Source organism: Halobacterium sp. GSL-19, from assembly GCF_016917855.1.
Classification (GTDB): Archaea; Halobacteriota; Halobacteria; order Halobacteriales; family Halobacteriaceae; genus Halobacterium; species Halobacterium salinarum.
Map to the genome: position 1 here is coordinate 57672 of NZ_CP070375.1, position 114327 is coordinate 171998.

Sequence of the window (114327 nt, forward strand, 5' to 3'; positions counted from 1 at the left end):
GAAAAGTACCGAGAGAAATCCGAGCCGCCCGTATTGACCTCCTCCCGCGCCTGAAGACGCGGGAATCCCACCACGGGATTTCAGGCCGGGCGTGGCCCTATGGTTTCAAGACGCATACGTCCCAAGCGTCTCCTGCGTGGTAGCATCGGCTAGGGTGTCTTGCGGGGCGGTCAAACGCCCCCCATCCCCAGCCGAGTCATCGCCATCCGTGTGTTCTCTTGAATGGCTCTCTCCGCTGAGGTAGCGGTCTGCGATGTTTATCGCGCCGTTCACGTCCGCTTGGTACTCGCCCATCCAGCAAGCGTCGTTCGTACACTTGAACGTCGCCTGTCGCGGGCGATACCCCACTTCACCGCAAGCGTGGCACTCTTTCGACGTGTTGCACGGGTTCACCGTCTCGACGGGGATGCCCTTCTCGACGGCCTTGTAGCGTATCTGCGCGTGGAGTTTGGCGAATCCCCATCCGTGGAGACGCCGATTCATGTACTCACCGTAGTCCATCGACTCCCGTATGTACGTCAGGTCTTCTAAAACGAGAACCGGGTTCTCGACGGACTCGGCGTACTCCACGACCTCGCGGGTGACGCGGTGGAATACGTCGTCTATCTGGTCCCATATGTCGTCCCCGAAGGACTCCACGATACGCTCGCTTCCGCGCGTCTGGAGTCGTCGTGTGGCGGTGAAGTAGGTCTTGCGGAGCCGACGAACGGTCTTGCCCTCGTCGGCCCACAGTTCGGGCGCGGTCGGAGAACCGTGGCCGTCGCGGTGACACACCGTGGCGAGTGACGCTTCCCCGATGTCCACTCCGATGGGCGTCCGTTCTTCGGCGGACACATCGGAGCGTTCCTCTACGTCGCGGGTGGCGGTGACGTGGAGATACCACGTTCCGTCCCGCTCGAACAGCCGACTTTCGCCCATCGTGGCGTCTCCCGCGTTCAACGCTTCCAACCAGTCCCGCTGTTCAGGGTTCGGCTGTGCTGGCATCCAGAGGTGGTAGTCCTCGTGGTGCGGGATTTTGACGTACCACTCGATGGCGTTCTCGGGCTTGTGGTCGAGTCGTAGCCCTCCGTTCGTGAAGCGGACGGGGTGGTCGTCGTGAAGTTCGCCCGCGTTGTACGTCGTCGTGAGTTGCGGGACGTACTTCTTGAGCGCGTTCTTCGCGTACCCGCTCAGGTCGTAGTTGACCACCACGTCGTTCGCTTCGGTCTGCGTGGTACATCCGGCGTCGAAAGCGTCTTGGAGGGCTTGCTGGTACGCCTCTCGCGTCTCACGAAGTTTCCTCCGCTTGTGGGCGTTCGGCTCTACCAGTTTAAGTTCGAGCGTCTTCGTGAGTTCGGTCACGAATCGCCCTCCTTGTGTTGCTGGATGTAGTTCTCGACTGTCTCGCTCGAAACGTGCCCGGCGGTCCCTGCGTAGTATCCTCGCGCCCATCCGATTTTCTCGCCGTCGTGGTCGGCGTATCGGTGGTTGTACTTGCGTGAGGAGATGCCCTTGAACCAATTGGCGAGTAGTGCCGGTTCGTTCTTGGGTGGGCTACTGACGAACAGGTGAACGTGGTCGTGCTGTACGGTGAGGTCGAGTATTTCGACGCCTTTGTCGGCGGCTATTTCGTGGAGGATGGACCGGACACGACTGGCGACCTCGTTGACGAGTACCGACTGGCGGTACTTCGGCAACCACACGATGTGGTAGTTGAGGTTGTAGGTCGCGTGCCGTGTGGTCTTCATCCGTGCTGCACACTATGGTCCGTTGGCGTCTTAATATTACCGATAGAACGGTTGGAAATCCATTCGTGGCATCGTCGGTGGGTGTGTAGGCTATGGTCCGCTTGACCCCCGCCTAAAGACGGGGGTATGCGCTCGTATCTTTATCACCCCGCTCGACTCCAGTTTGTCGATTCGGATCGTTCCTGGTGTCACATCGACTTTCGCTGCCGTGTCCGGAGTTGAGCGCTGTCGTGCATTGAGCAGGAGATCGGTGAGCAGCTGTGCGTCAATCGCGTCAGTCTCGTACACTGAACCCCGTTCTTCTGCAACTCGAGTTCATTGGTCATGTTTCTGTCCACCCTTCTAGCGCGCCGAAGAGGCGGGCCATCATCGACTGGTTGATCAGGTCGATTGCTACGTCATCACCGTCGTCAACCGACCCGATGAAGCCGAGGGGAACCTGTCCACCGGCCATATCGTGGTGGCCACCGGCACTCCCGACCTGATCGAACGTTTCTTCCATCACGTTGCCAATATGAAGCTGGGAATTGCTCGTTCTACCACTGAGGTGGACGTTGTCATCTACGATGCCGTACACAATGGTCGTACTCACACCCTCCAACTGGAGAAGGTAATCAGCAGCCTGTGGAACAGCGTCGCGTTCACGAATCCATCCGAGAGAGGACACGAGGCAGGAGCCCCGGACCTCTCGATTGGCAATCGCATCGCCGATTCCGCTAATCGTCTCAGGTGTGAACACCGAGTTGGTCAACTCTTCGATGATATTGTGATCTGCATGCGGGTGGAGCACACACGCAGCTGCATGTTCCGTAGATGTCGTCTCACGGTTGAAATCCAGCGTTTCACGGTGGAGTGCGAACAAGAGTGCGGTAGCGAGGCGTTCTTCAAGTTCAATACTAAATATCTCCAAGTACCGGGTTAGAAGCGTGGCCGTTGCCCCAACAGCAGGTCGAAGATCTACGAACTGGCCCTGGAGGCCATCAGTTGGGTGATGGTCAATGATGATATCCGGCGTCATCTCTTCAACAGCAGAATTGTTTTGTCCCGGAATACCGTGATCAACGAACGCGACTAGACCATAGTCAGAGAGTGAAACCTGATCAATCGGTGTTAGCTCTATATCGAGAACATTGATCATCGCTCGATTCTGTTGATGCGTAACTGTCCCACCGTATACGATATCCACGGTCGGGACCTCCCACTCCTTGGCAATCGCTTCCAGTGCGAGGGCACTGGCGAGCGTGTCTGGGTCGGGATTATCGTGGCAAAGAATCGCGAGTGAATCAGTGGAGGCTACCAGTTCCTGGAATCGCTGGTAGTCGATATCCGAGTCATCCATTATCATTGCCAGCGGAGTGTTCGACTGAGATCGTTCCGCTGTCTCGGACAGTTCAGGCATGCTCAAAAGTCATCCTCAAGAACTGGCGAATCCTCACCAACAGACGTGCGTTCGATAGCCCGTTTCCACCGGTAGTAAACCGAGCTGAGCGCATGAGACGGTTGGCGAACCGTGAGTATGGACGTTGTTGGTTGCGGTTCTAACTCATCAGGGACCGACTGACCAAACAACCGTTGCAGAAGCGGCTGCTTTGTCGGCGCGCCGAGAATCGCAACGTCGTACTTCTCGATCTCCTGTAGTAGCTCAGCGACGACATCCTCAGATGCCCGTGATTCGCACTCCACGTCGGGGAAATCTGAGAGAACATATTCCGTGAGGTCGAGCGCCTTGCGCCCTTGCTGAAAGCGCTCCGCGTCCGTACTCTCGTAGAGGTGAACTCCACGAATACTTGTCCCGTAGGTGCTTCCCAGAGCTCGCGCAGTCTCCGCTCCGAGAATCGTATGAGGGCCCGGACCGACGGCGAGTAGGATATTAGAGGAGGTATCTAGAGCCGATACATCGTCTCGGTCCGTTGCGTCCTCGGGATCCGGTAGGAGGGGGTCCGCCTTTGTCCCCAGTGTTTCGAGATAGACGGCACAATCTGCCGTCTCCAAGACCATATTGAGTAGGGATTCATCCCATAGTTGCTGGCCATTCTCATTATCCTGAGCGAGAAAGACGGCATCGTAGCGCTCGCCTGTTGTACACTCTGCGAACACGTCATCGGGGGTGTGTGCCACGATAACTAGTCCTGACACCGGCACGTCTTCCCCGTAATCCGCCACGGCATCCCGGACGTTCGCCACATGGTCCCGTGCGAGATCGATAACCCGGGTCATTTCCTCCGAGAAACTCTCATTGCCCACCGTGTCTAGGCTGATCTCACTCGGAGCAGTTACGATGCTGGCGATCGTCACTGAACCGTTTCGATCGTTAGCAATCGCGAGCGGAGTCCGTAGGAGCCGATGGATATCCAGGCGGTTGTAATCGGCCGTTTTGGCGTCTGGAAGGGGAACCAGAAGGTCGTACGATTGCGATGAAACGGGTCTGTGAGTGGCTATTGAGGATTTCTTCGGCGTTCCGTCATGGCGCTGAACTGGGATTGACATTGGTTCTGTCATATTCACATCAGAGGGGTCTCCGAAGAGTTTGATGCCGACTGGCGATCCTCTTGACGGATCGTCAAATTGACCAATGTGTTGCTCTCGTGGGGAACCGACGTGCTATCAGCTTCCCATCCGGCGACGGGCGAGTACATCATAGTGGTGGTGGTGCTGAGGGAGAGCACGATAGGTGAAAACATTTTTGATATTATACGATAGGTTTACACCAAATTTGTTGTAAGGCCTTGGAGCTCGAAAACGGGGCTGCTCTAGTGTTGCTACCATTCACTCAAACTACACTTACATATAACACATCTGATTGAAATCTAAATAAGATAGCTCGAAAAGGATAGTTCGGCGGCTTGAGTGTCCATGCTCAATCAAGAACTGCGCAAGGAGACGTTGAATGCATCAAGTCGACGACGCCGGCGCCGTTGCGACCGAGATGGTTGTGCGACGACCGGGCTTTCGACGGGACAAAGAACCAGTTCTCCCCGTCGACATCGCCTACATCGACCGCGTCATCCCACTCGCCCGGCAGCGTTCGACCCCGCCGTTCATCGAGGACGTCCAGCGGGACTGTCTCGACCGGCTCGATGCCACGCGGTCACCAGACGCAGTGCTCGGACGGCTTGAACGAGCAGTCAACGAACTGCAGGCGGGCAACATAGCAGTGAGCGGCTCGTCGAGCGAAATCATGTCTCCAAGCCGCTGGAAGGCTACTCACAGAATACCCAGAACGTGGCGGCGTTGAAATGACGAGGTGATTCTAACCACAGCTGAACTCGCAGCTGAAGAACACGGTGACGCTCGACGGGCAGTCCGACTGTTCCGGAATGCGGGCGAGATCGCCGACGAAGAAGGCGACGAGATCGTGACCGCGAATCATGTTTTCGAAGCTGACGAACTCGTCGAAGTTGAACTCTTTATCGAGATGGTGAAAGGGACTCCGCTGTCAGGGAAATCACTCCTGTTTGCTCTCACGCGTCTTGACCGGAATAACCCGGAGAAAGAATGGTTCCGGACGTCAGAGATTCACGAGGTTTACCAAACAGTAGCACGGGACGTCGAAGTAGAGCCCAAGCGGTACAATCGTGCGCTTGAGCTTCTGAACAAGCACGTAACGACAGGAGTTCTCGAATCGAAAAAGAAGGAACGCGGAGATCAGGGGAAGTTCAGATCGTATTCGCTCCAAGGAGACGTTGAGAGCACACGAACTGGACTGATCAACTCGACGCCGGAACTCCAGACGTTGATGGGATGGTGACACCCTCACCCCTCGGTGTGAATGGTCCCCCATAGAATACGACGGTTGTAGTGATAGAGCGAGAGTTGAAGAACCTAGTGCGGCACGGAGAGCGGCTTACACGTTCTGCCACGGTGGCTGACCCGACCCGCTACTGCACCGCACCTGTAGTCATCTTTATTATACCTCAGTCTAAACAGTCCTTTGAGCAAGTATATTTTGAAAGGCAAGGCCTTGTGCCGAAGGTTCGCCACTGAGTCGACAACTTCCCTACGGCATGAGGACTTCTGCTGTTAAGGGCTTCTTAATCACGGTACCCTGGGTGGTGGACCATTCACACTGAGGGGTGTGGGGGTAAACGAGGCGTAATCTATCCGCGTGTTGCTCTGTCTTCTCTCGGTGTGAAGTCTCGTCAGAGAGTGGCGGTTGGTAGCTCATTCACACTCTGGGGGGTGTCATCTGCTGCGCTCCGAATCACGTTGAAACGAATATCAGGCTACAGTTCCATCTCGTCTACTCGTCGGGATTCACCGGCTCTCTGTACTTCGACGTCACCGAATCACCTTCCCGCCACTGCCAGTAGTAGTAGCGATTGTCGTTGATCTCCTTGATCGTGATCGCCGCCTTCGCCGGCACGTCGTCTGGGAGGTCATCGGGGCGTTCCTCGACGTCGGCATCGTCCGCTTCCTCCTCGAGACGAGCTTCACGCTCCTTGTATTCGGCCAACGCCTCGGCGTAGCTGGCAGCGTCCCGAAGATGCTCCGATGTGGCTTCGTTGAGCGTGTTGACGATCTCCGTTGGGAGGTTCGCCGGTGGGGACGGTGGTTCGGAGGACATCGACTCTCTCTGTGTTAACCAACACGGACTCTCTATCCATAGTTTTGTTGGTTAAGGCGGTGAGGAAAGCTCTTTTTCGTCTCGGTCTGTAACATTACTCGAAGATTCTTTATACACAGGTTTCGTTCTATGTTACACCGTGCTCCGGCGCATCGAACTCGAGGTCCTCGCCACGGTCGACCCCTAACCACCGTACAACTCGATGACGGGTCCTCCGATACGACCCACGAACTCAATCGGCGTCCAACTGGGCCACCAGCCCTCGCGGATCCGATCGCCGTTACGCCCGTACTTGGGGACTATACCGAGCCATCGACCGACGGGCTCGTCGCACTCGACACCGATAGCTGGACGACGACTTGGACACACAATACAGCTGGCAGACCCAATCCACCGACTGTCGCTGACGACCTCCTTGTCGCCACGAGCGATCAGGGCGATGTAACTGCGCTTGCGGCGTCCACTGGTGACACGCGGTGGATGCGGACGTTTGGTGACGATCATCAGCGTGCAAGTATCCCTGCCCCGCCAGCCATCGATGCCGATTCCGTGTATATCACCGCAGATGGCGCTGCCGCTCAGGGAATCTACGCGCTGGACCGTGAGACGGGTGAGACACAGTGGGAAATTCCTGGGCCAAATATTCCGTGACCGTTAGTTCGGACGGAGGATGTCGTCCTCGCGAGCTACGACCGCTATGAACTCGTGGCGTTCGATGCTGGGAGTGGAGACCGGCAGTGGTCAAAGGCGATGTATGATCGTGGTCCGTTCTCACCAGCAATCGGAGATAGCCGCGTTTTCAGTGCAGATACCAACACCGCGTCCGAGGCCATCGTTCCCTTCCTGGTGATGGTTGTCGGTGGCTATGCGGGAATCACACTTGCAGACATCCTGCGGGAACAGTTCTTCACTAACTGATCAGCGACTCTCCCTCTGGAATAGCGCTCTCATCGGACTCGACGGAAACCTTCTGCTCGTGGAGGACGTGGTCGACACGGCATTCGATCCTGTCGTCGCTCGGTAGTCGCCGGCGCGGAGCTTGTAGTACGGGTAGCCGGTGAGCTTTTCGAGGCGGTGAGAGGTCCAGTCTTTCGCCTCGTCGAGTTTCTTGACCAGTCGCTCTTGGGCTTCGGTGTCGAGTCCGTCCAGCAAATCGAGTGCTTTTGATGTCCACTCGACTTTAGTCATCGATGCCCAGGCGGTCCTTCACGTCGTCTTGGGACACCGTCTCGCCCTGGTCTCGCTGTTCGCGGCTCTTTGCCAGGTGCTTGAGTGCTTCCTCGGACAGCTGCGTGGGGGGATTGACCGCATCCCGGAGGGCATCGCGAATGAACTCGGACTTGGTCGCGTAGCCACGCTCCTCCCAGACGTCGTCGACTTGTGCCAGCAGCGACTGCGGCACCCGGACGTTGATTTTCTCCATTTCGCCGTCGCCACCGCCGTCGCTGTCAGTGCTCATACGATGTGATACGCTTGTATCACGTAGGTAGCTTCGGTTGAGTGGCTGGGCTGTGTTCCCCAGCACTTCTTCAGTCAATCCGCTTCGTGAGTTTTACGAACAACAGACCCCAGACTCCGAATATGCCGGAGATTGATCTTAATGAGGAGACAGTCAACCGACTCGACAATCTACGAGTCGACGACGAATCCTATGACGAAATCACCAATGAACTCATCAATATCTACGAGGCAGAAGAACTGACTCTTTCGTTTGCCGGAGATCGGCTGGAGTAATCAGAGAATCTGTCGACCGACAGGCGCGGTTGGCATTCTGCCGATATTGCCTCCGCCAGGGAGTTCTGACACGCAGTTCGCACAGTACCTGTATTCCCGTTCGTTGGTTGTCCCACACTCCGGGCAATCGACTTCTTTTGTCTGTACTGATTTTTTAGTGCTGTCCGCAGGTTCCACGCCACCGTCGGAGCTCTGCTTGGACCAATACGCATAGAGGACAGCCAGCACGTGGAACCCTCCGACGACTACGACGAGCGTGTACAGCCAAGGCTGGAGGGTCATGCCTATCAGGACATAGTGTCGGCGTTCACTTGGCCCTTACTCGTCGGTTCAGGAAATCAATATTCTTTTGCGGAATTATGTCCGATATCCGATTGTATGGCGCTGTCGGTGGTGTTCGTCGTCGGCGTAGCAGCGGCCATCTTCGTCGGCGTGAATATCGGGGGCTCATCGACCGGCGTGGCATTCGGCCCCGCGACTGGAAGCGACGCTCTGTCGATGCGACAGGCATCCGGGTTGATGGCCGTGTTCGTGCTGCTCGGTGGATTCACCATCGGCACGAATGTCGTCGACGCCCTGGGGGCGGATTTCATCCCAGCGGAGTATTTCACGCTGGGCGCGTCGATCGGCGTCCTCCTGTTCATCGGGATCGGCATCCTGATCGGAAACGTCCTCAACGTGTCGACCAGCACCAGCCAGACGGCGGTTGCCGCTGTCGTCGGGATGGGCGCGGCGCTCGGTGTCCTCGACTGGCGCACCGTCGGTGTCGTCGGTATGTGGTGGGTACTCTCGACGATCCTCGCCTTCTGGATCTGTGCGTTTGTTGGGCGGTACTTCTACGACGCGATCGTGAATCTGCTCAGTTTCGAATCCGACGACACCGGCCGCTTCGCGGAACTCGTCGTGATCGGGATCGGCTGTTACATGGGGTTCTCGGCAGGGGCCTCCAACGTCGCCAACGCCGTCGCGCCCCTCGTTGGTTCCAGGCAGCTCGAGATGACGTCTGGGGTGGCTATCGGCGGCGTGGCGATCAGGGTCTTCCCCGTCCCGGGAGGACCGTGGAGGAGAACGCCCTTCGTCGGTTCGATGCCGAGCGTCCCGAACAGCTCGGGGTGGCGCATCGGCAACTCGATCATCTCCCGAACCTGCTCGAGTTCGTCGTCGAGGCCGCCGATGTCCTCGTACGTGAGGGCTGGAGCGGTCGTATTTTCCGGTTCTCCCGATTCGACGGAGACCTCCTGGGCGCTCTGGTCGGCGATCTCGATCTCGGTCGTGTTCTGCACGACGACCGTCCCGCTGGGCTGCGTATCGACCACCCGTAGGGGAATGCGTCGACCAGACCGACCGGAGAACATACCAAACCCGATCGGGAACGCGACCGTCTGTCCTGCCCTCACCGCCTGGTCGACGAGATGTTCGCGGAGGTGCGAGCCGAGATCTCCTCTGATCTGAAGATTCTGTGGTAGGGAGACGGTAACTCGGTCCGCCGGCTCGACCTCCGTTTTCTCGACCTCGACGCGGTCGTCGATGCTGACGTTCGCTGCCTGTCGGAGCTGGCCGTCGATTCGGATGATACCGCGACCCGCGTCGCTCGTGTTACTAGGCCAGACGCGGGCGACCGTTCGTCCGCCGTTGCGGCCCTCGATCGCGACGAAGTCGCCACTGCTGACGCCGATTTCCTGAAGCGCATCGCGGTCGATGACGGCCATACCGCTCCCTGGATCGCGGTTCTTGAGTTGTTTGACCGTAAGTCGCATGGCTCTCACCTCGATTACTCACGGAAGAAAGCGGCTGTCGGTCAGTACGCCTGTCCGAGGCGATGTCAGGCCTGGACCTCGATCTGCTTGCCGCGGGTGGTGGCACCCGTCAGTACCGGCAGCCGGACTTCGAGGATCCCGTTATTGTACTGGGCCTCGATATCGTCGTCCTCGACGTTCTTTGGGAAGCGGAAGCGACGGTGGTAGGTCTTGCGCTGGCTCCGCGTTTCATCCTCGTGTTCGGCGGCGATGTTGAGGACACCCTCGTCCCAGGAAACGGTGATCTCCTCGGGATCGAAGCCCGGCATCTCGACGCTCAGGACGAACTCGTCGTCCTCCTCGTACAGTTCGTAGTCGTTGCGACCGGTTTCGAACAGTCGGCTCGGGAATCCGGAGTTCTGTAGCCACGAACTGGTTGAACCTGTCGGAAGGGGCATGGCTAATCACCTTGATTCCAGGCGGAGCTATGTCCGCGCTTCGTAAAAAATTTTCTATCAAAAAGATACCATATCTACATTACTGCATTGAAATTCCGTGGCATAAACGGGGTGATTTGTTGTCGGAATCGAAAGGAAGCGATGGATCGAGCAGCGTAGAATATATTTGAAACAACCTGTAGTTTACTCGTATAGTGCTCGAGCGCGATGTTCTTCGTCGACGAATCGGCCAGTAGTGCAATTGCGAGCTGATCGATACGGGCCTCATCGGTCTCCGATCCCCAGTCGAACCCACCAGGGACGCGGCGCAGGACGTGGAGATGCCTGTCTAGGAGGTCGCCGTCGGGCGTGTAGACCAGCTGTCCACCCATGCAGCGTTCACCACGGTACTCGCTGTTCATCGGTACTCTCCCTCCCGATGGCCCCAGCCCCGTGATCGCGCCAGGAGCTGGCAGGGCCGGGAATCCGACGGTCGGCAGGCTGTGTCTGGACTGCGCCCAGTCCCGCACTCGCTCGTGCTCGCGGCCTGCTGGTCGAGGACCGACGTACATCGACTTTCGTGCTTGACTCCGCTCCATGACGCTCTCTACGAGGGTGAACGCCGAACCCGCTCGGTGTCGCTTACGAGGGCCGCCGGTTGGTTCTCGCCGCTGGCACCGACCCGAAGATAGTGAGCTCGCCGGGAACTGCCTGGCCGTCAGGCCCCCCACAACGCGGAGTGGCTGGGCGCTGGTCACACAACAGCGCGTTTTATGTGGAGTGCTCGGCGAGGGTGCGTATGGCAGTTCTTGTCCCCTACGACGGATCGAGTCCCGCACACGACGCCGTCGAACACGCCGTTGAGACACACGACACCGACGAACTCGTGCTCCTGCACGTCACCGAGCTCGCGGACGGGATGCTCGACGCCGGCGTGGACATCGTCCAAGAGCAGCTGAAAGGCCTTCAGAATCCGGCCAGCAGCGAGGGACTCACCGAGGAGACCCAGGCCCTCCTGGAGGACGCGGCGCTCTCGTTCCGGATGGAGACGACAGTGGGGAACCCGGCGCGTGAGATCGTCTCGTTCGCGGAGGACAACGACATCACCGAGATCGTCATGGGGAGCCACGGGCGGCGTGGTGTCTCCCGTGTACTGCTTGGGAGCGTCGCCGAAACGGTGGTGCGGCGCGCCCCGACGACCGTGACAGTCGTTCGGTGAGGGCGGCTCACAGGTGAGAGGGGATCCGTGCTGTGGGGTCGAATGTAGCCGGACGCCCCACCATCGATGTGTAACGGCGGGTCCATCGGTCAAGCACTGGCAGCCGTTGTGGCGAGAGGTTTTTATGCAGCGATCTCCGATTCCACAGTGTCGTGTGAGACAATGCCACGCAATAAAATCGCGCTGACGGGCCCCTACGACGGGCTAGAGGAGGCACGACGGGCGTGCACAGCAGACCTCAAAGAAACGTCCCCGGAGCTATACGACGCCTGCAACGGGTACACTGAATCACTTATCGCGGAGGTTTCAGCGTCAGGGAACGCGATTCCCGGAAGCGCACTCACAGACGACAAAGACCTCGCCGTGTTCCGCCAGTTCATCAAGCAACAACACACCGAGTACTGGTTCGCGGACCTCAACGGCCGCGGCAGCACCGCCGACCTCGGGTGGGATGCATTCCGGTCGCTGGTCGTGCGATACGCCGAACACGCGTACCTGAATGCGTTCGGCGCGTACCGGGCTGCGACCGAGCAGCTGTCACAGATAGAGCGCAGCCGCCAGGAGGTGAGCGAGTTACTCGCGGAGATCGAGGGACGACTCGATGGAGACAGCGCGGCGGTCGTCGCCGACGGGGAGGCCACGCCACAGGAGCTGCTGACAAGCGCGAAACGAACGGTGGCAACGGCGACCCGACAGCTCGACACGGCACAGACGGAGATCAGCAACGCGCACGCCTACCACGCAGTCGGGGACTGTTATCAGACCGAGTACGACATCGAGTCGGAGTCGTTTAGCGACGTTTCGCTAGCGGACGACGCCGACTGGTTCCTGCAGGACCTGCGGCACCGGCGGGACCGGTTGCGGACGCGGGCCCGGTGGATGCGAAACGATGTCTCGGCTCTGAAGTCGAGACCCGCGGTCCGCGACAGTGCGTGAGTGGGCCATGGGTAGCCGGCAGGGCGTTGTCGACGGGAGTCCGTGCGGAGCGAAGACGCGCCGCCGGGGATTACACGTCACACGGACCAGTATTTTTAATACCGTGGTGTGGCACAGTGGGGTACAGCATACAGAGGTCGCGCTCCGAGGCGCGCCGGCTGGTCGTGCGAGACGTCGCCGTGAGCGTGCCTCGCGGGTCGGACTGCGGTCTGCGTGCTAAACACAACGGTTATGAAATCGTTACAACTCAAAGTCGGCGCAGTGGTCGGTGCATTCGTTTTGGTGACCGTGCTCGTTGGCGGTGGACTGGCGTGGAATCCAGTTCAGGAGGGGAACATCGAGGTGGTGAAAGAGTGGGGTGCAAGCACCGGTGAAACCCTGGAACCGGGTGCAAACGTGATCGTGCCGATCAAACAGTCGACGGCGGTCGTGCCGGTCCGGCCCCAGGAGTACACGATGGCGAACGAAAAACAGGAGGGCGCCGAAGCGCGCGACGATTCCGTTGAGGTGCTCACGAACGACGGGGTGAGCGTCAACGTTGACGTGACGATCCGGTATCGTGTGAACAAGACGGAGGCCGCGACGTTCTACGACGAGTACAAGGACGTGAGCCAGGCCGAGGCGCGGTTGATTCGGCCGACCACCCAGGACGTGTTGCGGACGGAGGGTGGGGACATCGACACGACCGAGATCTACACCGGCGCGGGCCAAAAGCAGATGGCGGCCGCGGTAAAGAAGGCGCTCGAGACGGAGGCCGTGGGCAGCGGGCTGATCATCGAGGCCGTCCAGATCCGGAACATCAAACTCCCGAGCCAGTACGCTGACGCCGTCGAGAAGAAGGAAGTCGAGAAGCAGAACATCGAGAAAAAGCAGAACTCCATCCAGGTCGCGAAGGCTGAGGCGGAGCGCAAGCGCGTGCAGGCCAAGGGTGAGGCAGAGGCCAACGAGATCGTTGCGGAGTCACTCAAGGACAACCCGGAGCTCATCAAGATCCGGTATATCGAGGCGCTGAACCAGGACAACAACACGATCTACGTCGGCGCTGGCTCGCAGGCCGGGATCACGTTGACCAAGGACGTCGACGAGGAGAACAAGAGCTGATGGCTGGGCGCCTGATCGTGTTCGGGGTGTTGTGGTTGGGGGCGATCGCGTTGGTGACGGTCGGCGCGTTCAGGTATTTCAGCGAGCGCCAGCGGCTCAGCCACGAGGAGAGAATGTACGACAAGCGCCACGACGACGAGTAGGCTGTCAGCTGGAGGCGTCGTGGAGCGAGCGGTGGGTCGTCGGGTGTGAGTGGTCGATGAAGGCATGGGTCGAGAACTGAAACCGCCGGATGTTTTATTTCGTGTGGCAGTGTACGAAAGCGACGAGGAGGGAGTGTGTATCCACACACTGCGGCCGACGAGCCGTTGCAACTTCACCCCCAGTTTTAGGCCAGCCTAATAGCGGTAGTTTTATTTATTTTTAGGCTAGCCTAAAAATTGCGTATGTCAGAAGAAACCCAAGACGGAGACACCCGGAGAGGCCGGTCATCGTGACTGACCACGACGACACGTCGAACGCTGCCCTCCTCGAAAGCCAACGCCGACGCGAATCGAACGCACGCACCTACCCGCGCTCGCTGCCGATGGCGGTGACACACGCCGAGGGCATCGAGGTGACCGACGCCGGCGGCACCACCTACCTCGACTGCCTGGCCGGCGCGGGCACGCTCGCGCTCGGCCACAACCATCCCGCAGTGACCGCGGAGCTGGAGCGATTGCTCGCCGAGGACCGCCCGCTGCACACGCTCGACATCACCACACCCGAGAAGGAGGCGTTCGTCGACGCGTTGTTCGACAGTCTGCCGGCCTCGTTCGCGAACACGGCGAAGGTGCAGTTCTGCTCGCCGGCCGGCACCGACGCCATCGAAGCCGCGCTGAAGCTCACGAAGACCGCCACCGGGAACCGGAGCGTGCTCGCGTTCCACGGCGGCTACCACGGCATGACCGCGGGCGCGCTCAGCCTCATGGGCGACATCGACGCCAAAGAGCCGGTTTCGGGGCTGATGCCGAACGTCCACCACCTCCCGTATCCCGACCAGTACCGCCACCCGTTCGGCCTGCCGGCGGGCGAACACGAATCCATCCACACGTACATCGAGCACGCCATTAGCAGCCCCGAGCGCGGGTTCACGGAGCCCGCTGCGGTCGTGCTCGAACTCGTACAGGGAGAAGGAGGGGTCAATCCCGCACCGGACGCCTGGGTGCAGGAGCTCAGGCGCATCACTCGGGAACACGACATCCCGCTGGTCGTCGACGAGATCCAGACCGGCCTCGGACGCACCGGTGAGACGTGGTCGTTCGAGCACGCCGGCATCGAGCCCGATGTCGTCACGTGCTCGAAGGCTGTCGGCGGCGGTCTCCCGCTGGCGGTCGTCCTCTACAACGAGGGCCTCGACGTCTGGGAGCCGGGCGCACACGCCGGCACCTTCCGCGGGAACCAGCTCGCGATGGCGGCTGGCCGCGTCACCATCGAGCACGTTATCGAACAAGACCTCCCCGCCCACGCCGACAAAACGGGGGCGCGGCTCCGCAGCGCGCTCACCGACCTCGAAGCCGACTTCGACGTCGTCGGCGACGTTCGCGGCCGCGGGCTCATGCTCGGCGTGGAGTTCGTCGCTCCGGACGCAGCGGGCGACGAACGCCCGCCGCCGGACGGCGACCTCGCGGCGGCGGTGAAACAGGCGTGCTTCGAGCGCGGACTCATCATCGAGACCGGCGGCCGGGATTCCGCGGTCGCGCGGTTCCTGCCGCCGTTGATCGTCTCCAGCCACCAGATCGACGAGATCGCGGCCCGGTTCAGCGACGCGGTCACGGCCGTGCTCTCGTCGTCAGCCGAGGTGTCGGCGTGAGCCCGCCGCGCAGCGCCGGCGCGAACGCGTCCACGGACACTGACCCTGTGGCGCTCGCCGACCGGCTGTTCCTCGGGAGCGACGCCGGCAACGATGCATACGCCGACGCCATGGAAGCCGCCTGCGACGCCGTCCTGGACGTGATCGGGGGCGCTCACGGGCCGTACTCGGGAGCGAGTTACGACCGCCTCCGCGACCGGCTTGCGGACACCACGGCGCTGCCCGCGGAGGGACACCCGCTTGAGGACGTGCTCGCGGCCGTTCGGGAGGACGTGCTTGCCAACGCGGTGCATCCGAGCGACGAGACCTGTGTCGCGCACCTCCAGTGTCCGCCCATGGTGCCGGCGCTCGCTGCCGAGGCGCTGCTCACCGCGAGCAACCAGTCGCTTGACTCCTTCGACCAAGCCCCCGCGGCGACTGTCGTCGAGGAGCGGTTGATCGCCGACCTCACGGCGCTCTACGAGCTTGGCCCGGCCGCCGACGGCGTGGTCACCGGCGGCGGGACGGAGTCCAACCACCAAGCGCTCCTGCTCGCGCGCGACGACTACGTGGAGACCGTGTTCGGGCAGTCGGTTCGTGAACACGGCCTCCCGCCGGCGGCCCAAGACCTGCGAATCCTGTGTTCGGCCGACGCGCACTTCACGGCCGCGCAGTCGGCTGCTCTGCTTGGGTTGGGCGAGGACGCCGTCGTCACGATCCCGACGGACGGCCGCCACCGCATGGACGCCACCGCGCTCAGGGAGACCGTCGAGCGCCTCAACGACGCCGGCAAACACCCGTTCGCGGTCGTCGGAACCGCGGGCACGACCGACTTCGGGAGTATCGATCCCCTGTCGGCGGTGGCCGACGTGGCGGCGACCCATGACCTCTGGGTCCACGTGGACGCCGCGTTCGGCGGTGCCCTCGCAGTCAGCGACCAGCACAGCGAGCGCCTGTCGGGCATCGACCGCGCGGACTCGGTGGCCGTGGACTTCCACAAACTGTTCTTCCAGCCGATCGCCTGCGGGGCGCTCCTGGTCGCTGACGGGGAATCTTTCGAGCTCATGAGCCGCAACGCGGCGTACCTCAATCCGGCGGGCGACGCCGTCCCCAATCTCGTGGCGAAGTCCACGCGCACGACCCGGCGGTTCGACGCGCTGAAGCCGTACGTCGCGTTCCGGACGCTCGGTCGGGACGGACTCGGGGCGCTCGTGGATCGAACGCTCGCGCTCGCCGACGACGTGGCGGGCCTGCTGCGTGCTGACCCGGCGTTCGAGCTGGCGTGCGAGCCGACACTGAACGCGGTGACGTTTCGCTACCGGCCGGTCCGCGAGCACGCCCACTGTGATCCCGGCCCGTGGGCCGATCACGTCACCGAGGCCGCCCGCGAACAGCTGTTCGACGCCGGCACCGCCGTGGTCGCGCGAACGACCGTCGACGACCGCGCGCACGTGAAATTCACGCTCATGAACCCGCGCACAACCGTCGCCGACATCCAGTCGGTACTCGTTGCGTTCAAAGGACACGCCGCGACGATCGAGGCGGCCGACCGGACCGCTCCGATCACGACCGCCGCCGGGGGCGACCAATGACCGGTGTCGGTGCGGTGGCGGACACGCCGGCCGCGCACGCCGAGTCCGCCACCCTGCACGCGTTCCTCAACTGCTACCTCAGGGAGACCGACGCCGGCGAGGTCGTCTCCCCGAGGGCTGTCCCCGACGGCGTGCCGGCCGGCGCACAGCGGGCCGACCGCCGGGTCGTCCGCGTGCCGTTCCCAGCCCAGTCGACGACCGTGTTCGCCCCGTTGCGGTACGCGTCGGCCACTGGCCGCCACCTGTTCGCGGTGCCGGCGTACGCCCGCCCCGGCGTGCCTGACGCGCCGGCCGGGACGCCGTCCCCGATCGACGCGGCGGGCGTCGCGTCGCTGGCGCGCCGCGAGCTCGCGCTCGATGGCGACGACCCGACCGCGGGCCGGGACCTCTTGGAGCGCGTGTTGGCCTCACAGACCGCGACCGAGCGCTTCGTTGCCGCCCGGGATACGCCACGCGACCACGAGCGGCTGTACGACACGACGGTGTCGTTCCGGGACGCCGAGCAGTCGCTGGTGTACGGCCACCACATGCATCCGACGCCGAACAGCCGTACCGGGATCCCGCCACACGAGCAGTCGCGGTACGCGCCGGAGCTGCGAGCCGGCTTCCAGTTGCGGGTTTTCGCCGCTGATCCGGCGCTCGTGGAGACGTGGGCCGCCGGGGACGCGTCCGCGACGGAGTGGCTCCGGTCGGTGGTGGCCGACGCCACCACCGTGCCCCCCGAGTCGGAGGCCACGCTGGTGCCTGTCCATCCGTGGCAGGCCGACTACCTGCACGCACAGCCACACGTCGCGGCGGCGATAGCGCGCGACGAACTCCGTGACCTGGGCGCGTTCGGCCCGACGTTCTACCCCACGTCGTCGGTGCGGACGCTGTGGAGCCCGGACGCCCCGTTCATGTACAAGGGGTCACTGGCGGTGGAGATCACCAACGCCGAGCGAACCAACAAGCGCCCGGAGCTGGCGCGCGGGGTCGCCGTCTCGGAGCTGCTCGCGACCGGGTTCGGGGACGCCTTCGCCGACCGGTTCCCCGCGTTCTCGATCATCGAGGACCCCGCCGCGATCACGCTCACACTGGGCGACGGCGCTGAGTCCGGGTTCGAGGCCGTGCTGCGCGAGAACCCCTTCGCCGGCGATGACACGGACAACGTCACCCCGGTCGCGGCGCTCTGCCAGGACGGCCTGGACGGCCCCGCACGGGCGGCCCGCATCGTGTCGCGGATCGCCACGCGTGAGGGGCGCACCGAGAGCGCGGTCGCCCGCGAGTGGTTCGAGCAGTACCTCGCGCACACGGTCCGGCCGGTCGTCTGGCTGTACTTCCAGCAGGGCGTCGGCTTGGAAGCCCACCAGCAGAACACGCTCGTTCGGCTCGACGACGACGGCCGCCCGACGGCCGGGTTCTACCGGGACAACCAGGGGTACTACTTCCCGGCGTCCCAGGCGGCCGACGTCGACGACTGGCTGCCCGGCGTCTGCGAGCGCGCCGACACCGTCTGCCCGGACGCCATCGCGGACGAACGCCTCCGGTACTACATCGTGTTCAACAACGCCTTCGGCGTCGTGAACGCGCTCGGCGCGGGCGGCGTCGTGGACGAGCGCGCGTTGCTCGCGGTGCTGCGCACGGAACTGGAGTCGTTGGCGGAGCACGAACCCGCCGACTCGACGCTGGTGTCGGCGCTGCTGACCGAGCGCCGCGTGCCCTGCAAGGCGAACCTGCTCACGCGGTTCGAGGAGCGCGACGAACTCGAAGCCGACCTCGAAACGCAGTCCGTCTACACGGCCATCGAGAACCCGCTGGTCACGCGGGTGGACACACAATGACAGCGCCACTGCCCCGAATCACGAGCGACTACGCGTATCGCCGCCCTGACCCCCAGATCGACCGCACCGTCGCGTTCCGGCGGGTGGCACTCGACCGCGACCTGGGCCGCCTGCACGCGTGGCTCACCAGCGACCACGTCACCCCCTACTGGAGCCTGGGTGCGCCGCTGCCGGCGTTCCATCAGGCGATCGGTGACCACCTTGAGGACGACCACGTCACCGCGTACGTCGGCTGCATCGACGGCGTGCCGATGAGTTACGTGGAGCGCTACTGGGTGGCCGCCGACCCGCTGGCCGACCACTACGACGCCGACGACAACGACCAGGGCATCCACATCCTCATCGGGCCGCCGGAGTACCTCGGCCAGGGCTGTGGCACCGCGCTGTTGCGCGCGATGACCGCGCTTGCGTTCCGGCACGCCGCCACCGACCGGGTGGTCGCGGAACCCGACGCCACCAACGACGCCGCCATCGCCGCCTTCGAACGCGCCGGGTTCGAGCCACGGGAGACGTTTCGTTTCCCGCACGAGGACAAGGACGCAACCCGCGTCGTCTGTGACCGCGAGCGCTTCGTGGGGGCGTTCTCACCGGGTGCGATCGCCGCCAACGGGCCGCCCGCAGACGGCCCAGCGGTCAACCACGACGACGCAACGCACCGGTGTCCGTCCGGGGAACACGGCAACAGCACTCTGGAGGCGGACCGATGACGGAGTCGGTTCACGACCTCGTCGGCGTCGGCCTCGGGCCGTTCAACCTCGGGCTGGCCGCCCTGATCGAGGGCAGCGACGACGTGCCACTGGACGCTGCGTTCCTCGAACAGAAACCCGAGTTCGTCTGGCACGACGGCATGCTCATCGAGGGCACAACCCTGGAGGTGCCGTTCCTCGCGGACCTGGTGACGCTGGCGGACCCGACGAACCCCTACAGCTATCTCAACTACCTGCGCGAGCACGACCGGCTCTACGAGTTCTACTTCTACGAGACGTTCCAGATCCCGCGCCGGGAGTACAACGACTACTGCCAGTGGGTCGCCGAGTCGCTGGCTGCGCCCCGGTTCTCGCGGCGCGTCGTCGACATCACGGCGATCGACGACGACGCGACGCCCGCGAACTTCCGCGTCACCGCTGTCGAGCCGGCCGACGAAGCGCGGTCGGCGACCGATGACGACGCACCCACACACCAGTACCGCGCCCGCGACCTGGTTGTCGGGGTCGGGTCACGGCCCTACGTGCCGCCGGCGTTCCGCGATCTACCCGCTCCGGACGTGTTCCACACCGCGGCCTACCGCGAGCACCGGGCGGCCGTGTGTGACGCCGACAGCGTCGCCGTGATCGGCTCCGGACAGAGCGCGGCGGAAGTCGTCCACGACCTGCTCACGCGGCGCTCGACATCCGACCGCAGCCCGCGGGTCGACTGGGTCACGCGATCTGCGGGGTTCTTCCCCATGGAGTACTCGAAACTCGGGCTCCAGCATTTCACGCCGGAGTACACCGACTACGTGTACGACCTGCCACAGCCAGTGAAAGACGAGCTGATCCCCAACCAGGACATCCTCTACAAGGGGATCGACCCCGAGACCAGCACCCGCATCTACGACACGCTGTACGAGCAGTCGATCGGCGGCCGGGACCCCAACGTGGGGATGATCGCCGCCACCGAAGTCGGGGCGGTCGAACCGACCGGAGGTGGGCGCTACCGCGTCGACTGCCGACACCGCCAGACGGACACCGGGTTCGCCTTCGAGACGGACGCCGTGATCCTGGGCACGGGCTACCACCGGCCCACGCCGGGGTTCCTCAGCAGCCTGGAGCCCCGGCTCGCCCGGGACGATCAGGACCGTCTCGCCGTCGACCGGGAGTACGGCGTCGGGGGCGACCTGCCCGGAGGACTGTTCGTGCAGAACGCCGAACTCCACACCCACGGCGTTGGCGCGCCCGACCTCGGACTGGGCGCGTACCGGAACGCCGTGATCCTCGACCGCCTGCTCGCGGACGCCCCGTACCCGGTCGACCGGGACACCGTCTTCCAGGATTTCGCCCCGGAAGCGTACGCCAGCCACGCGCCCGGCGGCCGCGTCCGCGACGACGACCCGACCACACCGCCAGCCGCCGGCCAGCCGAACGATCACCACCAATGACAGACCGCACCAATCCACCCAACCCATGAACACGTACGAAGACACACTCCAGGACGCTGTGACGGCCGACACGTGGGCGACAGTCGAGCGCAGCCTGCTCGCGAAGCTGTTGCGTGAGTTCACCTACGAGGAACTGCTCGCCCCCGAACGCACCACGGACACCGACCGCGGCGGCCGATACCGGCTCGTGTTGCCCGCGGCAGACGACGCGGACACCGTCCGGTATCGCTTCGAGGCTGAGGAGCGCCTCATGGACACGCTGCGCGTGTTCCCGGACACCATCGAACGCGCGCCGGCCGACGCCGACTCGTGGGCGACCGCCACCGACCCCATTCGGTTCCTCCTAGACGCCCGTGAAACGCTCGACGCCACGGAACTCACCACGGGCCACTTGATCCGCGAGTACCGCAACACCCTGCTGGCGGACGCCCACATCGAAGCACGAAGCGCGCCGGAGTCGTTTGCGGACTGCTCGTACGCCGAGTACGAAAGCGAAATGACCGGTCATCCATGGATCACGTTCAACAAGGGACGTCTCGGATGGGATTACGAGGACTACCGGGATTACGCGCCCGAGCGCCGCCAGACCACAACCATCGGCTGGCTGGCAGTGCGCACCGACCGCGTGACCTTCGAAACTGTCAGCGGGCTCACCCCCACGGGGTTGCTCCGCGGAGAGCTCGGCGACCAGTACGACGATTTCATGGCGACGCTGGCGGACCGGGGTCTCGATCCCCAGGAGTACACACTCCTCCCCGTCCACAACTACCAATGGGAGACCACGATCACGTCGCTGTACGCGAGCGAGCTCGCCGCGGACGCGATCGTGCCGCTTGGTAACGGGACCGACAGCTATCTGCCGGGGCAGTCGGTTCGAACGCTGTTCAACGTCGACGCCCCCGAGAAGCACAACGTGAAACTCCCGATGAAGATCCGGAACACGCTGGTGTGGCGCGGGCTGCCGGGCGACCGCACCGAGGCCGCGCCCCGGGTCACCGAGTACATCACGGACATCCGCGACGGCGACCCGTTCCTGCGGGACGACTGCGAGCTCGTGTTGCCAGGGGAGGTCGCGGGCGTCAACTACGACCACCCCGCGTTCAGCGAGCTTGAGGACAACGCCTACCAGTACGACGAGCTGTTAGGGGCCGTCTGGCGGGAGTCCATCACCGACGCCATCCCGGACTCACAGCAGGCGGTCACGCTGGCGGCGCTCCTCCACGAGGCCGACGGCACGGCCGTGATCTCCGAGTTCGTCGAGCGCTCGCCGCTGGAGCTGTCGGCGTGGCTGACGGAGCTGTTCGACACGCTGTTGCCGCCGCTGTTGCATTACCTCTACCGGTACGGCACCGTGTTCTCCCCGCACGGCGAGAACACCATCGTCATCCTCGACGAGGAGTTCGTGCCGACGCGGCTCGGCGTGAAGGACTTCGTCGACGACGTGAACATCTCCGACCAACCCCTCCCGGAGCTGGCGGATCTGGACGCCGACCTGCGGCGTGTGCTGCGCTCGGAGCCCCCGGACGGGCTGTGCCAGTTCTACGTCTGTGGGCTGTTCGTGGGGGTGTTCCGATACCTCTCGGACGTGCTGACGGCCCACCACGGCTACGACGAAACCGAGTTCTGGACGCAAGTGCGGGACGCGATCACGGCGTACCAGGCGGAGTTCCCGGGGCTGTCCGACCGCTTCGAGACGTTCGACCTCCTCCAGCCCACGTTCACGAAGCTCTGCCTCAACCGGAACCGGCTCACCGAAGAGGGGTACAGCGACACCGCGAGCAGGCCACACGCCGCCGAACACGGGACGGTCACGAACGCCCTGCATGAGGTCGCGGGCGACGCCGGCGAGTAGTCAGCCCTGGATCAGGTCCATGGCCTCCCCGGCGACGTCGGGCTCAACGGCGATGATGTATCGGCTGCCCGGCGTGAGCGTCGTGTCCGGGCGTGCGATCCGTTGGCCGTCCGCGCCGGAGATGATCACTGTCCCAGCCGGGAACCGAACGTCGCGCAGCTGCTTGCCGGCGGCGGGCGCGCCGTCGGCGACCCGGACGAGCATGAGCTCCAGGTCGCCGGTGATGTCGGCCAGCGTCTGGACGTCATCGCCGATGATCTCGTTGGCCGCGACGCGTGCGCCGGCGCGTTCGGGGAACACCACGGCGTCGACGAACCGGGTGTACGAATCACGCACCCCGTGGTCGATGCGCGCGATGGTGCGGATCGACGGCGTGAGCTCGGCGGCAGCCAGGCAGACCGCGAGGTTCAACCCGGTTTCGCCGGTGAGCGCCGCGATCCCGTCCGCCCGGTCGACGCCCGCCTGTTCGATGATCGCGGGGTTGGTGGCGTCGCCTTCGATGACGGTCGCCATCCACTGATCGGCGATGTCGTCGACGACGCGGGTGTCGCGCTCGATGATCGTCACGTCGTGGCCGCGGTCGGCGAGGAGTTCAGCCGTCTGGAAGCCGACGCGCCCGCCGCCCGCGATGATGAGGTCTCGGTTAGTGGTCATGTGGCGTGTGTTCGGCGTCCGCCGAAATAGTCGTGGTGTCCTCGTCGTCGCCGGCGGTCGACTGCCGGCTGTGTGCGTAGTAGGCAGCCGTCCCTAGAACGATCCAGGCCGCGCTGAGCGCCAACGCAAGCGGATCCGTGCGCACGAGGTAGCCGACCAGCACGACGGTCAACACGAGGTTGAGCGCGATGCCGATGAGTGGCGGCGCAGGATAGAACGGCATCTCGTAGGGCCGGTTCATGTCGGGGCGCTCGCGGCGCAGTCTGATGACGGCGACGTTGACGATGATGAACGACAGCAGGAAGAACAGACTGGACATGTTGCCGGCGCTCTGCGTGGGCAACGCGACCGACGCCAACATCACCACCGCGCTGGCGATGATCGCGACGAACGGCGTCCCGTAGCGGTGGTGGATCTGGCCGAACGACGGGAGCAGTTGCCCCTCACGGCCCATCGAGAACGCGACCCGCGAGGACGCGATCACGACCGCGTTCAGCGCCGTGAGCGTCGAGAACACCGCGCCGAAGACGATGAGTGCGCCGCCGTTCTGGATGATCGGCAGTCCGGTGGGCATGAACGACGTGGCTGCCTCCGCGATGCCCGCTTCGCCGGCCGCCGCCAGGCCGTCAGCGCCGAGCGTGCCGACGGCGACGGTGACGACCGCCAGGTAGACGATCACGGTCGCGATCAGGCTCACGAAGATCGCCTTCGGGATGTTCTCGCGGGGGTTTTTGACTTCCTCCGTGACGGTGGTGATGAGGTCGTAGCCCTCGAAGGCGATGAACGTCAGTCCCATGGCGGGCAGGATCGCCGCCGGGCCGCCGCCCACTCCGAACAGCGGCTGGAATTCGGCCCCGGAGAACAGCGGGGACGTCGCGCCGAACGCCACGAACACCACCAGGATGCTCACCTTGATGATCGTGAAGATGGTTTCAGCGCTCCCGCTGGCTGCCGTGGACACGGCGTTGAGTGCCACCAGTCCGAGCACTGCGATGAACGCCAGCACGAACGCGGCGGGCACCGAGGCGTCGAGCAGCGGGACGGCGATCGCGCCGACCTGGTCCGGTGGAGCCACCAGGCCGTAGACGTGCAGCAGTTCGAGGAAGTTGGGCGCGAACCCGAGTGCGTACAGCGCGCCCGCGATCATGTACGCGAACCACAGCATCCACCCCATGATGAACGAGGAGAAATCGCCGAAGATCTCGCGCACGAACGCGTAGCCGCCGCCGCTTTTCGGGATCGAGGCCGCGAGTTCGGCGTACGAGAGTCCGGTGAACGCGGTGACAACGCCGTTCAGCGCGAACACGAGGATAGCGGCCGGCCCAGCGATTTCGGCCGCGAGGCCGGTCAAAACGAAGATCCCGGCACCGATCATCGCCCCCATGCCGATCATCGTGGCGTCGAGCAATCCGAGTTCGGCGTCGGGGGATCGCGTTTGGCTGCTGCTCATCAGATACTACTGTGGAGGTGTAGTGTATCCATCGTGTGAACGGGACAACTCAGCCGATACACTTGATTTCTTGCATACGAGCGGTGATAGGTATGGCGGCGTGGCTCCGGGACCAGATGGGGCGGTGACACCAACGCCCACGACATAGTTTGAAGACCGTTGGCTGTGAATGAGAATATATGCCACAACTGAAGCGCTTCGTGATCGCCGGCGGCGGTCAGGTCGGCCTCCAAGCAGCCGGCAACCTCTCGTCGCTTGGCCACGACGTGGTGCTCATCGAACCCGATGAGCAGCGCGTCGCGGAGCTCTCCGACGCCTACGTCGGCCCCGTCATTCACGGCGACGCGACCCGGCCGTCGATTCTCACCCAGGCCGACCTCGACGACGCCGACGCCATCGCCGCGCTCACCGACGACACCAGCGCGAACCTCGCGATCTGCATGGAAGCCCAACACCTCAACCCCGCGATTCAGACGCTCGCCCGCGCGGACACGCAGCGCAACGAGGAGTACGAGGAGGTCGTCGACGCCACCCTCCTTCCGAAATACCTCGGTGGCGACTACGCGGCGGATATGCTCACCGGCGAGGACGTTCGCACGCTCGTCTACCCCACGAGTGATCTGGACATCATCGAGATCTCGGTCGCCGAGTCGGCACCTGTTGCCGGCCGCCGCCTCGATGAGATCGCGCTCCCGGAGGGGAGCCTCCTGATCTCGACCGCCGACCGCGAGCACCTGGCTGGCCCGGAGATGGTCTTGGAACCCGAGCGCCGATACGTGCTCGCCGTCGAAGCGGACGTGGCGGACGAGGTCAGGGATCTCATGCGGGGGTGACGCCGTTGTGGGTGTCGCACGACTGACGGCCAGTCGCGTCCAATCAGCCGAGACGGCAGTAGTCAGGTGAGAACTGGGTCTGTAGCGGGTAGTCGAGGTGGGAAAGCCGCCACACCCGTGTCGCTGTGACAGTGCGCCGGAACAGTAGGCTGTTACAGACAGTAGGTACAGAGATCTGTTACAGAACGCTGTAACAACTACCTGTGACAGATAGGCAGGTCGTCCGAGCGGGCAGTGTCCACGCGTCGGTGATACGGGATTGCTGCGAAAACGCGGCTGCAGCCGCGACAGTGCGGTTCCGGGCGCTCCCTGTGACCGATGGCCTCCACAGATTTCTGTTACAGATAGTCGTTACAGATGTCTGTTCCAGAAAACTGTCAAGACAGTCTGACACAGATATATGTAACCGCGTGCTCGTAGGGTCACACATGATCACGGCGGTTGTCTACGCCGAGTCCGGGGGAACGTTCAAAACCACGATGACCGCGAACCTCGCGGTCGCGCTCAGCCGAATGGACCTCGATGTGCTGGTGCTTGACCTCGACCCACAGACTGGCAACCTCACGTCACTGTTCGACGTGGGTGAGGACCGCAGCGATCCGAACGCGGACAACCTTGTCAAGCACATCCTCGAGATGCCGGACGGCGACTTCGCATCGCTCATCGAGACGTCCCCAGAGGGCGTCGACATCGTGCCGAGCCACGACATGCTGAGTGACTTCACGTCCAACCTCGAACAGAAGATCACGTACGAGACCGGCGTGAAAGACGTGTCCCGCGAGGAGTACCCGCGCTACGAGCTGCTGTACCGGCTGCTGTGGGAGCGCGAACAGGTGAACGAGCAGTACGACGTGGTGCTCATCGACCCCAACGCACGCGCCGAAGACCTCCTGTACAACGCGATGTACGCGCTTCGCACGCTCGTCGCGCCGGTCAAACCGGCTGGCAAGGGCAGCCTCAGCCTGGACGGCCTCGAAGAGATGGTCGGGAACATGGAGACCGAACTCGACATCGGCGTCGGCTTGTCGTGTGTGGTCCCCTGTGGGGTGGGGCAGACGAACGCCCACAAGCAGTACCGCGACCGGTTCGAGACCACGGACGCGTTCGCGACACCGGTCTCGATCGGCTCCCGAGAGAGCCTGATGGACGCCATGTGGGAGGCCCACGGCTCTGCGTTCAAAGTCATCGAGGAGCGTTGGAAGACCTACGAGGGCGACGACGGGATGGTGAGCGAGCGCGGAAAACGACGGGTGCCTGACCGCGAACTCGAAACCCTGGAGACGATTTGGCGACTCGCCGGGTTCATCGCCACCGACACCTTCGACGCCACGGTCCCCGAAGAGTTGGTCCTAGACATCGTCGACGACGGGACCGAGACCCTGCAGATGGCGGGCAACGGACACCCGGAGGTGGCCGACTGATGGGGAACTCGTTCAAGCAGGGCGCTGGCGACCTGGACTTCGGCGGCGACAGCACCGCCGACGAGGACGAAGCCGACGACGCGACGGAATCCGGTCCGGACGCAGCCGACCCAACCCCAACCGAACAGGGCGCGACGTCGGAGACGGACGGACACACGTACCCCTACTTCGTGCGCCGAAACACGGTTGGTGACGAGCGCGACAACCGCTTGGAGGTGTTCGCCCGCGACAGGGTGGTCGCCCAGGAGGCCGAGTTCCGGCGGCAGCTGGCCGCCCGCCTCGACACTGACGCGGTGTCGAAGACCGACGCCCGCGAGTACGCGCTGTTGGCGGCGTTCGACAACGTGGATGCCGTCGCCGACCGGATGGCCAACGACGGCTACGGCGAGACGGAGTAGTTGAACTCAGGGCTGGGCGTTCCGGCGGCGGTGGTCGGCGTCCCAGCCGTCGAATATGCCGTATTCGGTCATGGTGGTCATGCCCGCGATCGCGGCGCGAAGGCTGATCCCGAGCAGGGGGACGCCGGCAACCGTGACGATCGCGTCCGCCTGGATCACGGCCCCGTCGCGCAACAGTACGTCGACGAATTCAACGATGGCGTGGGAGTTACGCTTGGTTGGGTTCATCGGTACAGATGTCGGGCGCGAACGTGTACGGCGGCCAGGGGCCGGTGAATCGGATCGTCACGCCGTCGCGTGCGGCGATGTCGTCCAGTTGCGATCCCAGCGCGGATTCGTCGGTTTCGGGCGCAAGCACGGCGAGTCGCGCGATCGGCGTATGACGCTCGGACACCGACTCGTCGCGCAGAGACGTTGTGGTGTCTTGGGACGCCACCTGGGTGGCGACCGGTTCGACGGCTGCGGACAGATCACTGGCGAGCGCCGACCGACGTGCCCGGCGGCGCTCCGCCAGCCGGGCGTCGTACTGCTTTTCGAGCAGGAACGTCGTGCCTGCGTCAGCGTCGGCCTGGCGCGCTTCGAGAGCCTGGAGCGTGTCGTCGGTGGCCGTTACGTGTGCCTCGAAGGGCTGTGGGTCCCACAACAGGGTGACGCGGTACTCCCAGCAGCCGGCAAACCCGTCCAGTTCGGTGCGGAGACGGGGATGCGTGTCAGCAAGCCAGTCGGTGAGCGCACTGTCGCCGCCGGCGAAGACGGTGTCGAACCGCATCGGGAGCGGCGTGCCGAACACGTCACTGACATCGTCGACGACCTGCTGGTGGGTGACCAGCCACCGCTTCACCTGGTCGATGTCGTCGGCGTCGTACACCGACGTGCAGTCGTGGACGACAGCGCCGACGCCGTCGACGGAGACCACGCGAACGGTCTCGTCGTCGATGCCCGTCGTCTCCCCGACGGGAGCTGATGGCACGGACGTGGTGTCGACGACGCAGTAGACGTACCGCCCGTCGGGAAGCTGTGCGCGAGCCTGCGACTGTGCGGGCGTCACGCTGACCCACCACCGGAGTCGCCGTCAGCGCTGTGCTGGGGTTCGAACCCCGGTGTGGAGTCGGCCTCCGACATCTGTGTGATGGCGTCCCGGAGCACGTGGTCCAAGTCGTCTTTGAACTCGTCGACGGCCGCCTCGATGTCCTGGTCGGCCTGCAGGCGGTCTAGTTCCGCCTCGAGCGCCTGGAGTTGGCTCCCGAGTCGCTCGATCTCCGCGTCCGACAGGGAGCCCGACTCCATGCGCCGTACGGCCTCCCCTTCGAGTGCCTCGACCAGGAGTTCGACGACTGTCACGACGAGCGCCGTGAGCCCGCTCTGGAGGTCCTCGTCGTCGTGGTCGTCAAGCGCGATCTCCATGTTACTCCGACCCCTCCGTTGTGGGCGCGGCAGGGCGCTCAAGCACCGACTTGCTGTCGTCGGCGTCCACGCCCGCGGCGGCAGTCACGCGCTCCATGTCGGTTCCCGTCGGGAAGTCAAGCCCGTACTCCGCGGCCGTCTCGAAGGACGCAATGGCTGCACGAAGCTCGACCCCGAGGAGCTCCGTGTCGCCGACGCTGACCGCGATGTCGGCGTTGACCACCACTCCCTTGTCGAGCAGCAGCTCCAGGGTTTCGGCGAGATCACCCTGTGAGCGCGTTGGTTTGGGGTCGCTCATTTGTCGGTGGTCGCCGCGTTGTGGAGGCGCAGCCCATACAGCCGCGCTCGGGCCGCGGTCGTGGCGTGCGTGGGCTGTTCCGGGACGGTCGAGTGGGCGTTTCGGGCTGCGTTTTGGGCGTTCGTTCGTTGTGCCGGCAGCGTCGAATGTGCGGCCGGGTTGGTGGTGTCGCTGGTGGGCTGCTCGGTGTCGCTGCGGCGGCGGTTGCGCGCCCGCTGCTCGGCGAGCGCCGCGTGTTGGGCGATGAGTTTGCGCCGCGCGGCGTCCCGGCTCTGTTGGGCGTTCCGGCGGGCGTGCTGTGCGTTCTGGCCGTGGGTGTGTCGGTTCGTGGGTGTCATGTGTCGGTGGCTGATGGCTCGCTGGGGGTGACCCGCAGCTCGAGGATCTGGTTGGTGACCGTCAGCGACGTGATCGTCATCCCTGGGTCGTCGAGGGTGAGCCGCTCGACAACGTCGTCGCCGACGCTGATCGTGAGTGCGCCTGTGTCGTCAACGGCTGCGTCGACGGCTGTTTCGTCGGTGACGCCCGGCAGGTCGGCGACCACTACGAGGTCGTCGCTGTCGTCGGACGCGCGGGTTTCGATGTGCGCCGTCTCCGCATCGCCTGCGTCGTCGGCGTTCCCGGCGGGCATCGACGGCGAACGGGCGTCGGAACCCAGACCGATCGAAACGGCGTAATCGTAGTCGATTCGTGTGCGACCGCGGTCGATCGTGGAGTGGCCGTGCTGTTCGCCGTTGTCGTCGTCGAGTTCTGCGAGCGTCTCGATGAGGCGACTGAGCTGGTCGAGGAGCCCGCTCGGCCGGTCGGACGGATCGTCGGTGGGCATCAGTTCTTGATCTCCATGCGGTCGCGCATCTGGTCGCGGATCTGTTCGGCCGTCCGCAGTTGGGCTTCCAGCTCCTGTTTGCGGCGCTCGTACTCGTCCGCGGGCCGGTCGCCGATCTCGTACAGCAGCTGGTTTTCCTTGATCTGGTCGCGGATCTCGCTGGTGTCGTACAGTTCGTCGAGGGCCATCGTCTGGAGGATATCCACCAGCGAGAGGAACGGGTTCACGAACAGGTCATCGAGGACGAACACGGCTATCTACCCCCCTGTTGGGCCTGCTCAGCGCCGATATGGATGTCCACGAAGTTGTACGGGGGCCACGGACCCGTGTACCGAACCGTGAGGTCGTCGTGGGCGGCGTCGATCTCGTCGATGGCGGCGTCGAAGGCCTCCCTGGTGTCGTGCTCGACCAGATACGACTTGTTGATGATCAGTCGGTCCGTGAAGCAGTCGTTTTCCGTTTCCCCGACGCTCAACGCACTCAGCCGGGCGGTGACGTCTGACCGAACCGCGGCCGTGTCGACGGCGGTGTCGTCACCGGGCGCAAGCACCTTCACGCCGAGCTCGACTGTGCCGGCGATCTCGGTGAGCGTGCTCCGGAGTGCCCGGCGTGCCCCCCGGAGCACGCCTTTCAGTGTGCGCGCGTTCTTGAACGCCATTCCGAAGCTCATTGGGACGACAGCGCGCGTGGCGTCGTGTTCGAGCACCGCCTGCAGGACGGTGTTGTGCGCTTCAACGGCCGCGTCGGTTCGCTCGGGGTCGGTCGTCTCGATGTCGGAGACGACCGCCGACAGCGATCTGTACGAGACGGTGTACGCGCGGGTCGCGCCGGCGACGCCGTCGACGTTCAGGGCGAGCGATTCGTTGTCGTCGATGATGCCGTACGTGTAGAGGTGTGACTCACTCATCCTGGGGCTGTGGGTCCGCTGATTGGTTCACGATGCAGTCTGCCATGATGGTCTGTAATCCGACAGCGAACGTGAGCAACTGCAGGACGACGCTGTCGACGTGCTTGATGGCGGCTTGAGCGTCCGCGACGCGGTACACCTTCCGCTTGGTGAGTTCGCTCATTTCGAGGAGGCCGGCATCGGCGAGCTGCTTGAGGTGTGGGTACATCGTTCCCGGGCTGACATCCGCGCCGAACAACCGCCGCACGTCCTGTAGCAACTCCTTGCCACAGGCACCGCCACGCACGGTGATCAACACCAGCAACACTTCGTCGATGTATTCGGCGATGATGTCGTCGCCGACGCCGTGGAGCTGGGCGTCGTCCAGCCAGGCCTCGAGCAGCGGGAGGTCGTCGCCGGTCAGCGGCGTGTCCGTGTAATGGTGTGACGGATCATCGGTGTGGAGCTGGGACGTGTCGTCGATGGTGGCGTCGAGCGCCGCCGTGAGCTCCAGGGTCGGCAGCGAGAACTCCACGTCGGCGTCGACGCCGGCCGCATCCATCTCGGATTTGAGCTCCGCTAAGAGGTCGTCCATACGGTCACACCATCTCCGTGAGCGTGATTTCCGGGATCGTGCCGGACTGGTCGACGCCGATTCCGAGCAGCGGCGTGAGCGGGGTTTCGCCGTACAGCACGATGGCGTCGCCGGCACACTCCAGTCGGAAGTGCATGTCCGCGACGCGGTCTGCTCGCGTGCGGAGGGCGGTCCCTGGCTTGGTGATGAGAACGCTTGCGTCGTTGTGCAGGGCGACGTAGTTCGCGAAGTCGCCCAGGCGGGTTTCGAAGGCGTGGTGGGCTGTATCCATGCTGATGACGTGTAGCAGCGGTCCGTCACTGTGCTCTCGGATCCGTTCGGCGTGGGCGATATACGGGTCGTAGGACAGCGTCCCGTGTTCGGTCGGCGTGGTGTCGTGGCCGGGCAGTCGGTCGGGATCCACCGCGTCGTCGTGGTCTCGCGTGGGGCCGGCGTACGTCTCGAAGACGTGGCAGTGCGTGTCGAACACCGCCTTGGAGAGGACCGCGCTGAGGTCGTTGTGCAGCAACCCCGGGCTGCCCTCCTTGGGGGGGACGACGGCGACCCCCATCTCGTTTGCGAGGAAGTTCCGGATCGCCGGCAACACCAGCACGCTCCAGGCATCGCGGGACAGGTCGGCCCCCAGATCGAGGTGGACGACCCCGCCGCGATTGAACCCCCCCGAGAGGATGGTATCGAGGTCCCGGATCCCCGTGGAGAATCGCGCCGTCGGGTTCGCCAACGGCTCCCAGGTCGCCTCGTCGGGGACCGACTGTGTGGTCGACAGCTCGACCGGTGTGATGGCTTTGAACTGTCCGTCGGCCAGCGTGAACGGCTGTAGGCGGTTCTCGATGCGGACGCCACGGAGCTTCTCTAACCGCAGCTGGCGTCTGGTGCGGCCGCGCTCGTTGTCCGTCACGTGGAGTGTCACGACGCCGTCGACGATGTACTCCAGTGGCGACTGGGTGGCCGTCTCGGACACCAACACGAGGCGCACGCCGGCGTCACGGGCGAGCGCCACGAGTTGGTTGGTGACGGTTTCGATGCTGGGTGGGGAGTCGTGGCGGGCGGCTAGATACTCGTAGACCAGCCGCCAGCTGTCGAAGGCGAGTGTGAGCTTGGTGGCCGGGGCGCTGATGGCGTCGACCCACGAGAGCAACGACTCCAGGTTCAGCGTCTCGAAGGGAACGTCGACATCCATGGGCAACCCGAACGGGTCCTGTGAGAGGTCGAGCAGTGCTGTTCTGTCCAGTGCGGCGTGCCCCTCGACGTACATCTCGTAGACGGTCTCCTGATCAACGCGCGTGGACACGTAGAGCACGTCTCCCTCTCGGCTCAGCACGTCGAGGCCGCGGATCGTGAACAGCGTTTTGCCCGTGCCTGGGGCACCGTTGACCAGCAGCGTCTGGCCCGGCTCGCCGGTGAAAAATCGCCGGATCTCGCGGGGGAAGTGTGCGATCCCCTCGTGGGATGGGGGTGCGTGGAGTGGCGTGCGTGCGCTCATTGGTCGGTCTGTGTGGTCGTCGGTCGTGTGGTGCCGGTGGTCTCCTCGCGGCGTGACTGTCTCAACGCTCTGTTACCTGGAGTCGCGACCCGTAATATTCAGTTCGACTACCATTACAAGCGTTGAAACAATCCGAACGTATTTTTATCTTGTTCAAGATTTTGTACAAATCAGCGAACTATTACGAGCGCCGAAACGGGGGTTGAACTCACAACGGCGGTTTTCCGGACACTCCCTGTAGTTGCGGGTGGGTACCACCCAGATCACTATGGCGCAACCAGACTCCTCAAGCTTGGCGGAGGTTCTCGACCGTGTACTGGACAAAGGCGTTGTCGTCGACGTGTGGGCTCGCATCTCGCTTGTCGGGATCGAGATCCTGACCGTCGAGGCCCGCGTTGTGGCCGCATCGGTCGACACGTTCCTCCACTACGCCGAGGAAATCGCGAAGATCGAACAGGCAGAACTCACTGCGGGTGCCGAGGCCCCCGAACCGGCACCCGAGGCGTAGCGAGAGCACTCCGGTGAGCAACCAGGGAGATGCATCGAACACAACCACACCACGCCGCTTTCTTAGCCCCATTCCACCCAGACAATGACGGTTACAGACCACCGAGAGGCGATGATCGAAGCCCGGGCGGCAGTCACCGACGTCCGCAAGGCGATGGACGCGTACGCCGAGGAGTTCGCCGCGGACGTCAACAGCATCCGTACGGACAGCCGGCACCGGGAGAACATCCGTGACATGCGGGCGGCCGTGGACGCGTACTGTGAGTCGTTCGCCACTGCTGTCAGCACTCACCACGACGAGACCGCCGCGCTCCGGGCGGACCTCGAAGCCACGGCAGCGGCGTTCGACGCCTACACCACCGCGTTCGCTGCCGACGCCGCCGCTATGCACGACGTTTCGGCGCTGCACCGCGACATCGAAGCGCTGCGCGAGGAGTTCCGTGCCGTCACGACCGACTTCGAGGACTACACCACCGACGAGTTCGCCCCCGCCGCCGGGGCGTTGCACGCGGACGCCGCTGAGACGGCGGCGTCGTTCACCGCCAAGCAGGAGGGGTTCGAGGCGTACCGGCACGACGTGCACGAGAGTGCCGTCCACGCGCTGACCGCTGACATCGCGGCAACGCGGGCTGACTTCGACGACACTGCGGCGTCGTTTGCTGCGTACGCACGTGCGTTCTACGGACACACCGACGACGCCACTGCCCAGACGGACGCCGACGACACCACTGCCCAGACGGACGTGCTGTCGGGCCAGGCCACAGTCACCAGGGCACAGCCCGAAGAGGACGACACGCCCGAGGACATGGTGCAGTGTCGGGTGTGCGAGGAGTACTACCAGGCGATCACTGAGCCCCACCTCCAGACCCATGAGATGACCATCGACGGCTACCGCGGCGAGTACGGCGAGGACGTTCCGCTCCGGCCGGATGATCACGCATGACCGACACCTCACGGAACCGCAAGGTCAGGGGGTCGAAAATCCGGTCCTCGCGCAGCGATAAGCGTCAACGGGGCAGCGAGGACAAAGAACTCAAGCGGCTCGCGGACGCGCGGGACACCGATTCCGAGCAGGCAGGCGACCGCGTCGGCGACGCGTTCATTCCCGACGAGCAGTCGTTCATCGAGACCGACGCGGTGGCGCGGGTCACCGACCGCATGCGGCGGTGGCTCAGCGTCGACCGACCGGTGCACTTGATCGGACCGACCGGCTGCGGGAAGACCGCAGTGGCGATGCACGTCGCTCGGACGCGTGACCGGCCGGTGGTCTGGGTCAACGGGGACGCCGACCTCACGACGAGTGATCTGGTCGGGGAGTACGCCGAGACCGAGCGCATCTCGGAGCACGATCAGTTCATCCACAACGTCGTCAAGCGCAAGGACATCGTCCGTGACCGCTGGGTTGACAACCCGCTGACGCTGGCCGTCCAGGAGGGCGCGACGCTCGTGTACAACGAGTTCTCGCGCACCAAACCAGTGGCCAACAACGTGTTGCTGTCGGTGTTCGAGGAGGGCGTCCTCGAGCTCCCCGGCAAACGCGGGGCGTCGCGGTACGTCGACGTGCACCCGGCGTTCCGAACGATCCTGACCTCGAACTCCGTCGAGTACGCCGGCGTTCACGAGCCACAGGACGCGTTGCTCGACCGGCTGGTCGGGCTGCACATGGACTTCTACGATGCCGAGACCGAGACCGCCATCGTTCGTGCGCACGTCGAGGCGGCCGACGTGCCGGTCGCGGCCATCGTGGGGATGATGCGCGAACTCCGGGAGCGCCTGGAGATCACCGTCGGCACCCGCGCCGCGATCATGGCGGCCGAAGGGCTGACTGCGGCCGACGACCCGGACGCCGACACCGTCGTGGACGTGTGTACGGACGTGCTGGCGTCGAAGGTGAGCCAGCGAAGCGACGTCGAGGCGCTCCGGGACGTGATCGAGGAGACGCTGGCTGACCGCGGAGTAACGCTTTCGTGATGGCACCCGACTACGCACACGCATGGACGATCCAGTAGCCGACCAACCGGACGGCACGGATGAGACCCCCGACGGCGACACAGCGGGATCGTCGCCGATCGGGCTCGCTGACGCCCAGGCGCGTGCTCGGGAGGCCGTTGCCGAGCTGCTCGAACACCCCTTCGACGGCATCATCACCGCCGAGTCGGGGGCCGACGGCGGGTGGCGAATCCTCGCCGAAGTGGTCGAGCGGAGCGCCGTCCCCGACACCCAGGACATCATCGGCCGATACGAGATCACGCTCGACGACGGCGGCCGCGTCACCGGGTACGAGCTGCGTGAGCGCTACCGGCGCGGCGAGATGAAAGAGGAGCTGTGAGGCGGGGCGGGAGCCGGCACCCCCACGCCGTGGCGGTCAGTGGGTGAGCAACCGAAGCGAGGATTTATCGGCGTTGTGAACGCGACAGTGATGCAGGTCATCATCGTCGGAGCGGGGACGGTCGGAGCGCCGCTGGTGGACGTTGCGACTGGATCCGGGAACGAGGTCGTCGTCGTCGAGCAGGACGGGGGGCGCGCGAACGAGATCGCCGACGCCTACGACTGTGCGGTGTTGCACGCCGACGCCACGGACGAGTCGACGATCCAGGACGCGGGGGCCGACCGCGCCGACGCCCTGATCACCACCACTGGGCGGGATCCGACGAATCTCTTCGTGTGTCTGCTCGGGGCCGAACACGACATCCCCACGGTTGTGTCGCTGCTACAGCGCCCGGCGCACCGCCACCTGTTTGCGGAGTTGGGCGTCTACACGGTTGCCGGGCTGCACGATCTCGCCGCCGAATCACTGTACCGGGTTGCCAGACAGCCCGCCGTATCGGAGTCCATGCCGGTTGCTGGTGACGCGGCCGTGTTCCGGATCACGGTGGGCGCTGACGCGCCGATCGCGGACACGATGCTCGTGGATGCGCGGTCGACGGGGGTGTTGCCCGACGACGTCCTGGTTGTCGCGGTCCGGACGGGCGACGGGGAGGCGGAGATCGCGCGCTCGGAGACGACGATCACCCCCGGTGACGAAGTAACGGTGTATTCGAGCCGTGGCACCACGGCGGACGTGACAGCTGTGTTCAGCACTGACGTTCGCGAGGACGGCTCCCGCGGGCGGTTCTGAGTGGATGGCGGGCGTGGTTGCGTCCGCGATCGACGCATCCATACGGACGGACCCGTGAGAACAGCCCAGCACGGGGAGACGGATTTCATTCATGGCTTCGCTTCTCGCACTCGTGGCGCTCGTTGCATCGATGTTCATGGCGTTCACCGTCGGCGCGAACAGCAACTCCGCACCGATCGCGCCGGCGGTGGGCGCGAACGCGCTGTCGACGCTGCGTGGGGCGTTGCTGGTCGGGATCGTGGCCGGGCTGGGCGCGATCTCCCAGGGCGGCAACATCTCCGAAACCATCGGGCATGGACTCATCACCGGTGTCACGATCACACCCCTGGCCGCCGCGGCGACGCTGCTGACCGCCGCCACCCTCATCACGATCGGGAACTCACGGGGATACCCGATCCCGTCGGCGTTCACCGTCACCGGCGCTGCGGTCGGGGCGGGCGTCGCACTCGGGGGCGGGTTCGCGGTCGGCACGTATCTCAACATTCTGGGGTTCTGGTTCGCGATCCCGATCGTCGAGGGCGTGCTCGCGTACGCGCTCGCTCGGGTGCTGATCGGTGACCGCGTTCCGGACCACGTGACAGTGCCCGTGCTCGCGGGCGGTGTCGGGTACGCGTTGGCGATGATTCGGTTGTCGGTGCTGCCCGCGCCACAGGGCGCGCGGGCCACGGTCGCCGGCGTCGTCGCGCGCCACCTCCCTGCGGGGGTGGTGCCCACCACCGCACTGGGCGTCGCCAGCGCTATTGCGGTGGTGCTCGCGGGCACGATGTACTGGCAGTTGCGGCGGGACGTGACGACCGGCATCCACCGGCTGCTGGTGGGGCTTGCGCTGGCCGTCGTGTTCACCAGCGGCGGATCGCAGGTGGGGCTTGCCACGGGGCCCCTGGAGCCAGTGTTCGAGTCCGCGCTGGATCTGCCGGCGATATACCTGCTGGTTCTCGGCGGCGTTGGCATCCTGGTTGGCGGCTGGGTGCGGTCGCCGCGACTGATCCAGGCGGTCGCCAGGGAGTACGCGTCGCTTGGCCCGAAGCGGTCGATCGCGGCGTTCATCCCGGCGTTTCTGACCGCACAGGCGGCGATCATGTTCGGCTACCCGATCTCGTTCAATAAGGTGATGATCTCAAGCATCATCGGGGCCGGGCTCGTCGGTGGAGCGGCCGACACTGGCGGCGTGTCGGTCACGAAGACGGGCTACACGGTGGCGGCGTGGGTCGGGTCGATGGTGGGCGGGGCGGTGCTCAGTTTCGGACTCTACCGGCTGCTGGCGGCGATACCGGGATTGCAGTAGGCACCGGGAGTCGGCGTATGAACGCGCGTTCGCTGTGTTCCCGGAGTGCGAGAACGGCCCCCTTGGTTAACTGTGGGGCTGGCGTACACGCACACGAGGAGGTGCCCAACGAATGATTCGACACACCTGGCTCGCACAAATGGGGCCCCACCGCGGTGCGCACGGGCCGATGGGGGGCGGCATGGCCGGGGGGCTGCTCTCGACTGTCCTGTGGCTGGTCGTCCTGGCTGCGGTCGTGGTAGCGATGGGGTATCTCGTGGTCCGTGTCCGCCGTGCCATGGACGATGATGGGGCGACCGGCGGCGACACCGCCATGGCAGTGCTGCGGGAGCGCTACGCGGCCGGCGACATCGACGACGAGGAGTTCACGGCTCGACGGCGCACTCTCGAACGGGAGCGCGATGAGACGCCCCCGAAACACCAGTGAGACGGGGCCAGCCGGCAGGAGCGCGGCGGCCGGGTTACAGGGGTGGCTCGGTGACGGAATCGACATCGAACCGGCGGATCTCCGGCTCGCCCGCGAGCAACTCCGGAAGCTGCTGTTCGAACGCCTGGAAGTGGTCGGTCTGCGAGTGGGCGTCGAACGCGGCGGCGTCCTCGTACTGCTCGAAGAACCGAACCACGTTGGGGTCCGAAACGTCGACCGCGGCGCGGTAGTCGATCAGTCCGTCCTCGGTCTGTGACTGCTCGACGAGGTCCGCGATCAGTTCGAGGGCGTCGTCGCGCGCGTCGGGGTCGAATCGGAACGTTGCGTGTACGACGATCATGGGGTGACCGAGGAGGGCCGCGGGGAAACGTGTGATGGATGGGTGGTGTCGTGCCGGTTCCGGGTCCGTGAGTACCCACGGAACTTACGGCCGGTCGCGCACACGGACTGATATGGCGCAGCACGGAACAGTCAAGGTCCCGGACGGCAAGCTCGTTAGCGTGTCGCTGACAGCCAACGATCGCATCACGTCGGTGCGCGTGACTGGTGATTTCTTCCTCGAACCGCCGGAGGCGCGCCCGCACTTGGAGCGCGCGATCGAAGGGCACCCGGTGGGCGTCGACGCCGCCACGCTCCGGGACGCGATCGCGGACGTGGACGCCCGTCTGATCGGGTTCGAGGCGCGCGATCTGGCCGCCGCCACCATGGAGGCGATCGCGTGACGCTTCGCGTCATCACCGACGGCACGTACAGCGAGCCGGTCCAGCAGGCCCTCGAACGTGTGCTTGCGGACAAGGTTGCGGCTGGCGACATCGGGCCGACACTCCGGGTGTGGTACCGGGACGCCCCCGCGGTCCCGATCGGGCGGTTCCAGTCCTACGAGGACGAGGTCGCCACCGACTACGTGGAGCGCCACGACATCGACGTGGTGCGGCGCGCGACCGGTGGCGGGGCGATGTACGTCGAACCCGGTGCGGTGCTGACGTACTCGCTGTACCTCCCGCCGGAAGACGTTCCCGACGACGTTGCCGACAGCTACGTGTACCTCGACCAGTGGGCCATCGACGCCCTGCAGGCTGTCGGCATCGACGCCAGCTACGAGCCGCTGAACGACATCGTGCACGCCGACGGCAAGCTCGGCGGGGCGGCGCAGCTGCGGACTGACGGGGCGGTGTTGCACCACACGACGATGAGCTACGATCTGGACATCGAGCGGATGCTTCGCGTGCTCCGGATCGGGGAAGAGAAACTCTCCGATAAGGCCGTGGCGTCCGCGGAAAAGCGGGTTGCAGTGATGACTGAGTACACTGACGCGTCGCGTGCCACGATCGTCGATGCACTCGTTGCGGCGATCGGGGACACGTTCGAAACGCGGCGGGGATCGCTGTCGGCGGCGACTCTGGAGGCGGCGCGCACGCTCGCAGCCGAACAGTTCGACACGGCGGCGTGGACGCGGAAGCTGTAGGGCGCCCGGAATCGCTACGTGAGCACGCGCTTGACGTCGAGGCCGGTCGCACGCCGCACGACCGCTTGCACGGGATCGACGGCGTTGCGGAGGTTGTGTGAGTCGCCGTCCAGCACCACGAGGGCGGCGCGCCGCCCGGGTTCGATGACGCCGCAGTCGAGGCCGGCGATCTCGGCACCGGCGGTGGTCGCCATTCGCAGGACGTCGGTGGCGGAGACGTCGAAGCGCTTGGCGGTGGTGGCCATCTCCCGGAACATCGACGGCGGGTTCAACATCACGTTGTCAGTGCCGAGCGCAACGGTGGTGTGATCGAGGAGGGCGGGGATCGGTGCGTCGCCGACATCGAGCACCGTGTTTGCTCGTGGACAGACCGCGATCGGGACCGACTGGTCAGCGACGCGCGTGAGGTGGGTGTCCTCGGCATGCACCATGTGCACGAGGAGGTCGGGCTCCAGGTCCAGGGCCGGATGGATGTCGGTGGCGTCGGGTTCGCCGGCGTGGATCGCGAACGGGGCGTCTCGGCGCGTACAGGCGGCGCGTTCGTCGGCGAAGTCGTTGTCGTTGGCACCGGACGCGCCGTAGCCGTCGGCGATGTCGAGCACGTCCGGGTCCCCGCTGCCGAAGATGAACGGCGTCACGTCGACGGTGTCGGCGGCGGCGCGCAGTGCCTCCGTGCCGGGGCGGCCGGACTCCCGGAAGTCCAGGCAGGCAACGGTGCCGGTCTGGTGCATGAACGTGAGCGTGTGGCGCATCGCTGCCACCAGGTCGTCGTCGTTGGCGGCCGCCAGACGCCGATGTTTCAGGCTGTTCGGCGGCGCTACGGCGTCGTCCAGGGAGAGCCCCACGGCCGCTTCTTTCGCGATGGAGTCGCCGAGATGGGTGTGAGCGTTTACGAACGCGGGGAGAATGATGTCTTCGGAATCGACGTGGGTGTCTTCCTCGACGGCGTCGATTCGGCCGTCGTCGATCACGACACGTCCCCGGGTCGGCTCGAAGGCGTCGCCGGCGAGAACGGTCCCTGCGAGTTCAGTCATACCCGCACTCGGCACTGGGGACCGATATGCGTTTTCGAATGCGCGAGTCCCGACTGATTGTGGGGGAGTGGCGCACGCACGTTCCTGAGTACTTTTACGTGTCGTGGCTGAATACGGTGGTATGCGCGTTGTCGCCATTGGAGTCGGCGGTGCCGGCGGACGCATCGTCGATGCGCTCCACGAAGATGACAGCACACGAGAGGCGTCGTACCTGGCCGGCGGGTCGGTGCTTGAGACCGACCGCGGTGCGCTGGCTGCGCTCGACGCCGTCTCCGAGGAGGATCGCCACCACTTCGGGCACAGCGGGTTCGGGGGTGATGCCGACAGTCCCCGGGAGCGCATCGAGGCGCTCGCCGAGGACGATCACGTCGAGATGCGGCGGGCGGTCGACTCGGCGATCACCTCGGATGCGGCCGCGATCATCGTGATCGCAGGGGTTGGCGGGGCGACCGGGTCAGTGATCGCGCCGAAGCTCACCGACGCGTTGCAGCGCATCTACGACCGGCCGGTGTACGCGGTGTCGGTGCTGCCGGCGACCCACGAGGAGGTTCCGCCGGAGAACCCGGCACGCGCGATTGCGGCCTTCGAGAGCGCGGCGAACGCACAGCTCGTGTTCGACAACGACGCCTGGGTTGACGACAGAAACGACGTGGAAGACGTGACCGACGGGCTGAACGCGGAGTTAGCGATGCGACTCGGGGCGCTGTTCAGCGCCGGGGAGGCCGTGACTGCGGAGTCCGTGGGGCAACGCGTGGTCGACGCCAGTGAGGTCATTTCGACGCTCGACGAGGGCGGGCTGGCGACGATCGGGTTCGCCCGCCAGCCGCTCGGGACCGACGGGGACGACGGCTCGCTGCTGGATCGCGCCCGAGAGCTGGTTGGGATGGATGAGACGACCGTCGACGAGGTGGAGTCGATCAAGGCGGTGGAGACGACCCTGCGGCAGGCGACCAACGGCCGGTTGACGTTCGACTGCCCGCGGGACGCGGCCAGGAGCGGGTTGCTCGTGGTGTCCGGGCCGCCGGAGTGGCTCCACCAGACGGCGGTGTCCGACGGCCAGAGTTGGCTGGCCGACGAGATCGGGTCCGTACAGCTTCGCACCGGTGACAACCCGATGCCCGGTGGGGACGAGCTCACGATCCTCGTGCTGCTCGGTGGGATTCGGGGTGCACCCCGCATCAAAGAGATCCAGGCGGCCACCGATTGAACCGCCGTCGAACCCGCCGTGACGGTCCGAAACGACACAAACTTCACCCTACAGTGTCCAGTGTTGTGCACTGATGGTTGATCGTGATTCGTGGGTGTCGAACGTCGGGTTCGTGCTTGCAGCCGTCGGCAGTGCGGCAGGCCTCGGGAACATCTGGCGGTTCCCCTGGCTGACCGCCGACAACGGCGGGAGCGCGTTCCTCGCGATGTACCTGTTGCTCGTGGTTGGCATCGGGGTCCCGGGACTGCTCGCGGAGTTCGTGCTCGGGCGGCGTGGCCGCCAAACACCCATCGGCGCGCTCCGCTCGCTGATCGGTTCCCGATGGGGGACCGCAGTGGGGACGTTCAACGTCATCACCACCGTGGTGATGCTGTCGTTCTACTCGGTTGTCGGCGGCTGGATCCTCCGGTACACACTGCTCTCACCGACGGGCGCGTACTTCGCACAGCCACAGCAGTACTTCAGCCACGCGAGCCACGGCCTTCCTGCGGTCGGATTCCATCTGCTGTTCCTCGGGATCATCGCTTTGATCGTCTTCTTCGGCGTGAGCCAGGGGATCGAACGCGTCTCGAAAGTCATGCTCCCCGCGGTCGTCGTGTTGCTCGGCGGGCTGGCCGTCTGGACAGCCACCCAACCCAACACCGCCACCGGCTACGCGTTCTACCTCGGCTTCGACCCCGACTACCTCGCTGCGAATTTCTTTTCGGTGCTTGGTCCCGCCGCGGGGCAGGCACTGTTCACGCTCTCGCTGGGCGCTGGCGCGATGCTCACGTACGCCTCCTACCTCGACGACGACGCCTCGCTGCCACGAGATACGGTCGTGATCGCGATCTCCAACACGGCGATCGGCGTGCTCGCCGGGCTGGTCGTCCTCCCGTTGTTGATCTCCCAGGGCATCACCCCGGGACAGGGCGGCCCCGGCGCACTGTTCGTTGCCCTCGCAACCGCGTTCGGTGCACTCCCGGGTGGCAACGTTGTCGCCACGGTCTTCTTTTTCACCGTGCTGTTGGCGGCCGTGACCAGCGGCATCAACCTCCTCGAAACCCCCGTGGCGACGCTTGTCGACAACTACAACGCCTCCCGGCGGGTCGCGACGGCGGCAGTGACACTGCTGCTCGCGGCCACCGGCAGCGGGCTGGCGCTCGCCGGGCCGGCGTTCCGGTTCGTCTCCGGCCCCGTCGTGGATGTCATGCTGACCCTGGGCTTGCTTGCGTTCCTCGGGATCGTCGGTTGGGTGCTGCGCGAGGAGGCAGCAGCTGAGTTCCGGGCCGGTGCCGGCCGCCTCAGCGGGCTGGCGACCCCGTGGGTGGTGGCGGTTGGCTGGGTGCTTCCGGTGGTCGTCGTGTTTTCGTTGACGACGACAGTGGCGTCCATTACCGGCGTCTCGCTGACGAACACCACGCGTGCGGCGATCGCCGTTGGCGTGGCGGTCGCGTGCCGCACTGCCGTCACGCGAACAGCGTGACGGAGACTGTCTCGTCGCCGGCGAGTAGCAGTGGCTCAGTCGTCGGTCGTCGTCGGGTCCGAGTTCGGGGAGATCGCCCCCATCTCCGGCGTTTCAGTGCCGGTGAGGGCGGTCTGTAGCTTCCCCGCCAGGACTGCGAGCACGTAGACTCCAACGGCGAGCAACACGATCACTCCCCCGGCAGTCGCTTCCCCGTAGTAGGAGACGGCGATGCCCAACACCACGGCGATTTCCGCGAGCACGACTGACACGAGCAGTGATTCGTTGAAACTGCGAGCGACCTGTGACGCTCCCGCCACGGGGACAACAAGCATCGCCGCCACGAGGATGACGCCCATGATCTGCATGGCACCGACGACGACCATGGCGGTCAGCATCACCATGATGCGGTTGTACCAGTTCACGGACAGCCCGGAAACCGCAGCGGCGGTCTCGTCGAAGGTCACGTACAGCAGTTGGTTGCGGGTCACTCCGACAACGCCGACGATGATCGTGAACAACACCAGGAGGATGGCGGCGCTGTCGGTGGAGACCGTCGAGAGGTTCCCGAACAGGAACTGATTGACGCCGACGGCCAGCCCACCAGCGTTGATGCTGATGAGCGTGGTGCCGAGCGCGAACCCCGTGGACAACACGATCGCCATCGAGACGTCGTTGTACGCGTCGGTCGTCTCCGAGATCACCTCGATCAGTAGCGCCGCGACCATCGCCACGATCACCGCCGTCAGGTACGGCGAGATCCCGAACTCAAAGACGGCGTTCAAGAACAGGCCGATGGCAACGCCGGCGAACCCAGTGTGGGCGAGGGCGTCCCCGATGAGTGCGAGTTGCCGGTGGACCAGGAACGTCCCGATGAGCGGGGCCATCACGCCGATGCAGAGCCCAACCAGGATCGCGCGGTGCATGAACCCGTATTGAAGGACCTCCAGGCCGGTTGCACGCGCAACCCCGGTCATGAGCTGCGACCAGACGCCAAGCAGCCAGTACAGCGGGCCGAGCAGCGGTTCGATGACTGCCGGCTGGACGATCACGTCCGTCATCAGTCGTCACCGAGCACGGCGGTCGTGGTGCCGAACGCGCGTGCGAGCGCGTCGCTGTCGACGAACTCCGCCGTGGGGCCGTCGAAATGTAGTTCTCGGTTGAGACAGATGACGCGCTCGGCGTGCTCGGTGACCGCACCCAGGTCGTGTTCGATGAGCACGACCGTGATACCGTCGTCGTGAAGCACGTCCAACAGGTCGTAGAACGCAGCCACGGACTCGACGTCGACGCCGACCGTGGGTTCGTCGAACACGAGCAGTTCGGCCTCACCGGCGAGCGCACGAGCGATGAACGCGCGCTGTCGTTGTCCGCCGGATAGCTCGGTGACGCGGCGGTCGGCGAACGCCGACATGCCGACCGTGTCCAGCGCGTCGTCGACAACAGCCCAGTCGTCGGCCGACAGCTGGCCGAAGCCGACGTGCGGGAACCGCCCCATTTTGACCACCTCCCGGACGGTGATCGGCATCTCCTTGGAAGCGCTCGCGTGTTGGGCGACGTAGCCGATGCGCGAACCGGTGTCGAACTGGTGTGCTGGAACCCCGAACAGGCGGGCACGACCACGGTCGGGCCGCAACAGCCCGAGCATGAGCTTCATGAGCGTGGACTTCCCGGAGCCGTTGGGCCCGACGACGCCGATGTACTCACCGGGTGAGACCGCAAGCGAGATGTCTTCGACGACCGGGGTGGCTGTGTACCCGAACGCGACGTCGGCGAGCTCGATGGCGGGCGTGTCGGCAGTGTTGTCGTGGTGTGGTGTCATTCGAAGTTCCTCCATGTGGCGTTCCACTCGGCGCCCCCGACGTCGTCCGGAGCCGCGTTCCCGAGCAGGAGCTTGAACGTGGGCATGTTGATGTTGCGCGCGATCTCCTCGTAGCCCCAGCCCTGCTTGACCCAGTCCTCGCGAACGCCCGCGTAGGGTGTGACTGGGTAGTAGGCTTCCACGTCGGTTTCACTGAGCAGCTGTTCGGCGGGGCGGCGGGTTTCGAACACGGCCGCACCGATGTACGTGATGTCGTTGTCGTCGATCGTTTGCTTGGCGTCCATGATGTCGGATGCCTTGACCGTCCCGCTGGCGGCCAAGTTCACCACCAGCGGCCGCATTTCGATGTCGTAAGCCGTCCCGAGGTATTGGAACGCGTTGTGCGCGGCCAACTGAACGACGTCACGGTCGGCGCGGTCGAAGATGGCGGCGTATGCGTCGTCGAGCTCGTCCAGGACCCCGGATTTGTACGCGGCGGCGTTCGTTCGGAGTGTGTTTTCGTGGGAGGGTGCGAGCTGAACGAACCCCTCGGTGAGGTTGTCGATGGACTGCTTGGCTCGGTTCGGATCGAGCCAGAAGTGAGGGTCTTTGCCGCGGTTCTGGCCGATGCCCTCCTCGTCGCGGTCGAGGCTCGCAGCGAGGTCGACGAGTTCGACGCCATCCCGAACGTTGATGCGGCGAGTATCGGCGTCGTCGTCGTCCAATGATTCGATTGCGCGGTCGACCCACGGCTGAAAGTCCGGGCCGACGTGAATGAGCGCGTCGGCGTCGAGGATCTCCTTGGTGATGCTTGCGTTCGGCTCCCAGCCGTGGCCGTGGAGCCCCGTGGGAATGAGATTGCGGACGGTGATCGGCGTGTCGGCGACGATCTTCCGCGCGAAGTCATAGAAGCTGAAAAACGACGCGACTGCGACGGTCGGTCCCGATTCCGGGTCTCCGTCGGTGTCGCCGCTCGTTATGCAACCGGCGAGGCTAGCGCTGAGAACGCCAGCGCCCGCAGTGAGTGTGCGTCTGCGTGAGAGGTGCGTGTGTGTCTGCTCGTCCATCGGTACTGGGAACGTGACGGATAGAATTATAAAATAGTTTCTATCTAAATCTAAATTTAGATGTATCAAATCCTTGGGCGGGCGTGTCCACCAATGACTGCACGATTCCCACGATCGTGCAACTGACGCCCGGCTAAAGGCTCGAAAGAAGCTCTATATCGGCATCCCGATCGAAGGGGGTAGTACAGACACAGGCAACGCGATGGCCACACAGGGCAGGTTCTCGTTTTGAGGACGCGATGAGCGGGGCTACGGGAGTTCACTTGTGTCACACAGGAGACCGGTGCTCGGGAGCCGATTACCAGTGGCGAGTTCGTTCTCGGCCGTGGTGTAACATTGGTAGACGTGAATAAGAACGCAGAGCTCGGATCGTTTGAGGTCCGCACAACGACTCCAGACCGGATCGTCTGCTGTTGGCGAGCAGAAGTGGGATAGTTGTGCGGGGCGGTCGTCTACTGAAGCGTTTCGCTGCCCGAAGGTTTGTCTAGAGTGACAGTGATTTCAGGATCCGCGGACCACCAGTCATCACCTGGGGGTCGTGTTCCGCTGTCCGTATCAAACTCAATTTCGTCTTTTCGAGATGAGTCAGCTTCTACGTGTCCCTGAACAATTGTTTTTGAGTCATAAGTCTTAACTGAATCATTACCCACTATACCGGTTTCAAGCTTCCCAACGTTCGCATCCTCATCGGGAACTTCTACGCGGTAGTTTCCGCTGTCACCGTCAGATGGATATAATTGGAACGAAATCGAGAACGACTTCGTGTCCATGGGATGAACCGACCCCGACTGAGCTGTATTTTTACTAGCTACAGCGCTTCCAGAGACAACTGCCAATCCTGCTGCGGTCGTACCAGCGGTGCGGATGATGTCGCGCCGAGTTCGTTGTCGTGACATGATGCATTCTTGTTTTTAGTTTAGTGGTTAATATAATTTTATATTTTGTTTGTGCTGAAGCGGCAAGTAGAGTCAACCTAAATCGAGGGCAGAACTACACTACCCAGGGGTGGCCCTGGAGTGTGGATCTCGGACAGAAACGATCAGCAATATCCAATAACGAATTGTGGGAGCCAAACAGAACTGGGCTGGAATTGACGGATCGTTTGCAGCAGTCAAACCATAGCGTATGACCCGTCCGTAGTATGTACAGAATCAGAGTTGTTGGGAGAGAGACACAGTCATGAGATGTGTTATCTATGGATTTGTTGAGTGAAGACACGACAGAGGGACTGAACGATTGTCTAAGAACGTTCGGTATTTATGCGTGGAACTGACTACCGTCACCGAAAACGCGGAATCACTCTCCAAGACCGTCAGTGCGCTCATCGGACACACCAGCGACGATTTAGCATACATACGAAATCCGGTAGTTCGGTTGGTGTGATCGGTGGGCTGCGCGACGACGGCGCAGGTGTGGAGACGACCGCCCGATTCGATTATGCCACAAGACCCATCGGAGTCACCATCCACGGCGGACACGAATCGCACGACAAATGACCACACACGGCCTGGGCCTGCCCCAACCGTTCCCGCCGGAAAGAACGTCGCCGAGCTCACCGTCAAGGCGGTGTTGATCGGGCTCGCGCTCAACGTGTTGCTGCTCACTGCGAACATGTACCTCGGGATGCGGTCGGGGCTCACGATCAGCGCCTCGATCCCGGCGGCAGTCATCAGCATGGGACTGTTCTACGCGCTGCGGTACGCGGGCATCGGCGGCACGATCCTGGAGAACAACATCGTACAGACGATGACTTCGGCGGGCGAGGCACTGGCCGCCGGTGTGATCTTCACGATCGCGGGTGTCACGTTCCTCGATCAGTCCATCAACATCGTCGAAACCGCGGCCGTCGCTGCGTTGGGTGGGCTGCTCGGCGTGCTGTTCATGATCCCGATGCGGCGGTATCTCATCGTCGACAAGCACGAACAGCTGCCGTATCCCGAGGGCACGGCGTGTGCGGACGTGCTCGAAACCGGCTCGGAAGGCGACGGCGGGGTGAAACTCATCTCACTGGGGTTCTTCGTGAGCTTCATCTACATGTGGCTGGCCAACGGCATGGCCGTGATGAAGACGACCCTCGAAACGGCGTTCTCGGCGGGGCAGACCCGCGGGTTTGCGATCGGCGGTGACTTCACGCCCGCCCTGATCGGCGTCGGCTACATCATCGGTCCGCGGATCGCAGCGTACGTGTTCGGTGGCGGGCTGGTGGCGTGGATGATGTTGATCCCGCTGCTCATCACAGGCGGGTTTGTGCCCGATCAGGCGGCGAATCTCACCCTGATGGGACAAGCACACGCGGTCTGGGATCAGTACGTGCGATACATCGGTGCGGGCGCGATGATCGTGGGCGGGTTCTACGCGATCATCTCGATGGCTGGAACGATCCGCGACGCGCTTGCGTCCGCGGCCGCCGAGCTCAGCGGCTCCAAATCGGAAACCGCGACACAGATCCCCCGAACCCAACGCGACCTCTCGATGAAAGTGGTCGTGCTCGGGGCGCTCGCGATCACGATCGCGCTGGTTGCGATCCCACAGGTCGAACTCGGCGTTCTGGGCGGTGTCATTGCCGTGATCGCCGCGTTCCTGTTCGTTGCGGTGTCCGCATACCTGGTCGGGGTCGTCGGCAGCTCGTCGAACCCAGTCTCCGGGATGGCGGTCGCGACCGTCCTGATCGCCGCACTCGCGATGAAATCCACCGGCGTCTCGGATCCGGTCGTGGTGCTCTTGACCGCCTCCGTTGTTGCGATCGCCGCGGCGGTCGCCGGCGACACCTCACAGGACCTGAAAACCGGCTACCTGCTCGGCGCAACCCCACGCAAACAGCAGATCGCACAGATGGTCGGGATCGCGATCTCGTCGGTGTTCGCGGGCTGGGTGCTGTCGTTTTTCAACCAAGCGTACGGCATCGGGAGCGAGACGATCCCCGCTCCGCAGGCCGGCATGATGGCGCTGATCTCGGAGGGAGTGCTCACTGGAAGCGCGCAGTGGGGGATGATCCTCATCGGTGCCGTCTTCGCGATCGTGTTGATCATGATGGACGTCCCCGTGTTGCCGTTCTCGGTCGGCATCTACCTCCCGATCACGCTCGCCACGCCGATCTTCCTCGGCGGGCTGCTGCGGGCGGGCGTCGACCGATACGTTGACTGGCGCAGCGACGACGGCGACGAGGCGGCAAAGGAACGTGCGACCTACCGCGGCCGAATCATTGCCGCCGGGCTGATCACTGGCGAGGCGATCATGGGGATCGTCGTCGGCGGGATCTACGTGCTCGGGATCGGCGCCGACGAGGGCGCGCCGTACGCGGTGGGACTCGCATCCGGCACACAGACGCTGCTCGGTGGCGTGGCGCTCGTCGCTCTCGTTGCCGTCTTCGTCGGCGGCGTCATCCGCGACCCACAGGACACATGACAACACACGCGCCAACTGCGATTCCGGAGCGCACCACGGAGGAGTGGACAGTCACGCGGACCGACGACGTGGTGCAGGTCACGATCACGCGAACGGTCGCCCCGCGGAACCGCGTTGATGGGTTCCTGTTTGACCTCTTCGATGCGGACCGCGACCGCGAGCTCGTGCTCGATGCGGTTGGCGCAACCGTCTGGCGCGCCTGCGATGGCACCAACACCGTCGCGGACATCGCGTCTCGCGTCGCCGATGAACACGACGCGGAGCGCGTTGCGCCGGTCGAAGAGACGCTCGGCCACTTCCTCATGCAACTCGGCGAAAAGGACCTGCTTCGGTTCGAGGAGTGACCACGGTCGGCGGAGCGCTCGGGTGGTATTAGCGACCGGAAGACGGTGCCGAACCGGTTGTGGGGCTGCTCGACGCAACGACCTGTGTGTGCGTGAAAGATTGCACAGTATAATGGATGTATGACGTGGTTTCTCCGGAGATAATGCGTGTTCTCGTAAAGTATATGCGGCTCCCCGGTGAATTTTTAGTACGGCCTAACTCATGACGAGCGTATTCAAATCGCCATCGACGTACGTACAGGGTCGCAACGTGACGACCGACATCGGCACGCACGCGGAGTCACTCGGTGACACAGCATTGCTGGTCGCCGACGAGATCGTGATGGACATGATCGAGAGCGACGTGCACGAAAGCCTCGCGGAAGCCGGACTCGACGGCTCATCGGTCGTGTTCAACGGGGAATCCTCGGAGGACGAGATCGAGCGGATCGCGTCCGTTGCTGTCGACGAGGGTGCCGACATCGTTATCGGGGCCGGAGGCGGCAAGGCCCTGGACACCGCGAAAGCAGTCCGCGAGGAGGTCGGCGGCGCAATGGTGTCGATGCCGACGATCGCATCGATGGACGCGCCGACGAGTTCGCTGTCAGTGATCTACAGCGAGCACGGCGAGTTCGAGGATTACTGGTACTACGAGCAGCACCCGGACTTGGTGATCGTTGACACCGAAGTGGTCGCTGCAGCGCCGGCTCGGTTCCTGCGCTCGGGGATCGCCGACGGGCTTGCAACGTGGTTCGAGGCGGACGCAGTCGCACAGTCCGGCGGCGACAACGAGGTCGGTGGGAAACCAACCCGCGCGGGACACAAACTCGCCGAGCTGTGCTATGAGACGCTCCGTGAGCACGGTGCCGGCGCGCTGGACGCCGTCGAGCACGATGCCGTGACCGAGAGCGTCGACGCCGTGATCGAGGCGAACACGCTGCTCAGCGGGCTGGGGTTCGAAAGCGGCGGGCTGGCGGCTGCCCACTCCGTGCACAACGGCCTCACGCAGCTCGCGGAAACGCACGACGCGACCCACGGTGAAAAGGTGAACATCGGCACGATCACGCAACTCGTGCTGGAGGGGCATTCCGACGCGAGGATCGAGGAGTTCATCGAGTTCTCGGTCGAGCTCGGGTTGCCTGTCACCCTCGGTGAGATCGGGATCACGAACCCTGAACAGGTAGACCTGGACGTGGTCGCGGAGGCGGCCTGTGACGAAGCCGAGACGATCCACGACGAGCCGTTTGACGTTACACCAGCAATGGTGCGTGATGCGTTGCTGACCGCCGACGAGATGGGGCGGCGGGTTCGGGATCGATAGCGGGGTCCCGTACCACCGTTCCTGCTGGGCGGCCCGCCGAGATTCATCCGGGAGCTGGACGTGTCGGCGGCGAAAAGGGAGGGGGGACTCCCTCCCCCCGTCATCGATGTGTAAACGGGATTGCCGCAGGGTGGGGGGATCGGTCGAACCAACCAGTAGGTGGGCTACGACCGCGATACACGCCGAGGACAGCTCCCTTCTGCCGGTTTTGTCCCTCTCAGCGAACTGTATTACTATTAAGGAAAGATTTATAATAGACCAGGGAAAACAGTAACCGCACTGCAGTAGCTGTATGTTAATTTGGTAGTTGTAGGAGAACACGTAACTAGTGCTTGACAGCATTCGAACTCCGTCTAATACGTCGCCTTCCTGTCACAGCGGCGTTGAACCCTGCTTCTGTCTTGGTCTCACTTCGTTGCCAGTGTGCCATCGATCTCTCGGTGGTATCGTTTACACATCGATGACGGGGAGGGGGTGTGGCCTTGCCACGATCGCCAGCAGTAGCCGACGATCTGATCAGAGACACGACAGGAGATTACACATCGAAGACGGGGGGTGGGGAGGGAAGCGAAAGGCAGCAGGGAATCGCCTGGCAACTACTCCTCGAACTCTCGAAGTTGGGCGTTCACCACCGCGTGGAGCCGCTCGGATTCGGTGCCGACTCTCTCCAGCCGCGTGTCGTCGACAACCCGATGCATCATCGACTCCGGATCACCCCTGAAGGTGAAGTCCATATACATTCCGCCACCGCGTCCACGGCTCTTTCGGGCCGTCGAAACCAATCCATACGTCGACAACTCCTTGACGTATTTCACGTACGTCTCCCGGGTCATCTGGTCGGCATCGATCTCCTCGGTGACCCACTGGTACACCTGGAACCCAACCGGACTGGGCACCGAGTTCCGCGTTGCACTCGAACAGTGCGCGACAGCCGCCGTCGCGTACAGGGAAATCTTCTTCTGGGTCGTCAGCCCCGCGATCAACTTCAGCGACCGGTCCTTGTCGATCTCGTCTTGGGACTCCCGGACGTGGTCTTCGCGGACCGTTTGATCCCCCTGTTCGTCGGCCAGATCGCCGGCTCCACGGAACAGATCGATCGCTTTCCGAGCATCACCATGGCTTTGTGCCGCAAACGCCGACACGAGCGGGAGTACGTCGTCGGTCAACGCGTCTTGCCGGAACGCGTCACGCCTGTTTTCGAGGATCTGCCGGAGCTGTGTGGCGTCGTAATCCGGGAAGTAAATATCGCGGGGATTGAACGAGCTCTCTGCCCGCCCGTCGATGTTCTCCATGAACTTGGGGTCGTTTGTCAGTGCGGCCACCGACACTTGGCCTGCGATGTCGTTCGTGTTGCTAGCGCGCGAGAGTTGATACAGCAGTTTGGAGTACGCCGGCTCGTCGTTTGCGCGCCGACCAACCAGCAGATCGATCTCGTCCAGAATGAAGATGACCGAGTCGTAATGCTCGTTGATGAGGTCGTAGAGCCGTCTGTACTTCCGTTTCGTAGATACTCCGGTTTCCGGAACTCCGGGTTCGATGCCGACATCGCTGGCGACCGTCTGGACGAGTTCGTACACGGCTTGGTCGAGCGTATTGATCGGCTGGCAGTTGACCTGCACAACGCCGAACCGCTCACCCTTGGAGTGGCACAGTTCGATGATCTGTTGCGTGACCGCACCGATAATGAGCGACTTCCCGGTTCCCGCGGGCCCGTACAGGAGCATGTTCGGTGGCCGATTCCCTTGCAGCGTTGGCTTCAGAAACGACACCACCGACTCCAGTTGTTCGTCGCGGCCGACGATTCGCTCCTCGTCGATGATCGTGTCCGGCTCCACGAGGTCACGGTTGACGAACACCGACGCGTCCCCGTCGTCGTGAAGCATGTCACGGATCGACCGCTGTGCGTCCTCGTCTGTGGCCGCGTCCGAGCCAGCGAGTTGGCTACCAGCGCCATGCCCGGAGCCATCGGCGGCCGCGTCATCGCCGCCCACCCCGGCGTCGTCGCCGACTCCGTGCGTCCCACCTTGGTCGCGACCAGCCATACGTATGCTGTACACCCCCTGGTTGAAAAGCGTAACCCCAATCGATGTTTATCCTGGTGTGATACGGGATCTGTGCCCCAAATTCGGCCATGTCACTCTCTCTCTACCGGCACCGCCAGCGATGTATCGCGCTCGCTCACCCCCCGTCATCGATGTGTAACTCGCTCTATCGCGCCTTCAGCCCTACTGCACTCTGCCGTGGTGTTGTCTACAGGCGGTTCAAGCCGAGTGCCACGGGGTCAGGGCCGTGGTGGGCTCACCGCTTCCAGTGGCCTCCACGTCGGATCGCTCTCCTTGAGCTGGTTTAGGCTCACCAAATACCATGGATTTATGACACTATGGTGCGTCTGTACATCCGCAATGAGCGCAGGCAACCTCGAACGACAGACGCGCAACTATCTCAGTGACAACGTCCCCCAGATCCAGCAACACGGCGGCAACTTCGAGATCCGGGAGATCGACGAAGCAGCCGGCACCGCGACCGTCGCGATCGGTGGCGCGTGCTCGGGTTGCGGCATCGCACCGATGACGATGAATGCCATCGAAAGTCGCCTCCCCGAAAGCCTCGACGACCTCGATGACGTGACCGTCGTGCGCTCGGGCGGCCCCCGTGCCGCGGTCATGCCGTCGAAAACTGACCGCATGGAGGACATGGACGAGTACCAGGACTACAGTCCTCCGTTCTGAGGGCTGCCCGCAGCCACGTGCGTCGTGTCGCACGCGTCTCCACCCCCTCATTTTGAACCTGCGCCATCCTCACAACTGACTGCGGTGTGGTCGTCGACGATCTCCCGATCCACACTCGAGTCACGCCCGCTACCACGCACGGCCCTCGGCAACTCCCGCTGTCACCGCCCCACCCGCTTGGCGAGCACTGTCGGCAGCCAGACGCCAACGCCGATGAGTGTCACCAACTGCACCCAGGCCGCATCGGTGATCCGTCTCACGACGAGCCAGAGCGCGACCGCCGAAACGATGCACACGACTGTCACTCGCGTTGCGTTCGAGAGCATGAATCCAACAGCCACCCACACAACGACTGGCTCGGTATTAAACCCGGGGTCGGTTCTGGAACGTCGACGGCATTGCTGCGCGCCGCCCCATGCACGGCTCAATAGGTCTCCAGAACGGTCTAGACGGATATTTTCAACTCATATAAGCACTCATCCGGGGACCCCGAGTTGCGTTATCCGATGGCGCCCACCACAGAGACACGGAGAGCCACAGCGACACGACGCGCAGTCCTCGCCGGTGCCGGCACAGCCGGACTCACAGCATTCACCGGCTGTGGCGCACTCAACACAGCCACAACCCAATCGGATACCGGTTCCAGCACCGTCACGCTGGACTTCTGGCACGTTTTCGGCGACGAACTGGCGACCACAATCGAGCAGATGGCAGCGGATTTCTCAGCACAGACCGACGGCGTCTCGATCAACCCCGTGAGCAAGACCGGCTACCGTGAGACACTCAACCAGTCCCTCCAGGCGTCGCGGGCCGGCGATCCCCCGGGGATCGTCCAACTCTTCGAGATCGGGACCCGAATCGCCCTCGACAGCAACGCGTTCACTCCCATCGACTCCCTGCTTCCCGAAGACAAAATCGACCGCGAGGACTTCCTCCCGTCGGTCCTCAACTACTACCGCACCGATGGCACGCTCAACTCGATGCCGTTCAACTCCTCGAACACCATCATGCTCTACAACAAGCGTGCCTTCGAGGCGGCTGGGCTCGATCCGAACGCCCCGCCGACGACGCTTGCCGAACTCCGGACAGCGGCCAGCACCATTGTTTCGAACACGCAACTAGAGTACGGCCTCACCTGGCCGAATCACTCGTGGATGCAGATCGAACAGCAGTTCGCGAAGCAAAACCAACTCCTGGTCAACAACGACAACGGCCGTGCCGGCCGACCCACGGAGACAAACTTCGACAGCGACGCCGGACGCGCGGTCTACCAGTGGTGGACGGACATGGCCAACGCCGACCTCTACTTGAACCCCGGGATCGAGGCGTGGGACGAGGCCCGACAGGCGTTTCTCACCGAGCAAGCGGCGATGCTGTGGGATTCCACGTCGAATCTGGTCTCGCTGGTGGCCGGTGCAAAGCAGCGCGGCTTCGAACTCGGATCCGCATACCTCCCAACCCCGACCGGAGACAACTCAGGCGTCGTCATCGGTGGCGGCTCACTGTGGGTTCCGGACGCACTGACGACTGCGGAGAAACAGGCCGCCGGTACGTTCATCGCGTATCTCACCCAGCCCGACCAACAGCTGCGGTGGCACCGCAACAGCGGCTACTTCCCCGTGCGACAGAGCGTCATCGACCGGCTCACGGACGACGGCTGGTTCGACGAACACCCGAACTTCCGCACGGCCTTCGACCAACTCCAGGAGACCACCGACACACCGGCAACGCGCGGCGCAGTCATGGGCGCGTTCCCGGAAGTCAGAACGATCAACGAGGAGCTCTCGGTCAGCATCATCACCGGTGACATGTCCGTTTCGGCGGGCCTCGCGGAGATGGACACCCAAGCGACCAGCGCCATCCAGGACTACACCGACTCCATCGACGACAGCGCGTAACCCGACCACCCATGTCCACACAGCCAACCCCATTCGATTCGACACTGCAGGCCCTGGGACTGCTGCTCCCCTCCGTGGTCGTGCTCGGTGCGTTCCTCTACTATCCGGGCCTCGAGACGTTCCGACTCAGTCTGTACAGAACCCTGTTCCTCGGGCAGCAGACCGCCTGGGTCGGCGCGGAGAACTTCGTTCAGCTGCTGACCTCAACCGCCTACCACCACAGCTTCGCGATCTCTGTCCTGTTCGCAGCCATCGTCGTCACCGGAACCCTCCTGCTGTCGATCGCGGTCGGATATCTCCTCTTCACCGTGTCCGTCGGTTCGTCGGCGTACCTCATCGCCGCCATCTGGCCGTACGCGCTGCCGCCGGCCGTCGCCGCGATCCTGTTGAACTTCATCCTACACCCGAACCTCGGTGTGTTCACTCACTACCTCGAAGCGGTCACCCCGTTCACCTTAGACTGGTTCAACAGCGGCCCGCAGGCGTTCACCGTCGTCGCCGTCGTCGCGATCTGGAAGCAGCTCGGATACAACATCATCTTCGTCGTTGCCGCGTTCAACACGATCCCCGAAACGCTCACCGAACGCGCCACGCTCGACGGGGTTGGCCACCTCAGACGCCTCCGGAGCGTCTACCTCCCGCTGATGGCACCAACGCTGGTCTTCCTCACGGTGATGAACACGATCTACGCGTTCTTCTCCACGTTCCCGATCGTGGACCTCCTCACCAGCGGCGGTCCGGGCGACGCAACCAATCTCCTGATATTCAAGCTCTACCGCGACGCCTTCGAGTTCAACAGCCTGGGCTTGGCGTCGGCCGAGTCGGTCATCCTGTTCGCCCTGGTCGCGGTACTGATGTACGTCCAAATCCGCGTTTCAGAGGGATACGCACAGTATGGGGCGTGATACAATGGCCACTGACACCGCCCAGTCTTCGACCCGGACGACCCACCGCGACATCCTCCCCGAGAACGCTCTGATGCACCTGGGGCTGTTCGGCGCGATCGCACTGATGGCCGCCCCACTCGTGTTGGCCGTGCTGATGAGCACGCAAACGACCGCCGAAGTCTACCAGCCCACCACCATCGGACCCGGCAGTAACGCCCTCCAGAACTACCAGGCCGCGCTCACAACGTACAACTTCGGGACCTACCTCCTCAACTCGCTGGTGATGAGCATCGCCGTCGTCATCGGGAAAGTCACCCTCTCGTTGCTGGCCGCGCTCGCGCTCGTCTACTACGAACTCCCGTACGAGCGCGCGATCTTCATGTTCGTTTTGCTCACGCTGTTGTTACCCGTTCCGGTCCGGATCGTGCCCCTCTTCCAGCTGATGGCGGATCTCGGCTGGACGAACACCCTCCTGGCGATCACGGGGCCGTACATCGCCAGCGCAACCGCGGTGTTCCTGTTCCGCCAGCATTTCCGCTCGATTCCCGACTCGCTGGTTGAGACAGCCCACGTGGATGGGGTCGGCCCGCTTCGCTTCCTGGTGTCCGTGCTGATCCCGATGTCCCGCAGCATGATCGCCGGCGTCTGCGTCATCACGTTCATCTACTCCTGGAACCAGTTCCTCTGGCCGCTCATCGCGGTCACGGACAAACCAAGTCAGGTCGCCCAGGTCGGGATTCGATACATCCAGGGGGCGGCCCAGGCCGGCTTGACACAGTGGGGCGTCATCATGGCCGCGGCGGTGCTCGCGTTGTTGCCGCCGCTTGCCGTACTGCTGGTCTTCCACCGTTCGCTTCGCGAAACCATCGCGATTCAGCAATCCTGATTCCAATGAGTACGATCACACTCACCGACCTCACCAAGCACTACGACAGCATCGCCGCGGTTGACGGGATCGATCTCGATGTCCTCGACGAGGAGTTCCTCGTCGTCGTTGGCCCCTCGGGCTGTGGCAAATCGACGACGCTTCGGCTCATCGCCGGCCTCGAAGACGCCACGGCCGGCACCATCCGGATCGGCGGCACTGATGTCACCGACTCACCACCCGAGGACCGTGACATCGCCATGGTGTTCCAGAACTACGCCCTGTATCCACACATGACTGCCGCCGAGAACATGACCTTCGGGATGCAGTCGGTCACCGATTACTCCAGCGCCGAGATCGAGGACCGCGTCGCCGACGCAGCCGCAACACTCGGCATCACGGAGCTACTCGCCCGGACCCCAGACGCCCTCTCCGGCGGTGAGCGCCAGCGCGTGGCCATCGGGCGCGCGCTCGTTCGCGAGCCGTCCGTGTTCCTGCTCGACGAACCACTGTCGAACCTCGACGCGAAGCTCCGCGTCCACATGCGGGCGGAGCTGTCGAAACTCCACCGAGAACTCGACACCACAACCGTCTACGTGACCCACGACCAGACCGAAGCGATGACGCTTGGCGACCGCGTCGCCGTCCTCAACGACGGCACCGTCCAACAGGTCGCGCCGCCACAGCAACTCTACGATTTCCCCGCAAACCAGTTCGTCGCCGGATTCATCGGGGAACCGGCAATGAACCTGGTTCCCGTGCGGGTTCGCGACCGCCCCCGTGGTCTCGTTGCCGACCACGAGGGGTTCGCTCACCCGCTTCCCGACGGCGGCTCCAACTCGGCACTCGTTGACCGCCGCCTGACATTCGGGGTTCGACCCGAGGACATTCTAGTGGCTGGGCGCTCTGCTACTGGACACGAGGAGTCCTTTGAGGCGAGGGTAACCGTCCGAGAACCGCTCGGTGAACAGCTCCTGCTACACTGCACCATCGGTGACGACGAGCTACAGGTGAAAGTCCAACCGCGCCGGGACGTTTCGACCGGGGACACGATCCGTCTGTGCTTCGATCAGCAACGCCTCCACCTGTTTGACCCCGAGACCGGCGACGCGATCTACCACGCGGCGTCCGAAAACCAACCCGCCAAACCAACCCCGTCACAGTAGCCCGTGCACCCACCGAACGATGCGGTTCCATTACCGACACCGAGCCGCGAAAAACGTGCGGTGGGTAGCCGACGATCGTCGATAGCGACAGCATACTACACAGCCGCCACCGCATCACGCAGGTCCGGATGCCCCGAGAGTTCGTGCAGTTCGACGCATATTTGCCCCTTGACAGCGAACCCCTCACGAATGAGTCGTTACCGGACGACCGGTCGTTTCTTGCTCCTGTGCGCTGTCTGGGGAACGGCGTTCATGGCAACCGACGTTGGATTGGCCGATCTGCCCGCAGTCCCATTCGCGGCCGTACGATTCGACATCGCTGCCGCACTGCTGTTTGCTGCCGTCTTCGTCTCGGACGCTGACGTCTACCCCCGAACTATGGATGACTTCGTTTACGTGCTCGTCGGTGGCACCCTCACGATCGGCGCCCATCATGCGTTCCTCTTTACGGGTCAGCAGTACGTTACCGGCGGTGTCGCAGCTGTTCTGTTGGGTCTCGTTCCCGTCGTGACGCCTGCGCTCACGCGCCTCGTCGCCACCGATGAGCAGCTCACCGCCGCCACTGCGGTCGGCGTCATGCTTGGGTTCGCTGGGGTCGTCATCATCGCTAACCCCGACCCTACGAACATCGCGGACAGCGTCCTTGGCGTGTCTCTTGTGCTTGCGTCCGCGTTCGCGTTCGCCGCCGCCGCGGTCGTCACGCACAGCCGATCGCCATCGCTGCCGTTCCTATCCACCCAGGCGTGGCTGATGGCCACCGGCGCCGTCGTCCTCCACGTCGCTGTACTCGTGCTCCCCGGCCAGTCGTTTGCGGCCGCCACCTGGACGCCGTCCGCGCTCGGCGCACTCACATACCTCTCTGTGGTCGCCGGCGTCGGTGGGTTCCTGCTCTACTTCAGATTACTGGACGACCTCGGTCCCATCGAGATGAGCTTCATTGAGTACGTAATTCCCGTCTTCGCGGCGCTGGCCGGATGGCTCGTGCTTGGACAAGAGATCACGCCAGCAACCGTCGTGGGGTTTGCGTTCATCCTGTCCGGGTTCCTCGCCTCGAAGTGGCGAGCACTACGTCTGCGGTCCGTTGTCGTGACTACGATCTCGTCATTCACGGGTCCACGTGATGATTAGCCGCCCGGCCAACCGTTAGCTGCCGGCCCTTCCACACCGTTGTTTCGCCGTTTTTTGGCTCAGAATCGCTAGGAGCATCTTCGTGGACACCCGGTCCGCTGCCGACCTTCCATCCTGCGCGATTCAATTCGTATCGTATCGGGTCGGACCCAGGGGTTGCCAAGCAGATCACATACTGCCCGTCGCACCAGCGCTTGAACGTCGCACACTGGCCCGGATACCATTCGTCCTGATCGCAGTTGCTCACAGCCGTAGTCAGAAACAGCAACAGCTCCACCGCGTTAGCGACACGCCGACCGCCACGGGTGGACGGCGCGTGGATCGGGCGCGCTATTCGAGGTCGAAGCGGTCCAGCTTCATGACCTCGCTCCACGTGTCCACGAAGTCCTGAACGAACAGCTCCTCGTCGGCATCACTGCCGTAGACCTCCGCGATGGCGCGCAGCCGCGTGTTCGAGCCGAACAGCAGGTCGACTCGCGAGCCGGTCCACTCGACGTCCCCGGTCTCGCGGTCGCGCAACTCGAAGACCTCGCGGTCCTCGGAGGCGGCTTCCCACTCGTAGTCCATGTCCAGCAGCGTCGTGAAGAAGTCGTTCGTCAGCGTCCCCGGCTGGTCGGTGAAGATGCCCAGCTCGGAGTCGCCGTGGGTCACTCCCAGCGCTCGGAGCCCGCCGACGAGCACCGTCATGTCGTCGGCGGTGAGGTTCAGCAGCTCGGCCTTATCGACCAGCAGCTCCTCGGGTTCGCGCTCGGCGTCGTCGCCGAGGTAGTTCCGGAACCCGTCGGCCTTCGGCTTGAGCGCCTCGAAGGACTCGACGTCGGTCTGCTCGGGCGTGGCGTCGGTGCGGCCCGGTTCGAACGGCACGTCGACGTCGTATCCGGCGTCGGCCGCGGCCTGCTCGATGGCGGCGTTCCCGCCGAGCACGATCAGGTCAGCCAGCGACACACGCATGTCGTCGCTGCGGGCGTCGTTGAACTCCGCCTGGATGTCCTCGTAGGTCGACAACGCGGCTTCGAGCTGCTCGGGCTCGTTGACCTCCCAGCTGCGCTGGGGTTCCAGCCGGATGCGCGCGCCGTTGGCGCCGCCGCGCTTGTCGCTGTCGCGGTACGTCGATGCCGACGCCCACGCGGTCTTCACGAGCTGCGGGATCGACAGCTCCGACTCCAGGAGCTCGGATTTGAGCGCCGCGACGGCCTCGTCGTCGACGAGGTCGTAGTCGGCGTCCGGGAGCGGATCCTGCCAGATCATCGTCTCCTCGGGCACCTCCGGACCCAGGAACCGCTCGGACGGCCCCATGTCGCGGTGGATGAGCTTGTACCAGGCCTTCGAGAAGGACTGCTGGAACTCCCGCGGGTTCTCCTGGAAGGTCTCCAGGACCTCCCGGTAGTCGGGGTCGTCTTTGAGCGCGACGTCCGTCGTCAGCATCATGACGTCCTCGGTGTCGGTCGGATCCTGCACGCCAGGTGCGGACTCGTTGAGCTCGCCGCTCTTGGTGGTCCACTGCCAGGCGCCACCGGGCCCCTTCTCGGGCTCCCACTCGTATTCGAGCAGGTTGTCGACGTAGCTCATGTCCCACTGGGTCGGCGTGGTGTTCCACGGCCCTTCGATCCCGCTGGTGATCGTGTCCGGACCTTTGCCCTCACCGAACTCGTTCTCCCAGCCCAGCCCCTGCTTCTCGATGGGGGCGGCGGCGGGTTCGGCGCCGACGTTCTCCTCGGGGTCGTCGGCACCGTGGACCTTCCCGAAGGTGTGGCCGCCCGCAATGAGCGCGACCGTCTCCTTGTCGTTCATCGCCATCTTCCCGAAGGACTCGCGGATGTTCTTCGCGGAGCCTTCGAGGTCGGGTTCGCCGTTTGGCCCCTCGGGGTTGACGTAGATGAGGCCCATGACGGTGTTGCCAAGCGGCCACTTGAGGCTTCCATCCGCGTCGAAGCGGTCGCCGGACGTGGTCTCCCACTCGTCTTCGGGCCCCCAGTCGACGGCCTCGTCCGGGGTGTAATCGTCCTTACGTCCGCCCGCGAACCCGTAGGTTTCGAAGCCCATGGATTCGAGCGCGACGTTTCCGGCCAGGATGATGAGGTCGCCCCACGAGAGCTTGCGGCCGTACTTCTGCTTGATCGGCCAGAGGAGGCGACGGGCCTTGTCGAGGTTGACGTTGTCCGGCCAGCTGTCGACCGGCGGGAGGCGCTGGCGACCGCCGGCTGCGCCGCCGCGACCGTCGAACGTCCGGTAGGTGCCGGCGCTGTGCCACGCCATCCGGATGAACAGTGGCCCGTAGTGGCCGTAGTCAGCCGGCCACCAGTCCTTCGAGTCGGTCATCATCTCTTCGAGGTCGTCTTTGACCGCCGCGAGGTCGAGGTCCTCGAACGCCTCGGCGTACTCGAAGTCCTCGCCGTACGGGTCGACCTGTTGGCTGTTCTGATCCAGAATCTCCAAGTCTAACTGGTTTGGCCACCAGTCGCTTGTTCCGAAGTTGTGGTCTTCGTTCTCCATTGATTGAGCGTACGCTAACAATGTTTTGGGGATACTAAAGCGTAGTTATCGAAGGTCGAACGAAAGCGTCAAATCAGTGGCTGTGATCTCGTGTTATGCGACCTTTGAGTCCGGATCGACGTTGTAACGCCTTGTAGTACCATCCCACACTACTCTCTCTGTGGCATGGCAATGGTACGGATCTCCCGATCGTGTTCGATTAAATACAACTCAGAACAATGGGGCAACGTCTTCTGACGCGACTCCTACCGCTCTGCCCCGTACGATCTCACGACGAAACGGCGACTACTCGTGGCCGCCGCTTTTTGTCCGGTTCCCTTGTTTCCGCGCTAGTCGCTGTTTCGTCACGCTCCATCGGTGGCGTGTTTGACATCCTCGCCGCCACTGCTCTGCTTGCTGCCCTCAACTACAGCGCTTGGTTCCACGGCGTCCCGGAGGAACGCCTCAGGGCGCTCGACGTGGGGCTGCACGTCGGACTCTTCGAGCACCACCAGCCGCGCGCCCGCGGCATCGGCGATGTCGCGGCCATCAGCGACGGGCGAGATGGTCGCTTCCTGGCCCCAAACAACTGTCACCGGCAGATCGAGAGCCGCCAGCTCGGCACCCAAGTCCATATCCACATCCAGGGCGCCCGCGAAAAACGACGCGGCGGCGAACCGAGCGCCCGGCTGATGGGCGGTCCGCCAGTGGTACTCGACCACGTCCTCGGTGACAACCGACTCGTCGTGGTAGCCGTGATCGGCGTTGAAATACCGGATGGCGCGCTTGCTCGTGGCCACGTTGAACAGCGCCGTGCCGACCACTGGCGTCCTGACGAGCGCGCCGACGAGCGGGCGCGTCCCCGAGAACCCCGCGGTCGTCGGACACACCAACACCAGCTCGCTGACCGAATCGGTGTCGGCGGCCGCAGCGGTCGCGTACGCACCCGAATGCGATGATGCCACGACCATCGGATCCTCGGCGGCGTCGGCGAGGAAGTCGGCCACGAACGTCGTGTAGTGGGACGCCGCGTACTCGATCGGCGGCCGGTCTGAGCGACCGAACCCCGGCAGGTCGGGCGCGATCACGTGGTGATCCGCGGCCAGCGCGTCGAACACGTTGCGGAACTCGAAACTCGATCCCGCAGCGTTCAGTCCATGCAGCAGTACCACGTCTTGATCGTCCGGATCGCCGGCCTCGGTGTACGCGATGTCGAACCCACGCCACTGGTACGTGTTGTTCGTCCCGTCCAGTGGCGACGCAAGCTCGTCCGCCCGCCACGCGAGGGCGGCGTTCGTGGCAGCAACGACACCGGTAGCCGCGGCCAGCGACCCGGCAATCTGGCGGAGCTTCATACTCCACCTACGCATGCCGGGGGCTTATCAGTTGTTGCCGCGAGCGCAGTCGCCACGCAGGTGCGAGCGCACTCAATTGTTGTCTGGTGCGTTTTGGTCGCTGTGACTGCCCCTCGCTCCGTGTTATCGACATCGCGTTTTCGCACCGTTAACTCCTTCACAACACAAGATATTTACTTTGTTCTTATATGTTTTAACTATGGTAGATTCGATCTGTACACGTCGCCGTCTGTTAGCAGCAGTTGGGGCGACATCGGTGAGTGCGGTAGCCGGCTGCAGTAGCACTCTATTCGGCGGAGACGTTGAATACATACAGGATGCCCCGGTTGGGGAGGTGACTGGTCCGTGGCCGACGTATCAACACGATTTCGCGAGAACCGGTGCAACAACCGATCCTGGCCCTTCGAGTGATGCAACCGAATCGACTGTACTTGAGCTATTCAATCTGCACCCCGACTCACAGGTGATGTTTACCGGTGACCGTGGCGCCCTTGCACTCAGTCCGGATGAATTCGGGGGCTCGTACACCTCATTCAATATCAACGAAAACACACGATCCTGGAATGTAGAGACAACCGGCAGCGCTGGATCGGTGACAATCGCTGGGAACGCGGCTTTCGCCTCAACAAGCAGAGGCATCCGCGTCTACGATATTCGAAGTGGTGACCTTTGCTGGCGGGCGAACACAGGTTCCCCATTCCTGGGCAATGCACCTGTTTTCGTCAGTGGCAAGATTCTCAGCTGGGACTCCTCCTCGGTCGTCGCGTACGACGCCACGACGGGGGAGAAACGCTGGACGTTCAGTTTCGAAGACACCGGACCCAATAGTGTAGGGCTTCGGGACGGGATCGTGTATATCCAACTTGAAACAGGCGTTGCAGCGGTTGATGCCGAATCTGGTGATCAGGTCTGGCGGCGGTCCCTCTTCCCTGGGATAGACCAACGGATTGTTATTGGCGATGAAAGCGTGTATTATTCCGCAGAAGGTGGGAAGCTGTATGCGTTATCGACGGAACGAGAGGGTGAAACACAGTGGAAAACATCCATTCCAAACGAGTATGGTCATTCGCTCGCCGTTAGCAATAATCGAATCCACGTGTCTGCCTCCGATTCGTCTGATCGTGGCGTTCTCACGACCTTGGACGCTGCGGATGGAAGCACAATCAACATCGAGAAGCATCCCGATGGCCGTACATCACCGCCAATCGTTGCTGATGGGACCCAGTTCTGGCTCGGGGACACGACACTGTATGCGTCCGACGCTGACACCGGTTCTCCCAAGTGGTCCTTGGATGTAAATGCCACGGTAGAGAATTATTCTTTGCCGTCAGTTCATGGTTCTAACCTGCTTTTTGCTAGTAAAAATGGCGTGGTAAAAATCTCTGACGGCGCGTAAGCGGCACAGATCAGCTGTTTTGTGTGATCTGACTTCCCGACCGCTCACATGTCTCCGAGGACATCGTCGGCAACGGTGTTGAGGTAGTTGCTGTGGTCGTCCTCGATCCGTGACTCGACGTCACGGTCGGTGTTGTTAGCTGGCGGCGTACCGTCGCTTTCGACGCCGGTCTCACCGAGTGCGTCGTCGAACTCGATGGTGCCGTAGGCCCACTGCAGAACGTCGTCGACAGCGTTGTGAACCTACGGGACACACGCGAAGGGAGCATGTATCGTCAGAGAGCGGGCGAAAGAAATTGATCACCCCGATCAGGTAGCGGGCCGTGGGCCTGGTTTCGTTCCGTTCGGTCGCTCCAGTGTAGTGTCCTGGTAACTCGTCTCTATTGCTGACCGTTTTGCCATCCTCGCGAGTAGATTCTGATGAGATGGGAACACCGATTCCACAAGGAATTTACATATTACTGATGTCCGTTTCCGTATGTCAAATTCGGTCTGTACACGGCGTCGTCTGTTAGCAGCAGTTGGTGCGACATCGGTGAGTGCGGTAGCCGGCTGCAGTAGCGCCCTATTCGGCGGAGACGTTGAATACATACAAGATGCCCCGGTTGGTGAGGTGACTGGTCCGTGGCCGACGTATCAACACGACTTCGCGAGAACCGGCGCGACAACCGATCCTGGCCCTTCGAGTGAGGCGACCGAATCGACTGTACTTGAGACACCCAGTCTGAACCCCGACTCACAGGTGATGTTTACCGGTGACCGTGGCGTCCTTGAACTCGATGGTTCGAATGGAGCCGGCGGTTCGTACACCTCATTCGACATCAACGAAAGCACACGATCCTGGAACACAGAGACGACCAGCAACGGAGGATCGATGACAATCGCTGGGAACGCGGTTTTCGTCTCAACAGTCGGAGGCACCCGCGTCTACGATGCGCGAAATGGTGACCTTTGCTGGCGGTCGAACACAGGTTTCGCATACGATAGTACTGCACCTGTTTTCGTTAGTGGCAAGGTTCTCAACTGGGACTCCTCCTCGGTCGTCGCGTACGACGCCGCGACAGGGGAGAAACGCTGGACGTTTAGTTTCGAAGACACCGAACCCGATACTGTAGGGCTTCGGGATGGGGTCGTGTACATCCAATTTAACACAGGCGTTGCAGCGGTTAATCCTGAATCTGGTGATCAGATCTGGCGGCGCTCCTCTCTCCCTGAGACACATCGACCGACTGTTATTGGTGATGGAAGCGTGTATTATTCTGCAGTAGGCGGGGAGCTGTATGCGTTATCGACGGAGCGCGAGGGTGAAACACAGTGGAAAACATCCATTCCAAACAAGTATGGTCATTCGCTCGCCGTTACCAATAATCGAATCCACGTGAAAACGACCAACCCAGATGGGCAGCCTACCCTTACAGTGTTGGCGGCTGCTGATGGAAGCACGATCAACACTGGATCACAGGTTGATGGCCCTATACGTCCTCCAGTTATCGCTGACGGAACCCAGTTCTGGCTCGGGGAGGAGACACTGTCTGCGTTCGACGCCGACACCGGTTCCCGTAAGTGGTCCTTGGAACTCAGTGCCACGCCAACGAATGGTGCTTCGCTGTCAGTTCATGGGTCCGATCTGTTCTTCGCTAGTGATGATGGCGTGGTAAAGGTCTCTGACGGCGCGTAAGCGGCACAGATCAGCTGTTTTGTGTGATCTGACTTCCCGACCGCTCACATGTCTCCGAGGACATCGTCGGCAACGGTGTTGAGGTAGTTGCTGTGGTCGTCCCCGACCTGGGACTCGACGTCACGGTCAGTGTAGTTAGCTGGCGGCGTATCGTCGCTTTCGACGCCGGTCTCGCCGAGCGCGTCGTCGAACTCGATGGTGCCGTAGGCCCACTGCAGAACGTCGTCGGCAGCGTTGTGGTAGTTGTACACGCTCCCGGTCTGCGCCTTGATCGCGTCGTAGGTCGCCCGGCCGGTTTCTTTTGTCGGCACGTCGTTGTCGGTGGCGGCACCGAGCGGGTGCACCGTCTGGATGGTGGTGTCAAGCGAGCCCCACGCGCTACGGTCGTTCAGCGTTCGGAGCGCGCTGAAGGCGACCTGTGCTCCGAGCGAGTGGCTGACGAACCGAAGTGTCGTCTCCGGACACGACCGTTTGACGTCGAGGGCGAACTGCGCGAGCTTCCGGCCGTTCCGTTGGGCGATGCCCTGTGCAACGTCCCATCCGAAGTCCAAGCCGTCGCCCTTGTCGCTGTCCCAGGTGTAGCCGACGGCCGCCCCATCGTACCCGTTCTCAGTGAGTTCGGTGTCGGCCGTCGTGATCTTGTCGAGGGCGCGCTGCTCGGGGTCGGATCCGCTTTTGTCCCAGCCGTGGACGAACACGGTCAGATCCGAGACACAGTCGGTATCGACGACCGGTACGTCGCTAGTGGTGTCGTAGCTACGAGCGGTGTTTTCGGGCGTGAGGGTGCCGTTTTCGTCGAAGTGATCACGCGTCGAAACGCATGGCACTGACGCTGCGGTCGCCGGAGCAACACCGAACACCGAGGCTCCGGAGAGTGCTGTTGCCGCCGTTGTGAGAAATTGCCGTCGGTGTGGCATGGCGTGTCTACTCGTGCTCACCGAGCGATAATAAGCCGATCTACGATTGTGTATAGAATACACTATACTCAGCTATATCAGACATATCTCACACGTGGTCTATTGGGTAGAACCGTCGAATTCCGAACCTACGGGACACACGCGAAGGGAGAACGTATCGTCAGAGACCGGGCGAAAGGCACCGAGTACTCCGATCAGGTAGCGGGCCGTGGGCCTGGTTTCGTTCCGTTCGGTCGCTCCAGTGTAGTGTCCTGGCAACTCGTCTCTATTGCTGACTGTTTGCCATCCTCGCGAGTAGATTCTGATGAGATGGGACAACCGATACCACAAAGAATTTACATATTACTGGTGTCCGCTTCCGTATGTCAAATTCGGTCTGTACACGGCGTCGTCTGTTAGCAACAACTGGTGCAGTCTCGGTGAGTGCGGTAGCCGGCTGTAGCAGCACCCTACTCGACGGAGACGTTGAGCACAAGCAGGACGCCCCGGTTGGTGAGGTGACTGGTCCGTGGCCGACGTATCAACACGACTTCGCGAGAACCGGCGCAACAACCGATCCTGGCCCTTCGAGTGAGGCGACCGAATCGACTGTGCTTGAGACGCCCAACGCTGGGATCATATCACAGGTGTCGTTTGCGGACGGACGTGGCGTGTTTGGGACTGCAGACGGAGAGGGGAACGGAGGCCCATACATGTCGTTTCAGACCGATGGAAAACCACGGGTATGGAAAACCGAGGTGGGTCTTGGCTCTTCACCAGTGACGATCGCCGGGGACGCAGTCTTTGGGTCAACAGCCGAAGGCATCCGCGTGTACGATGCACGAAATGGAGGCCTTTGTTGGCAGGCGAAGTCAGGTTCTGCAGGAAATACGAATGCACCGATCTTGACTGGCGAAACAGTACTTAGCTGTGATTCCTCATCAGTTGTCGCTCACGACGCCGTTACGGGCCAGAAAGAGTGGACGTTCACTGCCGAGGAGATCAAAGACATCGGACTGCGAGACGACGTTGTCTATGTACAGTTTGAGACAAGTATCGCAGCAGTCGACCCCACCTCAGGCGACCAGCTCTGGCGGCGGTTTGATCTCCCAGAAACAGCTGCCCCCATTGTTATCGGTGATATGACTGTTTACTATTCTGAACGGGGCGGAAAGCTGTACGCACTCTCGATAGCAGATCAGGGTGAGACAAAGTGGAAAAGATCCATCCCAAACGATTATACTCATTCGCTCGCCGTTAGCAATAATCGGATCCACGTGGCTACCACCGATTCGTCCGACCGTGGCGTTCTCACGACCTTGGACGCTGCGGATGGAAGCACAATCAACACCGAGAAGCATCCCGATGGCCGTACATCACCGCCAGTCGTTGCTGATGGGACTCAGTTCTGGCTCGGTAAAGAAAAGCTGTATGCATCCGACGCCGGCACCGGTTCTCCCAAGTGGTCGTTGGAGCTCAATGCCACGCCAACGTATGAGTCTTCACTGTCAGTTCATGGCCCTGACCTGTGCTTTGTTAGTAAAAACGGTGTCGTGAACGTATCTGACGCGGCGTAATTAGCCCGAACCGATCGCACCCCCAGTTTTTACTGTCACAGCGATCCTGCTCTCTCGGTGGCTCTATTCACGGAGCCAACACCAAGACAAAACTATCTGGCCTTGCACGGGGCTGTATGGTAACACAACAGTCACGTCGAGAGGCGGTCGCGTGCGTCGAGTCCGGTGACACGGTTGGGATCGGTGGGTTCGTGGCGACTGGCATCCCGGAGGCAGTCCTTGCTGCGCTGGGCGACCGCTATGAGCGAACGCGGGCTCCGCAGGATCTCACACTCTACCAGCCCGCGGCAGAGGGCGACCGGCAAGGACACGGCGTCTCACATCTCGTGCAGGAGGGCATGCTCGAACGGACGATCGCCAGTCACTGGGGGTTCACGCCGGATCTGATGGCGGCAGTCGTTAACAACGAAATCGAGGCGTACAACCTCCCGTTTGGCGTCTTAGATCACTTGCTCCGGGACACCGCGGCTGGCAAGCCCGGAACGATCACGCATGTCGGACTGGACACGTTCGTTGACCCACGACGTGATGGTGGCAAAGCCAACGCCGTCACGAGCGAGGACCTCGTCGAGCGGGTCACACTCGACGGCACTGAGTACCTGTTCTATCACGCGGTTCCGATCGACGTCGCGGTCATTCGCGGCACCACGGCCGACGAGCACGGGAACGTCACCATGGAGCGGGAGGCACTCGCCTCGAACATGCTGGCGCTGGCCCAAGCCGCACACAACACCGGCGGCAGGGTGATCGCGCAGGTCGAGCGCGTCACGAGCGCGGGGACACTCGCGCCCCACGATGTCGCTGTACCCGGTGTGGTCGTTGATTCCGTCGTCGAGGCACCGCCGGAAGACCACCCACAAACGTACGGCTCGGCGTACGACCCCGCACACAGCGGCACAGTCAGGCCACCGGCGCCCAGTACGGATCCGCTCCCAATCGACGAACGAACGATCATCGCACGCCGCGCCGCAATGGAACTCGACGCGGGCGCGGTCATCAACCTGGGCGTGGGGATCCCGGAACTCGTCTCAACGGCCGCCGCTGAGGGAGGTGTCGGCGACGCGATCACGGAAACCGTGGAGTCCGGACCGGTTGGTGGGGCTGCGTCCGGCGGAATCGAGTTCGGAACGGCAGTCAACCACGCTGCCCTCGTGTCCTCACCCCAGCAGTTCGACTTCTACGACGGCGGCGGACTCGATGTCGGGTTCTTGGGGATGGCGCAGGTCGACGCGCAGGGAAACGTCAACGTCAGCCGGTTCGGCTCCCAGTTCCCGGGCTGTGGCGGGTTCATCAACATCACGCAGAACGCCGCTGCAGTCGTGTTCTGTGGCACGCTCACGACGGGCGGTCTCTCGGTCGCGGTTGCCGACGGGACAATCACCGTGACATCCGAGGGGGCGCACTCGAAGTTCGTCGAGGACGTCGAACACGTCACATTCAGCGCTGACCACGCGCTGGAAACCGACCAGTCGGTTGTGTACGTCACCGAGCGCGCCGTCTTCGAGTTGACGCCTGACGGCCTCACACTCACGGAGGTCGCACCCGGCATCGACCCCGGAGCCGTGATCGCACAGCTCGGGTTCGACCCCGCTGTTGCGGACCCACTGGGTGTGATGCCGGCGCGGCTGTTCGCCGACGCGCCGCCGGATCTCACCGATGTCGTGTGATCGCACGGCGGCCGCAGCTCACGGCGAACGAGCGGCGGCGTCCCGCTGAAGCGCACTGAACACTGTCCAGGCGGGATCGCTCCCCGGGTGCACGACCTGCGTCCCATCAACGGTCACGCCACTGCCCTCACTCACTGTCCCGATCGCGGCCACGGGAGTGTTCCGTGCGTCCAGCGCAGCCATCGCCGCGTCGGCGTGCGCCTCGGGGACTGTGACGAGAAGCGTGCCACGCGAGGAAACCTGCCACGGGTCGAGCCCGAGATCCGCACAGACGGCGCTCACGTCCTCGGGAACGGGGACGGCGTCGCTGGAGACGCTGATCGAAACGCCGGCGGCCGTCGCCAACTCCACCAGCGCCCCTTGAATGCCGCATTCGGTTGCGTCGTGCATCGCGGTCACGGGTGCGGACGCCGCGGCGCACGCGTCGCCAACCACTGTGGTGTCCTCGAGCCGCGCGTCGGCGCGCTCGACGGTGTCGTCAGCGACATCGAGGTGGTCGCCGAACAGCGCGGCGAACAGCCCCGCGACCTCTGCCCCGGGGCTGTGCGTCATGAGCACCGTGTCACCTGCTGTGGCCCCATCGGGGCGGACGATCTCGTCGGGGTCACCGACACCCATGGCCGTCGCGCCGCCGATCCAGGGGAACGACACGTCCTGGCGCGCGGTGTGTCCTGTGACCACGCTCACGCCGAGCCGCTCACACTCCGTGGCCATCGCGTCCCACAGCGCCGCGATGGTGTCGTCTCGTGCTGACGCCGGGAGCACCAGGGTGATGGAGAGAAACGACGGCGGAACCCCGCTCACGGCGACATCCGAAAGCACGCTGTGGAGGGCCAGCCGGCCGGCGCGCTCGATCCCGACGCCGGGGTTCACTGACACCGGGTCCGCGCTCACGACGAGGCGCTGGCCGCCGATCGAGAGCACACCGAAGTCAACCCCGTACTGGGGGCCGACGGTCACCGCGTCGTCGTCTGCACCGAGGTTCGGGGACAGGTGCTGTGCGAAGAACTCGGCGTCGATCTTCCCGATCTGGCTGGTCACGGGAGACCACCGAACAACTCGTCGTTCGCTGTCAAGGGCTCACAGGACGGGCATGACATACTGCTCCGTCCGCACACCCACCAGTAAAAAACACCGGATGCGGCCGCGGCTTACAGGGACACACCGAGCGCCGCAGCGAGCGCGTCGGCGACCGCAGTGTTGTCGCGTGCGGCGTCGAACCGCGCCGCGTTCGGGCCGTGTGCGAACACCGGCACGTCGGTGCCCGTGTGTCCGTCGGTGGTGAACGCGATCCCGGCTCGCTCCGCGAGGATCGTGCTGATCGAACCCGGAGCGTCGCGGAGCTTTGCCACCTCTCGGTCGGTCAGTGCGGTGATGCCCGTGTGAGCGGCGACGATCGACTCCAGTTCGTCAGCGCTCCGGACCCCGGCGAGGAGATCCCGAAGCCGGCTGGTGGTCGCTTTCTGCGCGGCGAGCACGTCGTATTCGACCTCGTAGGGCGAGTCGCGACCCAGCGTGAGACCGCCACACTCGTGGTCGCCGGTCGAAACGAGGAACGTCGGCTCGGCGGTCGTCTCGGCGTACTCCACCAACTGGCCCGCCACCTGCGTGGCTTCGTACTGTTCGGCGACCTGGGCGGGGTAGTTCGCGTGCCCGGCGTGATCGACGCGCCCGGACTCCACCAGCAGGAAAAACCCCTTGTCGGGGTCGCCGGCCGACGAGAGCAGGTCAACCCCCGCGTCGACCATCGCATCGAGGCTGGGTTGTGTGTTCTCGGGGTCGTTTTTGCGGTCCAGGTAGTAGTCGAGGTGGCTCTCCTGGCTGAACAGCCCGAGTACGGGCGGGTCGTCGACTGCGTCCAGTTCAGCCGCCGTTTCGGCGATCGTGTAGCCGTTGTCCCTGGCCGCATCCACCAGCGTGCCGCCGTTGGACGCGTCCGCCTCGAAGTCGCGGCGCTGCCCCCCGAGAATCACGTCCGGCTGGGTGTCTTCGATGTACTGGCGCGCGATCTCGGTCTGGTTGCCGCGATCCTCGACGTGTGCCGCGAACGCTGCGGGTGTGGCGTGTGTCGCCTCGGTCGTCGTGATGAGGCCGGTCGCGTACCCCTGGGCGCTGGCCCGTTCGAGGACCGTCCCGACGCGCTGAAACCCGCCGCCTGAGGTTCTGACGCCGCCGATCGCTCCGTTGTAGGTTTTGACGCCGCTGGCGAACGCGGTTGCGGCGGCCGCCGAGTCGGTGGTCGTCTCGTAGGGGTCATCGGGGAACGTGGTCATCGAACCGCGGGACGAGAACGCGTCGAACCCGGTCGGCGTCTCGGCCGGACTCACGTTCAGCGGGAAGCGCTCGGGCGCTGTCTTGTAGGCGTTGAGGTAGCGCGCGGCGGAGATCTGTGTCTGCCCCATCCCATCGACGATGTACGCGATGGCGTTCGCAGCCGGGGACGCCGTGGCCTGTGCGCGCGCCGTTGTCTGGAACTGTGACGCGACTGCGCCCCCGGCGACGGCCCCGCTGAGGCCCGCCAGGAACGTGCGCCGATCGACACTGGGTGACTCTGTGGTGTGCGGTGTTGGCATCTGATCGCTCTACACGGCCGTACCACCACTGCGCTCAAAGCCACTTATAATAGTCGTCCGGACGCCTATATATGCGGCGGCGTCACCCCAGCGCCCTTCGGAAGGCAGATGAGCGGGGCCGGCGAACGCCGTGCGTAGTGTCAGCTACGTCACTTGCGGTTGGTCGGATCGCGCTCGCCCTCCTCCTCGTCGTCCTGAACGGCTTTTTCGTCGCCGCAGAGTTCGCGTTCGTGCGGCTGCGGTCGGCGTCCGTCGAGACGCTCGTTCAGGACGGACGGCGTGGCGCAACGGCGGTCAAGGAAGCCACGGACAACCTCGATGATTACCTCGCGGTCTCCCAACTCGGGATCACGATCGCGTCGCTCGGGCTCGGGTGGGTCGGTGAACCCGCGGTCGCGGTTCTGGTCGACCCACTACTGGAGCCGGTGCTCCCGGCTCCCGTTCGCCACACCGTGACTGTGGCCCTCGGGTTCGGGATCGTGACCCTGTTGCACGTCGTGTACGGCGAACTCGCGCCGAAAACGATCGCGATCCAGCGCGCCGAGCGCGTCGCGCTCGTGGTTGCGCCCGTGATGAAACTGTTCTACTACGTGTTCCTGCCGGGCACGATCCTGTTCAACGGCATCGCGACACGGTCGGTCCAACTCATCGGCGTCTCCCCGGAGACAGAGGGCCACGACACCCACACCGAGCCGGAGATCCTGAGCGTGCTCTCGGAAGCCAGCGCCGCCGGCCGGATCAGCCCGGCAGAGGTGTCGATGATCGAGCACGTCTTCAGCCTCGACGACACGACTGTTCGTGAGATCATGCGGCCACGCCCCGACGTGACCAGCGTGTCCGCAGACACCCCTCTCCCCGAACTCCGAACGATGGCCGCCAGCGGCGAATACACCCGCTACCCGGTCACCGAAGGCCCCGACGACGACGTGATCGGGTTCGTCGACGTGAAAGACATCTTGCGCGCCAGCGACGCCATCGACGAGTCGGGCGATGTCACGGCCCGGGAGCTGAGCCGGCCGGTCGTCGTGGTTCCCGAGACGCTGCGCGTCGACGAGCTGCTCGCGGAGTTCCAGGCCGAGCACCGCCAGATGGCGGTCGTCATCGACGAATGGGGTGCCTTCGAGGGGTTGGCAACCATCGAAGACGCCCTCGAAGTGATCGTCGGCGACATCCGCGACCAGTTCGATCTGGCGACCCACGCGCAGTCCATCGAGCCCCGCGACGATGGCGGCTACGAGGTTCCTGGCGCGGTGTCGATCACCGAACTGAACGACCACCTCGGCACGGATTTCGAGAACGAGGCGGTCGAAACCGTCGCTGGGCTCGTGGTCAGCCGACTCGGGCACGCCCCCACGGTCGGTGATCGTGCCGTGATCGACACGCACACGTTCCGCGTGACTGGCGTCGACGGCGCACGGATCACGTCGCTGACGGTGACCCCCGACTCCTGACCGGAGCGGTCACCGGCGCTCGCCGTTTCCACCGGGGCGCGCGAACGGCCGCCATTACGTGTACGACGGGCGCTCGGCGTATTCGATCGGGTCGCGTTCGCCCAGGTTCTGGAACGCCTGGAGGCGGAACGCACACGCGTCGCACGTCCCACACGCGGGGGCCTCGGCGCGATAGCAACTCCACGTGTGCTCGTAGGGGACACCGAGTTCCAGGCCGCGCTCGGCGATGTCGGTCTTCGACCAGTCGACGAACGGTGCGTTGATGCTGATTTCGGTGTCGGGTTTGGTGCCGGCAGCGACGGTCTGCTGGAACGCCTCGAAGAACGCGGGCTGGCAGTCCGGATACCCCGAGAAGTCCTCGCTGTGCGCGCCGATGAACACCGCCTCACAGTCGTTGGCCTCGGCGTACGATGTCGCCATCGCCAGCAGGTTGGCGTTCCGGAACGGCACGTAGGAGGTGGGGATTTCGTCGCTCTCCATGTCGGCGTCCGCGACCGCCATCTCGTCGTCAGTGAGGCTCGACGCGCCGATCTTCGAGAGGTGATCCGTGGTCAAATGGAGGAAGTCAGCGGCACCGAGGGCTGCTGCTTGGGCCGTTGCGCACTCGTGTTCTTTGCGCTCGGTCTGCTGGCCGTACGAGGTGTGGAGCATGTACACCTCGTAGCCGGCGTTGTGCGCAACCGCAGCGGCGGTGGCGCTGTCCATCCCGCCGGATGCAAGCACGACAGCGCGCTTCGCGCTCATCGTCCACCACTCGGGTGCGTGGCACCCGCGGCCGTTCTGCGGTTGGTCGTCGCTGTGCGGTCGCGCCGAGCGCGTGCGTTCGTGTCGATCGTACCGTCAGTGAGGTCTGTCATTGTTTCAGGTCTCGGGGGCGTCGTTCCACAGTGCAACGTGGAGCCGCGGCGTATACCGGTAGCCGTGCTCCATCGCGAGTGTCGCAACCTCGTTTCGTCGCGCGTCGAGCTCCGCGTGGGTTGTGCCCTCCGGCATCAACACCACGTCCTCGTCGCCGATTCGGGTGTCAGTGGCTGTCCTGATCTCCGCAAGCAGTGATTCGATCTCGGGCATATCCGACGGATCGGTGACGACGAACTTGAGTTGGGTGTCGTAGTCGTCGGCGAGCGCGCCGAGCGTCGCCACGTCGATGCGGCGGGCGTCGTGGCGGGCCGCCCACTCACCGTCGCCTTTGGGGTCGGTCTCGGCCGTGGGTGTGCTGGAGGCGAGTTTCGGGCTGACGCTCGCCAAGTCGATGGGGGCGTCACGGTGGATGGTGCCGTTCGTCTCGACGGTGGTGTGGTAGCCAAGCGCTGCGAGGCGGTCAAGCAGCACCACGGCGTCGTCGTGGAGCAGTGGCTCGCCACCCGTGAGCACAACGTGGTCGGCGTGCTCGTACGACTGCACCTCCGCGATGATGTCGTCGACGGACATCGTGGCGTGGGTGGGCTCCCAGGACGTGTGGTATGAATCACAGAACCAACACCGGAGGTTGCAGCCGCTCGTGCGGACGAACACCGACGGCGTGCCGGCGAGCTTGCCCTCGCCCTGCAGGGAGTAAAACAGCTCGTTGATCGGAAGCGCCGGCCCGTCACCACCGTTGCTCGCCTGCCGGTCCGTGGTTTCGCTGACCGGCATCAGTTCGGGCCAGCGGTAAGCGCCGGCGTTTCCGCGACCGTGACGGAGACCGCTGACACCGTCTCAGGGAGCGCGTCGTGGAGCTTCCGCTCCAGCACGACGCCCATCACCTCGGCGGTCGGCGGCTGTTCGAGCACGACAACCGCGTCGCCGTCGCCCGCCTCCCGGAACGCGTCAACGAGCGGGTCGCCGTCCTCAAGCAGGAACCGGTGGTCCCAGTCGGACACCACCGCCGTGACTGTGCCCTTGTCTACAACCCACCCCTCGTCCGTGAGCTGCCCCGTGATTTCGACGCTGATCTCGTAGTTGTGGCCGTGTGGGCGGCTACACTTGCCGTCGTGGTGTTGCAGTCGGTGGCCGGCGCTGATCCTGATCGGGCGATCTCGCCCGATGTGCAGCGTCCGCTCCCCGGTGGCTGTGGACTGTGATCGTTTGGACTGTGCTGAACGCATGTCTCCCTATTCTTTGAGTATGCGGTAAAGAATATCGAAGTCACATCCACGATGCTCTGCGGTCGCCGACCCACGATCCGGGACACGTCACGGGCGGCCGCGTCCGTCCGGGCATCGTTGCCCGCCACACCGGCTCAGTCGTCGGTGCGTTCCCAGACCGTGTTCCCGCGGTCGATCCGGTCGTTCCAGTCCGCGACGAGCGTCGTGACCGCCAGATCACCGGTCACGTTGTTCATGGTCCGAAGCCGGTCGAGGATCGGGTCGACACCGGCGACCATGCCGACGACCTCAAGCGGCAACCCGAGCTGCGTGAGCACCAGCGTGAGCATGATCAGCCCGCTGCCCGGGACACCCGCAGTGCCGACGCTCGCGAGCAGCGCGGTCACGATGACTGTCGCCTGTTCGGCGAGCGTGAGCGTTTGCCCCACCAGATTGGCCGCAAAGATGGCCGCCACGCCCTGATACATCGCCGTTCCGTCCATGTTGATCGTCGCACCGAGCGGCAGCGAGAAGCTGTACACCTCCTCGTCGATCCCGAAGTTCTCGTCGGCGTTGTTCATCGTGACGGGCAGCGTCCCGCTGCTGGAACGGATGCTCAGCGCCGTCACCATCGCTTCTTTGGCGCCGGCGAGGAACGCCCGCGGCGATTCACGCAGCAGCCCCCACTGAATGACGAACAGATACGTGACCCCGATGTGGAGGACCACGGCGAGCGCCAGCGCACCGATGAGTTTTGCGAACGGCAGGATGGCGTCGACGCCTGCCTCCCCGAACGTCGTCGCCATCAACGCGAACACGCCGATCACGCCGTACTCCATGACGCCCCAGACGACGTTGAACATCGCCTCCGACCCCGCCTCTGCGATCTTGAACACGGCCTGTGCACCGTCGTGCACCGGTGTGCCGGGCTCGAACTCGTCCTGCAGGATCGCGAACGAAATGCCGAGCGCGATCGTGAAGAAGATCGTCGGCAACACGTCCCCGTTGGCCATCGCACCGATCGGGTTCGTCGGAACGACGTTCATCAGCACCGTCCCCAGATCCGGGGCTTGCGTCGTCTCCACGGCGGCATCAGCCACCTCAAGCCCGACTCCCGGGTTGATGAGGTTGCCCGCCAACAGCCCGATGGCGATCGCGACCGCCGTCGTCCCCAGGTAGAGCGCGATCACCTCGCCGCCGATCTTGCCGATGCGGGTCGGCGAAAGCTGCCGCGCCCCCATAAGCAGCGTGAACACGACGACAGGAATGATGATCATTTTGAGCAACCGAACGAACAGCGTTCCGAGCGGCTCAAGCTGTGCGGCTGGCGCGCCGACCGCAAGCCCACAGACCGAGCCGAGAACGAACGCGACCGCGATCCGGTAGATGATCGCAACGGATCGATACGCAGCCCATGCGTCTCGAAGGCGGTTCAACATAGCACAGCATTCCGAAATGCTGGCTGTAAAGCTAACGATACCATATGCTGGCGTCGTTTCAAAAACACATGACGACTGCTTCGTATCCGTGGCGTTCTCGTCACATTCGCTATGGGATCGTCGGGAACTCAACACGCGTTTGGACTCCCACGAACGAAGCCCCTGTTTGGATATTCCGGAAAAACGCGCCATAGCTAGCGAGACCACGGCGGGATCGGCGGATGCTGTCGACGGATGCCGTTGAAACGTTCGATCAGTTAGTTGTTCATGATAGAAAGGAAGATTCAAGTCGCCTGGACCGGAGACACAGAGTGATGGATCTCGACCACATCATCACGAGCAAACAACTCTCCCGGGCGGACATCGAGACCGTGCTCGACCGCGCGGCGGAGATCGACGCCGACCCGTCGGCGTTCGCCGACCGGTACGAAAACACCGTGCTCGGACTCCTCTTTTTCGAGCCGAGCACCCGCACCAAGATGAGCTTCGACACCGCGATGAAACGCCTGGGCGGCGACATCGTCGATATGGGGTCCGTAGACTCCTCAAGCGTCAAGAAGGGGGAGACACTCGCAGACACGGTTCGCGTCATCGAAGGGTACGCGGACGCGTTGGTGCTGCGCCACCCCAACCAGGGAGCAGCCCAGATGGCGAGCGAGTTCGTCGACGTTCCGCTTTTGAACGCCGGCGACGGCGCCGGCCACCACCCGACACAGACCCTCCTGGACCTCTACACCATCCGCGAGAACGCCGGCCTCGAAGACCTCACGATCGGCATCATGGGGGATCTCAAGTACGGGCGGACGGTCCACTCGCTGTCCCGCGCGCTCACGAACTTCGACGTCGACCAACACTTCATCAGTCCCGAGAGCCTCCAGCTCCCCCGAGACGTCGTCTACGACCTCGAACAGGAGTCCGGCACTCGTGTCCGCGAACACGACTCCTTCGAGGACGTGCTCCCGGAGCTGGACATCCTTTACGTGACTCGGATCCAGCGCGAGCGGTTCCCCGACGAAAACGAGTACCAGAAGGTTGCCGGAGAGTACCAACTCACCGCCACCCACCTCGAAGCCGCCAAAGACGACTTGACCATCATGCATCCGCTCCCGCGAGTCGACGAGATCGCACCCGAAATCGACGACACCGACCACGCGGCCTACTTCGAGCAGGCACACAACGGGGTGCCGGTTCGCATGGCACTGCTGGATCTGGTGCTGTCCGCCGATGGGGGTGTCGACGATGAGTAGCGACCAACACCTCCAGGTCAGCAAAATCCAGGCCGGAACCGTCATCGACCACATCCCGGCCGGGCAGGCGCTGCAAGTGCTTCAGATCCTCGGGGCCAACGGAGCAAGCGACGACCAGATCACCGTCGGGATGAACGTCACCTCGGAACGCCACCACCGCAAGGACATCGTCAAGATCGAGGGCCGAGAGCTGAGCCAGGACGAAGTCGACGTCCTGTCGCTGATCGCGCCCGACGCAACGATCAACATCGTCCGTGACTACGAGGTCGACGAGAAACGTCGCGTCGACCGTCCCGACGTCGTTGCGGGTGTGCTCTCCTGTCCGAACCCCAACTGCATCACCGCCAACGACGAGCCCGTGCGCTCCGGGTTCGACGTGCTCGACGACGGGATGCGATGTCAGTACTGCGAACAGATCGTCAGTGAGGACATCCCGTCACTGATAGATCCGGAGTAGGCGGCCGTACTCGCGGCTTCTCGTGGCTTTCTCTCGTTATTCTTTTGACCACTGTTCGACTGCTGCCGGGCGAACCACTGGCCCGGATGTAGCAGAATTTATCGTTCTGGAGGGTGAAGGCTCGCATATAATGCTTTATAACCTTCGGCAGGAACTGCTCGCTGGAATCCGGGCTGCCACCTCTGACGCGGGGTACGACTATGAAGTCGACCAGTCCGCGATCGAACTCGAAGACATCACCGATGAGGAGAAAGGCGAGTTCTCCTCACCGATCTCGTTCTCGATCGCCGCCGCGGCCGGAGCGCCCCCGGTCGATGTCGCGGCGGCGATCGCCGACGCCCACCGCTCCAACGGGCTGCCGGCTGAAGTCGAGGCGGTGACCGTCGAAGGCGGCCACATCAACTACCACGCCGACACGACCGATCTGGCAGACGCGACGCTGTCGACGATCCTCCGCGACGGTTCGGAGTACGGCACGCGGACGGACGCCGACCCGGACACCATCCTCGCCGACGTGTCCTCGCCCAACATCGCCAAGCCGCTGCACGTCGGCCACTTGCGGAACACGATCCTCAGCGATGCAGTGATGAACATCCTGGAGGCGCGCGGCCACGACGTCACGCGGGACAACCATCTCGGGGATTGGGGCGTGCAGTTCGGGAACCTGATGCACGAGTACACCGAGTTCGGCGACGAAGCGACGCTGGAAGACGACGCCATCGAACACCTCCTGGATCTCTACCAGCAGTTCGAGCAGCGGGACTCGATGCTCGCGGATCTCGAAGACGATGAGACCGTGACCGACCAGTTCGCCGACGCCGTCACCGAGGAACGTGACTACCACGCCGACAGCGGCAAGGAGTGGTTCACCCGGCTCGAGCAGGGCGACGAGGACGCGACTGCCCTCTGGGAGCGGTTCCGTACCGTGAGCATCGATCGCTTCAAGCAGACCTACGACGACCTCGATGTCGCATTCGACGTTTGGAACGGGGAGAGCTTCTACGCTCAGGAGGGCTGGAACGACGTCATCATCGAGAAGGCGATCGAGAACGACGTCGCGATGCGCGGCGAGGGCGAGTCGGTGTACATCCCGGTGTACCCTGACGACTACGAGAACGTCGGCGACCCGCAAGCAGCAGACGTGGACGCCTCGCTCGATCGCGCACGCCAGATGCGGGAGGCCAACGACGACCTCGAAGACGCCGACTTCGATCCGTTCTACATCGTCAAGTCCGATGGATCGACGCTGTACGGAACCCGCGACCTGGCGACGATCGAGTACCGGATCGAGGAATACGACGCCGATCAGTCGGTCTACGTGGTGGCAAACGAACAGAACCAGTACTTCCAACAGCTGTTCGTCGCTGCCCGAAAAATGGGATACGACGACATCAAACTTAAGCACATCGATTACGGGCTGATCAGCCTCCCCGAAGGGAGCATGTCGACACGGAAAGGACAGATCATCACCGCCCGGGAAGTCCTTGATCGTGCCCAGGACCGCGCCGAGGAGATCATCGCGGAGAAAGGCCGAATCGACGACGCCGAAGCCCAATCGGTCGCAACCAAGATCGCGCTCGCAACGATCAAATACGAGATGGTGGCGGCCAAACGCGAGCGCGACACGACGTTCGACATCGACGAGTCGGTTGCACTGGAGGGCGACACCGGACCGTACGTTCAGTACGCGGCAACCCGTGGCTACAGCATTCTGGACGGAGCGGACGCCGCTCCCGAGATCGACGACCTCGATCCATCGGTGTTCAACGACACCGACGTGGAACTGCTGTTCGAGCTGGCCCGGTACCCACTCGTCCTGGAACGCTGTGAGGAACGGTACGACGCGGCACCGCTTGCCCACTACCTCCTCCAGCTCGCACACGTGTTCAACTCCTTCTACCACAAGAACGCGGTCTTGGACGCCGAAAACGCACGCACAGAGCGCCTCCTGTTGACGAAGGCAACGACACAGATCTTCGACAACGGCCTCGGCCTGCTCGGCATCGACGTGCTCGAAGAGATGTAACCGCGCTGGACATCGTTGAATCGGTTTTGAGGTCCGTGAAACTCGGTTGGCAGCTACTACGATCGCTGTAAGAACGGCACAGGAGCGCCGGTGTCTTCGGTACGGCCTAGTAAAAAAGACGGCTCGAAGACCGGATCCGAGACGCCGACGTTATGCGGCCGTATCGGCCGACTCTTCGGGTGACTCCTCGGGGTCTTTCATATACATCTTCCAGCCGGTGAAACCCATGATAACGACCAGGATGGGCGAGAGAATCCCCACGAAGTAGTACGGCAGATAACTCAACACGGGGACTCCCAGCGTTGCAGACATGAACACACCGCCGGAGTTCCACGGAATCATCGGCTCCGAGACAGTCCCGGTTTCTTCGAGGGTTCGGGACAGACTCGTTCCGTCGAGATCGTACTCGTCGTTGAGGTCACGGAACGTCATGCCAGGCACGACGATTGACATGTATTGGTCGGCAGTGAGGACGTTCATCATGAGCGGACCAACCGCAGTAGCGAGCGTGGCACCGCCGATACTACCGACAGCTTTTGCGGTGTTACGAGCCAGAACAGCCAGCACGCCAGTGGCTTCAAGCAAGCCACCGATTGACAACGCACCAAAGACGATCGTAACGACACCGATCGATCCTTCCAGTCCGCCGGTCTGGAGCAGTGCCGTGACGAGATCCACACTGGTGGAGGGGTCAGTTCCACTGTAGATGATCTGCCAGGCTTCGGCGAACCCGCGCCCCTGAACGAGAATCGAGACGGCAGCCCCAGAGAACACGCCCGCGCCAAGCGATGGCAGTGCGGGGTAGCCGGCAATCGCCAGCCCAAACGTGATGACTAGCGGGAGCAACACGAGAACGGACAGCTCGTACGAGCCAGCGAGGGCACCTTGGATTTCAGCGACCCGTCCGACCGCTCCTGCAGCGCCACCTGTCTCCGTCGTAAGGCCGAGAACAGTGTACAGCGCCAGCGAGATGACCCCAACAATAATAGTGTTGGGGAACATGCCGCGAACGTGGTCCCACAGATCGACGTTACTAACGCCGGAGGCGAGTAGCGTGGTGTCGGACAGCGGTGACTGCTTGTCGCCCATGTAGGCGCCCGACAGGATCGCACCGGCAGTCAAGGGCTCGGGAATTCCAAGCCCGGATCCGATGCCAACCAGTGCGAGGCCAAGCGACCCAGCAGTCGTCCATGAGGAGCCAATCGCCGTCGCAACCACGAACGAAAGTACTGCTGTTATCGGCACGAACACTGACGGTGACAGGAGATCGAGTCCCCAATACATGATGAAGGGGATGGTACCAGCGTCAACTAAAGACGAGATCAGCATATAAATTATAAAGAGAATAAATATCGCCCCTAGTCCCATCACAATGCTATTCGAGATCCCGTCAAAGAGCTCATCCCACGAGTATCCCCAGCTATATCGTGCGATCAGCCCGATGAACGCGATCCCCCAGAGCAGTGGCATCTGTGCCCCGAGGTCTAAATAAACGATCCCGATCGCTAGGAAGGTGATCATCCCCGCTATTGGGAGGAGTGCTTCGCCGAGCGATGGCCGCTGCTCGGGGTCGAAATCCTCGTAACTCTTCGGCTCAAAGTCTGCCATTGGTAATTATATCTTGTTATCGTTGTTCCAGTTGTCGATTCATCAGCCGCCTGGCGCACTCTGTGAGCGAAATCTTATGATCCTGCATCTTGGCGTTATTCCCAGGATAGGATAAAGCTACCGCCAATTCCTACAGCCGTAGTTAATATCATTATCCGACAGATATTTGGCCGTATGTTTTTCTTGTCGCTCAATTATTATACGTAGTGTACTCTGACTGACTGCTCGAAACGACTCACAGTCCGCATGAATACCCGTTGCAGCGCCACGGTCGGATGCGACTGATAGACATGCCTGTACTCTACAGTACCCATCGACAGGAGAAACCGACACTACTGTCCGGCAATAAAAAAGCGGATCGATGCAGTTATTGGTTGACGAGCGTGTGGACGATGGCCTTCTGCACGTGCATGCGGTTTTCGGCCTGGTCAAAGATCACCGACTGCGGACCGTCGGCGACCTCCGCCGTGACCTCTTCGCCACGGTGGGCCGGGAGACAATGCATGAAGATCGCGTCGTCGCGGGCGGCGTCCATGAGATCCTGATCGATCTGGAACCCGTCGAACTCGGCGAGCTTCTCCTCGCGCTGCTCCTCTTCGCCCATGCTGACGAACACGTCGCCGTAGACTGCGGTCGCGCCATCAACCGCCTCGTAGGGATCGTTGGTGACGGTCACGTTGGCGTCGCTGACACGGTCCTGGATCTCCTCGTCGGGTTCCATGCCCTCGGGTGTCGCGATCCGACAGTCGACGCCCATCTTCGCGGACGCCTGCATCAGGGAGTGGGCGACGTTGTTTCCGTCCCCGACGAACGCAAGCGTATCGAGGCGGTCTTTCTCCTGCATGGTGAACATGTCGGTGAGCGCCTGACACGGGTGCAGGAAGTCGGTCAGCCCGTTGACGACTGGTACGTCCGCGTTCTCAGCAAGCTCCATCATCTCGTCGTGCTCGAACAACCGAGCCATGATGGCGTCCTCGTACCGGGACATCACCTGGCTCACGTCGGAGATCGGCTCCCCGCGGCTGAGCTGCGAGGACCCCATCTCGAAGAAGATGCCGTGCCCACCGAGTTGGGTCATTCCCGTCTCGAAGGACAGCCGTGTTCGCGTCGACGGCTTCGCGAACAACATCACGAGAGACTTGTTGTCCATCACGCCGGAGAACTCGCCCGGGTTCTCCTTCATGCTCGCCGCCAGGTCAAGCAGCTGTTCGATCTCTTCGCTCTCGACGTCGTTGATGTCTACTAGATGCTCCATCGTGTTGTGTATCTCCGGGTCGACTATTTAATCCTTCGACTGTTCCCAACCCGCGGTCACTCGTCGGCTGGCACGACTGTCGTGCCGGCCGCCCCATCGAGCGCCTCGGTTGCGGTCTCCGGCTTCGTGATGATCGCACGGTCACCGCCGCTTTCGACGAACTCGATGCACGCTTCGACTTTCGGCGCCATGCTCCCCTCACCGAACTCTCCGGCGGCAAGCATGTCCCCCGCTTCCTCGGTTGTGAGTTCGCTGAGTTCCTCCTCGTCCTCGGTGCCGAAGTTCCGGTAGACCGCATCGACGTCGGTCAACACGAGGAACTCATCGGCACCGATGTCGGTCGCAAGCGACTGGGCAGCACGATCCTTGTCGATGACGGCCGCAACACCAGTCAGGCTGTCACCGTCTTCGACGACCGGAACGCCACCGCCGCCACTGCTGATGACCGGCTTTCCGGTTTCGACGAGCGTCTTGATGTGTTCTGCCTCAACGATGTCGACTGGCTTCGGGGACGGAACGACCCGCCGGTATCCCACGTTGCCGTCGCCGTCGGTGCCCTCCTTGACAGGGAAGTCCTTCTCGGAGGCTTCGTCCTCGCCGTAGAACGGACCGATGCGCTTGGTCGGATCGTCGAACGCCGGGTCGTCCTCGTCGACGATCGTCTGTGTGATGACCGTCGCCGGTGTCTCACCGAGCTCTTCGCGGAGCTGCTGCTGGAGGAGGTATCCGATCTGGGCCTGTGACTCGGCACCGAGCACGTCCAGCGGTTTCTCGGCGGCGGACTCCGCCTCCTCGTTCTGCAACAGGAGCTGTCCGACCTGTGGGCCGTTGCCGTGAGTGAAAACGAGCTCGTGTCCGCGTTCGTAGAGATCCACGAAGTGGGGGACAGTCTGCTCGATCGTGTCTCGCTGGTCCTGGATTGATCCTTCGCCACCTCTGAGTAGGGCGTTCCCACCCAGAGCTACAACGGTGTAACTCATGGGTGCCTCGTAGTTACACGGGTGACGCAAAAACTCTTGCGCCGGTTCCCACCCGTCGACCCCGTGCAGAAGCCGCGATACAGCGCAGCACTGACACGAAACGGATCAGCCACGGACTGCAGCACACAGTGAACGTCCCACCACCGGAACGAACGTGCCAGGTACACCGCAGACACACGCAGTCAAAGAAGAGCCCAACCGCGGTGGACGTGCCTACTCCCGATGCCCGCGTCGACCGCTATTCGGGAGTGCGTCGGAGCGGCGTCGTCATACAGTGGATCGCCCCGTAGCCCGCACGGAGGTTGATGATCTTGCGCCCCTCTCCGTCCGGGATGACCGTGACATCGTAGTCCTCCTGGAGCCCATCGATGAACTGCTTCATCACGCCGTCGTCGTCGTCGGAGAAGCGGACTGGCAGGATCTTCCGTGGCCCAACCGTCAGGAAGTTCGTGATGGCTTTCAACGCCATGTCGGTGTCCGGATGGGACGGGTCAACGTAGTCGTACACGTCGACGATTTCGAAGCCCTTCTCGCGCAGGTACTCGCCGAAGTTCACGTCGGGTCGTTCCAGCGTGTACGGCTTCTCGCCGCCGTGGGTTCGTGCGTACACGTCAAGCGTCGTGTTCTCCACGAGTTCCTTGTGGGCGACAACGAGATCGTCGTCGACGAAGTTGAACCACGTGTCGAGGTGCATGATGTCCATCTCGACTTCCCCGTTGTCGTCGTCCTTGTGTGCCTGTGCGGCTTCGAACGGCGCACGAACGAGGCCGACTTCCTCGGATCCGAAGGCGTCGTCCATCAGGAGTCGGTGGCCTGCGGCGTACGTGCTCCGATGGACGTACTCGGTGTCATCCGCGGCGATGTCGTGTTTCGGGTACGCCTCTCCCTCGGGAATCTTCGCCGAGACACCGAGCAGCGAGAACTCGCCAGCCGGATAGAAGTCACCGCCCTCAACGAGCACTTCCGTCTCTTGGATGTCGTCGCGCTCGGGGACGTGCTCGGTTACGTCGTGTTCCCGAACCTGGCTCATGTCGGCGACGATGTCGACGTCGAACTCGTCCCCGTCGAGGGCCTCCCAGGACGCGCGAGCGATGTCGACCTCCGGTTTGCGCGTGTCCTCTTTCATCGAGCAGAGCACGACGCCGTTTTGCGTGACGAACTGCTGGTCACGCTGGAAGTACATGTTCGTGAGCGGCTGCTCCAACTGCACACTCGTCGTGTCCCAGCGGTCCGGGTTCGAGCCAGGAACCTCCTCGTCGGAGTGGGAGTGGTGCCGGATGACCTCGGCGTTCCCGAGCACGGCCTGGATCTGCGTATGGGGGCTGAGCTCGTGCAGCCGTGCCCACATCTTGTCGCGCCGGTTGACCTGCTCGTCCGCTCCGAGTTCACTGAGATCGAAGTTGACCCGCGAGGAGAGCAGTGCGTTCATGCCGTTGCCGTTGGCGAGATCGTCGTGGAGATAATGGATCGGGTTCGATGCCGGAAGCGCCGCCTCCAGGTCCTGGCTGAGACTCAGATGCTCCTGTTGGGCGTCGACAAGCGAGAAGTCGTTCAGAAACAGGTTCGGCTCGGGGTCCATGATGCCAACGAACGTTTCGGCCCCCGGGAGGTGCATCCGGACCGCTTGGAGCGGGTCCCATTCGGCGGTCGCCTGCACCTTCGTGCTGTCATCTACGGACTCCGGTGATTCACTACTCATGGGAATTCAGTTGAGTATTCTGGATATAGCCTGATAAAGCCGTCGCCAAAATATACCGATGTTTATGACACGCGGCGGTTACGCTGTCTCTAACCTCACCTCGATTATGTTTGCGGCTTCCATCACGAGTGCGGGGACTTCCCCCGCGAACTCCGCGTTCTGCAGCCGGGTCTTCGGTGCGGTAACGCTCACTGCGCCCGCGACGTCCTCCGTTCGGCCACGAATCGGTGCGCCGATCGATCTGATGCCATGGATCTCCTCCTCGTCGTTGATCGCGTATCCCTGATCGCGGACGGTCGCCAGTTGCTCGCGGAGGGCATCAGGGCTGCCGATCGGGGTGGACGACTCCGTGCCGAACTCGATCTCCGAGATCAACGTCTCCCGACGGCCTTCGGGCAGGAACGCGAGTATCGATTTGCCCGCCGCACTGGTGTGGAGTTTCCGTGGCGTCTCCCGCATCCGGAGGTGATACTCGGTGGTCACTGACTCCTCGCCCATCGATTCGTAGAGGACGATCTGGCGGCCGTCTGACTCCGTGACGAGGTGAGCCGTGTGCCGAGTCTGGGTCGCCAACTTGTCGATCTCTTCGCGTCCGAGCCGGTAGAGATCAGTACTGTTTCGGGCATAGTTCGAGACCGGAACGAACCAATCCCCAAGCTGGTACGTTCCGTCCTCGTCCTGTTCGGCGATTCCGACTTGCCGCAGGGTTGCCATGTACGTGTGAATCGTCGCTTTCGTTAGGTCGAGTTCGGTGGTCAACTCTTGGAGCGTTATCCCGCGGTGTTCTTTGATCGCGTCGATGATTTCGACCGCGTTAAGAACGGATGTTATCCGTCGCGGCTCACCGTTGTTGGCGGCTTCTGGGTCCATACTACTCGTATGGATAGCAACTGTTTATACTCCCCTGAATACACGGCCAGGGATTGAAACTATCAAAAACACTGTCCCTGATCGTGAGATGGCACTGTTGTGGAGTGTTTCGCCTTGCACAAGCGATTCAGACTACGGTGGGCCCGTGATCGAGTACCGCTGGTTGGCTCTCTAAAACGGTCGATTATACACATTGTAGACGGGTATCGTACAGTAACTGGTGAAACGAGGCTTTAACGATGTCCTAGCAGTGCAAGATTTTGATACTTGAGGGTGGGAATCTGACCCTCGTGGGAGTTTGAAGTACTCAAAAAGAGCATGTAATCACGTCTGATCCGCCTAAATTATGTGTACAGATAGCTGCAGGCACTGCTCTGAATGTCTTTTGCACGACACTCTCGGATTTATTCGTTGTCTACTCGGTGAATTTGAGTACATCAAACAACGCGCCAAGGTCGAAACGCACACCGGGATCATGGATGGTCTACTGGTCGCTCGGGTGGAGCGTCATTCGGGCTGTGATGGCCCGACTAACGCGTGGGTGTCTCGGCACAATTCTCGATCAGCAGGTTTGAATACAGAGAACGAAGCATGCCGAGACGACCATGACGGACCACTGCTGTAAGATCGGGCGCACGATCGCCACCTACGACTTGGGGGAGCGCGCCATCGAAGACGGATTCGACGAGGAACTCGCGGCACGCTGGGTTGGTGACCACGGCTTCCCTGAGACTGCTACACGACCGCTTACGGATTGGTTCAACACGGAGCTGCTGAAATCGGTTTACGACAGCCACAACCGAAAGGCGATCGACGTCCACATCCAATCAGAGTACGATGCCCTCCAATCAGACGACGCGGTGACGCGCGGCGAAATCATCGACGACCTCGCGGACGACGGGATCGACGGAACGGAGCTCACCACCGACTTCGCCACGCGATCAACGATGTACCGCCATCTCACCCAGTGTCTCGGCGCGAACAAAAGCAAACAGCGCTCGAACAGCGACTGGGAATCGGATAAGATCGAATACGCGCGGGACACGATGCGGACGAACGTCGAAGACGTGCTTCAATCCCTTGACCGAAAGGGAGAGCTTCCGAACGGCGCGGACGCCACTGTACGAACACAGATTATTCTCCAGTGCCACGTTGACGGGTGTTCCACGCAGACCCGGCTCAGCCGTGCACGAACACGTGGGTTCATCTGTCGAGCCCATTCAGACGTGGCCTAGAACGTCCCGGTTATTGTTAGTACGCTATTGTTTCCGCGGCTCGGATCATCTAGTGAGTGTATAACATCGCTCCTTTTATTATCGATCTAACTAGAACTCAGAGTATGTGGAACGTAGATGTAACTTGCATCGGTGGCATTCGTTCCGGCGAGGCAACACTGCGTCCCGGCCCAAACATCGTTCAAGCTTCGAACTTCCAGGGCAAATCGAGTTTCCTCGCTGCGATCCAGACCGCAATCGGAACCACCGGGCTGCTCACAGAGGATCACCCGTTGATGGAGAACGAAGACGACGGCAAGGTCACGCTTGAAACCGACGAAGAGACGTACACCGTCTCTCTCACGCGAGCGACCGACAGCGACGAACCCGCGATCTCGCGCAGCGGAACGCCATATCTCACACGGGACCAAGACCAGATCGCTGCTCGCTTGTTCGCTGTTCTGGGCGAGGACAATCCCATCCGTGCCGCCGTACGGGAGGAAAACCAAGAACGCCTGACCGAGCTCTTGAAGAAGCCGCTTGAGACTGAGAACATCGACCTGCGTATCGAGGCGCTCCAGCGCGAGATCAAGGAGCTCGAAGACGAAGTCGCCGCAGCCGAAGCCGCCTCCGCGGATTTGCCCGCGGCACAGCAGAAAGTGACGCGGCTCCAAGGGGAGCTTCGCGACCTCAACGAGACGCGTGACGAACTCGAACGTAAGGTCGACGAAGAGACCGATCAGCGCGCCCTCCGGGACGAACTGACGGCCAAACAGTCGGATCTCGAACGCGAGGAAACCCGCCTCGAACGCCTCGAAAACCAGGTCGACCGCCGGAAAGCGCAACTCGACGACAAGGAGGCGGCGCTCGAATCACTCGACATCCCAGACTCCCCCACAGCAGAGGCGGACATCGCCGAGAAGCAGACCCAAATCGACGAATTAGCAGTGAAAATCGACCTGCTTGACGATCTCCACCGCAGCACCAAGGCGATCATCGACGAGGGAGAAATAGACCTCATAACGGACGTCGAACGCACCCTCTCCGGGGACACGTTCTCGTGTTTCGTCTGCGGCGCGGAGACCACGGCGGAAGCGGTCACCGAGCAGCTGAACGAGATCAGTGACCGACAGGAATCGTTGCGGGAACAGCGGGCCACGCTCACCGAGGAGGTGACTCAGATGCAGCAACGAACGCGTGAGATCGAGTCGAAGCGACAGCAAAAGGCAGAGCTCGAAGACGAGATCAAACGACTCCGCGTCGATATTCAGGAGGACCAACACGAAGTCCGGTCGATCGAAGCGACCATCGAGGAGCTTCAGGCGGAGATCGAACAACGCGAAGCCGAGTACGAAGCGGCTGAGAAGGCGGGCGAATCGCACAGCGCCGAACTGAAAACGACCCAGCAGAAGATCGGCAGCACGGAAACCAAGTTGGATCGAGCCCAAGTCGAACTCGAGCGTATCGAAGCGGAACTGCAGAAGCGAAACGACCGCCAAGAACAGCTAGAGACGAAGCGAGACGAGCTTGAAACCCTCAGACAGCGCCGGAAACAGAAGTACAACGAGCTCGTCAACCAGTTCGACGCAGCGATGGCGGACATCATCGGTCGGTTCGCACCCGGCTTTGATGGGGCGTACCTCGACCAGAAGACCGATGCAAACGACACTGTCGGATTCGAAATCAATCTGGCGCGCGACGGCCACACAACCGATTTAGACACTCTCAGCGAGGGGGAGCGCGAGCTGGTTGGGATCGTGACGGCGCTGGCGGGCTACCGAACGTTCAGTGTCGGCGATCGGGTTCCGTGCATTCTTTTGGATGGTATCGGACAGCTCGCAGCGGAACACATTCGGCACATGATCGAGTATCTAGAGAACACGGCCGAGATCCTGGTGACAACCGCGTATCCCGAAGCTGGATCGTTCGACGGTGAAACGGTGTCACCGGAACACTGGGATGTCATCTCACACGAGACGGCCCAGTCGAGAGACCACCCTCAAATCACGAATTAACAGCGACCGTTGCATTCGGTCGTGCACCATAGAGGCGGGTCGGACGTGTCCGAACGACTCGCTGTACATCGTCTGTTGGGCACGATCGACACTCTCGTGCTTCGTTGAACGCTGTCGCTTTTTATCGGGAAACGCTACTGAGAGTACATTCACTGGCTTCCTACGTCCCGTGGATGGATCGAACCGCAATCTAGGACAGACTTACTATGTCTCAAATTCATGCGGGAGTCTGGTCCATGACCCGTATACAGATACGAGCGACCTTCCATGCTGAACGCTGTGCGCTTTGCAGGAGCTTCTGGTTGTATGGTCTGAGATTTTCAGTGAGAGTCAACAGGCAACGACCCCGTCACCGCACAAAAAGACAGCTACTGCCGATACCAAGTCCATAACCGAGAGATAGCCTGGGAAAGCCCAGCCCCCGCACCATTCCCCAACTCATGTACCGGTACAGGAGACTGCAAACTAGGAGGATACCACAACCTTACAGCACTAGCAACCAAATACTACGTACCCAAAGAAGCAATCCCCGTAGGAAACCAAGACTTCGAAGACAAAAAGAAAAGCTTCGCAACAACCAACGGATTCAACAACATAAGATTCGACCACATCCACCGCGCAGAACTAGACTACCTAAACGGAAAACCAGGAGAAACATACGAAAACCCATACACCCACCAACCCTCAAAATACGACCAACTCAACATCTCAAGAAACAACGCCTACACACAAGCAGTAAACAACACCAACCAAAAAGCAATCAGACAAATATGGAACCCAAGCAACGCAACAGGCCAATACTCGGACGATGTAAGATCAACACTAGACCTCTCCAAAGTAAAGAACAGAGTAAACAGCACTGAAGTATTCAACGGGGGATTCTACCCAAGCTGCAAAACAGGCCTCGAATGGGGTTACACAGGACAGAACTGGAAATGTACTGGTGCTATCGACTGGGACCTAGATCTATACTCGTTTGAACCAGCAGGCACACAGGAGAAAGACCCAGCAGGATACTTCGCAATGCCATGGGAATTTAAGCAAGATCCAGACTTTCTTACCTCATATTATGAGGCTAAACAAGATGAAGACACAGAACCTGAGGCCGCTATTGAGGAAATCAGGACTGTATGTTGGGCCGGTGGCCTTGATCATCAACCGGAGTTTAACTCTGGAAATAAGGGGGAGGAGTGGTTTGCACGTCAGGTAAGTGGAATCGGAGATAATCCTCAGGTACCGGTTCCTGTTATCGGAGAACTTAAATTAGGTAGCAGTGATAATGTTTACTCTTGTAGGCTGGAGTTCGATAACTCTGCTGGTGAGACAGTGACGGGTGAAGGCCAACTTAATGTTGTATCATCGGAAGATGTTGCAGAGCAACAGACTGATGCACAGAGCATACTTACTGGAAGCTATAAGTCTAATCTAAGAAGTAGCTGGTTCAACAAGAATAATGTTTGTGGAGGAGGAAGTACCTGTGCTGTTTCCGGTCAAGTACCATCAAAAGATGATTTATCAGGATCAGTAAACAAAAATCCAGTGATAAATCTCAGAAGAATCTGGCAACAAAAACTTGGTTACAGCTTTAACCAAATGAACTCTGGAGATCTATCTAACTACCTGAAGAACGGAAAGTAAAAAAAGAGAAAGAGAGAGTGAGAAGATGAGTGCGACGATAAGCCGAGGCAGATGTTCGAGATGGCTTTGAATGGATTGGAGCTGGTTTCTACAGAATGGGATGTCCGATACTCCACTGAGGAGGGTGATCACCTTCGTATGTATGTTCCGACGCCAACCGAATTTAAGCAGGGGAGAGAACCTAGAAATGCGATAGACTGGATGAACGGAGCCTATGGATCCAGAAATCGATAGACCGACTAACCGATGTGTCCTTCTTCGGTTTCTAGGCCTGCTGCTTCGAGTATTTGTTGTATATCGTTGACTTGGTTGTGTGCATCTTCCATAGTGTATGGAGGCATTGTTTCTGAAGTTCCGATGGTGAAGTAGTCGTCCGGGTCTTGTGGTGTGTAGTGGATGATAGTTCCGAATGCGGGGGCTTCTCCTGTCCACTCTTCTTTTGTGACGGTTGGTTCGTCGATTGAGATCCCGCCGTTTACTGTTTGGTAGAGTGCTTGGCTGAGGTCGCCTTGACCTCTTGCCATTTCTGCGAGGTCTGCTCCGTCTATGTTTACGAGTATGTCTTCTTCGGAGATCTCATCTAGGGTAGCATCTAGTGCTTTTCCGGGGTTGTCGGCGTGGTTGGCGTAACGGATTCCTGAGTTTTGTTCTCGGATGAATGCGTGGTAGTCGACTACATCATAGCCGTTTTCCTCCAAGGCCTCTCCAGCCTGCCTCATATTTTCCGCGAACCTTTCTTCAAAACTAGATAACATATATAGTTACTAATAGGTAACAAATTTTAAATATATTTTTCCTGGTTGATATAGTGATCGGAGTTCCACATTCTGACCTCTCTAAGGAAATTCTAAAAGAGAGGCAGTAGAGAAGAAAGAAGAACCGTTGAGTATGTGAGGTCGATAAGGAGTTTTTATGCGCCGGCCAGTGTCTGCTGGCCGAGGTCTCCTGTTTTTTCTCCTTCGAGTGTTGCGTCGACTTCTTCGGTACTCATTGAGTAGGATGGGTTGTCGCGGAGGAACTGGTTGAAGTCATCATAATGCCCCTCCTCATCCTTCCAAACATCATCAATAACTTCACTATCCTCAACTACAGCGTACTGCGGATTCTCTGTATCTCCATAGACGACATGATTGTTTTCTTGATCGCGCATGAATTTGTCGAGGATCTTGGACTGGTTGTATAGTTCCTCGAAGTCTGCATCATTCTGGTTGTATGTTCGGAGTTTTTCTGTAAAGTCTTGTAGGTATTCTGTGGTCATACCTAGGGAGTTCTGGTCGTGTGCTGCTACCCCTGCTGCGCTTTCTGGGTGGATTGAGGAGGCCATACCTCTAACGACTCCTGACGCTCTTCTCTTTTCCTCTTCGAAGTTCCATCTTGTGCTGTCGCTGTGTTCGTCCCAGCCGAATCGTAGTGGGTGCCAGTATCGGTTGAACTCATCGTGATCGGGATTAAGGTAGTTTGAATCCTCGACCAGTGGGTGGAGTTGGCTTCCTCTTGTTTGTGGTGTTGATGTTACTGGTTTGCTGACTGTTTCCATGATACGGAGTTCGTCAGTGCCGTCCGCGTTTTTTCCGTAGATGAGGCCGTTTCCGTGTTCGTCAAGGTCAAAGTCCCAAGCGTGGGCTTCTAGTTCGGTATTGTTTTTCTCTCCGATTGTTTGTTCAATTGTCTGTTCAAGTACAGGCGCATAGATGAAGTCTTCGCTGCTGATTGGTCCTGAACCTGTTTTGTATCTTTGCCAGTTGAATAGGTACGGGTGCAGCCAGTCAAGTGCATCTCCGAGTGTTTCTGAGTCGGCAAATTCCTGGTATTCAAAGCTACCTACGTCGCCCCGGAATCCTCCTCCATTCGGGTATCTGTTTATAGCTAGGTCTCCTGATTTTATTGCTTGTATTTCTGGGTTGCCGGTGTCTGTGCCGATGCTGTCGACTAAATTCTTGGCCTCACTGTCTTGGTAGTCTGATTCTAGTGTTTCGTAGTCGTTGTCGTGTCGCCATTCTAGTGCGGTTAGGTCGACGCCTAGTTTGTCGAATTCTAGGTTTTGGTGGCTGTTGTAGGAGTTGAAGACTGGATCTTCCTCTACGAATCCTCCGCGGTCTTTGAGGTAGTTGTCTTCGTCAGCGTTTTCTTGGATGGTTTTCCGTAGTTCTTCGTTTTTCTCCGGTATTATGTCTAGTTTGTAGTTGCCGGGTGTTTTTTTGGTTGTTTGTGTGGTGTCTTCGGCTTTGGCGTTGTTTTTCTGTGCTGTTGCTTTGAATTCTTGGTTGCCGGTCAGCATTTGACCTGGTTGTACGGTAACGCTTGTTCCGTTCCATTGTTCTGAGTCCTGGCTGATCTCTACGTCTCCGTTGCTGACTGCGGCTTGTGTTGGCTGTCCGCTGGTCTCGACGGAGAATTGGGCTTGGAACTCTTCGATGCTCTTTGAATCGGTCCAGATCGAGGGTAGTTGAGCTGGTTCTGCTTCTACAGAAATGCTGATCGAGATCTCCGGCGGGTCGCTGGCTGTGTTTTCGCTCTGATCGGGCCCATCGGCCGCGGGTGCTGTACCGGAAAGGCGACTACAGCCTGCGAGACCGACGGCCACCCCACTCCCGAGAAAAGAGAGGACAGCCCGGCGACTTGGCGACCTCTTATCCATACCAGATGGTTCTACTGGAACCACATAAACGTCGGGTGAGTGATGAGAACGCGATGGCTCCAACCCCCCAGTTGATTCCTGAACGGCGAGCGCGGCGATTAACCGATACATCTCTGTTGGAATTGAATCGTGAGAGACACTGTGATCTGGCGAATCGGTTCTCGCGGCAGTTCGAACAGTGCGACTCCAGACAAAGGCAGTCTCTGATGCGTATCCTGATTGGCATTCAGCGCCGTATTCATTCGTTCCGATTGTACGATTGGCTTTCCTATCACAAGACGATTAGCGAGAGCTACCAGTCACTTGCAGCGTATCCTGGACTCGCTACTACTGGATTTGGAGAAACTACCCGACCGATTAGCACTCTCACGGACTTGGCGCAATAGATTCGACGACGAGGCACAGGAGGTCATCGAGACGGCGGCACACTTTCTCGTCAAGGAAATCTACACCAAGATAACCTGACTGCGGCAGCCCGGCCCAAGAGCGACGCTACACTGGTTGAGGCCGAAACAGAGGGTCAGGAGGGTCCAAGTGAGAGTTTAGCGATGCGGAAATCCGTCTGAAAACGCGGTTAGCACGGGAGCACACGTTCAGTGGGTTTGTTCCGAAAGAGTAGCTAACACGAGTCACGACAACTCTCGGCTTTTCGAATTGCAGACGTTTTTGATCAAGCGGTGTCCCAGTCACATCGGCGGCTACGTTGGAAGCTTCGTTTCACGGCCTGTAACGGCCACTATTGACATCACAACTGTCCCGTATTACGGAGATGTCGAGGAGATGGATGGTGAGTGGGGCTGAAAACGACGACAAGTGAGCGTTCAAGTCCGCTACGTTGTCTGCGGTCGGATATAACGTGCTGTTGATATTGGCTGTTGAACATCGATGTGAACTATTTGATCCCGACACACTGGCAAACTGAAGAGGACGTTCCTGAGAAAATGACGGCACAGGGTGAGGAAAGAGCAGTAGAGCGAAACGGGTTGAAGTGGAATCCGTGTCACACGAGTGTCGATATCTCTACCTATTGTCGTCGAGCGGTGAGGGGACGGCGGTGTCCGTGACGAACGTGGATGTTGGGCCAGATACGGCGGTGTCGTTCCGTCAGCGGTACAGCCGGCCCTGACAGATTGGAACAGAGTACAAGTAGTTAAAGAGTGGTTTTCTGGGAAAACGTCGTCGAAGGATTACCGGGTGCGGCTGTTCTATTTGCTGTTTGCGGCTCTCTCGTATAACGTGTGGCGAGTTATAACTTTCCTCCCACAGCGGCTGTGAGTTCGGTTGAGGGGTTCGAGTACAGTACCGACAGCTGGTGAGTGTGCAGCGGTTATCGCCGCTGGATTAGATCCGCCCGATAGCGTACGAAGACGGGCCGAGTTCGCAGGGTGGCGAGTGACAATGCTGTGTGTTTTCTCGATGAGTCGTGAGGGAGGTGGCGAGTAACCGTATGATGAGTGTGAGGAGTTGGTTTGGATGGTGTGGGTACGGTTTTGTAGCGCACAATTCGATACGGAGGAGCTAGTTTCGACTCATTCTCCGAAACTGCGGGTCAACAACACCCAGGAAAAAGATATCGCGGTATGTAATTTATATCGAGGGGTTGTCCTCGTCTCCATCCCACGAACGCGGCGCCGGGTCCACGTCTTCGATCCCCGCTGTAGCCTTATCACCGAGCTTCCCGGCTTCGATGTGTGAATACCGCTGTCGAACCATCTCCTCGGAGTTATCCAGGTACCGAGCTGCAACGGTATACCCGAACGACCGCACGAGGATTTCTCCCATCCCGCGACGCCCACCATGGGGCGCGAGATAGTCGTGGTTCGGATCCGAAACATCGATGTCAGCCGCGTCTGTGAGGCGGTCAAGCACGTTTCGCGCCCCTTCCGTGGTCATCGACTGTGGCCGAACGCTCTCATCAAGCGCCAACAACAAGTCACGTGCATGGGTTGCCCGGCGACGCTCGATTTCCTCGTCGGTGACCCCTCGATCGGCCAGCGTCTCTCGAAGCAGGTTCCCCAGACTCCGCGGGCTAAACGTCGGGAAGACGGGCCAACGGTCGGAGGGCGGATCGAGTAGAGACCGGTATGCTTCGAGTGGCTGGACAACTGGATCCGGCAGACTTGCCGTATCCCACTGCTGTTTTTTCCGGTAGACGGTGATGCTTCCGTCGTCGACGTTGACTTCTTCCCACCGAAGCCCCCGTCGACGAGGATCGGATGGATCTCGGAGTAGTTCCCCGATTCGAACCGCGGTGTAGGCAACCACGTACACGAGCGCTCTATCCCGTGCCGCCTTGATCGCGTAATATCTGCTGCTGGCGCGCTCCCGTGACTCCGCACCTGTCTGACGGTGTCGTTGGAGTGCGGTTTTGAACTGTTCTGTCACGAATTCAGTGAGCTGATGACGGTGATCCGGACTCCATGCTTGCTGATCTCCAGGGCGGCGCCCATCGTCGTCCGGCAGTGGTCCCCGAGCTGTCGAGCGCTTCGCGTAGTGCACATCGAGATACCCCTCCGTCACACACCACCCAGTCCACGAGGACAGGTAAGCGTAGTACGTCTGTGTAGTGTTTTGCTTCAACCCGCGCTCGTTGGCGAGATACCGTGCATAGTCGCGGAACACTGTCTCAGAAAGGTCGCTAAACCGTGGCTCGCGGCTGTCAGCCGCCGGGACAACTCCGACCCATGAGTCCGGTCCTCCGCCACCGCTCGCCCAGTCACGGAATTGATTGAGCTCTCGCTCAACGTTCCGCCGGTAATGGCCGCCCTCTCCGTCGCGACCCTTGCCGATGTCTCGGAGATATGGCTGGAAGCTCGCTTCGATCCGAACCCCGGATTTGTTACGCGACACCGTGATTCCCCCGACCAGACAGATCCCGTGTGTTGGCGTTGATTCGCCACCAAAGCAGCCGTAGCGGCTCGTATTGGCTCGATTTCATCGGTAATCAGCTATTGCCAGCGCTAGCTCTGTAAAGATTGGGTGTGATTAGCGCAGTAATCACACCCATTTGGGTGAGAGCTGTTCTCTACATACTAATGAGATAGCACGCTTTACACAGCAGCTATCGAACGACCAGTAAATCTTATACTGATATATAGAATGCAGTCACCTGATGTTCACAGATTCGGCGTTTGGATTTCTACAAACCACCAACCAGACGATATATGGCACGTCTTGCAAATCAAAATTGTACTACCGCTCACAACGGATGGGCGCGAAATGAGGCTACCTCGAGTTCTTGGACAGCGTTGACAACTTCAGTGTCGTCCGGCATTGTCTTCAGGTATCACCGCATTCGAACGTAGTATTCGGCGGCGGCTATCACCCCGATAACAGCGGGGAAGAACGGCCAGACGCCGAAGTAGAATACTGTGAAATCTTCCATCGAGCCGCCGGGAAGCCGGTCTGCAAAACAATATGCGGTAAGCAATACTGTGAGGATGAATGGAAGGACCAGCTTGTGTTCTAGGTACAGGTAGATTGGGACAGCACCGAGGAGGAATGGACCGATAATCCAGTACGCCCAAGCTCCAACTGAGTCAGAAGGGTGGTTCGTGGTCCAGGACCGCTTCCGCCAAGATAACTGAACTCCCACCAGTTGAGGAGAATAGAATGGAGGACTCCACCAACGGTGGCAAGGAGGACGCGATTGTTTACGGGGGACATCAAGTTATTCTTGTTGTTTCTGCTCATATACGCTTTCGCTGTCCATCCCATCCTGACCGGGAATACTGAAGTCCCTCTGTACTGACCGAAGCTGCTCAACCAATCGAGGCAGAATATCACCAACCGGCTGGAAGTGAACCAGCTGCTCAGTAAGTGAGGATACCGTACAACTGGGTCGTTTCCGATTACTTGAACACGAAATACCCTGCCCGGCCTATCAGCGGGAATCCTGCCCGTTTTCCGAGTCGGAGCGGCGAAGACGGTATCGCCAAATCACGCCGTAGAGTCCATAGCCAATTAGCACGATTGTCGGCACGATTACGGAGTTGCTGAGGAATGGCTTGGTTCCATACACGAACCAAACAACAAGGAGAGTGCCAAGAAGTGCAATCGGCGTGACGACGATTCGCGCCAAAATGGGGTCAATCGGAACGAATTGAGGTGTGACCTTCTGAATGGAGACTTCAAGACCCATCTCTTCGAGTTGTAATTTGACGTCATCGATCTGTGCTGCAGTAATCGTTGCATCCGGCGGCTTAGAGAATATCGGCCCAGTATAGTGTAGATTCACGAGGGCAACGTCGGCAAGCTGGATGATTGAGACGTGACCGACATCATCAGCATCAACCGGTGAATACTGCCCCCCGCCGTATGGTTTCGATTTTACTAGCGTTCGCTCAGCAGTATCGACGCGTAATTGCGAGTTTGCGAACTCGTGGCTAAACCACAGGAGCAATAATGAGATGGCGAACGGTAACCCAGCGGCAGCCGTGATAAACACGTCGTGAACTGGAGATAGCAGGAGGCACGCAAGCGGTAACCCGATGACAAGCCCTGCCCACAATCGGGTACTTAGTGTCAGTGTTGCGAACGCAAACCGCGTTGGAGCGTCCCGAGCCCGAGCAAGTTGCACACCATAGACTTCGTCTGTATCTGTATTTTGCTCCATCTTACCCTAGCACATCGATTGTAGCGGAGCAGTCATCCTCATCATAGATATTCGATAGTGCCGTTCATGTAATAAAGCTGCTCCCTATACTCAGCTCTCAGGAGATCGTTTTCACTCACTACTCCCTTCGACTTGATCGTCCGCAATAGCTCAAGAGATTTTTCATGCGTTCGAATTTGGCTTCACGGCGTGCTTCCTCTGACGGAGCTTTCGGGACGAGCGATGCGCCCTCTGGTAGGTCAACATCCTCGCCCTCCAGGAGGTCTGAATCCGCGACCATCTTGCGGATCTCCATATCTCGGTTGAGCTTCCCGATCAGCTGCTCGAAATTACAAATCTCCCGCGAGAAGAGTTCTCACCGGCGGACCTAGCGACGATCTATCATTGCAGGTGGGAAGTTGAGTCGTTGTTCCGCGAACTCAAGACGCAATATTCGTTGGCCGAGTTTACCACGAGCAAGGAATACAGTCACGTAGATTTTCCGTCGTACCAGAGAGTAGAATGGGGATGGGTTAGAGTCCGAGTTTGCGAAGGACGTACCACGTGAACGTCGGTACAGCACCCGCTATGAGGAGGACACCTGCGACGACGACGGACTCTGGGGCTGCTGCTGCCGAAAGCAACTCTCCGGTCGCTAACACGCTGGTTCCGGTTGTCAAGCCGAGAAGCGTGTATCCGAGAAGTGGACGACGGAGATCCTCTTCAAGCTCGTTTCGAACGTCTGTTAGTGTGTTTTTTACCATCGTTTCAAATATTCTCTAATAACTGTTCCAGACAGTAGATACTTGTAACCACATAGTTATGACGAAACCTGATCGACTACATGGGGGGCTGACGAACTGCTCGCAGAGGCCCAAGCTAACATCAACGAAATTCAACTTCCGGCACCTCCACGAGTCCCAGCGAGGAGAATTGCGACGATTGGTTTCCCCACGAGTACGGGCCTGTCTCACAGGTTCCCGAACACGGGTGAGTTAGATGCCTTGATCGAAAATTGGTGGTGAGGGAATACCTGGCAGTAAGCTATTTAGATATATGGCTACTTGTTAGAAAAAATGTCATCGGGTAAGTCACGACGGCGAGTCCTCGCGGGTGCCGGTAGTGTCATACTCGGCGGGAGTGTCGCAGCCTTCGGCACTGACGCCATCACCGTCAACGGAAACGCAACTGGCTCCACCCAACTCGGCGCTGATGACCTTACCGCCGGAACGATTCCGGCGAGTGCAGACACACTCGCCGTGGCTCAGATCAACCGAGGAGAGCCTCCGGAGCCTGTCCGTGCCGTCGCCGGATCCGTCGCCGAAGCTCTTCCGTTTGCTTCAGTTCCCGCTCGACTCCGTAGGCTGATGTCCACGGGTTCGTCCCAGGCTGTCGATGCGTCGCGCATCGGAAAACTCGCATTCATCGGTTCTGCCGGTGGTCGTGGTGCGGTCGTCGTCTGGGCAAACTGGACGGAAGAACACTTCGCTGACTTCGTCGGTGTCGATAGTTCCACCGATCGCCAGGCTGAGATGCGCCACGGTCGGCCAATGTACACCACCGGGGAAACGGCCGGGAGCGTGCTCGCAGAGACCGCGTTCGTCGTCGGCGATCCGTCCATCGTCGTGGACACTATCGGAGTCTGGCATGGTGATATGGACCCAGTCGGCGGATCGACTCTTCGGACGTACTCCCTGACCCAGCGACAGTCCCCGTTTCGGTTCAGCCTCGGTGACATTCAATTACCGTGTAGCTCCGTTAGGCCTGTTCGGAAACCACCAGTGTACGACCACGTTACACGTCGGTATGGGGCTATCTCGGACGACGGAGAGCTTCGTGTGTCAATGACGCTGGACTCACAGGCACCCACCACAGCACTTGCAGCCGCGCTCCGTCAAGACCTTGGGCTTGCCGGAGCGGCGGCTGCTCGGGTAGACCTCCCAAGTGATGCCGTTTCGGCACTCTCTGTCCATGAGGAAGCCAACGCCGTGGCAGTCCAGTTCTCTCCCACGGATAGACCACGCCAGGGTACGCTTACCGATCTCTTCTGTTCCCTTTCCCAGCTCGTCACAGAGGAGTGACGAAGGGTTCCATCCGGAGACGCACAGGAAGCCGACGACGGCCGTACCGTTCTCGGTTGTGTCGATTTCCCAGTTCTGATTGTTGACAGCGAATGGCTGACTCCCTGGGTAGCGAATTTTCCCAATCCTTACGGATAATCAAGGAGAAAGCCCCCGTCCTCCAAGGCGGGGACGAATCCGACAATAGACTACACAGTCAACCGTCGATAGAAAGGCCGGATATTCCACGCTCAAATACACATCTTCAAGCAGGTTTGTCTACATAGGTTACGTACGGCGAAACGGGTCGTCACTCGCACCTACACTGCTTCCATCAGGAATCAGCCACAGGTGTCCGACGACCTCGATCCGCTCGGGTTCGTCGCCTCGAAACTCTGGAACGTCGGACGGTGGGGCTGTGAACGAGTGTGGTCTGAGATAGGCTACATTCCCGGTCACAACGAGCTCACCGCGTACCTCAAGTCGCACGAACGCTATGATGACCTGCATTCGCAGTCAAGTCAGCGAGTCCTCCAAGAACTCGCTGAAGCGTTCACCGGCTGGTACGGCAAACGACGCAATGAGGACACGAGAGCAAGCCCGCCGAGATACCGCAAACACAGCGATGACAACCCACGAAGTACAGTCACGTTCAAAGCCGCTGGCTTCAAACTCGACACCCAGTACAACAGAGTCCGACTCTCGAAAGGCTCGCCCCTCAAAGAGTATTGGTCGGACTTCATCCTCTGCGAGTACCAGACCCAGCCTGATGTTGACCTCTCTACCGTGGAGAGCGTCCAACAGGTTCGGGCTGTTTGGACGGGTAGCGAGTGGGAACTGCACTTCGTCTGCAAGGTCGAAACCGAAGTGAGTACCCCGGTGAGAAGACCGTGGGTGTTGACCTCGGCATCAACAGCTTCGCCGCACTCGCCTACGAAGATGGTCACAGCGAGCTGTACCCGTTGAACCGCTTGAAGCAGGACGACTACTACTTCAGCAAGCGCCTCGCCTGCTGTGACGACTCTGACTCCGAACAAGCCACGCGATTGAACCAGAAGAAGTCGGATCGTCGCACCCACTATTTCCACACCCTCTCGAAACACATCGTTGAACGGTGCGTTGATGAAGGAGTGGGAACGATTGTTGTGGGCGACCTCTCTGGCATTCGTGAGGATGAGGAGAACAACGAGTCAAAGGACTGGGGCAAGCACGGGAACCTCGACCTGCATTCGTGGGTGTTCGACCGTTTCACCTCGATGTTGGAATACAAGGCCGAGATAGAGGGCATCACGGTCGAACAAGTATCTGAGCGGGACACGTCGAAGTCGTGTTCGTGCTGTGGTCGCAAGCGCAAGGCGAATCGTGTTGAACGCGGGTTGTACGTCTGCGATGACTGCGAGACGGTGGCGAACGCGGACGTGAACGGCGCGGAGAATATTCGGCAGAAAGTTCTCCGAGTTCACCGAGCCTTTCGGTGGATAGAAGTAACGGCTGGTTGGCACAGCCATCAACGTACTTGTTCGATTCAGAGAGCGGCTGCTTCGCACCGCGAGAACAAGTCACGTCGTAAACCACAATATCCCAACGGCAGTCGGGAATCCTCGCCCTTCAGCGCGGGGAGGATGTCACTCCGGTATCGCTTGGCGATTCATCCGCTTCGTAGGCCTCGTCGGTCGTGACTTCGAGGAAGACATCTTCGAGGGTGCTCTCGCCGCCCGCTTCCATGCGGTCTTTGAGTTCCTCGGGCGCTCCCTCCGCGACTAATTCGCCGTCGTAGAGAATCCCGACCTCAGTCGCCAACTCCGCCACGACTGGGAGGATGTGTGTTGAGAGGAAGACCGTCCGATCACCAGCGGCTAATTCGGTGATCGTGTCTCGGACAGTGCGCGCCGCCCGCGGGTCGAGTCCGCTGGTTGGTTCGTCGAGGATAACGACATCAGGCTCGTGCATGAGTGCCTGAACCAGCCCAGTCTTCTGTTTCATTCCCTTGGAGTACGTCGAAATCCGGTCGTCTGCGTCACCCGTCAAATCAAACCGATCCAGCAACTCCTCGATGCGATCTTCGATCTCGACTGGGTCCATATCGCGGAGGCCGCCGTGGTACTCCAGTTGTTCACGGGCGGTGAGTTCGTCGTAGATCGGTGGCAACTCAGGTAAGTACCCGATGTGGGGAATGATTGCCTGTCGGTTCGTGATGGGGTGGCCGGCGACGTGGCCGGCGCCGCTGGTTGGCTCGGTGAGCGCCGTCAGCATGCGGATTGTCGTCGTTTTCCCCGCGCCGTTCGGCCCGAGAAACCCATATACGTGGCCCGCTTCGATGGCCAGAGTAAAGCCTGAAACGGCTGTCGTATCGCCGTATTCTTTCGTGAGATCGTCTGTGGTGATCGCCAGGTGGTCGGTCATTACTTGATGTGTTGAATTTCGCCCGTATTGAGAGTGCCCTTGTTATCAGCGAACGTAGACGATACGTACGTTTCGCTGATCAGCCTCCCGGAATTATTATCTTCCGTTTATGATGAACAGTTGGCTATGAGCGAGACCACGTTCACGGATGCGCCGCGAAGTCAACAGGTTAGATTCATCCCCGGTGCGGTAGTGATCGCTGTCGCAATAGCGGGGGCCCTCTCTTTCCGCCGCCAGATGACATGCGAACTGTCTTCGCCATCGTCGTAGGCCGCCTCACCGCGGCACTCCGCAATTGGGCGGTTTTAGCTCGTCGCCAAACACCAACCGTTCTGAGAGCGCAGTTGTTTAGTAATTCTTGACCTCGCGGCTCTGTGAATACCGATTGGATAGATACTGCTTGTGTCGAAACAGCTGTCACTGGAACCATATCCAAGTATTATTTCATGTTGGACTTCTTTAATTAGGATATTGGGGGCGTGACAGGCACGCGCTCTGTACGTACCGATTCAGTCGCTTCAGCTTCAGGATCGTCTGAATGACGAAACCGCGCTAGCAACCACTGTTACTGTTCTCATTCGCACCGTTTAGAATCCCGCCATGGCTGGATCTCGTGGTCATGGGAGGGTGTACTCGTTGAATCGGGCGACTGCCCGTCGATAAGCCAGAGCCGCTACGGCGATAGCGAAAAGGCTGGTCACGATGAGTGCCCCGATTCGAACTACTGGCATAGAGGCGCCGAGTGCCGTCGCTACTGGCCCGCCGACGAATCTGGCTCCATACACCATGTATGCCGGAACACAGACGAGTCCAACGACTGCGAACACCTTTCCCCACTTGAAAACGCCACCACTCTCGGTGTACGCTGTGATGTCGGTGAATGGGATTGCCTCTACTCGGATCGCATAGTACGGCGCATCCAGGCCCAGCATAGCCGAAACCACCACGCTACACGCGATGAGCACGATACCTACAACACCCAGCACCAGCAGTTCAACGCCAACAAGTGGACTCCCAAGGCCCAGCAAGAGAACCACCAGCAGTGTGAACGGGCCGCTAATCGTGACGCCAGCGAATACGGTCCCCCGAATGAAGTGTCGTCCCGACACCGAGGTGAGCGTCATCGGTAACGATGCGTATTCGGTTCCAACCAGCTCGGCTCCGAAGGCGAGTGCCGTTCCGACCGCAGACAGAAATACGAGTCCGACAAGTGCCACGCCAGGCACCTCGCCAGCGGCGAAGATCGGGAGAAACACGAGTGGGGCGAGCATGAGCAGATAGCCCTGGAAGAGGAGTCCAATGGGGACACGGCGCTCTTGGAGCCAGCGCTTCCGTGCGACCGTCAACACCGGCCGCGACACCCAGCCGGCGAACAGCCACTCGGCGAGGCCTGCGCCGACCAGAGACCGGGAGCGGTGAAGTACTGACCCGCTGACGCGGTCAGCCGTCCAGACACGCTCAGTCAACGCGATCGTGGTTCCCATTAGGACGGGAAATCCCACAACAGTCACGCCGAGCGCACTGAGACCGCGAGCTGGCTCAGTGGGGACGTCTGTCAGCCCGAACAGGGCAAGATCGACGAACCACCCCGGCGGGACTACTTGAAGCCAGTCACAGGCACCTTGATTCGAGACGGGGCCCTGGAGTATGGTGATCCAGATGAGGAACCCGAGAATGAAAGTGAGGACGTAGGTGTAATTCTTGTATCGCCGGAGGCGCGGCGACCGGCTCGTAGCGAGTTTCGTGGCCAGACTGAGGACAATACCGAGCAGGGCGGCGAGCGTGACAAATCCCACAACCGCGACACCGACGGTAACGGCCGTAGCGGGTGTTTGTGAGCCGAGTGCGAGCCCAACGGCGACAGCGAGAGCTGGGAGGAACACCGGGACAGCCACTTGGCGGTACACGGTGAACACCAGTCCAAGCGCCGCCTCGTGCGCGCCGACCGTCGTCAACAGGTAGCCCGTATCGAGACGCTCATTCACGCTTGACGTCCGCTGTATTCCCAGCGAAAGAAATGTGATGAACCCCGCAACTGCTGCGGTCTGAATGGCGCTGACCGGCAGTGTGAAGTCGCCACGAGCTATCAACTTCCCAATTAAGTATGCGCCGGTGCCGCCCCCGATAGAGAGCACAATGAGGGTGATCATACGGAGCGCCCGCCACGTAGCGGAGTGGCCGGGTTGGCGCTTGTTCCGCGTGCGTTCGATGCGCGCGATTTGGAGGGCGTGGCGGAGCCAGGAACGAACGTTCACTATTGTGTTGGGATACTTACACAGCACTCACAAAAAAGTATCTTACAACCTGCGAGGGCGAGTTCCCCGACCCACCGGGGTCGGGGGTGAAGCCCGACACTCGACCTAATGTTCTGTCTGCTCGATATACCGTTCAACCACTTCTTCTGACACCGCACCCGTCGTCCCCACGTAGTACCCAACCTTCCAGAACCCACCACCCCAGAAATATGACTCCCGAATCTCAGGATACCTTTCCAGCAAGTGCTTACCCGAATACGACTTGAACTGTCGAGCGATGTCGGCAGGACTGTGCTTCGGGTCGCACTGGACGAACAGGTGAACGTGGTCGTCTGCTATCTCCAACGCCAGAATCTCGTGCCCGAAGTGGTCGGCAGTCTCCGAAAACAACTCCCGCACATCGTCTTCAACCACGTTGAGAACCGGGTGGCGGTACTTGGAACACCACACAAAGTGATACTTGCAGGAACTAACCGAATGCGCATGACTGCGGTACTCCTCCATCCCTAATCCCTACATTTATGACAGTATGGAACGATTGTCAAAGTATGGGTGAAGAAGCCACGAAAACCATTCAGACGCGCCTTCAAATAGCGTCTGGTGAACGGTCGTGGCTTCACGACGCCCGCCTCGCCTCACGCGAGATATTCAACCAAACCATCCGCCTCAAACAGCAAGGGTACAATCGCACCGAGATACAGCGGGAAGTTGACCGCGACGACTTCTTGCGGAACAACAAGTGCGCGGTCGTCGGGAAAGCCCTCCAAACGTGGAACTCCTACCAGTCACTCAAAGACTGGTGGGAGAACCAAGACGACCCTGACGGCGGGAAGCCGACCCCGCCGAGTACCGACAAATCTGGTGTGTACCCGCTCGTGATGGCGCACGCGGAAGGCTACCGCCTCACCGTAGATGACGACACGAACCGCGTCCGGTTCCGCATCAGCCCGAAACCCTACAAGAAGGTGAAGGGCCACCTTCGCGGAGAGCCGGACGCGATGGATGAACTTCGAGACGCCATCACGTCGGATAAGATCGATGTGGGGCAGGCAGAACTCCTGTACCGCGATGGCGTGTACTACCTACACGTCACGGTCACACGCGAGTTCGACGTGCCCGAACCAGACACCAGCGACACGCTCGTCGGCGTGGACATCAACGAGCGTAACGTCGCACTCACCGCCCTCGACCGCGAGACGATGCGGACAAAGGGCACGCTCGTCCTCGACTATGGACGGGTGAAGGAGGAACGTCAACGCTACCATACAATCACCACTCGCTGTCAGGAACACGGCAAGACGAGCATCCACCGGAAACTCGGTGACGACGAAGAGCGATTCACCGAGTGGGTGTTGCACCGTCTCTCCCGTGCGGTCGTGGAGTTCTCGGAGCAGTTCTCGAATCCGGTTATCGTGTTCGAGGATATGACCGGCATCCGCGACGAAATCAAGCACGGGACGTATATGAACCGGCGGTTGCACAAATTGCCGTTCCACAAGTTCGAGACGTTCGTCTCGTATAAGGCGACGTGGCGAGAGATTCCTATGGATACGGTGGATGCGTACTACAATTCGAAGACGTGTTCGTGCTGTGGTGAGCGTGGGAGTCGTCAAGGACGGCGTTTCCGGTGTACGAACGACGAGTGTGTTGTGGTGCAAGATCACGCCGACCGGAATGCGTCGGTGAACATCGCGTGGCGCGAGACGGTGAAACTCGACGGTAACGAATCGAATTACCGGACTCACAAAACCCAATCACAAGTTCGGTTGGTGCGTCTGTCCGGGTCGGGGCGCGTAAGCCGCCCAACCTCATCCCGTTCCCTCGCGGAACAGGGAGTGTTAGCGCACGGTTGAGGGAACTACAAAAGCCTCAGGCCATCGTGCCCGAGGCTGTTTACGCGAATCCCAGTAACAGAAGATCGATGGCAGGAACTCACCGAACTGAAGGGCGCAGGCCAGACGTACGACGAACTCCTCAAGGAACTGATTCAGGAGCGGAACCGGCGTCAGCTCGCCGAACGAGTTCGTTCGGTACGGAAAGCGGACGAGGAGGAGCTGGCGTCGCTCGATGAGCTATAGTATTCTGCTTTCCGAGGACGCCAGAGCGTACTACAATCAGCTGGACGAAAAGAGCTAACGCATTATCAAGGAGACCTTCGAGAAAGTGGAAGAGGGGCCGCATCCGAAACCAGGGGCGGGAAGCGGTAACCGTGAGAAAATACCATGACGGTGAGGAGATTCACCGGCTCCACATCGGGCGAACCTACACAGTGCTCTACGATATTCTTGAAGACGGAATGGGGGTTTTGCGTCGTCGGATTACTGTCTATCGACGAAGTATACGACCGATATGGCTTCTGAACCGCCTGCCGGCACCGTAAGTGTTCTTGATAAGTGTAGTTAGGTCGTGTGATTTCAGCTATCCATCAGATCGTGCGGAGACTCCTGCATAGTAGGTGATCCCGCTGATGATTCCGCCGATCGTTACCTCAAAGAGGCTTACGGCCGGATCTTGACCAAGGGCGACGAAGACTGCTAGCAGGAGAAGAGATGATACTACGGAAATAATTAGGGCTGCTACTTTTGCAGAGACGCTTGTTCCAAGTCCAGTTTTGACAGTTGCCATTGTTTAGAGCTTGCTCGACTAGTATTAGATATAGGGGATGTCTACGTCAATAATATCTCCGCTCTCGTTCGGCCCACACACATCAAGCCCAGAGGACTTACAGATTGTCGCGGCGAGGTCGTCACCACACCCCGACGCTTTCTCAGCGACCTTGCAGACGATCTTGACGAACGTCACACAGCCAATTCCTCCAACGACACTAATTCCGAGGAGTCCACACAGGAACCCACCGAACGCGCCACAGACATTTCGACAGATGAGTTTCGAGGCGTAGTAACAGCCACTACACGAACTAATGTTTAATACGTCCGGGAGGTCTGGGTAGTCGATCTGAGTACTGACGTCTTGTGTCGAGACGCCTTGTGTACTCTGTCCCTCACTAAGATCGTTGATGAGCGTCCGAACTGCCTTCTCGTTTGGTTCCGCTGTTGTCTTCGTAAATTCCCCATCAGCCTCTTTGGGACCGTTTGAAGCGACGGACGGGGCCGCCCCAGAGGAGTTGGTGCCCATGAGGTCATACCGCTCAAGCTTCTTGAACACACCATCTTTGTGGTAATGTTCGATGTCGAGCTCTGCGACTACTGTCTCGTGAGACTCAGAGTGCCATCCGAGAATAATGCCCGCACGGGTGTTTTCGTCTGCATCCTGCAGTTCGTACGAGGCAACCTCGCGCTTGAAGTTCTCCGCGTCGACACCACCGACATTGAGTTCGGTCTTTTCCCAACTGAATGAGTATCCGAGTTCTTCGGCTTTTTGGCGTAGTTGCTTGAACTCATCCGTTTTTGCGATTGCGTGTGCGACCTGCTTTTTCTTCTCGCCGTGGTAGATTGAGACGGGATCGGGGTTATCTCCGTTTGCGGCTGCAACCGAGACATTGAGTGTTGATCCGATACCGATCGAACTGAGTGCTGCCATGCTTTTCAGTACTTTACGACGATTAGGTTTTTCATCTGTCATCTGCGTGTATTTCGTAATTATCCACTTACATAAAACTTTGTGATATTATCAGGTAGATATATCTGGGAGAAGATAAACTATAGCTCTATGACGACTTCTCTACGGCAGACAGTACGCGTCTATGGCTCACTGCTCGTTCTCGTAATTGGCTTTCTCTGTGGTGGTTTGACCATCGCCTTATTCATCTCCGCCTCTTGGGTGGTTGAAACACTCGGCTTAGTTGGGTTTGTACTCTATGTACTCACAACGTTTCTCTGCGCACTCCTCTCGTTCATGTTTGACCTCATTGGGAACGCCAAAGAAGCGTTCGCCTAGTCTGGCCGAGGAGTCTGCTGTTGCCTACGACACAACTTGCTGAGTAGAACTATCGTCACCAAGCTGCACGTTCAGTGCTTAATTTCACTGCCTTCACGATCTTCACAGGATATTCGTATATCCGATAATACAGACATTTAAAATATATTACTATTCTAAAGTCGAAAAATAGATAATAGATTAACCCTTTTTGAGCGTACATGAAAATTACTGTAATCAAGACACTCCGCCAACCAGAGTATACCGGCGAAAACAGATGTAAGCCGTGCACGCTGTTGAATCTCACCATCGCAGTGATACTCAGCTCAGTTATCGCACGCAAATCAAAACTTGGAGGCGCACTCGCAATAGGGGTTTCAATAGCGCTCATCTACCTCAGAGGATACCTTGTTCCTGGTACACCAACAGTGACAAAGCGCTACCTTCCGCCAGCAGTACTTCGATGGTTCGGCAAAAAACCCGGAGCCAGAGGTAGCAACTGGCATCGGAGGCGACAACACGGCACCGCAGCCGCTATCAGGAGATCAGCCGCAGTCTACGCAACTCACGACGACGTACAACGCGGGCGAACTTCACGACGACCACCCCGTCCGCTTCACGAACGGAGGGCTACGACTCGACCACAAGCCCGAGAACGCCATCGAGTGGTACGTCAAAATCCCGCACCACGAGGACTACCACCTCTGGATGCCAGCACAGCCGAACCCTGAACAGCGGGACTGGTTGGAAGCGTTGAACGCGGGAGACGCCACGATGGGCGAAAGTCGGCTGTTCGAGCGGGACGGAACGTGGTATCTCCACGTCACCGCCACCCGCGACGTAGAGGAACGCTCCGATGTGTCCGCCGAAGAACGGACGCCCATCGGAGTGGACATCGGGGAAGCGTCACTCGCCACGGTGTGTCACCGCGACGGCCACGGTTCTCCGACCGCGCCCGAACTGTGGGCCGACGAGGGCAAGACCGTTCGTCGGCTCCGCAAGACCTACTTCACCGCCACACGACGACTCCAGACGCGCGGAAGCGAACGTATCGTGGAGTCCTTCGGGGACGACATATGGGACCAGATAGACGACGTATTCCACCGCGTCACCCGCGAGATCGTGGAGTACGCCGAGTCCGTCGAGAACCCGGTTCTCGTTTTAGAAGACCTGACGTACATACGGGAGTCGATGGACTACGGTAAGTACATGAATCGGCGTCTCCACGGATGGGGATTCGCCAAACTCCACGCGCAGATACGCTACAAGGCCGTCGAGAAGGGCATCCCCGTCGAGACGGTGAACCCGCGCAACACGTCGAAAGAGTGCCACGCTTGCGGTGAAGTGGGGTATCGCCCGCGACAGGCGACGTTCAAGTGTACGAACGACGCTTGCTGGATGGGCGAGTACCAAGCGGACGTGAACGGCGCGATAAACATCGCAGACCGCTACCTCAGCGGAGAGAGCCATTCAAGAGAACACACGGATGGCGATGACTCGGCTGGGGATGGGGGGCGTTTGACCGCCCCGCAAGACACCCTAGCCGATGCTACCACGCAGGAGACGCTTGGGACGTATGCGTCTTGAAACCATAGGGCCACGCCCGGCCTGAAATCCCGTGGTGGGATTCCCGCGTCTTCAGGCGCGGGAGGAGGTCAAGCACGGGACACTCCACTGGCCGACGAGACGGCCGCTCTGGATATTGGTGCGAACAATCTCGTTGCCTGTACCACGACGACCGGCGAGCAATACCTGTATGAAGGCCGTGAGTTGTTCCAGCGATTCCGTGAGACGACGGGAGAAATCGCCCGGTTACAGTCCAAGCTACGGGAAGGCCGCTACAGTAGCGAGCGTATCCGGCGGCTGTACCGGAAACGCACTCGTCGCCGGGACCACGCACAAGAGGCATTGTGTCGTGACCTGCTCGAACGACTGTACACCGAGGGCGTGGACGCGGTGTATATCGGTGGCCTGACCGACGTACTCGAAACGCACTGGTCGGTCGAGACGAACGCCAAGACCCACAACTTCTGGGCGTTCAAGCACTTCACCGAACGACTGGCCTGTACCGCCGAAGAATACGGCCTCTCGGTGGAAGTCCGGTCGGAAGCGTGGACCAGTCAGGAGTGCCCACAGTGTGGCGGCACAGACCCAACGAGACGGCATCAGGACACGCTCACCTGTCCCTGTGGGTTCGAGGGTCACGCCGACCTTACGGCGTCAGAAACGTTCCTGAAGCGGTATACAGAGAACGCAGTCAGGCCGATGGCACGGCCCGTGCGGTTCGAGTGGGACGACGATGAATGGTCAGAGTCACCACGCTTTCACCGTCCCAAAGAACAGCGCACAGACCCGAGTACCGTCCACCGTGACGGGAATGTTGCGTCCAGGGAATCGGCATAGCCGAGACTCCTACGGAGGAAACCGCGCCGTTTACCGCGCGGAGGATGTCATTGTGTCACGAATCGTTGTTCGGTAGCGGTCAGCGATTGTGGCGGCGAGTCGCCGCTCAACTCGACTGAGTCCGAGCAGACGAATCACTACTGCGTAGGCGAACAATCCAGAGAGGACGCCCACAGCGAAACCCAGCGTGCCGCCGAGTGCCGTTCGAGCGAGCACGCCAAGCCCCGCAAACGGGATCGCTGCGAGGAGGGGTGAAAGATGACGGCGTGTGAAGGGTTGCATCCCCTCCAGATAATACAGTCCAACCACCTCAGCGGCGTTGTTCAGGACGTTCATCAAGAGGTAAGCCGTAACCACGCCAGGGAGACCGTACCAGCTAGCCAGCGGGACGGCCACTACGACCAGGAGCGCCGTGACACTGCCGTTGATCGCGAGGCTCGCCTTCTGGTGATCGGTCATTGTGAGGATGAACCCAACACTCCCGGCCGCGGAAGCGGCGTACTGTGCAAGGATAAACGCCGGAAGTAGAGCCGCAAAGGCTGTGTACTCCGTCCCGAAAACGGACAGCA

The 114327-nt window shown here is 61.5% G+C and carries 104 protein-coding genes and 10 pseudogenes (1 of these 114 cut by a window edge); 58 read left to right on the forward strand and 56 right to left on the reverse strand.

Features of this window, described 5'->3' with window-relative positions:
- Positions 1-105: 105 nt before the first annotated feature.
- The 4 genes from JT689_RS00235 to JT689_RS00250 all read right to left on the reverse strand — a co-directional run bounded on the left by JT689_RS00235 (position 106) and on the right by JT689_RS00250 (position 4022).
- On the reverse strand, positions 106-1341 hold the full coding sequence (locus tag JT689_RS00235) for an RNA-guided endonuclease TnpB family protein (RefSeq protein ID WP_205250684.1): 1236 nt from the start codon (positions 1339-1341) through the stop codon (positions 106-108).
- Positions 1338-1727 (reverse strand): IS200/IS605-like element ISH35 family transposase, encoded by a 390-nt coding sequence (gene tnpA / locus JT689_RS00240; protein WP_010904062.1) that lies wholly within the window; start codon positions 1725-1727, stop codon positions 1338-1340. The genes JT689_RS00235 and tnpA (JT689_RS00240) overlap by 4 nt, the downstream gene beginning before the upstream one ends.
- A 322-nt stretch (positions 1728-2049) precedes the next feature.
- On the reverse strand, positions 2050-3066 hold the full coding sequence (locus tag JT689_RS00245; RefSeq protein WP_227970949.1) for a bifunctional oligoribonuclease/PAP phosphatase NrnA: 1017 nt from the start codon (positions 3064-3066) through the stop codon (positions 2050-2052).
- 62 nt (positions 3067-3128) lie between these two features.
- The gene (locus JT689_RS00250) at positions 3129-4022 is read right to left on the reverse strand and encodes a universal stress protein (RefSeq protein WP_227970950.1); all 894 of its coding nucleotides are present in this window, start codon (positions 4020-4022) and stop codon (positions 3129-3131) included.
- A 718-nt stretch (positions 4023-4740) separates the two neighbouring features.
- Between JT689_RS00250 and JT689_RS00255 the strand changes: the two are divergent.
- Both JT689_RS00255 and JT689_RS00260 read left to right on the forward strand, forming a co-directional pair.
- Positions 4741-4964, forward strand: a pseudogene (locus tag JT689_RS00255) (DNA polymerase I); the annotation flags it as partial.
- 7 nt (positions 4965-4971) lie between these two features.
- The gene (locus JT689_RS00260) at positions 4972-5475 is read left to right on the forward strand and encodes a cell division control protein 6-like protein (RefSeq protein WP_205250685.1); all 504 of its coding nucleotides are present in this window, start codon (positions 4972-4974) and stop codon (positions 5473-5475) included.
- 492 nt (positions 5476-5967) lie between these two features.
- Here the strand turns inward: JT689_RS00260 and JT689_RS00265 are convergent, their stop codons facing one another.
- Entirely contained in the window at positions 5968-6291 is a 324-nt protein-coding gene (locus JT689_RS00265; RefSeq protein WP_010904068.1) for a hypothetical protein, read from the reverse strand.
- Positions 6292-6420: 129 nt separating this feature from the next.
- Between JT689_RS00265 and JT689_RS00270 the strand changes: the two genes are divergently transcribed.
- Positions 6421-6942, forward strand: a complete 522-nt coding sequence (locus tag JT689_RS00270) for a PQQ-binding-like beta-propeller repeat protein (protein ID WP_229373328.1) — start codon at positions 6421-6423, stop codon at positions 6940-6942.
- Between the two features lie 267 nt (positions 6943-7209).
- On the opposite strand, the gene JT689_RS00275 is transcribed toward JT689_RS00270, so the two are convergent.
- On the reverse strand, positions 7210-7479 hold the full coding sequence (locus JT689_RS00275) for a hypothetical protein (protein WP_205250686.1): 270 nt from the start codon (positions 7477-7479) through the stop codon (positions 7210-7212).
- The gene (locus JT689_RS00280; protein WP_205250687.1) at positions 7472-7750 is read right to left on the reverse strand and encodes a ribbon-helix-helix domain-containing protein; all 279 of its coding nucleotides are present in this window, start codon (positions 7748-7750) and stop codon (positions 7472-7474) included. The genes JT689_RS00275 and JT689_RS00280 overlap by 8 nt, the downstream gene beginning before the upstream one ends.
- Positions 7751-7872: 122 nt before the next feature.
- Here JT689_RS00280 and JT689_RS00285 point away from each other — a divergent pair, with 122 nt between their 5' ends.
- Together JT689_RS00285 and JT689_RS12385 are read left to right on the forward strand one after the other, a co-directional pair.
- On the forward strand, positions 7873-8025 hold the full coding sequence (locus JT689_RS00285) for a hypothetical protein (RefSeq protein WP_010904072.1): 153 nt from the start codon (positions 7873-7875) through the stop codon (positions 8023-8025).
- 378 nt (positions 8026-8403) lie between these two features.
- A pseudogene (locus JT689_RS12385) lies at positions 8404-8994 on the forward strand (inorganic phosphate transporter); the annotation flags it as partial.
- A gap of 56 nt (positions 8995-9050) precedes the next feature.
- Here JT689_RS12385 and JT689_RS12465 read toward each other — a convergent pair.
- The 3 genes and pseudogenes from JT689_RS12465 to JT689_RS00305 all read right to left on the reverse strand — a co-directional run.
- Positions 9051-9782: pseudogene (locus tag JT689_RS12465) on the reverse strand (AAA family ATPase); the annotation flags it as partial.
- A 65-nt stretch (positions 9783-9847) separates the two neighbouring features.
- Positions 9848-10219 carry an Hsp20/alpha crystallin family protein gene (locus tag JT689_RS00300; RefSeq protein WP_010904078.1) on the reverse strand — a complete coding sequence of 124 codons (372 nt, stop codon included), beginning with the start codon at positions 10217-10219 and terminating at the stop codon, positions 9848-9850.
- Positions 10220-10293: 74 nt separating this feature from the next.
- Complete coding sequence (locus JT689_RS00305; RefSeq protein ID WP_229373330.1) at positions 10294-10620, reverse strand: DUF6166 domain-containing protein; 327 nt, start codon at positions 10618-10620, stop codon at positions 10294-10296.
- Between the two features lie 377 nt (positions 10621-10997).
- Between JT689_RS00305 and JT689_RS00310 the strand changes: the two genes are divergently transcribed.
- From JT689_RS00310 to JT689_RS00355, 10 genes are all read left to right on the forward strand, one after another.
- Positions 10998-11417, forward strand: a complete 420-nt coding sequence (locus JT689_RS00310; RefSeq protein WP_010904081.1) for a universal stress protein — start codon at positions 10998-11000, stop codon at positions 11415-11417.
- Positions 11418-11579: 162 nt separating this feature from the next.
- Complete coding sequence (locus JT689_RS00315) at positions 11580-12353, forward strand: hypothetical protein (RefSeq protein ID WP_229373331.1); 774 nt, start codon at positions 11580-11582, stop codon at positions 12351-12353.
- Positions 12354-12614: 261 nt separating this feature from the next.
- Positions 12615-13454 carry a prohibitin family protein gene (locus tag JT689_RS00320; protein ID WP_229373332.1) on the forward strand — a complete coding sequence of 280 codons (840 nt, stop codon included), beginning with the start codon at positions 12615-12617 and terminating at the stop codon, positions 13452-13454.
- Entirely contained in the window at positions 13454-13597 is a 144-nt protein-coding gene (locus tag JT689_RS00325; protein WP_176705348.1) for a hypothetical protein, read from the forward strand. The genes JT689_RS00320 and JT689_RS00325 overlap by 1 nt, the downstream gene beginning before the upstream one ends.
- 290 nt (positions 13598-13887) lie before the next feature.
- Positions 13888-15246, forward strand: coding sequence for a diaminobutyrate--2-oxoglutarate transaminase family protein (locus JT689_RS00330; protein WP_012289622.1), 1359 nt, complete (start codon positions 13888-13890; stop codon positions 15244-15246).
- 110 nt (positions 15247-15356) lie between these two features.
- Positions 15357-16817: an aspartate aminotransferase family protein gene (locus JT689_RS00335; protein WP_010904086.1), complete on the forward strand. Its 1461-nt coding sequence runs from the start codon at positions 15357-15359 to the stop codon at positions 16815-16817.
- Positions 16814-18637 (forward strand): IucA/IucC family siderophore biosynthesis protein, encoded by a 1824-nt coding sequence (locus JT689_RS00340; RefSeq protein ID WP_010904087.1) that lies wholly within the window; start codon positions 16814-16816, stop codon positions 18635-18637. Before JT689_RS00335 ends, JT689_RS00340 begins: the two co-directional genes overlap by 4 nt.
- The gene (locus JT689_RS00345) at positions 18634-19344 is read left to right on the forward strand and encodes a GNAT family N-acetyltransferase (RefSeq protein WP_010904088.1); all 711 of its coding nucleotides are present in this window, start codon (positions 18634-18636) and stop codon (positions 19342-19344) included. The genes JT689_RS00340 and JT689_RS00345 overlap by 4 nt, the downstream gene beginning before the upstream one ends.
- Positions 19341-20774 (forward strand): lysine N(6)-hydroxylase/L-ornithine N(5)-oxygenase family protein, encoded by a 1434-nt coding sequence (locus JT689_RS00350; RefSeq protein ID WP_010904089.1) that lies wholly within the window; start codon positions 19341-19343, stop codon positions 20772-20774. Before JT689_RS00345 ends, JT689_RS00350 begins: the two co-directional genes overlap by 4 nt.
- 25 nt (positions 20775-20799) lie before the next feature.
- Positions 20800-22626, forward strand: coding sequence for an IucA/IucC family siderophore biosynthesis protein (locus tag JT689_RS00355; RefSeq protein WP_205250690.1), 1827 nt, complete (start codon positions 20800-20802; stop codon positions 22624-22626).
- Here JT689_RS00355 and JT689_RS00360 read toward each other — a convergent pair whose 3' ends face one another.
- Both JT689_RS00360 and JT689_RS00365 read right to left on the reverse strand, forming a co-directional pair.
- Complete coding sequence (locus tag JT689_RS00360) at positions 22627-23280, reverse strand: TrkA family potassium uptake protein (RefSeq protein ID WP_010904091.1); 654 nt, start codon at positions 23278-23280, stop codon at positions 22627-22629.
- Entirely contained in the window at positions 23270-24730 is a 1461-nt protein-coding gene (locus JT689_RS00365; protein ID WP_205250691.1) for an APC family permease, read from the reverse strand. Before JT689_RS00365 ends, JT689_RS00360 begins: the two co-directional genes overlap by 11 nt.
- A 179-nt stretch (positions 24731-24909) precedes the next feature.
- Between JT689_RS00365 and JT689_RS00370 the strand changes: the two genes are divergently transcribed.
- The 3 genes from JT689_RS00370 (at position 24910) to JT689_RS00380 (ending at position 27382) form a co-directional block, all read left to right on the forward strand.
- Complete coding sequence (locus JT689_RS00370; RefSeq protein ID WP_176705155.1) at positions 24910-25563, forward strand: TrkA family potassium uptake protein; 654 nt, start codon at positions 24910-24912, stop codon at positions 25561-25563.
- 428 nt (positions 25564-25991) lie between these two features.
- Complete coding sequence (locus JT689_RS00375; protein WP_010904097.1) at positions 25992-26984, forward strand: ParA family protein; 993 nt, start codon at positions 25992-25994, stop codon at positions 26982-26984.
- Positions 26984-27382 (forward strand): hypothetical protein, encoded by a 399-nt coding sequence (locus JT689_RS00380; RefSeq protein WP_010904098.1) that lies wholly within the window; start codon positions 26984-26986, stop codon positions 27380-27382. The genes JT689_RS00375 and JT689_RS00380 overlap by 1 nt, the downstream gene beginning before the upstream one ends.
- 6 nt (positions 27383-27388) lie before the next feature.
- Here the strand turns inward: JT689_RS00380 and JT689_RS00385 are convergent, their stop codons facing one another.
- From JT689_RS00385 to gvpD, 10 genes are read right to left on the reverse strand one after another with little or no spacing between them, the layout of a single operon-like run.
- Entirely contained in the window at positions 27389-27610 is a 222-nt protein-coding gene (locus JT689_RS00385; RefSeq protein WP_012289625.1) for a gas vesicle protein, read from the reverse strand.
- On the reverse strand, positions 27591-28430 hold the full coding sequence (gvpL, locus tag JT689_RS00390; protein WP_205250692.1) for a gas vesicle protein GvpL: 840 nt from the start codon (positions 28428-28430) through the stop codon (positions 27591-27593). The genes JT689_RS00385 and gvpL overlap by 20 nt, the downstream gene beginning before the upstream one ends.
- Complete coding sequence (locus tag JT689_RS00395; RefSeq protein WP_010904100.1) at positions 28427-28786, reverse strand: gas vesicle protein K; 360 nt, start codon at positions 28784-28786, stop codon at positions 28427-28429. Before JT689_RS00395 ends, gvpL begins: the two co-directional genes overlap by 4 nt.
- Before the next feature lies 1 nt (position 28787).
- A complete protein-coding gene (gvpJ, locus tag JT689_RS00400; protein WP_205250693.1) occupies positions 28788-29084 on the reverse strand; it encodes a gas vesicle protein in 297 nt (98 codons plus the stop codon).
- On the reverse strand, positions 29081-29422 hold the full coding sequence (gvpI, locus tag JT689_RS00405; protein WP_176705160.1) for a gas vesicle protein GvpI: 342 nt from the start codon (positions 29420-29422) through the stop codon (positions 29081-29083). The genes gvpJ and gvpI overlap by 4 nt, the downstream gene beginning before the upstream one ends.
- Positions 29419-29910 (reverse strand): gas vesicle protein GvpH, encoded by a 492-nt coding sequence (gene gvpH, locus JT689_RS00410; RefSeq protein WP_205250694.1) that lies wholly within the window; start codon positions 29908-29910, stop codon positions 29419-29421. The genes gvpI and gvpH overlap by 4 nt, the downstream gene beginning before the upstream one ends.
- Positions 29910-30161: a gas vesicle protein GvpG gene (gvpG, locus tag JT689_RS00415; RefSeq protein ID WP_012289627.1), complete on the reverse strand. Its 252-nt coding sequence runs from the start codon at positions 30159-30161 to the stop codon at positions 29910-29912. The genes gvpH and gvpG overlap by 1 nt, the downstream gene beginning before the upstream one ends.
- 2 nt (positions 30162-30163) lie before the next feature.
- Positions 30164-30817, reverse strand: a complete 654-nt coding sequence (gvpF, locus tag JT689_RS00420) for a gas vesicle protein GvpF (protein ID WP_205250695.1) — start codon at positions 30815-30817, stop codon at positions 30164-30166.
- Positions 30810-31391 (reverse strand): helix-turn-helix transcriptional regulator, encoded by a 582-nt coding sequence (gene gvpE / locus JT689_RS00425; RefSeq protein WP_205250696.1) that lies wholly within the window; start codon positions 31389-31391, stop codon positions 30810-30812. The genes gvpF and gvpE overlap by 8 nt, the downstream gene beginning before the upstream one ends.
- Positions 31392-31395: 4 nt before the next feature.
- Positions 31396-32874, reverse strand: a complete 1479-nt coding sequence (gvpD, locus tag JT689_RS00430) for a gas vesicle protein GvpD basic region 2 domain-containing protein (protein ID WP_205250697.1) — start codon at positions 32872-32874, stop codon at positions 31396-31398.
- 268 nt (positions 32875-33142) lie between these two features.
- Here gvpD and gvpA point away from each other — a divergent pair, with 268 nt between their 5' ends.
- From gvpA to JT689_RS00465, 7 genes are all read left to right on the forward strand, one after another.
- Positions 33143-33382, forward strand: coding sequence for a gas vesicle structural protein GvpA (gene gvpA / locus JT689_RS00435; RefSeq protein ID WP_010904108.1), 240 nt, complete (start codon positions 33143-33145; stop codon positions 33380-33382).
- Between the two features lie 84 nt (positions 33383-33466).
- The gene (gene gvpC, locus JT689_RS00440; RefSeq protein WP_205250698.1) at positions 33467-34324 is read left to right on the forward strand and encodes a gas vesicle protein GvpC; all 858 of its coding nucleotides are present in this window, start codon (positions 33467-33469) and stop codon (positions 34322-34324) included.
- Positions 34321-35352 (forward strand): gas vesicle protein GvpN, encoded by a 1032-nt coding sequence (gvpN, locus tag JT689_RS00445; protein WP_176705165.1) that lies wholly within the window; start codon positions 34321-34323, stop codon positions 35350-35352. Before gvpC ends, gvpN begins: the two co-directional genes overlap by 4 nt.
- A 22-nt stretch (positions 35353-35374) precedes the next feature.
- Positions 35375-35710: a gas vesicle protein GvpO gene (gene gvpO, locus JT689_RS00450; protein ID WP_010904111.1), complete on the forward strand. Its 336-nt coding sequence runs from the start codon at positions 35375-35377 to the stop codon at positions 35708-35710.
- A 90-nt stretch (positions 35711-35800) separates the two neighbouring features.
- Positions 35801-36499 carry a TrkA family potassium uptake protein gene (locus JT689_RS00455; RefSeq protein ID WP_176705167.1) on the forward strand — a complete coding sequence of 233 codons (699 nt, stop codon included), beginning with the start codon at positions 35801-35803 and terminating at the stop codon, positions 36497-36499.
- 91 nt (positions 36500-36590) lie between these two features.
- On the forward strand, positions 36591-37784 hold the full coding sequence (locus JT689_RS00460) for an inorganic phosphate transporter (RefSeq protein ID WP_205250699.1): 1194 nt from the start codon (positions 36591-36593) through the stop codon (positions 37782-37784).
- 169 nt (positions 37785-37953) lie between these two features.
- Positions 37954-38211 carry an SHOCT domain-containing protein gene (locus tag JT689_RS00465; RefSeq protein ID WP_229373333.1) on the forward strand — a complete coding sequence of 86 codons (258 nt, stop codon included), beginning with the start codon at positions 37954-37956 and terminating at the stop codon, positions 38209-38211.
- Positions 38212-38245: 34 nt separating this feature from the next.
- Here JT689_RS00465 and JT689_RS00470 read toward each other — a convergent pair whose 3' ends face one another.
- Complete coding sequence (locus JT689_RS00470) at positions 38246-38551, reverse strand: putative quinol monooxygenase (protein ID WP_010904115.1); 306 nt, start codon at positions 38549-38551, stop codon at positions 38246-38248.
- Positions 38552-38663: 112 nt separating this feature from the next.
- Between JT689_RS00470 and JT689_RS00475 the strand changes: the two genes are divergently transcribed.
- Positions 38664-38933 carry a hypothetical protein gene (locus tag JT689_RS00475; RefSeq protein WP_205250700.1) on the forward strand — a complete coding sequence of 90 codons (270 nt, stop codon included), beginning with the start codon at positions 38664-38666 and terminating at the stop codon, positions 38931-38933.
- Complete coding sequence (locus JT689_RS00480; RefSeq protein WP_205250701.1) at positions 38930-39676, forward strand: biotin/lipoate A/B protein ligase family protein; 747 nt, start codon at positions 38930-38932, stop codon at positions 39674-39676. Before JT689_RS00475 ends, JT689_RS00480 begins: the two co-directional genes overlap by 4 nt.
- 14 nt (positions 39677-39690) lie before the next feature.
- On the opposite strand, the gene JT689_RS00485 is transcribed toward JT689_RS00480, so the two are convergent.
- The gene (locus JT689_RS00485) at positions 39691-40710 is read right to left on the reverse strand and encodes an amidohydrolase family protein (RefSeq protein WP_205250702.1); all 1020 of its coding nucleotides are present in this window, start codon (positions 40708-40710) and stop codon (positions 39691-39693) included.
- Between the two features lie 121 nt (positions 40711-40831).
- Between JT689_RS00485 and JT689_RS00490 the strand changes: the two genes are divergently transcribed.
- Both JT689_RS00490 and JT689_RS00495 read left to right on the forward strand, forming a co-directional pair.
- The gene (locus JT689_RS00490; protein ID WP_010904119.1) at positions 40832-41917 is read left to right on the forward strand and encodes a tubulin/FtsZ family protein; all 1086 of its coding nucleotides are present in this window, start codon (positions 40832-40834) and stop codon (positions 41915-41917) included.
- Positions 41918-41990: 73 nt separating this feature from the next.
- On the forward strand, positions 41991-43382 hold the full coding sequence (locus JT689_RS00495; RefSeq protein WP_205250703.1) for a sodium-dependent transporter: 1392 nt from the start codon (positions 41991-41993) through the stop codon (positions 43380-43382).
- Positions 43383-43417: 35 nt separating this feature from the next.
- On the opposite strand, the gene JT689_RS00500 is transcribed toward JT689_RS00495, so the two are convergent.
- The 4 genes from JT689_RS00500 to JT689_RS00515 form a co-directional block, all read right to left on the reverse strand.
- Positions 43418-44422, reverse strand: a complete 1005-nt coding sequence (locus tag JT689_RS00500) for a metal ABC transporter permease (RefSeq protein WP_205250704.1) — start codon at positions 44420-44422, stop codon at positions 43418-43420.
- Positions 44422-45198 (reverse strand): metal ABC transporter ATP-binding protein, encoded by a 777-nt coding sequence (locus tag JT689_RS00505; RefSeq protein ID WP_205250705.1) that lies wholly within the window; start codon positions 45196-45198, stop codon positions 44422-44424. Before JT689_RS00505 ends, JT689_RS00500 begins: the two co-directional genes overlap by 1 nt.
- Complete coding sequence (locus JT689_RS00510; protein ID WP_205250706.1) at positions 45180-46229, reverse strand: metal ABC transporter substrate-binding protein; 1050 nt, start codon at positions 46227-46229, stop codon at positions 45180-45182. The genes JT689_RS00505 and JT689_RS00510 overlap by 19 nt, the downstream gene beginning before the upstream one ends.
- A gap of 452 nt (positions 46230-46681) precedes the next feature.
- On the reverse strand, positions 46682-46999 hold the full coding sequence (locus JT689_RS00515) for a hypothetical protein (protein WP_229373336.1): 318 nt from the start codon (positions 46997-46999) through the stop codon (positions 46682-46684).
- 667 nt (positions 47000-47666) lie between these two features.
- Here JT689_RS00515 and JT689_RS00520 point away from each other — a divergent pair.
- The 3 genes from JT689_RS00520 (at position 47667) to JT689_RS00530 (ending at position 51278) form a co-directional block, all read left to right on the forward strand.
- A complete protein-coding gene (locus tag JT689_RS00520) occupies positions 47667-49634 on the forward strand; it encodes an oligopeptide transporter, OPT family (RefSeq protein WP_176705175.1) in 1968 nt (655 codons plus the stop codon).
- Complete coding sequence (locus JT689_RS00525; protein WP_205250708.1) at positions 49631-49978, forward strand: PqqD family protein; 348 nt, start codon at positions 49631-49633, stop codon at positions 49976-49978. The genes JT689_RS00520 and JT689_RS00525 overlap by 4 nt, the downstream gene beginning before the upstream one ends.
- Positions 49979-50180: 202 nt before the next feature.
- On the forward strand, positions 50181-51278 hold the full coding sequence (locus tag JT689_RS00530; protein WP_010904127.1) for a glycerol dehydrogenase: 1098 nt from the start codon (positions 50181-50183) through the stop codon (positions 51276-51278).
- Positions 51279-51874: 596 nt separating this feature from the next.
- On the opposite strand, the gene JT689_RS00535 is transcribed toward JT689_RS00530, so the two are convergent.
- Positions 51875-53161 carry an orc1/cdc6 family replication initiation protein gene (locus JT689_RS00535; RefSeq protein ID WP_176705350.1) on the reverse strand — a complete coding sequence of 429 codons (1287 nt, stop codon included), beginning with the start codon at positions 53159-53161 and terminating at the stop codon, positions 51875-51877.
- Between the two features lie 519 nt (positions 53162-53680).
- Between JT689_RS00535 and JT689_RS00540 the strand changes: the two genes are divergently transcribed.
- Entirely contained in the window at positions 53681-54007 is a 327-nt protein-coding gene (locus tag JT689_RS00540) for a NifU family protein (RefSeq protein WP_049892709.1), read from the forward strand.
- Positions 54008-54168: 161 nt separating this feature from the next.
- Here JT689_RS00540 and JT689_RS00545 read toward each other — a convergent pair whose 3' ends face one another.
- Positions 54169-54333: a hypothetical protein gene (locus tag JT689_RS00545; protein ID WP_010904130.1), complete on the reverse strand. Its 165-nt coding sequence runs from the start codon at positions 54331-54333 to the stop codon at positions 54169-54171.
- Positions 54334-54513: 180 nt separating this feature from the next.
- Here JT689_RS00545 and JT689_RS00550 point away from each other — a divergent pair, with 180 nt between their 5' ends.
- From JT689_RS00550 to JT689_RS00570, 5 genes are all read left to right on the forward strand, one after another.
- Positions 54514-55905, forward strand: coding sequence for an ABC transporter substrate-binding protein (locus JT689_RS00550; protein ID WP_205250709.1), 1392 nt, complete (start codon positions 54514-54516; stop codon positions 55903-55905).
- An 11-nt stretch (positions 55906-55916) separates the two neighbouring features.
- A complete protein-coding gene (locus JT689_RS00555; RefSeq protein WP_176705180.1) occupies positions 55917-56810 on the forward strand; it encodes a sugar ABC transporter permease in 894 nt (297 codons plus the stop codon).
- Between the two features lie 4 nt (positions 56811-56814).
- Positions 56815-57678 (forward strand): carbohydrate ABC transporter permease, encoded by an 864-nt coding sequence (locus JT689_RS00560; RefSeq protein WP_176705181.1) that lies wholly within the window; start codon positions 56815-56817, stop codon positions 57676-57678.
- Positions 57679-57683: 5 nt separating this feature from the next.
- The gene (locus JT689_RS00565; protein WP_205250710.1) at positions 57684-58823 is read left to right on the forward strand and encodes an ABC transporter ATP-binding protein; all 1140 of its coding nucleotides are present in this window, start codon (positions 57684-57686) and stop codon (positions 58821-58823) included.
- A 189-nt stretch (positions 58824-59012) separates the two neighbouring features.
- Positions 59013-59951: a DMT family transporter gene (locus tag JT689_RS00570; RefSeq protein ID WP_205250711.1), complete on the forward strand. Its 939-nt coding sequence runs from the start codon at positions 59013-59015 to the stop codon at positions 59949-59951.
- 330 nt (positions 59952-60281) lie between these two features.
- On the opposite strand, the gene katG is transcribed toward JT689_RS00570, so the two are convergent.
- Both katG and JT689_RS00580 read right to left on the reverse strand, forming a co-directional pair.
- On the reverse strand, positions 60282-62444 hold the full coding sequence (gene katG / locus JT689_RS00575) for a catalase/peroxidase HPI (protein WP_205250712.1): 2163 nt from the start codon (positions 62442-62444) through the stop codon (positions 60282-60284).
- Between the two features lie 344 nt (positions 62445-62788).
- On the reverse strand, positions 62789-63778 hold the full coding sequence (locus JT689_RS00580) for an alpha/beta fold hydrolase (protein ID WP_205250713.1): 990 nt from the start codon (positions 63776-63778) through the stop codon (positions 62789-62791).
- A gap of 199 nt (positions 63779-63977) precedes the next feature.
- On the opposite strand from JT689_RS00580, the gene JT689_RS00585 reads away from it, so the two are divergent.
- Positions 63978-65174: a PQQ-binding-like beta-propeller repeat protein gene (locus tag JT689_RS00585; protein WP_205250714.1), complete on the forward strand. Its 1197-nt coding sequence runs from the start codon at positions 63978-63980 to the stop codon at positions 65172-65174.
- A gap of 44 nt (positions 65175-65218) precedes the next feature.
- Here JT689_RS00585 and JT689_RS12310 read toward each other — a convergent pair.
- Positions 65219-65413, reverse strand: a pseudogene (locus JT689_RS12310) (hypothetical protein); the annotation flags it as partial.
- Between the two features lie 238 nt (positions 65414-65651).
- Between JT689_RS12310 and JT689_RS00590 the strand changes: the two are divergent.
- A complete protein-coding gene (locus tag JT689_RS00590; RefSeq protein WP_205250715.1) occupies positions 65652-66851 on the forward strand; it encodes a PQQ-binding-like beta-propeller repeat protein in 1200 nt (399 codons plus the stop codon).
- A 44-nt stretch (positions 66852-66895) separates the two neighbouring features.
- On the opposite strand, the gene JT689_RS00595 is transcribed toward JT689_RS00590, so the two are convergent.
- Positions 66896-67768: an alpha/beta hydrolase gene (locus tag JT689_RS00595; protein WP_205250716.1), complete on the reverse strand. Its 873-nt coding sequence runs from the start codon at positions 67766-67768 to the stop codon at positions 66896-66898.
- 362 nt (positions 67769-68130) lie between these two features.
- Between JT689_RS00595 and JT689_RS00600 the strand changes: the two genes are divergently transcribed.
- Entirely contained in the window at positions 68131-69324 is a 1194-nt protein-coding gene (locus JT689_RS00600) for a PQQ-binding-like beta-propeller repeat protein (RefSeq protein ID WP_205250717.1), read from the forward strand.
- A gap of 116 nt (positions 69325-69440) precedes the next feature.
- Complete coding sequence (locus JT689_RS00605; protein WP_205250718.1) at positions 69441-70991, forward strand: acyl CoA:acetate/3-ketoacid CoA transferase; 1551 nt, start codon at positions 69441-69443, stop codon at positions 70989-70991.
- Between the two features lie 18 nt (positions 70992-71009).
- Here the strand turns inward: JT689_RS00605 and JT689_RS00610 are convergent, their stop codons facing one another.
- Positions 71010-72032, reverse strand: coding sequence for an AIR synthase family protein (locus JT689_RS00610; RefSeq protein ID WP_205250719.1), 1023 nt, complete (start codon positions 72030-72032; stop codon positions 71010-71012).
- Positions 72033-72142: 110 nt separating this feature from the next.
- Positions 72143-73564: an alkaline phosphatase gene (locus JT689_RS00615; protein ID WP_205250720.1), complete on the reverse strand. Its 1422-nt coding sequence runs from the start codon at positions 73562-73564 to the stop codon at positions 72143-72145.
- Positions 73565-73635: 71 nt separating this feature from the next.
- On the opposite strand from JT689_RS00615, the gene JT689_RS00620 reads away from it, so the two are divergent.
- Entirely contained in the window at positions 73636-75015 is a 1380-nt protein-coding gene (locus JT689_RS00620) for a hemolysin family protein (protein WP_205250721.1), read from the forward strand.
- A 54-nt stretch (positions 75016-75069) separates the two neighbouring features.
- Here the strand turns inward: JT689_RS00620 and queC are convergent, their stop codons facing one another.
- The 4 genes from queC to JT689_RS00640 all read right to left on the reverse strand — a co-directional run bounded on the left by queC (position 75070) and on the right by JT689_RS00640 (position 78520).
- Complete coding sequence (queC, locus tag JT689_RS00625) at positions 75070-75759, reverse strand: 7-cyano-7-deazaguanine synthase QueC (protein WP_205250722.1); 690 nt, start codon at positions 75757-75759, stop codon at positions 75070-75072.
- Positions 75760-75876: 117 nt separating this feature from the next.
- The gene (locus JT689_RS00630) at positions 75877-76650 is read right to left on the reverse strand and encodes a 7-carboxy-7-deazaguanine synthase QueE (RefSeq protein ID WP_010904152.1); all 774 of its coding nucleotides are present in this window, start codon (positions 76648-76650) and stop codon (positions 75877-75879) included.
- Positions 76650-77102 (reverse strand): 6-pyruvoyl tetrahydropterin synthase family protein, encoded by a 453-nt coding sequence (locus JT689_RS00635; RefSeq protein WP_010904153.1) that lies wholly within the window; start codon positions 77100-77102, stop codon positions 76650-76652. Before JT689_RS00635 ends, JT689_RS00630 begins: the two co-directional genes overlap by 1 nt.
- 134 nt (positions 77103-77236) lie before the next feature.
- Positions 77237-78520: a dicarboxylate/amino acid:cation symporter gene (locus tag JT689_RS00640; RefSeq protein ID WP_205250723.1), complete on the reverse strand. Its 1284-nt coding sequence runs from the start codon at positions 78518-78520 to the stop codon at positions 77237-77239.
- A 314-nt stretch (positions 78521-78834) separates the two neighbouring features.
- Between JT689_RS00640 and pyrB the strand changes: the two genes are divergently transcribed.
- From pyrB to JT689_RS00655, 3 genes are all read left to right on the forward strand, one after another.
- Positions 78835-79767 carry an aspartate carbamoyltransferase gene (gene pyrB / locus JT689_RS00645; RefSeq protein ID WP_012289640.1) on the forward strand — a complete coding sequence of 311 codons (933 nt, stop codon included), beginning with the start codon at positions 78835-78837 and terminating at the stop codon, positions 79765-79767.
- Complete coding sequence (pyrI, locus tag JT689_RS00650; RefSeq protein ID WP_229373338.1) at positions 79760-80224, forward strand: aspartate carbamoyltransferase regulatory subunit; 465 nt, start codon at positions 79760-79762, stop codon at positions 80222-80224. The genes pyrB and pyrI overlap by 8 nt, the downstream gene beginning before the upstream one ends.
- A 130-nt stretch (positions 80225-80354) precedes the next feature.
- Positions 80355-82250: an arginine--tRNA ligase gene (locus JT689_RS00655; protein ID WP_176705197.1), complete on the forward strand. Its 1896-nt coding sequence runs from the start codon at positions 80355-80357 to the stop codon at positions 82248-82250.
- A gap of 150 nt (positions 82251-82400) precedes the next feature.
- Here the strand turns inward: JT689_RS00655 and JT689_RS00660 are convergent, their stop codons facing one another.
- The 5 genes from JT689_RS00660 to JT689_RS00680 form a co-directional block, all read right to left on the reverse strand.
- The gene (locus tag JT689_RS00660) at positions 82401-83858 is read right to left on the reverse strand and encodes a Na+/H+ antiporter NhaC family protein (protein ID WP_176705198.1); all 1458 of its coding nucleotides are present in this window, start codon (positions 83856-83858) and stop codon (positions 82401-82403) included.
- 367 nt (positions 83859-84225) lie between these two features.
- Positions 84226-85113 carry an ornithine carbamoyltransferase gene (gene argF, locus JT689_RS00665; protein ID WP_010904159.1) on the reverse strand — a complete coding sequence of 296 codons (888 nt, stop codon included), beginning with the start codon at positions 85111-85113 and terminating at the stop codon, positions 84226-84228.
- A 56-nt stretch (positions 85114-85169) separates the two neighbouring features.
- Entirely contained in the window at positions 85170-86093 is a 924-nt protein-coding gene (gene arcC / locus JT689_RS00670) for a carbamate kinase (RefSeq protein WP_205250656.1), read from the reverse strand.
- Positions 86094-86331: 238 nt separating this feature from the next.
- Positions 86332-87792, reverse strand: a complete 1461-nt coding sequence (gene arcA / locus JT689_RS00675; protein ID WP_205250657.1) for an arginine deiminase family protein — start codon at positions 87790-87792, stop codon at positions 86332-86334.
- Positions 87793-87870: 78 nt separating this feature from the next.
- The gene (locus tag JT689_RS00680) at positions 87871-88662 is read right to left on the reverse strand and encodes an IclR family transcriptional regulator (protein WP_176705202.1); all 792 of its coding nucleotides are present in this window, start codon (positions 88660-88662) and stop codon (positions 87871-87873) included.
- Between the two features lie 605 nt (positions 88663-89267).
- Here JT689_RS00680 and rdfA point away from each other — a divergent pair.
- The 3 genes from rdfA to JT689_RS00695 all read left to right on the forward strand — a co-directional run bounded on the left by rdfA (position 89268) and on the right by JT689_RS00695 (position 93529).
- Entirely contained in the window at positions 89268-89897 is a 630-nt protein-coding gene (gene rdfA, locus JT689_RS00685) for a rod-determining factor RdfA (RefSeq protein WP_176705203.1), read from the forward strand.
- A 104-nt stretch (positions 89898-90001) separates the two neighbouring features.
- Positions 90002-91891 (forward strand): SMC-like protein Sph1, encoded by a 1890-nt coding sequence (gene sph1, locus JT689_RS00690; RefSeq protein WP_205250658.1) that lies wholly within the window; start codon positions 90002-90004, stop codon positions 91889-91891.
- A 1023-nt stretch (positions 91892-92914) separates the two neighbouring features.
- Complete coding sequence (locus JT689_RS00695) at positions 92915-93529, forward strand: hypothetical protein (protein ID WP_205250659.1); 615 nt, start codon at positions 92915-92917, stop codon at positions 93527-93529.
- Between the two features lie 239 nt (positions 93530-93768).
- Here the strand turns inward: JT689_RS00695 and JT689_RS00700 are convergent, their stop codons facing one another.
- The 4 genes from JT689_RS00700 to JT689_RS00715 all read right to left on the reverse strand — a co-directional run bounded on the left by JT689_RS00700 (position 93769) and on the right by JT689_RS00715 (position 100782).
- Positions 93769-94284 (reverse strand): hypothetical protein, encoded by a 516-nt coding sequence (locus JT689_RS00700; RefSeq protein ID WP_205250660.1) that lies wholly within the window; start codon positions 94282-94284, stop codon positions 93769-93771.
- 155 nt (positions 94285-94439) lie between these two features.
- Complete coding sequence (locus tag JT689_RS12315; protein ID WP_229373312.1) at positions 94440-96167, reverse strand: hypothetical protein; 1728 nt, start codon at positions 96165-96167, stop codon at positions 94440-94442.
- 1587 nt (positions 96168-97754) lie between these two features.
- The gene (locus JT689_RS00710; protein WP_205250661.1) at positions 97755-99017 is read right to left on the reverse strand and encodes a phage integrase SAM-like domain-containing protein; all 1263 of its coding nucleotides are present in this window, start codon (positions 99015-99017) and stop codon (positions 97755-97757) included.
- A gap of 1033 nt (positions 99018-100050) precedes the next feature.
- Positions 100051-100782 carry a hypothetical protein gene (locus JT689_RS00715; RefSeq protein ID WP_205250662.1) on the reverse strand — a complete coding sequence of 244 codons (732 nt, stop codon included), beginning with the start codon at positions 100780-100782 and terminating at the stop codon, positions 100051-100053.
- 322 nt (positions 100783-101104) lie between these two features.
- Between JT689_RS00715 and JT689_RS00720 the strand changes: the two are divergent.
- Both JT689_RS00720 and JT689_RS00725 read left to right on the forward strand, forming a co-directional pair.
- Positions 101105-101239 (forward strand): annotated as a pseudogene (locus JT689_RS00720) (transposase); the annotation flags it as partial.
- A 598-nt stretch (positions 101240-101837) separates the two neighbouring features.
- On the forward strand, positions 101838-102842 hold the full coding sequence (locus JT689_RS00725) for a hypothetical protein (protein WP_205250663.1): 1005 nt from the start codon (positions 101838-101840) through the stop codon (positions 102840-102842).
- A 9-nt stretch (positions 102843-102851) separates the two neighbouring features.
- On the opposite strand, the pseudogene JT689_RS12480 reads toward JT689_RS00725, so the two are convergent.
- Positions 102852-102971 (reverse strand): annotated as a pseudogene (locus tag JT689_RS12480) (RNA-guided endonuclease TnpB family protein); the annotation flags it as partial.
- Between the two features lie 111 nt (positions 102972-103082).
- Here JT689_RS12480 and JT689_RS00730 point away from each other — a divergent pair.
- A pseudogene (locus tag JT689_RS00730) lies at positions 103083-104391 on the forward strand (transposase).
- A 38-nt stretch (positions 104392-104429) separates the two neighbouring features.
- Here the strand turns inward: JT689_RS00730 and JT689_RS00735 are convergent.
- From JT689_RS00735 to tnpA (JT689_RS00745), 3 genes are all read right to left on the reverse strand, one after another.
- Positions 104430-105224 (reverse strand): ABC transporter ATP-binding protein, encoded by a 795-nt coding sequence (locus JT689_RS00735; RefSeq protein WP_205250664.1) that lies wholly within the window; start codon positions 105222-105224, stop codon positions 104430-104432.
- A gap of 617 nt (positions 105225-105841) precedes the next feature.
- Positions 105842-107374, reverse strand: coding sequence for a hypothetical protein (locus tag JT689_RS00740; RefSeq protein ID WP_205250665.1), 1533 nt, complete (start codon positions 107372-107374; stop codon positions 105842-105844).
- A gap of 210 nt (positions 107375-107584) precedes the next feature.
- Positions 107585-107983, reverse strand: a complete 399-nt coding sequence (gene tnpA, locus JT689_RS00745) for an IS200/IS605-like element ISH34 family transposase (protein ID WP_205250666.1) — start codon at positions 107981-107983, stop codon at positions 107585-107587.
- Between the two features lie 44 nt (positions 107984-108027).
- Here tnpA (JT689_RS00745) and JT689_RS00750 point away from each other — a divergent pair, with 44 nt between their 5' ends.
- On the forward strand, positions 108028-109332 hold the full coding sequence (locus JT689_RS00750) for an RNA-guided endonuclease TnpB family protein (protein ID WP_205250667.1): 1305 nt from the start codon (positions 108028-108030) through the stop codon (positions 109330-109332).
- A gap of 36 nt (positions 109333-109368) precedes the next feature.
- A complete protein-coding gene (locus JT689_RS12320; protein ID WP_229373339.1) occupies positions 109369-109557 on the forward strand; it encodes a hypothetical protein in 189 nt (62 codons plus the stop codon).
- 340 nt (positions 109558-109897) lie between these two features.
- Here JT689_RS12320 and JT689_RS00755 read toward each other — a convergent pair whose 3' ends face one another.
- Both JT689_RS00755 and JT689_RS00760 read right to left on the reverse strand, forming a co-directional pair.
- Positions 109898-110104 (reverse strand): hypothetical protein, encoded by a 207-nt coding sequence (locus JT689_RS00755; RefSeq protein WP_012289645.1) that lies wholly within the window; start codon positions 110102-110104, stop codon positions 109898-109900.
- 24 nt (positions 110105-110128) lie between these two features.
- Positions 110129-111061 (reverse strand): halocin C8-like domain-containing protein, encoded by a 933-nt coding sequence (locus tag JT689_RS00760; protein ID WP_229373313.1) that lies wholly within the window; start codon positions 111059-111061, stop codon positions 110129-110131.
- 87 nt (positions 111062-111148) lie between these two features.
- Here JT689_RS00760 and JT689_RS00765 point away from each other — a divergent pair, with 87 nt between their 5' ends.
- From JT689_RS00765 to JT689_RS00775, 4 genes and pseudogenes are all read left to right on the forward strand, one after another.
- Positions 111149-111376 (forward strand): hypothetical protein, encoded by a 228-nt coding sequence (locus tag JT689_RS00765; protein ID WP_010904172.1) that lies wholly within the window; start codon positions 111149-111151, stop codon positions 111374-111376.
- 200 nt (positions 111377-111576) lie between these two features.
- Positions 111577-111865: pseudogene (locus tag JT689_RS12325) on the forward strand (hypothetical protein); the annotation flags it as partial.
- A gap of 51 nt (positions 111866-111916) precedes the next feature.
- Positions 111917-112942, forward strand: a pseudogene (locus JT689_RS00770) (transposase); the annotation flags it as partial.
- Positions 112943-113014: 72 nt separating this feature from the next.
- Positions 113015-113758, forward strand: a pseudogene (locus tag JT689_RS00775) (transposase); the annotation flags it as partial.
- Between the two features lie 30 nt (positions 113759-113788).
- Here JT689_RS00775 and JT689_RS00780 read toward each other — a convergent pair.
- Positions 113789-114327, reverse strand: partial view of a lipopolysaccharide biosynthesis protein gene (locus tag JT689_RS00780; RefSeq protein WP_205250668.1) — the 3' portion only. It continues 994 nt past the right edge of the window; only the last 539 of its 1533 coding nucleotides appear in the window; its start codon lies beyond the right edge, outside the window — the gene reads right to left on this strand; its stop codon occupies positions 113789-113791.

Excerpts from the sequence above, each read along its gene's own strand:
- tnpA (WP_010904062.1), bottom strand. The coding sequence starts at position 1,727 with ATGAAGACCACACGGCACGCGACCTACAACCTCAACTACCACATCGTG.
- JT689_RS00245 (WP_227970949.1), bottom strand. The coding sequence starts at position 3,066 with ATGGATGACTCGGATATCGACTACCAGCGATTCCAGGAACTGGTAGCC.
- JT689_RS00265 (WP_010904068.1), bottom strand. The coding sequence starts at position 6,291 with ATGTCCTCCGAACCACCGTCCCCACCGGCGAACCTCCCAACGGAGATC.
- JT689_RS00270 (WP_229373328.1), top strand. The coding sequence starts at position 6,421 with ATGTTACACCGTGCTCCGGCGCATCGAACTCGAGGTCCTCGCCACGGT.
- JT689_RS00275 (WP_205250686.1), bottom strand. The coding sequence starts at position 7,479 with ATGACTAAAGTCGAGTGGACATCAAAAGCACTCGATTTGCTGGACGGA.
- JT689_RS00280 (WP_205250687.1), bottom strand. The coding sequence starts at position 7,750 with ATGAGCACTGACAGCGACGGCGGTGGCGACGGCGAAATGGAGAAAATC.
- JT689_RS00285 (WP_010904072.1), top strand. The coding sequence starts at position 7,873 with ATGCCGGAGATTGATCTTAATGAGGAGACAGTCAACCGACTCGACAAT.
- JT689_RS00300 (WP_010904078.1), bottom strand. The coding sequence starts at position 10,219 with ATGCCCCTTCCGACAGGTTCAACCAGTTCGTGGCTACAGAACTCCGGA.
- JT689_RS00305 (WP_229373330.1), bottom strand. The coding sequence starts at position 10,620 with ATGAACAGCGAGTACCGTGGTGAACGCTGCATGGGTGGACAGCTGGTC.
- JT689_RS00310 (WP_010904081.1), top strand. The coding sequence starts at position 10,998 with ATGGCAGTTCTTGTCCCCTACGACGGATCGAGTCCCGCACACGACGCC.
- JT689_RS00315 (WP_229373331.1), top strand. The coding sequence starts at position 11,580 with ATGCCACGCAATAAAATCGCGCTGACGGGCCCCTACGACGGGCTAGAG.
- JT689_RS00325 (WP_176705348.1), top strand. The coding sequence starts at position 13,454 with ATGGCTGGGCGCCTGATCGTGTTCGGGGTGTTGTGGTTGGGGGCGATC.
- JT689_RS00335 (WP_010904086.1), top strand. The coding sequence starts at position 15,357 with ATGGAAGCCGCCTGCGACGCCGTCCTGGACGTGATCGGGGGCGCTCAC.
- JT689_RS00340 (WP_010904087.1), top strand. The coding sequence starts at position 16,814 with ATGACCGGTGTCGGTGCGGTGGCGGACACGCCGGCCGCGCACGCCGAG.
- JT689_RS00345 (WP_010904088.1), top strand. The coding sequence starts at position 18,634 with ATGACAGCGCCACTGCCCCGAATCACGAGCGACTACGCGTATCGCCGC.
- JT689_RS00350 (WP_010904089.1), top strand. The coding sequence starts at position 19,341 with ATGACGGAGTCGGTTCACGACCTCGTCGGCGTCGGCCTCGGGCCGTTC.
- JT689_RS00355 (WP_205250690.1), top strand. The coding sequence starts at position 20,800 with ATGAACACGTACGAAGACACACTCCAGGACGCTGTGACGGCCGACACG.
- JT689_RS00360 (WP_010904091.1), bottom strand. The coding sequence starts at position 23,280 with ATGACCACTAACCGAGACCTCATCATCGCGGGCGGCGGGCGCGTCGGC.
- JT689_RS00365 (WP_205250691.1), bottom strand. The coding sequence starts at position 24,730 with ATGAGCAGCAGCCAAACGCGATCCCCCGACGCCGAACTCGGATTGCTC.
- JT689_RS00370 (WP_176705155.1), top strand. The coding sequence starts at position 24,910 with ATGCCACAACTGAAGCGCTTCGTGATCGCCGGCGGCGGTCAGGTCGGC.
- JT689_RS00375 (WP_010904097.1), top strand. The coding sequence starts at position 25,992 with ATGATCACGGCGGTTGTCTACGCCGAGTCCGGGGGAACGTTCAAAACC.
- JT689_RS00380 (WP_010904098.1), top strand. The coding sequence starts at position 26,984 with ATGGGGAACTCGTTCAAGCAGGGCGCTGGCGACCTGGACTTCGGCGGC.
- JT689_RS00385 (WP_012289625.1), bottom strand. The coding sequence starts at position 27,610 with ATGAACCCAACCAAGCGTAACTCCCACGCCATCGTTGAATTCGTCGAC.
- JT689_RS00395 (WP_010904100.1), bottom strand. The coding sequence starts at position 28,786 with ATGGAGATCGCGCTTGACGACCACGACGACGAGGACCTCCAGAGCGGG.
- gvpJ (WP_205250693.1), bottom strand. The coding sequence starts at position 29,084 with ATGAGCGACCCCAAACCAACGCGCTCACAGGGTGATCTCGCCGAAACC.
- gvpI (WP_176705160.1), bottom strand. The coding sequence starts at position 29,422 with ATGACACCCACGAACCGACACACCCACGGCCAGAACGCACAGCACGCC.
- gvpH (WP_205250694.1), bottom strand. The coding sequence starts at position 29,910 with ATGCCCACCGACGATCCGTCCGACCGGCCGAGCGGGCTCCTCGACCAG.
- gvpF (WP_205250695.1), bottom strand. The coding sequence starts at position 30,817 with ATGAGTGAGTCACACCTCTACACGTACGGCATCATCGACGACAACGAA.
- gvpE (WP_205250696.1), bottom strand. The coding sequence starts at position 31,391 with ATGGACGACCTCTTAGCGGAGCTCAAATCCGAGATGGATGCGGCCGGC.
- gvpD (WP_205250697.1), bottom strand. The coding sequence starts at position 32,874 with ATGAGCGCACGCACGCCACTCCACGCACCCCCATCCCACGAGGGGATC.
- gvpA (WP_010904108.1), top strand. The coding sequence starts at position 33,143 with ATGGCGCAACCAGACTCCTCAAGCTTGGCGGAGGTTCTCGACCGTGTA.
- gvpC (WP_205250698.1), top strand. The coding sequence starts at position 33,467 with ATGACGGTTACAGACCACCGAGAGGCGATGATCGAAGCCCGGGCGGCA.
- gvpN (WP_176705165.1), top strand. The coding sequence starts at position 34,321 with ATGACCGACACCTCACGGAACCGCAAGGTCAGGGGGTCGAAAATCCGG.
- gvpO (WP_010904111.1), top strand. The coding sequence starts at position 35,375 with ATGGACGATCCAGTAGCCGACCAACCGGACGGCACGGATGAGACCCCC.
- JT689_RS00455 (WP_176705167.1), top strand. The coding sequence starts at position 35,801 with ATGCAGGTCATCATCGTCGGAGCGGGGACGGTCGGAGCGCCGCTGGTG.
- JT689_RS00460 (WP_205250699.1), top strand. The coding sequence starts at position 36,591 with ATGGCTTCGCTTCTCGCACTCGTGGCGCTCGTTGCATCGATGTTCATG.
- JT689_RS00465 (WP_229373333.1), top strand. The coding sequence starts at position 37,954 with ATGGGGGGCGGCATGGCCGGGGGGCTGCTCTCGACTGTCCTGTGGCTG.
- JT689_RS00470 (WP_010904115.1), bottom strand. The coding sequence starts at position 38,551 with ATGATCGTCGTACACGCAACGTTCCGATTCGACCCCGACGCGCGCGAC.
- JT689_RS00475 (WP_205250700.1), top strand. The coding sequence starts at position 38,664 with ATGGCGCAGCACGGAACAGTCAAGGTCCCGGACGGCAAGCTCGTTAGC.
- JT689_RS00485 (WP_205250702.1), bottom strand. The coding sequence starts at position 40,710 with ATGACTGAACTCGCAGGGACCGTTCTCGCCGGCGACGCCTTCGAGCCG.
- JT689_RS00490 (WP_010904119.1), top strand. The coding sequence starts at position 40,832 with ATGCGCGTTGTCGCCATTGGAGTCGGCGGTGCCGGCGGACGCATCGTC.
- JT689_RS00495 (WP_205250703.1), top strand. The coding sequence starts at position 41,991 with ATGGTTGATCGTGATTCGTGGGTGTCGAACGTCGGGTTCGTGCTTGCA.
- JT689_RS00500 (WP_205250704.1), bottom strand. The coding sequence starts at position 44,422 with ATGACGGACGTGATCGTCCAGCCGGCAGTCATCGAACCGCTGCTCGGC.
- JT689_RS00505 (WP_205250705.1), bottom strand. The coding sequence starts at position 45,198 with ATGGAGGAACTTCGAATGACACCACACCACGACAACACTGCCGACACG.
- JT689_RS00510 (WP_205250706.1), bottom strand. The coding sequence starts at position 46,229 with ATGGACGAGCAGACACACACGCACCTCTCACGCAGACGCACACTCACT.
- JT689_RS00515 (WP_229373336.1), bottom strand. The coding sequence starts at position 46,999 with ATGGACACGAAGTCGTTCTCGATTTCGTTCCAATTATATCCATCTGAC.
- JT689_RS00520 (WP_176705175.1), top strand. The coding sequence starts at position 47,667 with ATGCCACAAGACCCATCGGAGTCACCATCCACGGCGGACACGAATCGC.
- JT689_RS00525 (WP_205250708.1), top strand. The coding sequence starts at position 49,631 with ATGACAACACACGCGCCAACTGCGATTCCGGAGCGCACCACGGAGGAG.
- JT689_RS00530 (WP_010904127.1), top strand. The coding sequence starts at position 50,181 with ATGACGAGCGTATTCAAATCGCCATCGACGTACGTACAGGGTCGCAAC.
- JT689_RS00535 (WP_176705350.1), bottom strand. The coding sequence starts at position 53,161 with ATGCTTCACGACGACGGGGACGCGTCGGTGTTCGTCAACCGTGACCTC.
- JT689_RS00540 (WP_049892709.1), top strand. The coding sequence starts at position 53,681 with ATGAGCGCAGGCAACCTCGAACGACAGACGCGCAACTATCTCAGTGAC.
- JT689_RS00545 (WP_010904130.1), bottom strand. The coding sequence starts at position 54,333 with ATGCTCTCGAACGCAACGCGAGTGACAGTCGTGTGCATCGTTTCGGCG.
- JT689_RS00550 (WP_205250709.1), top strand. The coding sequence starts at position 54,514 with ATGGCGCCCACCACAGAGACACGGAGAGCCACAGCGACACGACGCGCA.
- JT689_RS00555 (WP_176705180.1), top strand. The coding sequence starts at position 55,917 with ATGTCCACACAGCCAACCCCATTCGATTCGACACTGCAGGCCCTGGGA.
- JT689_RS00560 (WP_176705181.1), top strand. The coding sequence starts at position 56,815 with ATGGCCACTGACACCGCCCAGTCTTCGACCCGGACGACCCACCGCGAC.
- JT689_RS00565 (WP_205250710.1), top strand. The coding sequence starts at position 57,684 with ATGAGTACGATCACACTCACCGACCTCACCAAGCACTACGACAGCATC.
- JT689_RS00570 (WP_205250711.1), top strand. The coding sequence starts at position 59,013 with ATGAGTCGTTACCGGACGACCGGTCGTTTCTTGCTCCTGTGCGCTGTC.
- katG (WP_205250712.1), bottom strand. The coding sequence starts at position 62,444 with ATGGAGAACGAAGACCACAACTTCGGAACAAGCGACTGGTGGCCAAAC.
- JT689_RS00580 (WP_205250713.1), bottom strand. The coding sequence starts at position 63,778 with ATGAAGCTCCGCCAGATTGCCGGGTCGCTGGCCGCGGCTACCGGTGTC.
- JT689_RS00585 (WP_205250714.1), top strand. The coding sequence starts at position 63,978 with ATGGTAGATTCGATCTGTACACGTCGCCGTCTGTTAGCAGCAGTTGGG.
- JT689_RS00590 (WP_205250715.1), top strand. The coding sequence starts at position 65,652 with ATGTCAAATTCGGTCTGTACACGGCGTCGTCTGTTAGCAGCAGTTGGT.
- JT689_RS00595 (WP_205250716.1), bottom strand. The coding sequence starts at position 67,768 with ATGCCACACCGACGGCAATTTCTCACAACGGCGGCAACAGCACTCTCC.
- JT689_RS00600 (WP_205250717.1), top strand. The coding sequence starts at position 68,131 with ATGTCAAATTCGGTCTGTACACGGCGTCGTCTGTTAGCAACAACTGGT.
- JT689_RS00605 (WP_205250718.1), top strand. The coding sequence starts at position 69,441 with ATGGTAACACAACAGTCACGTCGAGAGGCGGTCGCGTGCGTCGAGTCC.
- JT689_RS00615 (WP_205250720.1), bottom strand. The coding sequence starts at position 73,564 with ATGCCAACACCGCACACCACAGAGTCACCCAGTGTCGATCGGCGCACG.
- JT689_RS00620 (WP_205250721.1), top strand. The coding sequence starts at position 73,636 with ATGCGGCGGCGTCACCCCAGCGCCCTTCGGAAGGCAGATGAGCGGGGC.
- queC (WP_205250722.1), bottom strand. The coding sequence starts at position 75,759 with ATGAGCGCGAAGCGCGCTGTCGTGCTTGCATCCGGCGGGATGGACAGC.
- JT689_RS00630 (WP_010904152.1), bottom strand. The coding sequence starts at position 76,650 with ATGCCGGTCAGCGAAACCACGGACCGGCAGGCGAGCAACGGTGGTGAC.
- JT689_RS00635 (WP_010904153.1), bottom strand. The coding sequence starts at position 77,102 with ATGCGTTCAGCACAGTCCAAACGATCACAGTCCACAGCCACCGGGGAG.
- JT689_RS00640 (WP_205250723.1), bottom strand. The coding sequence starts at position 78,520 with ATGTTGAACCGCCTTCGAGACGCATGGGCTGCGTATCGATCCGTTGCG.
- pyrB (WP_012289640.1), top strand. The coding sequence starts at position 78,835 with ATGGATCTCGACCACATCATCACGAGCAAACAACTCTCCCGGGCGGAC.
- pyrI (WP_229373338.1), top strand. The coding sequence starts at position 79,760 with ATGAGTAGCGACCAACACCTCCAGGTCAGCAAAATCCAGGCCGGAACC.
- JT689_RS00655 (WP_176705197.1), top strand. The coding sequence starts at position 80,355 with ATGCTTTATAACCTTCGGCAGGAACTGCTCGCTGGAATCCGGGCTGCC.
- JT689_RS00660 (WP_176705198.1), bottom strand. The coding sequence starts at position 83,858 with ATGGCAGACTTTGAGCCGAAGAGTTACGAGGATTTCGACCCCGAGCAG.
- argF (WP_010904159.1), bottom strand. The coding sequence starts at position 85,113 with ATGGAGCATCTAGTAGACATCAACGACGTCGAGAGCGAAGAGATCGAA.
- arcC (WP_205250656.1), bottom strand. The coding sequence starts at position 86,093 with ATGAGTTACACCGTTGTAGCTCTGGGTGGGAACGCCCTACTCAGAGGT.
- arcA (WP_205250657.1), bottom strand. The coding sequence starts at position 87,792 with ATGAGTAGTGAATCACCGGAGTCCGTAGATGACAGCACGAAGGTGCAG.
- JT689_RS00680 (WP_176705202.1), bottom strand. The coding sequence starts at position 88,662 with ATGGACCCAGAAGCCGCCAACAACGGTGAGCCGCGACGGATAACATCC.
- rdfA (WP_176705203.1), top strand. The coding sequence starts at position 89,268 with ATGACGGACCACTGCTGTAAGATCGGGCGCACGATCGCCACCTACGAC.
- sph1 (WP_205250658.1), top strand. The coding sequence starts at position 90,002 with ATGTGGAACGTAGATGTAACTTGCATCGGTGGCATTCGTTCCGGCGAG.
- JT689_RS00695 (WP_205250659.1), top strand. The coding sequence starts at position 92,915 with ATGCCATGGGAATTTAAGCAAGATCCAGACTTTCTTACCTCATATTAT.
- JT689_RS00700 (WP_205250660.1), bottom strand. The coding sequence starts at position 94,284 with ATGTTATCTAGTTTTGAAGAAAGGTTCGCGGAAAATATGAGGCAGGCT.
- JT689_RS12315 (WP_229373312.1), bottom strand. The coding sequence starts at position 96,167 with ATGGATAAGAGGTCGCCAAGTCGCCGGGCTGTCCTCTCTTTTCTCGGG.
- JT689_RS00715 (WP_205250662.1), bottom strand. The coding sequence starts at position 100,782 with ATGGAGCAAAATACAGATACAGACGAAGTCTATGGTGTGCAACTTGCT.
- JT689_RS00725 (WP_205250663.1), top strand. The coding sequence starts at position 101,838 with ATGTCATCGGGTAAGTCACGACGGCGAGTCCTCGCGGGTGCCGGTAGT.
- JT689_RS00735 (WP_205250664.1), bottom strand. The coding sequence starts at position 105,224 with ATGACCGACCACCTGGCGATCACCACAGACGATCTCACGAAAGAATAC.
- JT689_RS00740 (WP_205250665.1), bottom strand. The coding sequence starts at position 107,374 with ATGATCACCCTCATTGTGCTCTCTATCGGGGGCGGCACCGGCGCATAC.
- tnpA (WP_205250666.1), bottom strand. The coding sequence starts at position 107,983 with ATGGAGGAGTACCGCAGTCATGCGCATTCGGTTAGTTCCTGCAAGTAT.
- JT689_RS00750 (WP_205250667.1), top strand. The coding sequence starts at position 108,028 with ATGGGTGAAGAAGCCACGAAAACCATTCAGACGCGCCTTCAAATAGCG.
- JT689_RS00755 (WP_012289645.1), bottom strand. The coding sequence starts at position 110,104 with ATGGCAACTGTCAAAACTGGACTTGGAACAAGCGTCTCTGCAAAAGTA.
- JT689_RS00760 (WP_229373313.1), bottom strand. The coding sequence starts at position 111,061 with ATGACAGATGAAAAACCTAATCGTCGTAAAGTACTGAAAAGCATGGCA.
- JT689_RS00765 (WP_010904172.1), top strand. The coding sequence starts at position 111,149 with ATGACGACTTCTCTACGGCAGACAGTACGCGTCTATGGCTCACTGCTC.